The organism is Trinickia symbiotica, assembly GCF_003028655.1.
GTDB lineage: Bacteria > Pseudomonadota > Gammaproteobacteria > Burkholderiales > Burkholderiaceae > Trinickia > Trinickia symbiotica_A.
On record NZ_PYUC01000009.1, the window covers coordinates 172362 to 287409 of the forward strand.

The following is a 115048-nucleotide window of genomic DNA, read 5'->3' on the forward strand; positions in this document are numbered from 1 at the left end:
GTCGCAGAAGATGGTCGAGATCATCTCGGTCATCGAGGGCATTGCCTTCCAGACCAACATCCTGGCGCTCAACGCGGCGGTCGAGGCTGCGCGCGCGGGCGAGGAGGGGCGCGGCTTCGCCGTCGTGGCCGGCGAAGTGCGCTCGCTCGCCCAGCGCAGCGCCGCGGCCGCGAAGGAGATCCGCGGCCTGATTCAGCGTGCCGTGTCGCGCGTCGGGGAGGGTGCGGGGCTCGTCGAGCAGACCGGCGTGACCATCGACGAAGCGCGCGGCGCCATCGCCCAGGTGATGCGGATCGTCGAGGAGATCGCGAGCGCCGCCGCCGAGCAGACCACCGGCATCGAGGCGGTCAACGCGTCGGTTTCCGAAATGGACGACATGACGCGGCAAAATGCGGCGCTCGTCCAGCGCGCGGCCGCCTCGGTCGAGGCGCTCGAGCACGAGGCACGGCAGCTGCAGACGGCGATCGCCGTCTTCCATATCGGCTAGCCGGCGACGGCCAAGCGGGCGCGAGCCAGTGGACGCTGGCTCGCCGCGGGTATATAAAAACCGGACGGACCCGCGCGCTGGCCTCCCACACGAGGCGCGCCCCGAACGAAGAGGAACGATGCCATGACGTCCGATCCGTCGAAAAAGCCCGCTGAAGACGAGTCGTCGAGAAATCTGGAGCATCTCGACGCCGCGCTCAGTCACGTCCACACCTCGCTCACCACGGGCAGCATCGCCGTGGGTGCGGCGAAAGCGATCGTCTATAGCCTGATCGAGACACTCGGCGCGCTCGTCGGCGATCCCGACTTGCCCGAGCACAGCCGTTCCGGCTACGAAGGGCTGCTCGAAAAAGCCCGCGAGATGCGCGTACGAATCGGGAAATGACGGCGGGCGCGGGGGGCGGCCGGCGGGCCTGCTAAAATGCCGGCGCCGCCATGTAGTGGATTTCAGGATGAAATTGCTCGATGCCCTGGTCGAACAACGTATTGCCGCCGCCGCGCGCGGCGAGTTCGACGATTTGCCCGGCGCCGGCGCGCCACAGGATCTGGACGACGATCTGCTCGTCCCCGAAGAGGTGCGCGTCGCGAACCGTATTCTGAAAAACGCGGGGTTCGTTCCCCCCGCCGTCGAGCAATTGCGCTCGCTGCGGCATTTGCATGACGAATTGCGGGCCGCAGGCGATCGGGCCGCGCGCTGCTGCTTGCAGGCAAAGATGCTGGCGCTCGACATGGCGCTGGAGTCGCTGCGCGGGGAACCGACCGTCGTGCCCCGCGAGTACTGCCGGCGCATCGCCGAGCGGCTGTCGGAGCGCGTGCTGGAGGACGGCGCCGCGTCGATCGAGGCCTGGCCTGCCGCGTCGGCCGACGGCGCGGGGTGTTCGTGAGCGCATTGTCCGAGCCGACCGGCGACGCCGAGACCGCTGCGGGCTCGCCCCCGGCGGCAGGTGCCGCGCACGCCGGCGCGACCGACGGCGCCACGACGAGCGAGCGCGACAGCCGCTTCATGAGGCTGGCGTTGTCAGCGGCCGAATCGGCCCGCGCGGCCGGCGAAGTGCCGGTCGGGGCGGTGCTCGTGCGCGGAGACGATGTGATCGCTTCGGGGTTCAACCATCCGATCGGCGCTCATGATCCGTCGGCGCACGCCGAGATGGTCGCGCTGCGCGCCGCCGCCCAATCACTCTCGAACTACCGCATGCCGGGCTGCGAGCTCTATGTGACACTCGAGCCGTGTCTGATGTGCGCGGGCGCGATCATGCATGCGCGCATCGCACGGGTCGTGTTCGGCGCGTACGATCCGAAAACGGGCGCGTGCGGTAGCGTCGTCGATGCGTTCGCGGACCCTCGGCTCAATCACCATACGCGCGTAGAAGGCGGCGTGCTCGCGAGCGAGTGCGGCAATGCGCTGAAGTCTTTTTTCTCGCAGCGGCGCGAGGCGATTCGTGTCGCGCGCCGCGAGAGCGCGGCGGAATAACGGGCGCGACGATCCGATGACGCACTCCCGAACCATCGAACTCATTGCGCCGTCCGGCTATCCGCCCGATCCGACCGCGGTCGAGCGTGCCGTCGCGCGGCTGCGCGAGGCGGGGCACACCGTACGAGGCGTCGAAGCGGCTGCCAGGCGCTACCAGCGCTTCGGCGGCACCGACGCCGAGCGCGCCGGCGATCTCAACCGGCTCGCCGATCCGGCGAGGCCGTTGCCCGACGTGGCACTGGCCGTGCGCGGCGGCTACGGTGCCGTGCGCATCCTCCCTGCGCTGGATTACGACGGGCTTGGGCGCCGCCTCGCGGACCAGCCCGTCGCGCTCGTGGGTCATAGCGATTTCACCGCGATCCAGCTCGCCATGCTCGCGCGATCCGGACTGACGACGTTCGGCGGTCCGATGCTCGGCATGCATTTCGGCGCCGAGACGCCGAGTGCGTTCACGATGAACCATTTCTGGCAAGCGTTGACGGCGCCCTCGTTCACGCTCGAAGTCGAGGCCGCGCAGACGGGGCTGATGGAAGCGCGCGGCACGCTGTGGGGCGGCAACCTCTCGACGATCGTGTCGCTCGTGGGCACGCCTTACATGCCGCATGTCGATGGCGGCATTCTGTTCCTCGAAGACGTCAACGAGCAGCCGTTCCGTATCGAGCGAATGATTTACCAACTGCACCTGGCAGGCGTGCTCGCGCGTCAGCAGGCGATCGTGCTCGGCGAGTTCTCGGGGATCAAGGCTTACGACTACGACAATGGTTATGGCCTGGCGGCGGTCGTCGAGCAAATTCGCTCGGTGACCGGCATCCCTGTCGTCGTCGGCTTGCCGTTCGGCCATATCGACGACATCGTCACGCTGCCTGTCGGCGCGAAGGCGCACCTGATCGTGCACGAGCGCGGTTTTCGCTTGACCCTCTCGGGGCATCCCCATTTGCGGTAGGACCGGCAGCGCGGCGCCGCGAGACGCGGAGAACGGTCATACTTTCCCGCTGACGCGCACTATCCGGTTCGGCATATGGGCGGTGCGGGGCGTTTTCGCTACACTGGGCCGTCCTTGACGATTGCCTCCGAGCGAGGCCGCCGAATCATGCCATTCGATCCCTCCTATCCGCGCGACTTGATCGGTTACGGCCGCCATCCCGTTCGGGCCGATTGGCCGGGCGGTGCGCGCGTGGCGGTCCAATTCGTCCTCAATTACGAAGAAGGCGGGGAGAACTGCGTGCTCCATGGGGACGCGGCTTCGGAGCAGTTTCTTTCCGAGATCGTCGGCGCGGCCGCTTATCCGGCGCGGCACATGAGTATGGAGTCGATCTACGAGTACGGCTCGCGCGCGGGCGTCTGGCGCATTTTGCGCGAGTTCGAGAAGCGTGGCCTGCCATTGACCGTGTTCGGCGTCGGCATGGCCATCGAGCGCCATCCCGAGGTCGCGCGCGCGTTCGTCAAGCTCGGTCATGAGATCGCGTGCCATGGCTGGCGGTGGATCCACTACCAGGACATGACGCCCGATCGGGAGGCCGAGCATATGAGGCTTGGCATGGAGGCGATCGAGCGCGTGACGGGCGTGCGGCCGCTCGGCTGGTACACGGGTCGCGACAGTCCCAATACGCGCCGGCTCGTGGCCGAATATGGCGGGTTCCTTTATGACTCCGATTGCTACGGCGACGATCTGCCGTTCTGGACGGAAGTCGAAGTAACGGGTGGCGAAAAGCGGCCGCATCTGATCGTGCCATACACGCTCGATACGAACGACATGCGATTCGCGACTGCGCAGGGCTTCAATACGGCCGAGCACTTCTTCACGTATCTGCGCGATGCGTTCGACGTCCTCTACGAAGAAGGGGACGAGGCGCCGAAGATGCTCTCGATCGGCATGCATTGCCGCTTGCTCGGAAGGCCCGGGCGCTTTCGCGGACTACAGCGGTTTCTCGACCACATCGAGAAACACGATCGCGTGTGGGTGACACGGCGCATCGATATCGCGCGCCACTGGCGGGCACGTCATCCGTTTGAGGCACGGGCCTGAGCGAGTGCGAGTCTCATGAGATACACACTTGATCAACTGAACGCGATGCCCGAGGAGGCATTCGTCGACGCGCTGTCCGGCATCTTCGAGCATTCGCCATGGGTTCCTCGCGAGGCCGCGCGCGAGCGGCCTTTCGAGAGCGTCGACGCGCTTCATGACGCGATGGTGAGCGTCGTCGCTCGCGCCGGGAGCACGCGGCAGCTCGCCCTCATCAATGCGCACCCCGAACTCGCGGGCAAAGCGGCCGTGCGCGGCGAACTGACGGCGGAATCGACGCGCGAGCAAAGCGGCGCGGGCCTGTCGCAATGCACGCAGGCCGAATTCGACAAACTGCAGCGGCTCAACCGCGAGTACCGCGATAAATTCGGTTTCCCGTTCATCCTTGCCGTGCGCGGCTACGATCGTGCGGGGATCCTCGCCAACTTCGAGGCGCGGGTGGGCAATGACCGGGACGAGGAAATGCGTACGAGTCTCGAGCAGATCTATCGGATCGCGCGCTTTCGCGTGGACGATCTCGTCGCGGCGTGACGATTCGAACAAAGCAAGGACGACAGCAATGGCTCTTTTGATTTCCGATCCCAATGCGCCCGACTTCACGCGGCGTTACGCGAACCTGGCGGATCCCCGGCTCGGCGCCGAAGCGCTCGAAGCAAGCGACGAGTTTTTCGCGCCGAAGGAGCGCATGCTCAATCCGGAGCCGGCCGTCTTCATCCCTGGCAAGTACGACGATCACGGCAAATGGATGGACGGCTGGGAGACGCGCCGCAAACGCACGACAGGCTACGATTGGTGCATCGTCAAGCTTGCCCGCGCGGGCGTGATCAAAGGGCTCGATATCGACACGAGTCATTTCACCGGCAACTTCCCGCCCGCGGCGTCGATCGAAGCCGCTCACGTGCCCGCAGGGGCGGCTCCGGACGCGGCGACGCAATGGACGGAGATCGTGGCGTCGACGACTTTACAAGGCAACAGCCACCATTACGTCGAAGTACGTGACCCAGGGAGCTATACGCACATTCGCCTCAATCTCTATCCCGACGGCGGCGTGGCCCGGCTTCGCGTCTACGCGCAACCTCGGCTCGACTGGGGGCAGGCGGGCCGGACCGATCTCGTCGACCTCGCGGCGATGGAAAACGGCGCGCACATCGTCGCGGCCAACAACCAACATTTCGGCGCGGCATCGAATCTGCTGATGCCCGGGCGTGGCGTCGACATGGGCGACGGCTGGGAAACGCGCCGCCGCCGCGAGCCCGGCAACGACTGGGCGATCATCGCGCTCGCGCGCCCGGGGACGATCACGAAGATCGAAGTGGACACCGCGCACTTCAAGGGCAACTATCCCGATCGTTGCTCGCTGCAGGCCGCCCGCGTATCGGGCGGCACCGACAGCTCGCTGGTCACGCAGGCCATGTTCTGGCCTGAACTGCTCGGCGAGCAGCAGCTCACGATGGACGCGCAACAGGTCTTCGAACGTGAGATCGTATCGCTTGGGCCTGTGACGCACGTGCGCTTCAACATCATTCCCGATGGCGGCGTATCGCGCTTGCGGCTGTGGGGATTCGTCGAGTGAGGAGAGGGGATACGCCGTGATGAGGACGCTTGCAATCGAACCGCTTACGCGCGAGTCGTTCGCGCCGTTCGGCGACGTCATCGAACTCGAGGGCGCGCGACACTTCCCGATCAACGAGGGCACGACGACGCGCTTTCACGATCTCGCGTGCGTCGACGTCACGGACGCCGGCGGACGTCCGCTGCTGAACCTGTTCCGGGGCGAGCCGCGGACCTTGCCATTCGAAGTATCGATGCTGGAGCGCCATCCGCTCGGCAGCCAGGCCTTCGTGCCACTCGCCGGCCGGCCTTACCTCATCGTCGTCGCGCCCCCGGGGCCGCTGACGCCTGCGGCGATTCGCGCTTTCGCGACCCGGGGCTGGCAGGGCGTCAATTACAAAAAAGGGGTATGGCACCATCCGCTGATCGCTCTCGAGGCGGTCAGTGATTTCGTCGTCATCGACCGAGGCGGCGAAGGCCACAACTGCGACGAGGAGCGGCTGCCCGAGTCGCTTTGGCTGACCGAGGACGCGTTGCAGGCGGCAACGGCGCGATAGCGCCGCATCGTGTAGACCTTACCGACCGAATCCTCTCCCTTCCTTGTGAAGCGGCGCCTCGACGGGCGCCGGTCGTCTTGGCGACAGCCATTGTAGGAAACCCCTGACAAGCGCGCCGCCACGTATTACGCGAGGTTCAGCGCGCGCTGATTTCGTACGGCCACCCGTTGACCGATACTTTCGTCAAGCCAAACGGTTTCCTCATTGAAGCCGCTAGCGAAAGCCCACGATCCACGGAGATTTCCAAATGAGCCGCATCGCGAAAGACCTGATCGAACTCAAGCGCCTGAGCGAGGGCGGAGCAGGGGCTCTCACGCAACACCTGCTGCGTGAAATCGCGGCGAGCCTCATCGCGTTCGGTGTGTCCGATCAACCTAAGGGCCATTGAGCTGGCCGAGCGCGCAAACGTTTGCGCATTCGAGCCGAGGCCCTGGAAGAGCCGTCGAAGAAAAAAGGAGGGTAAAAATGAGCTGCGACATCCATCAATCGATTCAAGAAATCAACCGGTCGTATCTTGCTCTCGTGCAGCGCATGCTGCGAGACGATCGCGCCGAAGGTATGGCCACGCTGGGTCTGTCGGCGCCGCTCGCGGAGTTGCTCGTCGACCTTTCGGAAGATCAGACGCAAAAGCTGGCGGCGCGCGATCAATTGATTTGCCTTTTTCGCTTTACCGATCGCGCGTTGCTCGGCGGCTTGGCGGATCGCGGACTGCAGCTGACGCCGACCGCCGCTTGATACGGCGATGACTTCCGCGCTCAGCGCTGAGCGCCCGACTCGAACCAGGCCGCGATTTTTAAACGCTCGTCGTCGGTCATATGCGTCACGTTGCCGAGCGGCATGGCCTTCAATTGAACGGCCTGTTGATAGATGCGCTGCGCGTTGCGCGCGATCTCGTCCGGCGTATCGAACATGACGCCGGCCGGGGCGCTGCCCATCAACGTCGGGTGCGCCGAGTGGCAGGCAACGCAGCGTTGCTGCAGCACCGGTGCGATCTCGGCGATCCGGACCTGTGGCGCGTTGGCGGCTTCGGCTTGCGGCGCGATCGGCCGCGGCAACGTGAAGGCGAGCGCGGCGGCGAGCAACGCCGCGCCGGCGGCCGGAAGATACCAGAGCACCCGCCCCCGATGGCGCATGACGAAGAACTGCCGGATCAACGCGCCCGCCAGCATGATGATCGCGAGAACCGCCCAGTTGTGCGGGTGCGTGTACGTGATCGCGTAGTGATTCGAGAGCATCGCGAAAACGACGGGCAGCGTGAAGTAGGTGTTGTGCACCGAGCGCTGCTTGCCGCGCTTCCCGTAGATCGGATCGGGCGCTTCACCCTTCAGCATGGCGTCGACCATCTTTCGCTGGCCGGGAATGATCACGAAGAACACGTTGGCCGACATGATCGTCGCCAGCATCGCGCCGACGATGAGATAGGCCGCGCGGCCCGCGAAAATATGGCAGGCGAGCCAGGCCGCCACGAGCACATAAAGTCCGACGCAGACGCCGAGCAGTTTGTCGTTGGCGCCGAGCAGGCGGCAAAGTGAGTCGTAGACGATCCAACCCGCCGCGAGGAAACCCAACGCAGCCGAGATGGCGACGACGGGGCCCATGTCGAGCACGTTCTTGTCGATCAGATAAGTGCCGGGCGAGAAAAGATAAACGACGGTGAAGAGCGCGAAGCCGGACATCCAGGTCGTGTAGGACGGCCACTTCGACCAGTGCAGGTCGTCGGGCATCTCCGGCGGCGCCACCATGTACTTCTGCATATTGTAGAAACCGCCGCCGTGGACGTGCCAGAGTTCGCCGAATACGCCGCGCGAGACGAGGGCCGGGTCTTTCGGCTTTTTGAGGCTGTTGTCGAGCGCGACGAAATAGAACGATTCGCCGATCCAGGCGATCGCCACCACTACATGCAGCCAGCGAAGCGCAAGGTTGAGCCAATCGGTGATGAAGCCTTCCATGAATTCTCCCTCAGGACACTAACCGCCGGTGTCGGCGCTCAGCTGCCGCGATAGGTGCTGTACGCCCACGGAGAGACGAGCAGCGGGACGTGATAATGCGCTTTCGCGTCGGCCACGCCGAAACGCAGTACGACGCGATCGATGAAGCGCGGCGCCGGCAGGGCCACGCCGGCTGCGGCAAAGTAGTCGCCGGCGTGGAAGACGAGCTCGTATTCGCCGGTCTTGAAGGCGGAGCCTTCGAGAAGCGGCGCGTCGCAACGCCCATCGCTGTTCGTGACGGCGCTCGCGAGCATCCGGCGCGCATCCCCGTCGAGCGAAAAAAGTTCGATGCGGATGCCCGCTCCGGGGCGGCCGTGGGCGGTGTCCAGCACGTGTGTAGTGAGCTTTCCCATGCGAAGGGGATCCTGGTCGCCAAGTTTTCGGGTATGACGGCGCCTGAAGTCGTTCGCGGCAAGCGCCGTAGAGGCATTCTATGAAGTCCCGGCGCGGTGCGCGCGAGCGATAGGAAAGATAAGCCCGCGCGCATGAGGGATCCAATATATGGCGGCCCTGAAGGCGAGTATCGGCCGTGCAGTATTGCCACAGCCATTTTGGCCCTCGATCGTTGCATCGACGCCGCGGCATGCAATTCGAATGCGGAGCGGTGCGGGAATGCAGGCGGCGCCGAGAGCGCCGCCTTGTCGCGGACAGCTGAGTCAGATTGCGCGCTCGACGAGCGCGCGCGTGGCTTCCGCGACGACGGCGCGCAGCCAGCGCACTTCGTCCGAGTAGTGGCAGCGCTCGTGCCAGAGCTGGTAGTACTGCATCGGCGGAAAGTCGAGCGGCGCCGGCAGAACGGTCAGCGGAAGGAGCTTCGCGTAGTGATCCGCGAACAGACGCGTGGTCGTGAAGATCAGATCCGACTTGACGAGCACGTACGGCGCGAGGTTGAAGTACGGCAACGTGACGACGACGTGGCGCTTGAGCCGCTCGCGGGCGAGATGGACATCGATCGCGCCGCGCTGGCCGACGGAGTAGGGAGTTGGCGCAAGGTGCGGCGCATTCAGATACTGATCGAGCGTCAGGCTGCCGCGCTTCGCGAACGGGTGCGTGTTGCTCATCACGCAGACGATTTCGTCCGTGAAGAGGTTCGACAAGTGAAGCTGCTCGGGCGGCTCGGGCCAGTTTCCGACTACGATGTCGAGCTTGCCTTCTTCGAGCGCGAGCTCGTAGTCGAACGCGGGACCGAGCGAATGGAATTCGAGGGTGGCGTTCGGCGCGGCCTGGCGAAAGCGCTCGACGACCGTCGGCACGAACAGCACGTTGAGGTAGTCGGGGCAGCCGATCCGATAGCAGCGGATCGACGTGGCGGGATCGAAGTTGTGCTGCTGAAAGCGGATGCGCTCGATCTCGCGCAGCGCGTTCTGCGTGGGCTCGAGCAGGCGCAAGCCGTACTCGGTCGGCACCATGCCTGACTTGCCGCGCACGAGCAACGGATCGCCGGTGATGTCGCGCAGGCGCCTCAACGCGGCGCTGATCGCCGGCTGCGATTGATTGAGCTTGACGGCCGCACGCGTCACGCTGCGCTCCATCAGCAACGTGTGGAGGACGCGCAGCAGGTAGGTGTCGATCGCCTCGCGTTGCTGACTCATGATCTCTCCATTTATATTCCCAGGCTGATCGACCGGGGATGCGGATATCAGGCTTTTAATATGTGCATTAATTGGCGTCAAGCGAGACGTACCCAAATGACGCGAGAACGGGACACCGCGGCGCGCCGGATTTTGTCGGCTCGACGGTGCAGGGCGATTTAGGTATCGTCGGGCCACAAGCCGCGACGACTGCGGCTGACTGACTTCATGAACGACATTTCCGACCATTCATTTTCGCAGCGCGATCAAGGCGCACCGCGAGCCCCGGCTCCGCGGCTCGAGCTTTCGCGCATCTGCAAGCAGTATCCGGGCGTGCGTGCGAACGACGACGTGAGTCTCGTCGTCGCGCCCGGAGAGATTCATGCCGTGCTCGGCGAAAACGGCGCCGGCAAGAGCACGCTGATGAAGATCGTCTACGGTGCCGTGCGGCCCGATGCCGGCGAGATTCGCTGGGAAGGCCAGCCGGTCGAGATCGCGAGTCCGGCGGCGGCGCGCAAGCTCGGCATCGGCATGGTGTTTCAGCATTTCTCGCTCTTCGAGACGCTGACCGTTGCGGAGAACATCGCGCTCGCGCTGGACGAGCCGTTCGACCTGGCCGCGCTCGGCAAGCGCATCAGCCAGGTGTCGGGCGAATACGGTCTCGACGTCGATCCGGCTCGGCATGTGCACAGCCTCGCGGTCGGCGAGCGGCAACGTGTCGAGATCGTGCGCTGCCTGCTGCAGCATCCGCGCCTCTTGATCATGGACGAGCCCACGTCGGTGCTGACGCCACAGGCCGTGCGCAAGCTCTTCGAGACGCTCAAGCGTCTCGCGGCGCAAGGCTGTAGCCTCCTTTACATCAGCCACAAGCTCGATGAAATCCAGGAGCTTTGCGATACGGCCACCGTCATGCGCGGCGGCCGCGTGACAGGTCGCGTCAAGCCCGGCGAGGAAACGCATGCGTCGCTCGCGCAGCTGATGGTGGGCCACTCGTTGCCCGATTACACGCGTCGCGCGCATACGCCCGGCGACGTGCTGCTCTCGGTTCGGCACTTGTCCGTCCCGAGCGATGACCCATTCGGCACCACGCTCGCCGATGTGTCGTTCGACGTGCATGCGGGCGAAATTTTCGGCATAGCCGGCGTGTCGGGCAACGGGCAAGCCGAGCTCTTGGCTGCACTCTCGGGCGAGCGGCTCGCTGCCGGCGTCGCGCCCGATGCCGTCGCGATTTGCGGCAAGCCGGCCGCGCGCTTGTCGCCGGCGGCGAGGCGCCGGCTCGGATTCGCGTTCGTGCCCGAAGAGCGGCTCGGACGCGGCGCGGTACCGTCGATGTCGCTTGGCGAGAACGCGCTGCTGACGGCCCACCGCAAGCCGGGCATGGTGCGCCACGGCTGGGTCGGCGCGCGGGCGGTGCGTGCGTTCGCCGAGCGCTGCATCGAGACCTTCGACGTGCGGTGCGGCGGCCAACACGCGCCGGCCAAATCGCTGTCGGGCGGGAACCTGCAGAAGTACATCGTCGGCCGCGAGATCCTTCAAGAGCCGAAGGTGCTCGTCGTTGCCCAGCCGACCTGGGGCGTCGACGTGGGCGCGGCCGCGTTCATTCGCCAGCAGTTGCTCGACCTGTCGGCCAAGGGCGTAGCCGTGCTCGTCATCTCCGAGGAACTCGAAGAGCTCTTCGACATCTGCGATCGCATCGCGGTCGTGGCGCGCGGACGCTTGTCGCCCGCGCGCAGGACGAGCGAGACGAACGCCGAGGAGATCGGCCGCTGGATGGCGGGGCTCTTCGGCGATGGCGGCACGGTACCGCCGGCGCCCAAACCCGCGCACGCGTGAGGGCGGCACCAGGATCGACCGAAAAGCGACCACAACCCCAATCGACACCGGACATGCATTTTCCCTATCGACTCGAGGCTCGTACGACGCCCTCCCGCGCGATGCAATTCGCCGTGCCGCTGATTGCGGCGGCGCTCACGCTCATCATCGGCTTTTTGATCTTCGGGCTGGTCGGGCGCGATCCCGCGGACGCCATGCGCGCGTTCTTCATCGATCCGCTCTCGAGCGTGAACGGGTGGTCCGAGCTGCTGCTGAAGGCTTCGCCGCTTTGCCTGATTGCGCTCGGCCTCGCGATCAGCTATCGCGCCAATGTCTGGAACATCGGCGCCGAGGGACAAATGCTCATGGGCGGCATCGCGGCCAGCGCCGTCGCCATTCATTTCGATCAGGCGAGCGGCTGGTGGATCCTGCCTTCGATGATGGTGGCGGGTATCGTGGGCGGCGTCGTCTGGGCCTCGATCCCGGCCTTTCTGAAGAGCCGCTTCAACACGAACGAGATTCTGACGAGCCTGATGCTCACCTACGTCGCGACGCAGCTCTTGATCTATCTCGTGAGCGGTCCGATGCGCGATCCGCAGGGGATGAATTTCCCGATCTCGGAGATGTTCAGCGGCGATGCCCTTTATCCGACGTTCGGCGGAGACTGGCATTGGAAGTTCATGCGTGGCACGCGGCTCAATGCCTCGATCTTCATCACGCTTGCCGCGGTGCCGCTCATATGGCTCTTCGGCGCCAAGAGCTTTGCGGGCTTTCGCATGAACGTCGGCGGGCTCGCACCGCTTGCCGCGCGTTACGCCGGGTTTTCCGACAAGCGGACGATCTGGACGTCGCTCATCGTGAGCGGCGCGCTTGCGGGGCTCGCCGGCATGGGCGAGATAGCGGGGCCGATCGGCCAGTTGCAGGCGACATGGTCCCCGGGATACGGCTTCACGGCCATCATCGTCGTCTTTGTCGGACGCCTGCATCCTGTCGGCATCGTGCTCGCCAGCTTGCTGATGGCGTTGCTTTATCTCGGCGGCGAAGCCGTGCAGACGTCATTGCAGTTGCCGCAGGCGCTCTCCGGGGTCTTCCAGGGCCTGCTGCTCTTTTGCCTGCTCGGCGCCGATCTCTTCGTGAACTACCGCGTGCGGCGCGTGGCGCTCGCCGCATAAAGATTATCCGATGAACATCGAACAACTCAGCGCGCTCGCCTCGAGCGCAGTCGTCGCCGCGATTCCGCTCATGTTCGCGGGGCTCGGCGAGCTCGTCACGGAAAAATCCGGCGTGCTCAATCTCGGCGTGGAAGGCATGATGCTGATGGGCGCCGTGAGCGGCTATGCGGTCACCGTCGCGACGGGCAGCCCCTGGCTCGGTATCGCCGCCGCCGTCGCGGCCGGTACCGCGATGGCGCTGCTTTTCGGCTTTCTCACGTTGACGATGCTCGCGAATCAGGTGGCCACCGGTCTGTCGCTGACGATCTTCGGCATCGGCCTGTCGGCCTATGTCGGCAAGCCGTATACCTCGGCATCCGTCGGCGCGACGATCGGCGCGTGGGCGATTCCCGGTCTCTCGCGGATCCCCGTGCTCGGACCGGCGTTGTTCACGTTGACGCCGCTCGGTTATCTGGCCTTCCTGATGTTCGGCGTCGTCGGCTGGTTTCTTTATCGCACGCGCGCGGGCCTCGTTCTGCGTTCGGTCGGCGAATCGCCCGAAGTCGCGCACGCGGTGGGCTTTTCGGTCGTCGGCGTGCGCTACGGTGCGACGCTGTTCGGCGGCGGCATGGCCGGTCTCGCGGGCGGCTACTACTCGGTTGCCTACTTGCAGCTTTGGCAGGAGCAGCTCACGTCGGGGCGAGGCTGGATCGCACTGGCGCTCGTCGTATTCGCGACTTGGCGGCCGGGGCGGTTGCTGCTCGGCGCGCTGCTCTTCGGCGCCGTGACGGGGCTGCAATTCTATGCGCAAGGCGCAGGCGTACCGGTGCCGACTCAGTTTCTCGCGATGTTGCCCTATCTGGCCACGATCGTCGTGCTTGCCGCGATCTCGCGCAATCCCAATGTCATCAAGCTCAACGCGCCCGCGTCGCTCGGCAAGCCGTTCTTCGCCGCGCTCTGAGCACACGGCACAAGTTGCGGTGCGGCGGCCGGTCCGCCGTGCCTCCGATCGATGACACGACTCAACGCCGCTTTTCGCCGATTATTACCGTCAAACCCACTCCATTGGAGAAGCTCAATGAAAAGAAAAATGTCGACCACATGGGCCGCAAGTGCCGCGCTCGCGCTCGCTTTGGCTTTTGGCGCCGCGGGGCAGGCCGCGCGAGCGGCCGATGCGCCCGGCGTGGCGTTCGTCTACCTTGGCAATCCGGGCGATGCCGGCTGGACCTTCGCGCACGATCAGGGCTCAAAGGAAACGGAGGCCAAGTTCGGCGACAAGATCAAGGTGACGCGCGTCGAGAATGTCCCCGAATCGGCCGATTCGGAGCGCGTCTTTCGCGATCTCGCGAGCAAGGGCAACAAGGTCATCATCGGCACGAGCTTCGGGTATCAGGACTTCGAGCTCAAGGTCGCGAAAGACTTCCCCGATACGGTCTTCCTCCATGCGACGGGTTTCAAGAAGGCGCCGAACTTCGGCACCTACGACGTGCGCATGTACCAGGGGGCCTATCTGGCGGGCGTCGTCGCCGGATACGTCACCAAGACGAACACGCTCGGGTTCGTCGCTTCGGTGCCGATCCCCGAAGTGGTGCGCAATATCAACGCGTACACACTGGGCGCCCGCTCGGTGAATCCGAAGGTCCACACTAAAGTGATCTGGATCAACAGCTGGTTCGACCCGGGCAAGGAGAAGCAGGCTGCCGAGACGCTGATCGGTCAGGGCGCCGACGTGTTGCTGCAAAACACCGATTCGAGCGCGACGCTCGCGACGGCCGAGGCCAAGAAGGTGCACGCGTTCGGCTGGGACTCCGACATGAAGAAGTTCGGGCCCGATGCGCATCTGGGTTCCGTCGTCGGCCACTGGGGCGTCTACTATACGGCGGCCGTGCAAGCCGTGCTCGACGGCAAGTGGAAGAACGATCCCGTCTGGTGGGGCATCCCGCAGAAGGCCGTCAATCTCGAGGACTTGAATGCCGCGGCGATTCCGGCCGACGGCCAGAAGAAGGTCGACGCGATGCGCAGCGAGTTGGCGGGCGGCAAGTGGGATGTCTTCACGGGGCCGATCAAGGATCAGTCGGGCGCCGTCAAGGTGCCCGCGGGGAAGACGCTGACCGATCCGGAGCTGCAGCGGATCAACTGGTATGTCGAGGGTGTAGAGGGTAGTCTGCCGAAGTAATCCGGCGCTTGGGGGCTGCCATGAGCGGAATGGGTGCGCGAACGCCGCGCCCGTCACTGAACATAGGGGCCGTCGGCCCCTATGCGTTCCGTCCGCTTTCGTTTTCGCTGTCCCTGCTGGCCGAGGCGCTTCATTCCTCGAGGCGCATGCCCACCTTCAGGGTGACCTGCCAATGGGCGACCGTGCCGTTCTCGATCCGTCCGCGCGTTTCCGTGACCTCGAACCAATCGAGGTTGCGAAGCGTCTTCGAGGCGCGTTCGAGGGCGGTGCGAATCGCGTCATCGGTCGACTTGGTCGACGAACCGGTCAGCTCGATTTGCTTGTAGACGTGGTTGCTCATGAGCGGCTCCGATGTCCGGGGGGAACAGTAAGAGTATAGGCAACGGTGCCGTGCCATGCCGGCCGAAGGCTCGCCGACAAGCGTCGGCGCAGGGGGACTCAGGGAGGGAAGCCACGGGCGGCCCGCGGCCTCGTCGAAGAGGGTCGGTCGTACGCTCGAGAGCGGTATGGCGCGCGACGCTCAGCGCAGCGAGCGCGGCGTGGCGTCGCCCGCATTCTGACGGCGCGCGCCGCGTGCGGCCGCGCCTGCGCCGAACTCGGGAAGAATCCTTGCCCGCGCGCGGCTGGCGAAAACCAGGAATCCGAATCCGTTCGCCTCGTACCAGTAACCGCCGTTCTCGAGCCCGTCGAGCGGTTGCTCGAGCGCGTTGGCGATCGACTCCATGCAACGCCGGCGCAGCTCGTCGACAGCCGGATACGGCGGCTGCGCGCCGCGTACGCTGCAAAGCAGGACATCGAGGCCGGGCAGTACGTGCGCGTAGAGCACAGGCTCGTCTTGAGCGCGCGCTCGCGCGATCTTCGTATCCAGCTGAGCAAACGGCTTGAATTGACGCAAGACGGCCAGAAACGACTCCTCGCTTTGCGCGCTAGCGCGCCTGCGCTTTTTCGGGAAGGACATAAACATTCGCCTGAAAAAGAATTGCAAGAAACACAGCGTCCTCATGCGACCACTCCCGGCTCTCGCGCGCCGCACGTCGATCTTTTATAGCATACGAACACGTCGTGTTCACGATAATGCTCGGCTTCACCCGCAACCGGTCCGCATGCAGTGGCGAGTGGCGCCGCGCTGCGCGGCCGGCTACCGCTCGCCATCTACGTCAATAATAGGCCTCCCGCCCGTTCGCGTGCTGATCGAACGCAGAAAAAATGGCGATTTTGTGTGCGCCGTCGCCTCATGCCGTCGCGTTCCGCTTCGTTGAAATATCCGGGAACTGCAACGATAATGGGGCAGCTTGACGCTCCGCATGCCGGAGCGGCGCAAGGGTCGTGCCGCGGTGCTCTGCTGGGCTTCGGCGCGCGACTGAGAAAGCAAGAGGGCCGCCAAGGACACATGAAACTGTTCACCAAGGGGCTGCTGCTGATCGCCGTCCCGAGCGTCGTCGAACTGGCGCTGCTCGGCATGCTGTCGAAGACACAGGAGCAGGCGACGCAGGCTGCGCAGTGGGCCGCCCACAGCAAGCAGGTGCTCTACCAGGCGTCCGTCGTCGTCGATCCGCTTTTGCGCGCGGCCTCACGTGCGCGAGCAGGGCTCATTGCCGGCGACCCCTCGTTCTTCGATCAGCGAACGGTGTGGGCCGAGCTTGACGATAAGCTCGACCAGCTCGAAAAATTCGTCGCCGACGATCCTCTCCAGGTTGCTCGCCTTTCACGTATGCACGAGGCAGTGCACGCGTATCGTGCGCGGGTGGACGCCCAGTATGCAAGCCTGAAGAGCGGCCGCCGGGCGCAGTTCGCTGCATTCGACGATACGCCGCTGCCCACGCCGATCGTGACGTTTCGCGACGAACTCGACGCGTTCGTCGCGGCGGAGTCGCGCCTCGACGAAGAGCGCAGCGCCGAGCTCGCGGCGACGCGGGCCGGGCAGCGCCGCGCGCTCATCGCGGCGATCGCCGGGTCGATGCTGATCTGGGCCCTTGCCGCGCTCGGCTTCGCGGGCAATATCGGCCGGCGGCTTGCCGCCTTGACCGCCAATGCCGAGCGTCTCGGCCGCGGGCGGTCGCTCGGCGCGCCGCTCGCGGGGGACGATGAGATCGCGGCGCTCGACAAAGTGTTGCACCGGACGAGCGCGCGCCTCGCGCAAGCGGAGCACGAGCAGGCGACGCTGCAGACTTCGCTCGAAGCGCGGGCGCGGGAGCTGACGGAGGCGAACGAGAACCTGCGCCAGCAAAAGCAGGATAACGACATGTTCATCTACAGCGTGTCACACGATTTGCGCTCGCCGCTCGTGAACTTGCAAGGGTTTTCGCGCGAGCTTCAGGTATCGTGCGAGGAATTGCGCGCGCTGCTCGACGGCGCGCGTCTGCCGGAGGCCGAACGCGAGCGTATCATGCATGTGCTCGACGGCAATTTGAGCGAGGCCTTGCATTTCTTACGGACGGCCGTCGCGCGATCGGCAGCGATCATCGACGCGCTGTTGCGCATTTCCCGCGCCGGACGTCTCGAATACCAGTGGCAGCGTGTCAGCGTCGCGCGGACCGTCGCGCGCGTGATCGAAGCGCTGCATGGGGCGATTGCCGAGCGCGGCATCTCCGTATCGGTCGGAGAGCTGCCGCCCGCATGGGGCGACCCGACCGCGATCGAGCAGATTTTCGGCAATTTGATCGGCAATGCGATCAACTATCTCGATCCGGCTCGCCCCGGTCGTATCGAGGTCGGGGCGGTCGAGCGGCCCGCGGACGATACCGCCGCGCGCGGACCGCGCATGCGCGCCTATTATGTCAAAGACAACGGACTCGGCATCCCGGACGCCTACATGCCGAAAATGTTCAGCGCGTTCCAGCGGCTGCATGGAGACCGTTCGAAAGGCGACGGCATCGGTCTCGCGCTCGTGCGCCGCGTCACCGAGCGGCATGGCGGCCGTGCCTGGGTCGAGTCCGTGGAAGGTGTCGGCTCGACGTTTTTCGTGACGCTGCCCGAACAACCGATTCGCATGTAATAAGCTGTGGAATACGTAACAAGAACGAATGCACCGATTGCACCAGCCCAGTCAAGAACGAGTATGACCGAAGTGGCATCCCGCCCGGAACCCGCCCGCGTGCTCCTCGTCGACGACGACGAGGGCATTTTGAGGCTCGCGCGCAAATCGCTGGAACGCGCGGGCTGCGTCGTGTTCGCGAGCGCGACGCTTGCCGCGGCACGCGAAAGCATCGGGCGCGATCGGCCAGACCTCCTCGTGCTCGACTATCAGCTCGACGGCGTGGAGACGGGGCTCGACTTTTTCCGCCGGTTGCGGCGCGAAGGCGTCGCGCTGCCGGCGATCCTCGTGACGGGTTTCACGGACGAATCTCGCGTGATCGAGGCCCTGCGTGCCGGCGTCTCGGATGTCGTGCCCAAATCGGGTGGCTATCTCGACTACTTGCCTGAGGCCGTCGAGCGCGTGCTCGCGCAGATCCGGCTGCAGCGCGCGTCGGCCGAGGCGATCCTGCTGCGCGACCGTGAAGCCCATTACCGCAGCTTGTCCGAGGCGTTGCCTCATCTCGTGTTCACGAGCAACACGCAGGGGGAGTGCGACTTCTTCTCTAGGCAGTGGTATGCCTACACCGGCCTCGACGAAACGGCTTCGCACGGCTTGGGCTGGCTCGCGGCCATCCATCCCGACGATCGCGAGACGCTGCGCCGCAAGTGGCTCGATGCCGTGCACGGCGGGGCAGCCGACTATCGCCACGAGCTGCGGATTCGTTCGGGCGACGGCATTTACCGGTGGTTCGACGTGCATATCGCACCCGTGCGCAACGCGAGCGGAGGCGTCGGCAAATGGTTCGCGAGCTGCACGGACATCCAGTCGCGGCGCGAGGCGCTCGAGGAGCGCGAGCGGCTGCTCGCCGCCGAGCAGAGCGCGCGCCAGACGGCCGAAGAAGCGAATCGCGCGAAAGACCGGTTCCTCGCCATGCTTTCGCACGAGCTGCGAACGCCGCTGACGCCGGTGCTGGCGGGTACACGCGTGCTCGAGACGATGCCGGACCTGCCCGAGGCGGCGCAGGCGAACGTCAGGATGATCCGCCGCAACATCGAGCTCGAGGCCCGGCTCATCGATGATTTGCTCGATCTCACGCGTGTCGCGAACGGCAAACTGCGGCTGTCGCTCGAGACGGTGGACGTCCACGAAGTCATCGACAGCGTGCTCGAGCTGTTCGGCGGCGAAATTCAGCTCAAGCAGCAAGACGCGCACATCGAGAAGATGGCCGAGAGCCACTATGTCATGGCGGACCGCGCCCGGCTGCAGCAGATGCTCTGGAACCTCGTGCGCAACGCATCGAAGTTCACGCCTGAAGGCGGCCACATTTATGTGCGCACGCGCGACGCGCGTATGCACATCGAAATCTCGGTCGAAGACACGGGCATCGGTATCGCGCCGGATCAGATCGACAAGCTCTTCAACGCGTTCGAGCAGGGGAGCCAGCGCATGACGCAGCAGTTCGGCGGTCTCGGACTCGGCCTTGCGATCACGAAGGCGTTGACCGATGCCCATGGCGGCACCGTCAGCGCGCAGAGCCCGGGCCCGCATTGCGGCGCGACGTTTACGATCGCGTTACCGACCGTCGCCGCGTCGGCGTCCGAGCCCGTCGTCGCGCCGCCGGCGGCCGTCGGCGCGGACGATCGGCTCGCCATTCTGCTCGTCGAGGACCACGCCGACACGGCGGAAGTCATGGCGCAATTGATGCGCGGTCTCGGCCACGAGGTGACGGTGGCGTCGAGCGTCGCCGCCGCGCTCGCCGCCGCGCAGAGCGCGCCTTTCGACTTGGTCGTCAGCGATATCGGGCTGCCTGACGGCACGGGGATCGACTTCATCGGGGAATTTCGCCTGCGCTCGCAAGCGCCGGCCGTGGCATTGACGGGTTTCGGCACGGACGAGGACGTTCGGCGGTGCCTTGCCGCCGGCTTCACCTCGCATTTGACGAAGCCCGTCAACTTTGGCCAGCTCGAGGAGTTGATCCAGCGCGCGGCCGCCAACAAGGCAGGTGGCGGCGACGGCCCGCGCTCCGCGCTGGCTTGAGTTGCGCGGGGTTGGCGGAGCTGCGCGCCGTAGGCCGATGCCCAACGCGCCTGGCGAACTCGGGCCGCCGATGTTCAGCGCGGCGCGCGCTTGAGCTCGTCGCGAATTTCGCGCAGCAACAGGACGTCTTCGGGCGTCGGCGCCGGTGCGGCAGCCTCGGCCGGCGTGGGCCTGCGCAGGGCATTGATGAACTTGACCATCGCGAACACGATGAGCGCGAGAATCAGGAAGTTGATCAGATAGGTGATGAACGAGCCATAGCCGAACACGGCCACGCCCGCCTGCAGAAGGTCTTTGTAAGACTCGGGGTTGCCCTTGAACGAAGGGGGGATGTCGCCCAGCCGGATGAACTTGTTCGAGAAATCGAGGCCCCCCGTGGCCACGCCGACGATCGGCATGATCAGATCCTTGACGATCGAATTGACGATCGTCGAAAAGGCGCCGCCGATGATCACGCCGATCGCGAGATCCATCACATTGCCCTTGAGGGCGAATTCCTTAAATTCTTTTACGATGCTCATCGGTATTCCCTCCTTATGAACGGCGCGCGTGGCGGCAAAGCTGGGCGTCCGCGGCCATGATAGCGAACGACCCGAGTGTTCGTACAGGGCGGGCGTTTCTTTTTGATGTCGTTGCGTCGCGCGACGAACGGTAAGGCACAGGAGGGAGACGGACTCGATCCCTGTGTTTACGGCGGCGCGGCGCATACCTTGATAGTCGCGGCCGTAGTGAGTTACCTGCATTGCGCGCCTGAGATGCCACGTTAAGATGAGGTCGCGCCTTCGCACGCACGACGCGCCCGCAAGACCGCTCGCAGCAGACCGGGTAGTAAAAAACGCTCCGTCAGAGAGCCATCCGTGCGCGCTTTACACCACTACTGAGGAACCGTGCGTGTCCATTATTTGGCGCGCACGCGCTTGATACCATGCTGAATCGCTTGACGATACGCGGGGGGCTGACGCTCACGATCGCGGGCTACACGCTCGCACTGGTTGCGACGATGGCCGTTGCGATGCTCGGGCTCAACCAGAGCAATAACGCGCTGAAACAGATGTTCGCCACCGATACGGCGGCGCTGACGCATCTGAAAACGAGCTCGGAGCGCATGCTGCAGGTGCGGCTCGCGCTCAGCAGCTACGAAACGCTGTTTGCGATGGGCGAGGCGTCCGACGACATGCTGCCGAAAGCGCATGACGTAATCAAAGAAAGCGACGCCGAATGGGCCGAATATCTGAAGAAGCCGCGCGACGCCGAGGAGGCGCAGCTCGCGGACGCGGTCGGCACGGCCCGCAGCGCGCTCATCGCGCAAGCCGTTGAGCCGGAATTCAAGGCGCTGCAAGACAACGACTTCAACGCGTTTCGCAATCTGCAAGGGCGCACGGCGAATGCGCTCTACACGCGCTATGACGCCGCGATCGGCGCGCTCGAAGCGTTGCAGGTCCGGCATCAGCAGGCTCGCTACGATCGCGCGCAGGCGGCATTCCACACGCTGGCGGTCGGCGCCGCCGTCATCGCAATTGCCGCGCTCATCGTCGGCGCGCTTGCGCGGACGGCGCTCGTCTCGGCCGTCGTGCGGCCGATCGACGGTGTAATCCGGCATTTCGAGCGCATTGCTTCGGGCGATCTGACCGGCTCGATCGACGCAAGGCGTCGCAACGAGATGGGGCGCTTGCTGGAGGGCTTGCAGCGGATGCAGGCGGCGCTTGCCGCCACGGTATCGCGCGTGCGTAGCGGCTCGGAGGCGATCATGCACGGTGCGCGGGAGATCGCCTCGGGCAACGCCGATCTTTCGCAACGAACGGAGCAGCAGGCCGCCTCGCTCGCGGAAACGGCCGCGAGCATGGACGAGCTGACGGCGACCGTCAAGCAGAACGCCGAGCATGCGCGCGAGGCCAGCGGGCTTGCCGACGATGCATCGCGTACGGCGACGAAGGGGGGCGAGGTCGTCGGCGACGTCGTGCGGACGATGGAAGATATCGCCTCGAGCTCGCATCAGATCGGCGATATCAGCGGCGTCATCGAAGGCATCGCATTCCAGACAAACATCCTTGCGCTCAATGCGGCCGTCGAGGCGGCGCGCGCGGGAGAGCAGGGGCGCGGCTTCGCCGTCGTCGCGGGCGAGGTCCGCAGCCTCGCGCAACGCAGCGCGAGCGCGGCCAAGGAGATCAAGGCGCTCATCGCCGAATCGGCCGGCAAGGTCGAGGCCGGCACGACCCTCGTCGCCCGCGCCGGCTCGACGATGGACGAAGTCGTGGCCGCGGTGCGCCGGGTGACGGACATCATCGGCAAGATCAGCGCGGCCTCTGGCGAGCAGTCGAACGGGATCGAGCAAATCGGTCGCGCGGTCATGCAGATGGACACCGTGACTCAGCAGAACGCGGCGCTCGTCGAGCAAGCCGCGGCCGCCGCGGCGTCGCTCGAGGAGCAGGCGGCGCGGCTCGATGCGGCCGTGGCCGAGTTTCGGGTCGGGGCGTCCGCACTGGCGCGGGCGCCGTCGCAGACTGTCGAGTTGGCGGCGATGGGTAGTCGCTTGCAAGCCGAACCGGCGTTTTCGGCATAACGTCGATACCGGGCGACCGTAGCCGACCCTTCGTCAGCATCGCGATGGGCGGCTACAGAAAACGATAATCGCGAGTGCGCACACGCCGCGTGAGCCTGCGGAACGAAAACGTGAATCCGGGCCACAGTGCCGTGTTTTTCCCGCTCTCGGACAGATACCAGCTCCGGCACCCCGTCTGCCAGACGGAGCGACGCAGCGCAAGCTGCAGTCGCTCGTTGAACGCGCACTGCGCTTCATGGCGAACTTCCATCGTGCGCACGCGGTGTCGCTGCAGCGTGCGCAGGCAATCGGCGACATAGCGGATATGCGACTCGATCATATAGACCATCGAGTTGTGTCCGAGCCCGGTGTTCGGTCCCGTGATCATGAAAAAATTCGGGAAACCGGCGATGCTCGCGCCGAGATAGGCTTGCGGGCCTTCGCACCGCCAGAGTCTGTCGAGGTCGGCGCCATCGACGCCGGTCACCGGGAACGGCGCGCCCGCGTCGTTGACTTTGAATCCCGTGCCGCAGATGATCGCGTCGACCGCGTGATGCTTCCCATCCTCGGTGACGATTCCGTCGGCGACGATCTCTCGAATCGGCGTCGTGACGAGATCGGCGTTGGGCTGGGAAAGCGCGGGGTAGTAATCGCTCGACAACAGTACGCGTTTGCAGCCGAGCTGGTAATCGGGTGTGAGCTTCGCGCGCAGCACCGGATCCTTTACCCGCCGGGCAAGGTAGCCGAGGCTGAACGCCATCGGCCGCTTCATCAGCTTCGGGTTGACGACGAAGCCGAGCGCGCGCACTTCGTGCTGCCAGTAGAGGCCATAGCGCACGAGCCGTTGCGTAAATGGAAACGCCCGAAAAAGTTTCTTCGCGCGCTCGCTGATCGCGCGATCGCGCCGCGGCATGATCCACGGCGGCGTGCGCTGAAAGACCGAAAGGCGCGCGACGCGCGGCTGAATGCGCGGCACGAACTGGACGGCGCTCGCGCCCGTGCCGACAACAGCGACGCGCTTACCCTCGAGCGCATAGTCGTGATCCCAGCAGGCGGAATGAAAGAGCTTGCCGGCGAAACGCTCGATACCCGCGATTCGCGGCAGCGCAGGCCGAGAGAGGAGGCCATTGGCCGCGATGACGACGTCGGCTTCGACGATCTCTCTGATCCCGTTCGCCACGAGCTCGAGCCGCCAGATCAGGGCGTCGTCGTCGAATGTCGCCGCCTCCACGCGCGCGTTGAAGCGGATAAACGGCGTGAGGCCGTACTTGTTCGCGCAATGCTTAAGATACGCGAGTATCTCTTGCTGAGAGGCGAAGGTGCGCGACCAGAACGGGTTCGGCTCGAACGAAAACGAGTAGAGGTGCGAAGGGATGTCGCAGGCGGCGCCAGGATAGGTGTTTTCGCGCCATGTGCCGCCGACGTCGGCCCCCGCTTCGTAGATCGTGAACGTGCCAAGGCCCATCCGCATCAGGCGGATGGCCATGCCGATGCCGGCAAAACCGCAACCGATGATCGCAATGCGAGGCGGCGCGGTTCGGGCAGCCTCGCGCGGCATACCGGCCAAGCTCAGGTGTCGCTCCAGCCGCCGCCCGAATCGTCGCTGCCGTAGTCGACGCCGCCGCCACCGCTGCTACTATCGTCGCTCCAGTCGTTTGAGCCCTGACCGAAATCGACGCCGCTGCCGTTATCGCCACGCTCGGCTCGCCGTCGCGCCTCGTCGTCGTCGATGTAGACGTCTCGCTCGATCACGCGGTCGCGCCCATGCGATAGCGCTTCGCCGAGCAGCACGCCCGTCAGGAGCCCGCCCATGCCGCCGCCGAAGCCGCCGCCTTGCTGCACGACGACGGTCGGTTGCTGCTGCGGCTGCTGATAGGGCGGCTGCGGCGCCTGCTGCTGGAAGCGATCGGCCTCCTGCGCGTAAGGCGAGGCATTCGGCGCGCCGTACGCACCCGGCGCCGATGCGGCCACGTTCGGATCGGGCCGTCCTTCGGTGCGGGCCTTGAGGCTCGCGAGCTGCCGCTCGAGTTCCTCCAGTCGATAGGCGGGCACCGGATTCTTGCCGCCCGAGAGCGTTTCGACGAGCTCGCGCAGCTGCGTCTCCACAGCTTCGACTTCGCTGGCAAGCGTCTCATGCCCGGGCGCCGTCGAAAGCCGCGCATCGAGTCTGAGCGAGCGCGTTGCGTTGAGCAGCTCCGTTGCGCGCTTCAACTGCTCGCGGCGCTCTTCGTCGGCTCGGCCGTCTTCGGTCGAACGTGCGCGGCGCAGCGTCCAGCGCAGCACGAGCGCGATGGCCGCGATCACGATTGCGATGCCGATCCACGCTGCCATCGAGGGCCCCCGATGGGCGCTGGCCGGCTGCGCGGCCGGCGTTTGCTGCGCGGTCGTCGTCGTGGCCGTGGTCGAGCCGACGCGATTGGCGGCGGCCCGCACGCGCGCCTCAACCTGCGCGAAGCGCGAAGGATCGGTGAAGCGGATTTGCGGATCGAGCGTCTTAGCCTGCTCGATCTGCGCGAGGCCGTCGGCGAAGCGGCCCTCGCGCGCGAGCACCTGGCCGTACAGATAGTGGGCGTGCGCATTGTTCGGATGCGCCTGCAACACTTCGGTCAGCTCGGCATCGGCCTGCTGCCAGTTGCCTTGCGCCATCGCGCGCTCGACCTGCTGTGCGCTCGGCACCGCGAAGGCGAGTCCCGAAATCAGCAGCAGCAGCGATGCGCTTGCGGCTGCGAGAAATCTTTTCATTGGCTGAACCGGGCGCGGCGCGCCCGTCTCCATGGCAATCCTGATGTCGATACCGCAAGCATCGTGCAACGAGGCCGCGTATGACGACTTTCGGACATCGCATGCATCTCCACTCGGCGATACCCGCGCTGCACTGCACGCGATCGCTCGCTTCTTATTGCGCCGGCGTGTTCAATTGCTTCTTCAGCGCTGCGAGCCGCTCGTCGACGGACGGGCCGTGATCGAGCTCGGCCAGCTTGTCGTCGAGCGCTTTGCCGCTCGAGACGTCGGCCGAATTCAACCGCGCGTCCGAGCGCGCATTCGAGAGCGCGACCTTGTCTTCGAGCTTGCGAAAGTCCTCCGACAGGTTCTTGCCGCCGATGCCGCCGAGCGCCGTCGCCGCCGTGTCCTTGGCTTGGGCGATCTGCTGCTTCGCTTGCAGGATGTTCGAGCGCGCATTGAGGTCGTTGCGGCGCTGACGCATGTCCGCAATCTGGCTCTTCAGCTGTTCGACGGAAGGCTCGAGTGTCGTCAGCTCGTGCGCCAGGGCGTCGCGCTCGGCTTCGGCATTGGCCTGAGCCGCGAGCGCTTCGCGCGCCAAGTCTTCGTTGCCTGCCTGGAGTGCGCGCTTTGCGCCATCCTCGTACTTGCGGGCCTTTTCCGCGGCCGCGTCGCGCTTGCTTTGCTGCGTCGCGACCTGGGCCTCGATTTCGATGAGCGAGTTTTCCGCCTTGGCGATGCTGTCGTCGAGCTCACGCACGATCTGGCGCGCATCGCGCGAAGGATCCTGCACGGACTCGGCCGCATCGTTCAGCAACCCTTTGACAGTGCGCGAAATGGTGTCGAATAGCGACATGAAAGCCTCCTGTTGACTCGGCGCCGGACGAATGACGTGCGGGCGGGCGTTTCCTCGATACTGTACGCCGCCTCGCCGGGCGGGGGGTATCCCCGCTTCTGGCGGATGTCGGGTCGCATTCGGCATTTGCAATAGGGTTCTCGCCAAAATACGCGAGCACCGCGCGACCCATCCTTCCCGCCGGCGGATATTACAACAGTGCCGTGTTAAAACGGCCTTAAAAATGGTGGCGGGTCGGGCTGGGCGCAGATGGCCCGTCCTGTCGCGTCGCTCGGCCAGGCGGGCGGGGAACGGGCGATAAGCGGGCGGGAAGCCGGCGGGGCGAGGTCCGATGAGCGCTGTATCTGTATGCGACGAGTACTCAGGTGCCCGACCAGGCCTGTCGCGTCATGGGCAGGGCAGCGCCGCCAAATTCGGCCGCATGGTCGGCGTCCCGGCTGCCGGTCGTCCAGCGCGCCGCCATGCGCGCCACGGTTTGCGCGTCCAGACTGGGGTCCTCGCAGCGCGCATCGGCGTCTTCACCGCGCAGCTCCAGCGCCTGCGCGACGGCGGCTGCGACCGGGACCGGCTGCTCCCGCTCGTCGGCTTCGACGGCAGGCGGCGACACCGGCTCGGGCGCGGCCGCCGGCGCGGCGGGTGCGGCGACCCGCGCCGCCGCCGTCACGTGCGCAAGTTGCCGCAGCGTTTCGTTCAGCGCATCGACCGATTGCCCCGTGCGCCAGTTGCCCACGATGCGCGCGGCCCGCACTTGCTCGGCCGTGCCGTCGTAGGCGAGCAGGGCCCGCCGCAGCAGTTCGCTGACGCTGACGCCGAGCTCGCGCGCACGGGCGGTGATGGCGTGCTTCTGGGCGGGGGTGACGAAGACGACGAGACGTTCGCTGCTGTTTTTCATGGGTCGGCTCGCGGGCATGTATGAAAGAAAAGGCCAGTGGACGAGCGTGCCGTTTCTGCAGCAAGGCACCTTCTTATGATAGGACGCTCCCTGCGGACACAAAAAGGGTGGGCTCGAAGCTTACGTTGCTTGCCTCCCATAACGGGGCCGCTCAGTGCGCGTGGCGGAATCGGCGGCGAACGGGCGGCCAAAGACGGTCCGGCTCCGCAGCCTCTCTCGTCGGGCAATGCGCACACAAATGTGCGGTTTCGCACATTTCCCGCCGCATCAACGACTTGCCTCGCTTTCCTGCTTCTTTTCCACAGGGCTTTGCACATTTTCTGTTGATAACCGGCCGAGATGCCGTGCGGGAGCGAACATCGACGAACGTGGGGAATTTTTACAAAAAATTCCGTTGCCCGGCGGGCGTTTTCTTTACAATGCGCAGTTGCCTCGCCCAATGGGCCCTGAGACGGGCGCGGCGCCTTCGCAGGTTTTACACTTAGAATCACGACTCGATTCCCCGAGCGCCGCCCATCGGGCGTGCTCAAGCCGGTGCGGTGAGCCGCGCCGATCATGCCGTCATGCCGATCATCAAAAGACCCCCATCTTCCGATTCCGAGGCCGATGGCCGCAATACTCCGGGAGGCAGCTCCGCTCGTTCGGAGCGTCGCCGCTCGCTCGGCGCGCGCATTGCGCTGACGATCGCCGGACTCTTCGCGACGCTCGCCGTCGTCGGGGCGCTCATCGTCGGCTATGCGCTGATCGTGATGGCGCCGCAACTGCCGTCGCTCGACGCGTTGACCGACTATCGCCCGAAGGTGCCGCTGCGCGTCTATACGGCCGACCACGTGCTGATCGGCGAGTTCGGCGAGGAGCGGCGCAAGCTCGTGCGCTTCGCCGACATCCCCGACGTGATGAAAAAAGCGGTCCTCGCGATCGAGGACTATCGCTTCTATGAGCACGGCGGCGTCGATTTCATCGGCATCCTGCGCGCCGGCACGGCCGATCTGATGCACGGCGGCGCCTCGCAGGGCGCGAGCACGATCACGATGCAGGTGGCCCGCAACTTCTTCCTCTCGAGCGAGAAGACGTACACGCGCAAGATCTACGAGATGATGCTCGCCTACAAGATCGAGCGCGCGTTGACGAAGGATCAGATCCTCGAGCTCTACATGAACCAGATCTATCTGGGTGAGCGCGCGTACGGCTTCGCGGCGGCGGCGCGCGTCTACTTCGGCAAGGATTTGAAGGACATCACGCTCGCCCAGGCGGCGATGCTCGCCGGGCTGCCGAAGGCGCCATCGGCCTACAACCCGATCGTCAATCCGAAGCGCGCGAAGATCCGCCAGGAATACATCCTCAAGCGGATGCTCGATCTGCGTTACATCACGCAGGATCAGTACGACCAGGCCGTGAAGGAAGACATTCACACGAAGGTCTCGGGCAACGAGTACAGCGTGCATGCCGAATACGTCGCCGAGATGGTGCGGCAGATGATGTATGCGCAGTACAAGGACGAGACCTATACGAAGGGGCTTTCGGTCGTGACGACGATCGACTCGGCCGATCAGGACGCCGCCTATCATGCCGTGCGCAAGGGCGTCATGGACTACGAGCGGCGGCACGGCTATCGCGGGCCCGAAGGGTTCGTGGAGCTGCCGGCCGACAAGGACGAGCGAGACGAGGCGATCGACGATGCGCTCGCGGACCATCCCGATGACGGCGAGATCGTCGCGGGCGTCGTGACGGCGGCAAGTCCGAAGCAGGTGACGGTCCAATTCGTCGACGGCACGACGGCGAACGTGAGCGGCGACGGCCTGCGTTTCGTGGCGGCTGCGCTGGGCCCGCGCGCGACGCAGGCGCAACGGATTCGGCCCGGTTCGATCGTGCGCGTGATGCCCGATGCGAAGGGCAATATGCAGATCACGCAACTGCCGCAAGTCGAGGGCGCGCTCGTTTCGCTTTCGCCGCAAGACGGCGCGATCCGCGCGCTCGTGGGCGGCTTCGACTTCAACAAGAACAAGTTCAATCATGTGACGCAGGCTTGGCGCCAGCCGGGCTCGAGCTTCAAGCCGTTCATTTATTCGGCGTCGCTCGAAAAGGGGCTGGCGCCGGCCACGATCATCAACGACGCGCCGCTCTACTTCCCGCCGACGACGCCGGGCGGCGATGCCTGGGAACCGAAGGACGACGATCAGCCTGACGGTCCGATGTCGATGCGCGTCGCGCTCGAAAAATCGAAGAACCTCGTCTCGATCCGGATCCTCTCTTATATCGGGACCAAGTATGCGCAGGACTATGTGACGCAGCGCTTCGGCTTCGATGCCGACAAGACGCCGCCCTATCTGCCGATGGCGCTCGGCGCGGGGCTCGTGACCCCGCTGCAGTCGGCTTCTGGCTACGCCGTCTTCGCGAACGGCGGCTATCGCGTCAATCCGTACCTGATCGCCGAAGTCGACGACGCACGCGGCCAGCCCATCTCGAAGGCGCAGCCGATCGTCGCCGGGCGCGACGCGCCGCGCGTCATCAGCGCGGCGAACGCGTACATCATGAACAGCCTGCTGCATTCGGTCGCGACAGCGGGGACGGGCGCGGGTACCAACGCGCTGCACCGTTCGGATCTGTCGGGCAAAACCGGTACGACCAACGATGCAAAGGACGGTTGGTTCGCCGGCTACCAGCCGACGCTCGTCGCCGTGGCATGGATGGGCTACGATCAGCCGAAGAGTCTCGGCAGCCGCGAGTTCGGTGCGCAGCTCGCGCTGCCGATCTGGGTGGACTATATGTCGCGCGCGCTGCGCGGCGTGCCGCAGGAGCAGGTGCCGATGCCCGATGGCGTGACTACCGTCAACGGTGAGCTCTACTATGCCGACATGACGCCTGGCACCGGGTTCGTGGCCAGCATCGGTGTCGATTCGGGCACCGCGCTCGCGGGCGAGAGCGGCGCGAGCGACGCGCTCGGCACCATCGGGCCGGCAGGCTTGACGACACCGACCGTTCCGCCGCCGCAGGTGACGACTCAGGAGAAGAAGCAGATCCTCAATATGTTCGAGGACAATCGGCCGTAACGCGGGGAGGTGAGGCCGCTTTGCGGCCTCGGCGGCTCGTTCGCGGGGCGTCGGTCAGCCGCGCGCCGCGGCAAGCTCGAGTTGCGTCGCGAGGGTCGCGGGATCGGTATTCGTACCGCAAAGCAGAATGCCGACGCGCTTGCCTTGCAATGTCTCGCGCAACGGCCCGAGCAACGCCGCTGTCGCCGCCGCGCAGGCGGGTTCTACCGCGAGCTTCAGTTGCTGAAACAGCTTGAGCATCGCCGCGCGCAACTGGTCGTCCGTGACCGTCACGAGCCGGTCGATATGCCGCCGGCAGAGTTCATAGCTGTATTGCTCAGTGTAAGGGGCCATCAGCGAGTCGGCGATCGTGTGCATCGGGCCCATCTTGATCGTGTGATTCGCGGCAAAGCTTCGCGACATCGCGTCCGCGCCTTCGGGCTCCACACCGTAAACATGCGCGCGCGGATTCGCCAGGCGCAGCGCTGTCGATACGCCGGCCGCGAGCCCGCCGCCGCCGATCGGTACGATCACCGCGTCGAGATCGGGCGTCTGCGTCGCCCATTCGTAGCCGAGCGTCGCCGTTCCGAGCACGGTCCGATAACCGTTGAACGGATGCACGAAGAACCGCCCTTCCTCAGCCTCGATTCGGCGCACGAGGTCGAACGCCTCGGCCGGCGTATCCGCGATGACAATCTCGGCGCGGTATTGCTTGCATAGCGCGACGCGCGCGGGACTCGCCGTGCGGAACATGACGACCTTCGCGCTCGTGCCCAGCCGCATCGCCGCATAGGCGACGGCCGCGGCGTGATTGCCGCCCGACACGCAGGTCACGCCGACGCTGCGCTGAGAGGCATCGAGCGCGAGCAGGTTCGTGAACGCCCCACGCACCTTGAAGCTGCCGCTCGCCTGCAGCAGCTCGAACTTGAAATTGATGCTCGTGCCCTCGAGCGACGGGAAATCGTGCCGTTCGAACACGGGCGTACGCAGCACCCATGGCGCAAGCGCGAAATGCTGCGTCGCGATGGCGTCGAGTGTCGGAATCGGCTCGGTATCGATCGTATGGTCTGTGTGTTGCGGCGTGGCGGTGGACATGTAGGAAGCGATCGTTGAATGGCGAGAAAAACGCGTCAGACGCGCGCGTCGACCGACATGCTATGAATGAATTTGCGCAAGAACTGTTCGCAGGCCGTCAGTTGCGAGAGCTCCACATACTCGTTCGCGCGATGGGCCTGCTGAATGTCGCCGGGGCCGCAGACGACGCTCGGCACGCCGGCCTGCGCGAAGAGGCCCGCCTCGGTGCCGTAGGCCACCTTGCGCGTTGCGCGGTCGCCGGTCAGCGCGCGCACGAGCTCTGTGATGGCATTCTGCTCGATCGCATCGAGCCCGGGCGCCGAGGCGATAGCCGTGAATTCGATGGCCGCGTTCGGGTGCTCGCGCCGCATCTGCGGCAGCAACGTCTCCTGCGCGTAGCGCTCGATTCGGGCGAAGATGGTGGCGGGATCGAGCGTGGGCAGGTTGCGGAACTCGAATGCGAAGCGGCATTCGGCCGGCACGGTATTGATCGCATTGCCGCCTTCGATCGTGCTCGTTTGCGCCGTCGTGAACGGCACATCGAAGAATTCGTCGAACGGCCCGTCGCGGCGCATCTGGTCCGCCACATCGCGAATATGGCAAATGAGGCGCGCCGCATACTCGATCGCATTGAGCCCCTGCGGCGTCAGCGACGAATGCGCCGCTTGGCCTCGCACGCAGCATCGGTAGGCATGTATCCCCTTGTGCGCGACGATCGGACGCATGCTCGTGGGCTCGCCGACGATACAGCCTTCCGGCTTCACGCCGCGCTTTTGCAGGTCCGCGATCATGAGCGGCGCGCCCGCGCAGCCCACTTCCTCGTCGAACGAAAATGCGAGATGAATCGGTTTCGCCAGCCTGGCGGCTTGCATCTCGGGCACGAGCGCAAGGACCGCGCCGATGAATCCCTTCATGTCGCACGTTCCGCGCCCGTATAGCCGGCCATCGCGAACCTCGGGCTTGAACGGGTCGCTCTCCCATTGCTGGCCGTCGACGGGCACGACGTCGGTATGACCCGACAGCACCACGCCGCCGTTCGTCGCGCCATCGTGCGCGGGAATCGTCGCGAAGAGATTGGCCCACTGTGCGCCGTGGCCGTGTTCGTCGCTCGTGAGCGTCGCCGCGATGCCGCGCTCGGCCAGCGCATCGCGCACGGTCTCGATCAGCCCGATGTTCGGGACGCGGCTCGTCGTATCCATCGACACTAGCCGTTGGACCCACTGCAGGCTGACGGGAGACGAAGGAGCGGGAGAAGCCGGGGGCGGGGACGCGGAGGGTGATCGATGCGCCGACTCGACTTCGTGCGACATGACAAGGCTCCAATTCATGGTCATCCGATCATACCGAAAAAACCCCTAGGCCCCCAAACACTGCGCATCGTCGCTAGCCGACATCCGATGTTGCGATGCCGCATCCCAGTATGCTGCGCGCGTCGTTATCACCTCAACGCTATGACGCGGGAGCGAAGCCTCATCCCCGCTCCGGCGATGCCATAAAACGACCGATGCCCGCCGTGCGCCAGCGGGTCGGTTCATCGCGCCGCGGCGGCCGGTTGCCGGGATGGCGTGGCGAGTGCGCGCAGCGTCTCCTTCACCGTCGATACGCGGACCGCGAGATCGGGACTGCGCGTTTCGATGCGCAACCGATCCTGTCCCGCGAGCTTGATGTGCTTGTTCTTTTGGACCATCTCGATGATGCGCATTGCATCGACGGGCGGATTGGGCACGAACTGCAGGCTGATCGCCGCATCGCCGGCGTCGATTTTGGAAATGCCGAGCGGTTTGGCGGCGAGTCGCAATCGATGAGTCTCGACGAGCGCGTGCGCCTGTCGCGGCAGCTTGCCGAAGCGGTCGATCAGCTCTTCCTGGATGTTGTCGATCGCATCGTTCTCCTCGCAGTTGGCGAGGCGCTTGTATATCGAGAGCCGCTCCTGGACGTCGCCGCAATAGTCGGCGGGCAGAATGGCCGGCGTGTGCAGGTTGATCTCGGTCGTGGCCGCGAGCGGCGCCGTGAGATCGGGCTCCTGGCCGTTCTTGAGCGCCTTCACGGCGTCGTTCAGCATTTCCGAATAGAGCTGGAAACCGATCTCGTGTATCTCGCCCGATTGCTTGTCGCCGAGCACTTCGCCGGTGCCGCGGATTTCCAGGTCGTGCATCGCGAGATAAAAGCCGGAGCCGAGCTCTTCCATCTGCTGGATCGCTTCGAGCCGGCGCTGCGCCTGCTTCGTGAGGCCCTGCGGATCGTGCACGAGCAGGTACGCGTAGGCTTGGTGATGGGAGCGCCCGACGCGTCCGCGCAATTGATGGAGCTGTGCGAGTCCGAACTTGTCGGAGCGATGAATGATGATCGTATTCGAGCTCGGCACGTCGATGCCGGTCTCGATGATCGTCGTGCACAGCAGTACGTTCGCGCGCTGCGCGACGAAGTCACGCATGACCCGCTCGAGCTCGCGCTCGTGCATCTGCCCGTGTGCGACGGCAATCCGTGCCTCGGGCACGAGCGCTTCGAGCATCGCGCGCCGGTTCTCGATCGTTTCCACCTCGTTGTGGAGGAAGTAGACCTGTCCGCCGCGCTTGAGCTCGCGCAGCATCGCTTCGCGTATCACGCTGTCTTCTTCACGCCGCACGAACGTCTTGATCGCCAGCCGTTTTTGCGGTGCCGTCGCGATGACCGAGAAATCGCGCAAGCCTTCGAGCGCCATGCCGAGCGTGCGCGGAATCGGGGTGGCCGTCAGCGTGAGCACATCGACTTCGGCCCTGAGCGCCTTCAGCGCTTCCTTCTGACGCACGCCGAAGCGATGCTCCTCGTCGATGATGACGAGCCCGAGCCGCTTGAACCGGACATCGGATGAGAGCAGCTTGTGCGTGCCGATGACGATGTCGATGGATCCCTCGTTGATCTGCGTAATGGCGGTGCTCACCTCTTTCGTCGACTTGAAGCGCGACAGCTCGGCGATGCGCACGGGCCACTCGGCGAAACGGTCCGTGAACGTCTGCGTATGCTGCTCGGCGAGCAGCGTCGTCGGCGCGAGCAGGGCCACCTGCTTGCCGGCCGCCACGGCGATGAACGCGGCTCGCAGCGCGACCTCGGTCTTGCCGAACCCGACATCGCCGCAAACGAGCCGATCCATCGGCTTGCCGGCCGTCATGTCGCCGATGACGGCGGCAATCGCGGCCGCTTGATCGGGCGTTTCCTCGAAGCCGAAGCTCTCGGCGAATTTCACGTAGTCGCGCGGATCGAACTTGAAGGCGTGACCCTCGCGCGCCGCGCGCCGTGCATAGAGATTCAGCAATTCGGCCGCCGTATCGCGGATCTGCTGCGCCGCGCGCCGCTTCGCCTTTTCCCATTGGCCCGATCCGAGCGAGTGCAGCGGCGCGCTTTCGGGATCCGCGCCGCTGTAGCGCGAGATCACGTGCAACTGCGCAACGGGCACGTAAAGCTTGCTGTCGCCCGCGTACTCGAGGTGCAGGAACTCGGTTTCGCCTTCGCCGAGGTCCATCGTCACGAGGCCCATGTAGCGGCCGATACCATGCTGCGCATGGACGACCGGGTCGCCGACCTTGAGCTCGGACAAATCGCGCACCATCGAATCGACGCTGCTCGCCTGCTCCTGGCGCCGCCGGCCGGCACGCCGCGCCAGCGCGCCATAAAGCTCGGTTTCGGTGACGATCGCCCAGCCTTCGCCCGGCAGCGCAAAGCCGTTCGCGAGCGGCGCGACGCCGAGCGCGAACGGCGCGTCGCTCTCGAGCCAGCTCTCGAAGGTGTCGGCGGGGTGGGGGCGCAAGCCGTTTTCGGAGAGCAGCTCCGCGATCGTTTCGCGCCGGCCCGCCGACTCGGCCGCGATCAGCACGCGTCGTTCGCTCGTCGACAAATAGTCGCGCAGCGCGGTGACCGGATCCTCGGCGCGGCGATCGATCGAGAGCGGCGGCAGCGGCGTCGACCAGGCGCCGCCGCCGTCGGCTGGCAGGACGAGCCGCGCGAACGGCTTCGCGAGCGTGTAGAAGTCGTCGTCACTGAGGAACAGTCGCTGCGGCTCGAGGATCGGGCGCTCGCGATCGTGCGAGAGAAACGCATAGCGCTGCTTGGTGTCGGCCGTGAATCGCCGGATCGCGCTGTCGAGATCGCCGACGAACGCGAGGTGCGCGCCCTGGGGCAGATAGTGAAAGAGCGTTGCGGTTTCGTCGAAGAAGAGCGGCAGGTAGTACTCGATGCCGGCCGACGGCACGCCGTTGCCGATGTCCTTGTAGATCGGGGAACGGCTCGGGTCCCCTTCGAATACTTCGCGCCAGCGGCTGCGAAAGGCCGTGCGCGCCGCCTCGTCGAACGGAAACTCGCGTCCCGGCAAGAGGCGCACGTCGCGAACCGGATAGAGGCTGCGCTGGCTGTCGGGATCGAACGCGCGGATCGAATCGACCTGATCGTCGAAAAGATCGATCCGGTACGGCAGCGGCGAGCCCATCGGAAAAAGGTCGATCAGCGAGCCGCGTACGCAGTACTCGCCCGGCCTCACGACCTGGCTCACGTGTTCGTAGCCTGCCAGCGTCAGCTGCGCCTTCAGCTTAGCCTCGTCGAGCCGCTCGCCTTGCGTGAACGAAAACGTATAGGCCGCGAGAAACGAGGCGGGCGGCATCCGGTAGAGCGCTGTCGTGGCGGGCACGAGCAACACGTCGCAGCGCGCTTCGCCGAGGTCGTGCAGCGTCGCGAGCCGCTCCGAAACGAGATCCTGGTGCGGCGAAAAGGTGTCGTACGGGAGCGTTTCCCAGTCGGGCAGCAGCCGCACGCGGGCGCTCGGCGCGAACCAGGCGATCTCCTGCGAGAGCCGCTGGGCATCGACGGCGCTTGCGCAGACGACGGCGACGAGCGGCGCCGATTTCCCGGCCATCTGCAGATAGCGGGCGATGACGAGCGCATCGGAGGAGCCATGCGTGCCGTCGAAGGCATAGCGCTGGCCGGGCTTGACGAGCGGAAACGGCAGGAGAGGCAAGGTGGACGATCCGGCGGTTTGAGGCATGAGGAAGTGAAACGACCACCTATTATAAAATCCGTCCTCCACTTTTGATCCGCAAGTTGGTTTTGTGACCTCCCGCTTCTTCGCCTTGATCCCTTGCGCCGGCACCGGCAGCCGTTCGGGCGCGCCCACGCCCAAGCAGTACCGCACCGTTGCAGGCCGGCCGTTGCTGCATTTCACGCTTGCCGCGTTCGATGCGTGCAACGAGTTCGCGCAGACGCTCGTCGTGCTCGCGCCGGACGATACCCACTTCGACGCTCGCCGCTTCGGCGGATTACGCTTCGCCGTCCGGCGCTGCGGCGGTGCCTCGCGACAGGCGTCGGTCATGAACGGGCTCGCCGCGCTCGCGGAGTTCGGCGCGTCGGGCGACGACTGGGTGCTCGTGCACGACGCCGCCCGACCGGGCGTGACGCCCGCGCTGATTCGCTCCCTGATCACGGCGGTCAAGGACGACCCTGTCGGCGGCATCATCGCGCTGCCGGTCGCCGACACGTTGAAGCGCGTGGACGTGGAGTCCGGCGAGCGCATCGCTCGAACCGAATCGCGCAACGGCCTCTGGCAGGCGCAAACGCCGCAGATGTTCCGCATCGGCATGCTGCGCGAAGCGATCGAGCGCGCGCAGCGCGACGGGCACGACCTGACCGACGAGGCCAGCGCGATCGAATGGCTCGGCCACGCGCCGCGCCTCGTTCAAGGGAGCTTGCGCAACTTCAAGGTGACTTATCCCGAGGACTTCGATCTCGCGGATGCGATCCTGCGGCACGGCGGCGCCGCCTGAATCCCGAGGAGCAGCGCCGCTTCGCGGCGCCCATCTCGGCTCTCCCATCCATCGAAACCGGAACATCGAATGAACTACAGAATCGGGCAGGGCTATGACGTGCATGCGCTCGTGCCGGGACGGCCGCTCATCATCGGCGGCGTGGCGGTGCCCTACGACCGGGGACTGCTCGGGCACTCCGATGCGGACGTGTTGCTGCACGCCATCACCGATGCGCTCTTCGGAGCGGCCGCGCTCGGCGATATCGGCCGCCATTTCCCCGACACCGACGCGCGCTTCGCGGGCGCCGACAGCCGTGCGCTGCTGCGCGAATGCGCGGCGCGCCTCGCCAAGGCCGGCTTCGCGATCGAGAACGTCGACAGCACGGTCATCGCACAGGCCCCGAAGCTCGCGCCGCACATCGACGCGATGCGCGCCAACATCGCCGAGGATCTCGGTCTGCCGGTCACCCGCGTCAACGTGAAGGCGAAGACGAACGAGAAGCTCGGCTATCTCGGGCGAGGCGAGGGGATCGAGGCGCAGGCCGCGGTGTTGCTGCGCGCGCCTGATCAAGCGAGCTGAGTTACTGCCCCTCGTTGGCGAGCACCTGCGCCGCCGCATTGACGACGGCGGCGATGCGGCCGACGTCGCGCAACTGCTGGGCCGACATCCCTTGCTCGTTCTTCAGGATCGCGAAATGCGAAGCGACGCAATGGTGACACTTGCCGACGATCGAAGCCGCGAGCGCATACATCTCGAAGCGCCGTTTGTCGACGCCGCCGTGAGTCGCGTACGCGGTCATCCGCAGCTCGGGCCGTTGCGTCTTGAGATCGGCGTCGTCCGCCATCTCGACGAACGGATACCAAACGTTGTTCATCCCCATCAGCGCGGCAGCCGTGTGGACGCCGTTGATCTCTTCGGGCGACAGCACGCCCGACGAGCGAATCGCGTCGGCGATCGTCTTGCTCTTCGCCGCGAAGGCGGCGGCCAATGCTACGCCGACCGCGTCGTTGCCCTCTAGCGACGAGCGCGCGATCGTGCCGTCGAGATTGAGCCGGATGTCCTTCGCGTAATCGGGGATACGGTCTTTAATCGCAGACAAGAATTCCATTGATAGCTCCTATCGGGGATTCGACAAAAAAGCCCGCCGGCTTGAAAGAGCATAGCGGGCTCCTACTCCGACGATCGCTGACTTACAGCGTTGCGCCGCCGACTGCGCGGTTGCAGGGGCAGAGCTCGTCCGTCTGCAGGCCGTCGAGAATACGCAGGATTTCCTGCGGGCTGCGGCCGACGTTCAGGTTGTTGACCGAGACGTGCTGGATCGTGTTGTCGGGATCGACGATGAAGGTCGCGCGCAGCGCCACGCCGGCTTCCTTGTCGCGCACGCCGAGCTGGTCGATCAGTTCGCCCTTGACGTCGCCGAACGAGTAGTGGTTCAGCTTGTTGAGGTCCTTGTGCTCACGGCGCCATGCGAACTTGACGAATTCGTTGTCGCCGCTGCCGCCGAGCAGCACGGCGTCACGTTCCGCGAAGTCCTTTGCCAGCTTCGCGAACTCGACGATTTCGGTCGGGCACACGAACGTGAAGTCCTTCGGATAGAAATAGATGATCTTCCACTTGCCCGGGAACGACTGTTCGGTGATCTCTTCGACCCCCGACTGGCCGTTCTCTTCATGATGGTTGAAGCCCGGCTTCGCGGCGGTGACGGTGAACGCTTCGAGTTTATCGCCCACGGTTTTCATGCAGTGACTCCTCTATGAGTTGAAAAAACGGTGTCTTCCAAAACTACCCGGTGCCTGTAACGATTCCGTTACACATCCGCTACAATAACACTATTGGATTCCTATATCAATAGAAATTCTATATTGCGGAGGATAGTTTCGGTCGTTGCACCATGCGCGACGGCCATCGCATGCAGACCGGGCACAATGCGTTCGAGGCGGTCTTCCCGGACGCTCCCCCCGGCTTTAGATGCTCCTCGCCGCCGGGAACTCGATCGTGACCTCGAGCCCGGGCCCAGGGACGCGGTTGCGCAACCGCAGCGTTCCGCGGTGGCGGCTGACGAGTCGCTGGACGATCGCCATGCCTAGGCCCGTGCCGTTCGCCTGGCTGCGCGCCGAATCGACGCGGTAAAAGGGGCGCGTGACGAGCGCGAGCTGGTCCTCGGGAATCCCGGGGCCCTCGTCGAGGACCGAAAGCTCGACGCGCGAATGCACCACGCGCGTCTCCAGAACGATGTGAGGGATCCCGTCCGCCTCGCTGTGGCCGTACTTCCTTGCGTTCTCGAGCAAATTGCCGACCACGCGGCGAACGTCGGTCGTATCGGCTTCGATGACGGCCGACGCGGCCAGCTTCGTCGCGAGCCGCACGCCGTCCTCGCTCGCGAGCCGCGCGGCCATCTCGCCGGCGATTTGCGACAGGTCGACCGATTCCGACATATGCTGGGCGGGCCGCGCGTAATCAAGGAAGCGGCCGATGATCATATCCATCTGTTCGATGTCGTCGATCATCGCGTCCTTCGTCTCCTGATCAGACGGGCTCATCTCCGTTTCGAGCCGCAGCCGGGCAAGCGGCGTGCGCAGGTCGTGCGAGATGCCGGCCAGCATGACCGCGCGATCGGCCTCGAGCTGCTCGAGATCGCGCACCATCTGATTGAAGCTGCGGTTCGTCTCGGCGGCAACGCCGAGCCCGCGCTCGGGCAGCGGCTCGGGCGATTGACCGGAGCCGACCTTGCGCGCCGCGGCCGACAGGCGCGCGAACGGCCGGTTGACGAGGCTCGTGATGAACGCGGCGCCGAAGAGCGAAAGGGCGAGCGCGAAGATGCCCCAGCCCGCCCACTGCAGGCCGGTGACGTTGTCGAGCTGTTCGCGATCGAGGGCGACCCAGTAATCGTCGTCGTCGATCTTGAAGCTGATCCAGACGCCCGGGATATCGTTGACGGACTGCGCGATGACCGTGTCGTCGCCGAGCCGCCCGCGGATATCATGCTCGATCAGCCGGTTCAACGACTCGTCGGGCTGCAGCGTGTACTTGTCCGTTGCCTCGCGCGGGTAGACGCGCACGCCCTCGTTGCTTTCCAGATCCTGCAGCAGCGCGCGGCGCAGATCGGGATCGGAGTAGAGCAGCGCCGTGCGCGTGAGCTTGACGACGGCGACGAGCTGCAGCGCGACGCGCTGCGCGCGCGGCTCGCGTTCGATCACGCGAAAGCTCTGGAACCAGGCGGCGAGGCTGACCGCGATCAGCAGCGCGATGAGCAGGAACGTTCGCCAGAATAGCCCGCCGAAGACATGCGTAAAGAAACGCCGGTCGATCCGCATGGGCTACTGGGAGTGTGAAAAAGGCGGCGCGCGATGCGTCACGCCGAGCCGTCGGGTATGAAGACGTAGCCGAGGCCCCAGACGGTCTGTATGAAACGCGGGCTGCTGGGATCGGTCTCGATCAGCTTGCGCAGGCGTGAAATCTGGACATCGAGGCTTCGATCGAAGACTTCGTATTCGCGTCCGCGCGCGAGCTCCATCAGCTTTTCACGCGAGAGCGGCTGGCGCGGATGGCGCGCAAACACCTTCAGCACCGAGAACTCGCCCGTCGTCAGCGGGATTTCCTGGCCTGCCTTCGTCAACGTCCGCGTGGCGAGGTTCAGCGCGAAGTCGCCGAACTCGAACACCTCGGCCGTCTCCGACGGCGCGCCCGGCAGCTCGGACGGCGACTGCCGCCTCAGCACCGCGTGAATGCGCGCGACGAGCTCGCGCGGGTTGAACGGCTTCGGCAGATAGTCGTCGGCGCCCATCTCGAGGCCGACGATGCGATCGACGTCCTCCCCCTTTGCCGTCAGCATGATGATCGGCGTGCGGTCGTTGCTGCCGCGCAGGCGGCGGCAGATCGAGAGCCCGTCCTCGCCGGGCAGCATGAGATCGAGCACGAGCAGATCGAACCGCTCGCGCACCCAGAGCTTGTTCATCGCGGGCGCGTTCTCCGCGACATAGACGTTGAAGCCTTGCTCGCCGAGGTAGCGGCGCAGCAGATCGCGCAAGCGCGGGTCGTCGTCGACGACGAGAATCTTGGAGGGGTTTTTCGTTTCCATGGGCGGCATCTTAGCGCGATTGCAAAGCAGGTCGGGAAAGTCCGAATTTCGGGTTACAGTCAGTTACAAAATTTACCCGCAGCAAGGGGGATGAGTAAACACCGCGACCATAAACTGCTTCACGGATGCCGGCTCTTCGGTGGATACTTCATCCGTCCGATCAGTATTCCTTTTTGCCTGGGCGTGGTCCGGGCGTAGCACACGTAATTTCGAGGTAGCCGGTTGCCGCATGACGAAGGGAACAAGATGACGGTGGGAGCATGGCCGCGCATGCGGGCGCAGGTCGTCGCGATCGCGATTGCCGGCGCAGTCGTCGGCACCGTCGGCTCGATGGACGTCTACGGGCAGCCCCGGCGCGGCGCCGCCGAATCCCAGCCGCCGCCGAGGCGCTTTCTACCGAGGACTCAACGGCAGCAACCGTCCGCCGCGGCTTCCGAGCCCATCGTGCGCACGACCACGCTGCTCGACTTCGATACGACGCAGCGCGACGGTCACATGACGCCCGAAGAGCGCCACCTGCTGCGTCAGCACATCGAGGATGCCGTGCGCGAGCTCTATAAGCGTTGACGCGCGGCCGAAGGTTTTCCTTTTTCCCCGGGAACGTCGCCGCGAGTCGATGACCGGTACTCTGCGTTTCTTGCCCTTTCTCTCTCCCTGCCTTACCGTGCGCGCGCCGCGCGCCAGGCAATCCACAGCTTGCGGATCGGCGTGAGCGCGATCCGCTGATGCAGGATCTGGTAGCCGTCGCGCTCGATTTCGTCGAGCAGCGCGAGCGCCATCGCCGATTGCGCGCGCAGCGTGCGCTGGGTCTTGCGCTCGGAGGCCGGGATGCCGGCGAGCGCCGCCTGGAGCGCGTCGCGAGCCCGGCTCGTCTGGAAGCGCATGAGCTCAGAGAACTCGGCGCTGTATTTGCGATTGATGAGATCGGCCGCGGTGACCTGATGGCGCTGCAGTTCGTCGATCGGAATATAGATGCGGCCGTGGCGCGCATCGTTGCCGAGCTCCTGAACCAGCTGCGCCAGCATCAGCGCGTTGCCGAGCGGCGGCGCCCACTCGCCCGCGGCCTCGGGCTCGCGCGCGGTGACGCGGGCCACCGCGCTTGCGAACGCGCCGCCGACCTTATCGATGTAGCCGCGCAAGTTGGCGAAGTCGAGATAGCGCGCCTGATTGAGGTCCATTTCGAACCCGGCGACGAGCGCTTCGAGCGTTCCGGCTTCGCGGCCGACATCGGCCCCGTGTGCGGCAAGCGCGAGCGAGACCGGATGCGAGGGCCGTCCCGTCGCGAGCGCGCCGAGCTCCTGCTGCCACCAGGCGAGCTTCGTGCGGCCGATGGCCGGATCGCTCGTTTCCTTGACCGTTTGCTCGAGCTCGCGGCGCAGCGCGAACAGCGCGGTCAGCAGCGGCTGCCGCGCGACAGGCGCCTGCCGGAGCGCGTAATAGACGCTGGAGCCTGGCGGCCCGGCCTTTTGCGCGCAATAGTCGTCGAAGTTCTGATGGGATAAGCCGGAATCTTGTGACACGTCTGGCAAGCCGCAAGCGACGGAACGAGTGGAGTGCGGATACTACCTCATCCGCGTATCGGGGCTGGCGCTCCGCGTTCCGGCGTGAAGCGCACGCAGGAAGGAAAGCACGTGTCCGGCGCCGCCTTTGGTCCAGACGTCGACATGGTCGGCGTCGCCGATCAGCACCAGCCGGCGCAGCCCGGGTACGGCGGCGTGGAGCGCGGCGAACTGGCGCGGCGGGATCAGTTGGTCGGCAAGGCCGCCGTAGATCAGCACGGGCGCGCGCACGGCGCCGATCTTCGCAAGGTTGTCGTACCGGTCGCGCAGCAGCCAGCGAACGGGCACGTAGGGAAAGCGCGTGCGGGCGACATCGGCCATACAGGTGAAGGGCGCTTCGAGAAGCAGCGCTTCGACAGGGTACTCGGTCGCCATTTGAACCGCGACGCCGGTGCCGAGCGAATAGCCATGCAAAACGACGCGCGACGTCTGCCGGTAGGCGAACTCGAGCGCCGCGCGGCCGTCCGCGTAGAGCCCCGCTTCGTGCGGCTTGCCGGGGTTGCCGCCGTAGCCGCGGTATTCGGCGAGGACGACCCCATAGCCCGCCTCGACGAGCGCGTGCGCGATGTGCACGCGTTGCGAAAGGTCTTCCCCGTTACCGTGAAAGAGGACGATGGTCGCGGCGTCGGGAGCGGCGGGCGGCTTATGTCGAATGCCGAGCTCGAGGCCGTCTCGCGTTCGCACGACAGCGGGCGAGAGCCGATCGGCGTCCGGGTGTGGAGGGATGTCGCGGATCCGTTCGAGCGGATAGATGAGCCGGCCCTGCAGCCAGAGCAGCATCGCGACGATCGATCCATAGCCGAGCGCGGCGATGCCGGCGGCGGAGAGCAGTGTCGCGCGCACCGGGATTTTCATGTCAGTGAGCGTGGTGGGCGTTCATGTCACTGCGCGCGCACGTTCGAGGCAATGGACATCGCTGGCCGGACCGTGTTGGTGCAGCAGGGTCTCGAAGCGCGCGGGCGCAAGCCGTGGCGGCGGTTCGTAGCGCGGCGCGAGCTGCGAAAGCGCGCGGTGAAAGCGCGTGAACGTGGCGAAGTCGCGCGGATAGAGCGCTTCGTCAACGCCTAGAAACCGCCCCTCGCGCGTCGCGGAATCGATCAACGTGCGCCATCCCGCGATCGGCTCGACCCCGATGCTCTCCGTGCCGTGCGAGAACAGCATGAGGTCGATTTCCTCGAAGGGCGGCTGCCCGGCGAGGAAGCGCCGCAGCGCATCGGCCGATTGCTCGACGCAAAAGAGCAGCCAGAACGGTAGCGCGTGCAGTCGCAATGTCGTGAACGGATCCATCAGCAGGAAAGAATCGACGACGAGCCGCCGCGGCTCGATGCCCGCGTCGCGGTACCAGTCGCGGTAGATGTTCGCGGCGACGAAGCTCGCTGCCTCCGGTTCGCGAAAGCGAATTTCGACGATGCGCCAGTTCATCCTCGCTCCCATTGCCAGCAACTCCTCGACGAGCGCCGCGTCGAAGCCCCATTCTGCTTCCGGTGCGATATCGTCGGGCTCGGGCGGATCCCAACGGCTGCGCGCGCTGCCGTAACGAGCCAGATAATCGCGCACGCGCGGCCCTCCATGCAAGTATTCATGCTCGGTTGCGCCGCCTGTCGCACCAAACTGAAAGTAAGCGCGCTCGTTCAACCGAGTGACGGGCCACCTGCGTTTGCACGCCGCGACATAGAGCGTGCCCCCGCGCGCCAGATTGCGCAGCAGGAATTCACGGTAGGCGAGCGGCAGCGTGCGGTGCTTGAGCCTGAAGTAGCGCATCGTCTGCAACATCAATCGATCCTGGTTCGGATCGAACATGTGATGGACGGCGATGCGGCTGTCGGCTTCGAGCAGCGCGTCGACGATGCGCCGACCCTCTTCGAAGCCGCGACGCGCATCGTCGGGATCGGATAGCGGCGCGCGCACGGGGCAGAGAAATGTCTGCGGCAGCCACGGAACACCCAGCGCGGCGGCGACATGCACGAGCGCGCCGTTCGAGGAGCCGACGAATGCGGCCGGGAAGGGGCCGTCCGGGTACAGGCCGGCGACCCATTCGGCGATCTTTTCGATATCGAGCCGGCGCGCTTCCCGCGGGCCGATGCTTTCGGTCATGCCGCCGATCGCGTAGGCCCATTCGCGCGCCGTGCGCGGCAAGCAATTGATCGCCGGCATGGCGGCATCGAGCAGCGGCGACTGGCTGGGGCTGCTGAACGGCTCTCCCCTCAGCGAGGCCGCCAATGCTTGTGCCATCGCGGCGGCCGAATCGAAGCGCGCGATTCCGCGCGGCGGTCTGTTCACGAATGGGCTCCCGCATGCGAGACGGCATCGACCAGCCTGACCGGTTCAGGCGAACGCAGCAGAAACGGCAGGATCTCGAACGCGAAACTTTCCGGATAGACGAAATTGAGCGTGTGCGTGCCCCCCGCGATGACGAGCAATTCGCCGTTCGGCAATTGCCCGGCGACTTCCTCGGCCCAACGCTGCGTTACGAGCGAATCGCGGGAACCGCGTACGACGAGGGTCGGCGCCACGATATCGGACAGCCGATCCTCGATCCGATCGCGCATTGCCATCCGTATCGCGGCGAGTGCGTACGCAATACCCGCCTTCGCATAGTCGATCCGGGCGACGGGGGCGGGCGAGGGCCGCCGCTCGCGCCGGCCGTTGATCAACGCGCGCGTAATTTGCCGCGGCAGCGAGCGGGCGAAACGATCCGTCGTCGGTCCTTGCAGCACGAGCCGATCGACGACATCGGGATAGCGTACGGCAAGCTCGGCGAGCACCTGGCAGCCGAACGAATTGCCGACGAACATGGCACGCTCGATCCCGCACGTCTGCAGCCAAAGATGCAGCACATGAGCCAACTCGACGACCGACAGCGGCGGCCGGTGAAGATGCTGGAGGCAGGCGCTTTCGCCGAAGCCGGGCAGATCGGGCGCGTAGACGCGAAAATTCCGACTGAGCGCGCATGCGAGCGGCTCCATGTAGCGGCTGGATACCACCAGACCGTGAACGAGAACGACCGGCGGGTAGTTCGAGGCGGAAGGCGGCCCGGGGCGCATGCGGTGAAACATCGAAAACGTACCCGCTTGCACGGAGCAGCCGGCTATCCCGGACGCCCGCGTTGCCGGCGTGAGCGCGGGCATGTGCTCGAGCCGACGCCATTCGACGGCAACGCGCGCGGCTCCGGCACAAACTGCCGCGCCGGCCGCAAGCGCAAGCGCTGCATCCAACATCGGATGTCCTCCACTGCCCCCCGCCGATCGAACCGGATTCTTCCGCATGGTCCGGCGGCGTTGTGCCGCGGCCATGCGTGACGGATAGCGGAAACGCTGCAATGTTTACGCCTGGGTTGTGCGGCTCCATCCGACGAATCCGCTCACGCCGGTAGCCATGAAATAGGGAATAATGGAAGCATGCGTGAATGCAACGCATCTGATCCAGTTCTCCTGGTGTTTCGAACGCTTGAATCCATCATCGATCACGAACGCGCGCGCGGTTCGGCCCGAGCCGGCTGCGCGTCGGTCCACCCAAAGACATGTCGAATACCTCAGTAGTCCAATCGAACGACGCACCGAGCGCGCGCGACGCCGTGCGCGCATTGCGTTCGTCGCAGATCCGCGAAGTCGCGAACGCGGGCTTCGGCAACAGCGACGTCCTGCCGTTCTGGTTCGGCGAATCCGATCGCGTGACGCCTCGTTTCATCCGTGATGCCGCATCGGAGGCGCTCAGTTCCGGGGCGACGTTCTACACGCACAACCTCGGCATCGCACCGCTGCGCGAAGCTATCGCGCGCCATGTATCGGCGTTGCACGGGCAGACGTCCGTCGATCATGTGGCCGTTACCAGCGCCGGCGTCAACGCGCTCATGCTCGCATCGCAATTGATCGTCGGGGCAGGCGATCGCGTTGTCGCCGTCACGCCGCTTTGGCCCAACATCGTCGAAATTCCGAAGATCCTCGGCGCCGATGTCGAGACGGTCTCGCTCGAATATGGCGCTCACGGCTGGCGGCTGGACCTCGACAAGCTGCTCGCGGCGCTCACCGCGTCGACGAAGCTTCTCATCGTCAACTCGCCGAACAATCCGTCGGGCTGGGTACTGACTCGCGACGAGCAGCAGACGGTGCTCGATCATTGCCGGCGCCACGGCATCTGGATTCTCGCGGACGAGGTCTACGAGCGGCTCTACTACGACGATGTCCGTCGAGACGCCTGCGCGCCGTCTTTTCTGGACATCGCGTCGAGAGACGAGCGCGTCATTTGCGTGAACTCGTTTTCGAAGGCTTACCTGATGACGGGCTGGCGCCTCGGCTGGCTCGTTGCCCCGGCTGCGTTGATGGAGGACCTCGCGAAGCTGATCGAATACAACACATCGTGTGCGCCGTCGTTCGTGCAGCAGGCCGGAATTGCCGCGCTCGCGGATGGCGGGAGCACGCCACGGCAATTGCTCGGCGATCTGCGCGTGGCCCGAGACCACCTCGTGCAGTCTTTGCAGGCGTTGCCCGGTGTCGACGTGACGTCCCCGCCGGGCGCCATGTACCTCTTTTTCTCAATGCCGGGTGCCGGCGAAAGCCTTGCGCTCTGCAAGGCGCTCGTCCGTGAAGCCGGTCTTGGGCTCGCGCCAGGCAGCGCGTTCGGCCCGGAGGGGGAAGGGTATGTTCGGTGGTGTTACGCCTGCGACGTCGCGCGCATCGATGCTGGGCTCGAACGGTTGCGAACTTTCCTCGAGCGGCGCGCAGGCGGACGATGACGAGCGGTCCGATTCGCGCGTTCCGCTATGCGCCGCGGCAAAGCTGATTCGGTGGTATCGATAGCGCGATAAATTCGTTTGCCTCGAGGCGCGCCGCGCCCAGAATTCTCGCCATGCAGTCAGTGGGCCGCGTCATGAGCGCGCAAGGCGAGAACGCGGCGAGAAAGCGGCACCATGCCGCGCCTTCGGGGAGAGCGATGACGCAAATTCAAGAGAGTGCGCGTCCCGGGCATGCGCCTGGGGAACGGTCGGCCAGGCCGAGCGGTTTGTTTGCGACGGAAGACTGGTGGGCCGTCTGGATCGGCCTCGGCGTCGTGGTGATCGCTTATGCCTTCTTCGCGGCCGGCGGCAGCATCAAGTCGATCGCCGTGGCGCCGGCGAAATGGAGCGCATGGTCCGGCGCCGCCGGCGACCTGGGTTCGCACATCGTTTCTTACCTCGCGCTTTGGGCGGCGTTTGCCGTGCTCTTCGGCGTGAGTATCGCCGCGCAAGGCGGCTCCGCGCTCCAATTCGTCCGCGCTTTCGTCGTGCTCTTCACCGTGTCGGCGCTCGTCTTCACCTTCGGGGCCTGGACGATCGCCGTGCGCTACAACCTCGAGCCGCCGCTCGTGGCGTTGGCGCTCGGCCTCGTCGTCTCTAACGTGTTCGGCGTGCCGGAATGGCTGAAGCCGGCGCTGCGCGTCGAGCTCTTCATCAAGGTCGGCATCGTTCTGCTCGGCGCGACGCTGCCCTTTACGCTGCTCGTCTGGGCCGGACCCGTTGCGCTCGGCCAGGCGACGATCGTTTCGCTCGTCACGTTCTTCACGATCTTCATCGTCGCGCGCTGGGCAGGACTCGAGCCGCGCTTCGCCGCCGTGCTCGGTGTCGGCGGCGCCGTATGCGGCGTTTCGGCTTCGATCGCCGTTGCCGGCGCCGTGCGCGCCAAACGGGAGCAGGCTTCGGTCGCGATCACGCTCGTCGTCGTCTGGGCGATCGTGATGGTCTTCGTGCTGCCGTTCGCCTCGCGAGCGCTCGGCCTGCCCACTGGCGTGGCGGGCGCGTGGATCGGCACGTCCGAGTTCGCGGACGCCGCGGGAATCGCTGCCGCGCAGGCGTACGGCGATATCGCGCGTCACGCGGGCGGCGCGATTGCGGGATCGCCCGAGGCGTCCGTCCAAGCGTTCACACTGATGAAAGTGATCGGCCGCGATATCTGGATCGGCATCTGGGCCTTCGTGCTCGCGATCGTCGCGACGAGCCGCTGGCAGGATGCTGCCGACGGCATTCGTACGCGGACCGGCGCAGGCGAAATCTGGGCGCGCTTCCCGAAGTTCGTCATCGGCTTCGTCGTCGCATCGGCATTCGTCACGTGGGTCGCCAGCCATTACTCGATCGGCGACTATCGTGCGATCGTCACGCCCGCGCTCGTCGCGCCGATCACGACGCTCCGTATCTGGGCCTTTACGCTTTGCTTCCTCAGCATCGGGCTCACGACGAGATTTTCGAGTCTCGCGGCAACGGGCAAAAAGCCGTTGGCTGTATTCGCGGCCGGTGTCGTCGTGAACGTCGTCGTCGGTTATTTGCTTTCCGCTCATCTGTTCGCCCCTTACTGGGAGCGGCTCGCGAAATGACAGCGGTATCGAAGCATCACGCCGGCTCGGCGACGCAGGACGACCCTCGCGTGCGCTGCGCCGCGTGCGGCCATTGGTCGAGCGTGCGTTCGTCGCTCGAAACCGCCATTCCGGGGCTCGCGTCGCTCGGTTCAGCGTTCGGCGCCAGTGCGGCCGATACGCGCTTGTGTCGACGGCATGACCGGCTGACATCGCCGCGCGACGGATGTCGATCCTTCATCAGTCGTTCGTCGGCAGCCATCGATTGACCCGGCTGTTTCCGTTCTCCGCTCACCCGCAGGTGGCAAGCGCTACCATCGAGTCGGCGAGCATGCCGCTTGCGGCACGACGGCACATGCGGTCGCTGATCGGCGAACGGGGAGCGGGAGATGGCTTCGAAGCACGAAGTAAGGCGCTACAAGGCGAACTTGTCGGACGAACTGCACAGCGCAGCGCTCTACGAAACGCTCGCCAACGCGGAGCGCGATACGGTGCGCAAGGACGTCTACCGCGAGCTCGCGGCAGCCGAACGACAACATGCGCAGATCTGGGCCGATAAGCTGAGGGCGAGCGGCGTGGTACGGCCGCATTCAGGCCTCGCGCTGAAAACTCGCTTGATGCAGATGCTCGTTCGCGCATTCGGCCCGCGCTTTGTCTTGCCGACGCTCGCGGCGGCGGAATATGCGGATCGCGACAAATACGCCGATCAGCCCGATGCCGGTCAACTCTCGGCCGAGGAGCGCCTTCACGCGGGGATCGTTCAGGAGCTCGCGCACGGCCAGAGCGGCGGGACGACGCAGGGTGCCCGTATCGCGGCGGCCGAGTCTTGGCACAAAGGCGTCTCGTCGGGAAACGACCTGCGCGCGGCCGTGCTCGGCGCGAACGACGGCCTCGTCTCGAACTTCTGTCTCGTGATGGGCGTCGCCGGCGCCGGAACAGGCAACCGCGCGATCGTGCTCACGGCCTTGGCCGGGCTCATCGCGGGCGCATGCTCGATGGCGCTCGGCGAGTGGCTGTCGGTGACGAACGCTCGCGAGCTTGCTCGAACGCAGATCGCGAAGGAAGCCGACGAGCTGAAGATCTCGCCCGATACCGAGGAGCACGAACTCGTGCTCATCTTTCGCGCGAAAGGGCTCGACATGGCCACTGCGAAGCGCGTGGCGGCCCAGCTGATGCGCGACAAGGACAAGGCGCTCGATACGCTGACGCGTGAGGAGTTGGGCCTCGACCCGGCGGAGCTGGGCGGCAATCCGTGGTCCGCGGGTGCCGTATCGTTCGTCCTCTTCGCGACCGGCGCGATTTTCCCGGCGATGCCGTTTCTTTGGGCGTCGGGCGTGAGTGCGATCGCCCAATGTATCGTCCTCAGCGCCGCCGCGCTCGCGGCCATCGGCGTCTTCACGTCGCTTTTCAACGGACGCAGCGCGGCATTTTCCGCGATCAGACAGGTCGTGATCGGCCTCGTCGCCGCGGCGTTCACGTTCGGGATAGGCCGCCTGCTCGGCGTTTCGGTGTCCTAACCCGTATCGCGGCTCACGGCAATCGCCACCAGCGAGGCAGCAACCGCCGTACTTCGGGACGGCGGTAGCGATCGTCGATCAGATGGAGCACGCCTACATCGTTTTCGCTCCGGACTACCCGCCCTGCGGCCTGAACGACCTTTTGCAGTCCCGGATAAAGATAGGCATAGTCATAGCCGCTGCCGAAGCGGGCTTCCATTGCAAGCCGCATCTGCTCGTTGATCTCGTTGACCTGCGGAAGGCCCAACGTGGCGATGAACGCGCCGATCAACCGCTCGCCGACGAGATCGATACCTTCCGAAAACGCCCCGCCCAGCACGGCAAGGCCGATGCACGAATCCGTCGCGCGAAAGCGCGCGAGGAACGCGTCGCGCGCTGCCTCATCCATGCCTGGCGCTTGTTTGCATATCGGCAGATGCGGATGCCGCGTGCGAATCAGCGTGCAGAGGCGATCGAGATAGTCGAAGCTGCTGAGGAAACCTAAATAGTTTCCGGGGCGAGCCGCATATTGCTCGGCAATCAGATCGGCGATCGGCTCGAGCGATCGCTCGCGGTCTCGCCAGCGCGTCGACACATGGCCTGCTACTTGCACGGTGAGCTGCTCGGATCGGAACGGGCCTTCGATGTCGAGCCATGCCGTCGTGTCGGGCAAGCCGAGCATGTCGCGGTAGAAGTGTTGCGGGTTGAGCGTGCCCGAGAACAGGACCGTCGAATGCGCCGTGGCGTGCCGAGCGGCGAGGAATGGAGCTGGAACGACGTTGCGCACGCATAGCGTCGAGGTCCTTCGTGCGCGGCCACGCGCAATGTGCTCGACCGATGTCGCATCGAACAGAGAATGATTGTCGAACTGCTCCGCGAGTGCGACGAAATGCGTTGTATCGAAGAAGAATTGCAGCAGCGGCTCTTCGATCTGGGCCGATGTTTCTCCGAGTTGCTCGCTGACCAGGCCGATGAACTTCTGCGCGGTGTTGAGCAGCGTCTTCGGTATCTCGTCGTAGACCTGGTAGGCGGTGCCTTGCGTACGAGCGAGCGCGTTCCATTCTCGCTGCAGTCGTTGGAGCGATCTCTTCAAACCCGCGGGCGCCGCTTTGATCGCTTTGCGCAAGGCGCTTTGATCGAGCGAGGCTGTGTACATCTTGCGCGCGCGCTCGAGCAGATTGTGTGCTTCGTCGACGAGCACGGCGATGCGCCATTGATTTAGCCGCGCCAGCGCATGCAGCAATGCGCTGCTGTCGTAGTAATAGTTGTAGTCGCCGATGACGACATCGCTCCACCGCACCAATTCCTGCGCGAGGTAGTAGGGGCACACCTTGTGCGCGAGTGCGATTTCGCGCACCGCCGCCCGATCGAGGCGCCGCGTGGCGAGCGCCGCGCGGCGAGCCGCGCCGAGACGGTCATAAAAGCCGCGCGCAAGCGGACACGATTCGCCGTGACAGGCTTTGTCCGGGTGCTCGCACGCCTTGTCGCGTGCGGTGAGTTCGAGCGTACGAAGCGGCAGCCCGCCTGTTTCCGCGCCAAGCGCATCGATCGCCTCGAGCGCAAGCGCACGGCCCGGCGTCTTGGCCGTGAGAAAGAAGATGCGTTCGACGCGGTCTTCCCCGCAGGCCTTCAGTGCGGGGAAGAGCGTCGCAAGCGTTTTGCCGATGCCGGTCGGCGCTTGCGCCATCAGCGTCCTGCCGTCGCGCGCGGCACGGTAGACGGCCACGGCAAGCTCGCGTTGGCCCGTTCGGAACGTCTGATACGGAAAGGCAAGGGTGCTCAAGGCCGCGTTGCGCGCTTGAGCGTGGGCTTGCTCTTGCGCGGCCCAGTCGAGGAATCGCTCGCATTGCTCGACGAAGAACGTTTCGAGTTCGGCTGCATGGTATGTTCGAGTGAGCGCCGTTTCCTTGCGCGTCGAGACATCGAAGTAGACCAGGGCGACATGCAGCTCCGACAGTTCGCGCGCTTGGCACAACAAGTGCCCGTAGACGAGCGCTTGTGCCCAGTGCAGCGCACGGTGATTGTCCGGCATCGCGTCGAGATCGCCGCGGTACGTTTTGATCTCCTCGAGTCGATTGTCGGCCGGGTCATAACCGTCCGCTCTGCCGCGCACGGTCAGTTCTCGATGCGTGCCGGTCAAGGAAATTTCGGACTCGTAGCGAGGCCCACGCCGTGCGCTGACCACCGCATGCCCCTCGATTCCTTCCAGCGCGGTGGGAGCGGGTGTGAAGCGCAGATCGAGATCGCCGCGCTTGGCCGTGAACTCGCACAGCATGCGGACGGCGACGACGTAGCTCATGCCGATGCTCCCGCCGTGCTATCGGTGGCAGAGGAGTGCGTCGCTTCAGCGGTCGAGGTTGCGCACGACGCTTCGATTTCTCCGGTCTCCTCGCCGTCGTCCCAGCGCACATCGACGACGCGCACGGGCATGCCGTGAAGCACACAGTATTCAAGCCAGCGCGTTTGATTGTCTTGCAGTCTATCGCCGGGACCTTTCACTTCGACCAGCTCATAGCGTCGTTCGTCAGGCCAGAACCGGACAAGGTCGGGCAGGCCGGAGCGGTTTTCGCGAATGTCTTCGAGCAGCCGCTTGAACCACAGCCTCAGATGCGCGGCCGGCAGGCAGTCGAGCGCCATTTCTAGGAGCTCACGGGTGAGGATGCCCCAGAAGACGAACGGCGATTGCAGCCCAGCCTTGCGCTCGAAATGATCGACGATCGTCGTGCGATAGGTGCCGCTATCGAGTTGCGCCAGGCAGCGAGCGAACTCGGTCGCACGGCGTGCATGGAAGTCAGGGGCGTGCAGATCGGCAGGACCACGCTGGAATGGGTGGAAGAAGGCGCCGGAGACCGGCGCGAATACGGCTTCCCAGCAAAGCAGTCCAAAGAGCGAGTTGATGAGCGTGTTTTCGACGTAGTAGACAGGGGCGGACGGCGTGTCGAGGTGATCGCGGACTGCATATTCGACGGCGAACGGTTCCTCGGGGCGCGAGAGCGTGAGGAGATCGCGTGGAATGACGCAGGCGCGCTCGACGCGCAAGGCCGGAAGTTGCAAGCGACGCCGCAGCCTCGGCAGCAGTCTCGCGACGCGCTGGCTCTCGGCTTCGTTTTCCGGAGCGAGCTCAGCCTCCGAGGCGAGCGCCAATGCATCGCCGAACCGATCGCAACGTTCGAGCACGCGCATGCGGCGCTGGCGAGCGCCCGGCCAGGTGCAACGCTCGTAGACCGTCAGCGCGAGATCCCATTGATGCCGTCGTTCCGCGCATTGGCCGATGCCAAATAGCAGTTTTGCTCGACGCGTCTCCAGCCACGCATTGTCGATCTCGATCGATCTCGTCGCCGCAAAGACGGACTCGAGCGAATCGACTTCTTCGGCGGCATCGAGCGCTTCTCGGCAGGCATGCAGAGCGAGCCAGGCCTCGACGTCGGCCCGTTGCCGAAACGCTCGCGCCGAAGGGGCGATCGATACTGTCTCGTATTGGTAGACACCGAGATCCGCCAGCACGAACTCGGACCAGTCTTGATGCAGATTGCCGAAGAACAGGAGCTTCAGCCGATCGGCAAGCGGTGCGATGGCGACATGGAGAATCTGATCCGGCGTGTCGGCATCCCAATCAACGAGACGCCGCGCGTCCGTGTGCCTCGCGCGTAGAAGATCGAGCCACTCCGACTTGCGCGCCGACTTCGAGATGTCCGCGTCACTGAAAATCCGCTGCAGCTCGGAACGCGTTGACAGTGCGAAGAGCGCGTCGATCGTCAGCGGCGGATCGGGATCGACCCAGCCGAGCACCGCGAGCGGAGCGGCGGCTGCGACCGGGCAACCGACTTCTTCGTACGTCAGGCGGCTTGTGCGAAAGATCATGCCCTTGCGCATCAGCATGCGCACGAGCAGCGCGCGCGAGTTGAGCGGAAGGCGAGGGAATTCGGCAAGAAAGGCGTGCTCGGTCGCGTCGAGCAGGTCGTCGTAGCGTTGCGCGAGCCACGCGAGCGCGCGTTCGAAGTTATGCAGGTAATAGAGCGGGGACGGAACGTCGGTAAGCACGGGCGGAACGGCAACCTGTATATTTGTACAGGCATAATAGCAAAGTCCTCCGCGCGGACGCGACGGCCACCGCGCAGATCAAGCGCCGCCCGCCTTTTCCAATCCTTCCCACAGCCCGTTCAAATAAACGGCGCCGAGCGCTCGATCAAAAAGGCCGTAGCCCGCTCGCCCCGTCTCGCCCCAGATCATCCGGCCGTGGTCGGGTCTGGCATAGCCCTCGAACCCGACTTCGAAGTAAGCCTTGACGATCTCGGCCATATCGAGCGACCCGTCGGCTGAGCGATGCGAAGTCTCGTAAAAGTCGCCCTCCGCATTGGTTCGCACGTTCCTCAAGTGGGCGAAATGGATGCGGCCGCGCGCGCCAAACTCGCGCACGAGCGCGGGAATATCGTTGCGCGGGTCGGCGCCGAGCGAACCCGAGCAGAGCGTCAGTCCGTTCGCGGGATCGTCGACGATCGAAAGCAGGCGCTCGAGGTCGTCACGATTCTTCACGATGCGAGGGAGGCCGAAGATCGGACGCGGCGGATCGTCGGGGTGCATTGCCATCCGAATGCCGCAGTCTTTGGCGATAGGAACGATGGCACGCAAGAAGTACTCGAGGTTGGCCCAGAGCCCCGATTCGTCGAGCGTTTCGTACTCGTGCAGCAGCGCTTTCAACTCGTCGGGACGATAGCTGGTATCCCAGCCGGGCAGCGCGATGCCTTTCGAGAGGTCGAGCGCTTCGATTGCGTCGGCATCGAACGCGAGCGTCGTCGAGCCGTCGGGCAGCCGCATTTCGAGCGACGTGCGAGTCCAGTCGAAGACGGGCATGAAGTTGTAGCAGACGACCTTCACCTCGCACGCGGCGAGGTTGCGCAGGGTCTGCCCGTAGTTCGCGATCAACGCATCGCGCGTGGGCTTGCCGAGCTTGATGTCCTCATGCACAGGCACGCTTTCGATCACTTCGAGCTTGAGCCCGTGCGACTCCACTTTTTCCTTCAGCGCGCGGATCTTATCGAGCGGCCAGACATCGCCGACGGGCACGTCGTAGATCGCCGACACGATCCCGTGCATGCCCGGAATCTGGCGAATATAGGCGAGCGGGATCGGATCGTTGTCGCCATACCAGCGGAAGGTCATCTTCATGATTCGTTCGGTATCCTATCTATTGACCGGCAAATGCGTGCCGAGTGCGCGACGATGCGACAACGCGACCGGGGCCGGGCTTGCGTCGCCGCGTCAAGCGTTGCGCAGCACTTAGGTAATGACGCCTACCTGCCAGGGTACGAACTCGCTTTGGCCGTATCCATGCAACTCGCTCTTCGAGCGCGTGCCGGAGGCGCAGTCGAGCATCATGCGGAAGATCGCCTCGCCGAGCTCGTTGATGGTCGCGGTGCCGTCGATCACGCCGCCGCAGTTGATGTCCATGTCGTCTTGCTGACGCTCCCAGAGCGCCGTATTCGTCGCGAGCTTCAGCGACGGCGACGGCGCGCAGCCGTATGCGGAGCCCCGGCCCGTCGTGAAGCAGATCAGATTGGCGCCCGACGCGACCTGGCCCGTCGCCGATACCGGGTCGTAGCCGGGCGAATCCATGAACACGAACCCCTTCGCGTCGATCCGCTGCGCATACTCGTAGACCGCGACGAGATTCGTCGTTCCGCCTTTCGCCACGGCGCCGAGCGATTTTTCGAGGATCGTCGTGAGGCCGCCCACCTTGTTGCCGGCCGAAGGGTTGTTGTCCATCGCCGCGCCGTTGCGCGCGCAATAGTCTTGCCACCAGCCGATTCGTGCGAGCAGATTCTCGCCGACTTCGGGACTCACGGCGCGACGCGTCAACAGATGCTCGGCGCCATAGACTTCGGGCGTCTCCGAAAGAATGGCGGTCCCGCCGTGCCGGACCAGGCGATCGACGGCCGCGCCGAGCGCCGGGTTGGCCGAAATGCCCGAATAGCCGTCGGACCCACCGCACTGAAGCCCCACGACGAGATGCGAGGCCGGCACCGGCTCTCGTTTAACGCGATTCGCTTCGGGCAGCATTTCGCGGACCATCGCAATGCCGCGCTCGATCGTCTTGCGCGTGCCGCCGCTGTCCTGAATCGTGAACGTGCGCAAACGCATGTCGGACTCGGTCAGCCCGCCCGATTCGAGTACGCCGCCGATCTGGTTGGTCTCGCAGCCGAGGCCGACGAATAGCACGGAAGCGAAGTTCGCGTGGACCGCGTAGCCGGCCAGCGTGCGGCGCAGGATCGCGATGCCTTCGCCTTGCATGTCGATGCCGCAGCCGAGACCATGCGTTAGCGCGACGACGCCGTCGACGTTGGGGAACTCCGCCAGCGCTTCGGGATGGACGTCGCGCCGGAAATAATCGGCGATGGCGCGCGCGACTGTGGCCGAACAGTTCACGCTCGTCAGCACGCCGATGTAATTGCGCGTGGCGACGCGGCCGTCCGCTCGCCTGATGCCCATGAAGGTGGCCGGGTCGGCGACGTACTCTGTCGGATGCGTATCGATCCCGAACGCGTGCTCGCGCTCGAACTCGGCCATGCCGAGGTTGTGAACGTGCACGTGCTGGCCGCGCGCGATGTCCTCGAGGGCGACGCCGATGATCTGGTTGTAGCGCTTCACGGGCTCGCCTTTGGCGATCGCCCGCGTCGCGATCTTGTGCCCGGGCGGAACGAGGCCCGTGACCACGAGATCCTCGGCATCGATGCGGGTCCCCGAGACGAGTTGACGCGTGGCGATGACGACGTCGTCGTTCGGATGAAGGCGGATGACAGCGTGCGCGGCCGGTGCCTGGGTGGGAGCTGGAGTCAACATATCGGGCCTTGTCAAACAGGGTGAAACGAACGATCAGATCGGCGTCCTTGCGCCGGTCGGCATCTCGCGGCGCTCGCGCTCGAGCGAGAGCGGCTCGATGCGGCCGACGATCACGAGATAGCTGAACGCGCCGAGAAAGCAGAAGCCACCCGCGACGACGAGCGGAATCGTGAACGAGCCCTTCGTCATGGCGACCATGAAGCCGGTGAACGTCGTGATGACGATGCCGGCCAGATTCGATGCGAAGTTCTGGATGCCGCCGATGGAAGCGACGTGACGCAGCGTAGGCGCGACGTCGCCCGGCAGCGACCAGATGCTTGCGGCGGCGAAGGCGAGACTGCCGTAGGAAATGCCGAAGAACGCCAGCATCAGATAGACATTCGAGGTGAATGCCGACAACGTGATGACCGACGACATCAGCATGCCGCCCACCATGCAGATCTTGCGCGAGGCAGTCAGCGAGAGACCGCGGCGATAGAGCGCATCGGAGACGAGCCCGCCGATCCAGCCGCCCGGGATCGCGGTCAGCGCGGGAATCATGCCGAGCGTGCCGAGCGACTTCAGCGAAAAGCCGCGCGTCTGCACGAGATAGGTCGGAAACCAGGTGATGAAGAAGTAAATGACGAAGTTCAGGCAGAAGAAGCCCAGCATCATGCCCCAGAGGGTGCGATGGCGAAAGAGCGACGCCCACGTCACGTTGTTCGCTTCGTCGCCGTCGCTGTCGCCGGCCGCGCGCGGCACGTGAACGACGTCGCGCTCGCCTGTCATGTCACCGTGCGCCGGGCCGCGATAGATGATGAGCCAGCCCACGATCCAGACGGCGCCGAGCAAACCGGTGATGACGAAGGCGGCTTTCCATCCGAACGTGCCGATAATGAGGGCGACGACGGGGATCGACAGTGCCGAGCCGACTCGCGAACCACTATCGAAGATGCTGGTCGCGAGCGCGCGCTCGTGAGGCTTGAACCACTGGCTCACGAGCTTGGCGCACGAGGGATAGGCGCCGGCTTCGCCGACGCCGAGCAGCAGCCGGCAGCCGAACATCGACGCCACGCTCGACACGCCCGCCGTCGCGGCCGTGAAAAGCGACCACCAGCCGACCGCGAGCGGCAGCGCGATGCGCGCGCCGACGCGATCGACGAACCAGCCGAACGGCATCTGCATGAAGGCGTAGGTCCAGAAGAACCCGCTCAGAATGAGGCCCATTTGCGCCGGACCGATGCCGAGCGCCTTTTCGATCTGGGGGGCCGCGACCGCGAGATTGGCGCGATCGATGTAATTGACGGCGATTGCGAGAAAGCATAGAAAAACAACGACCCAACGCATCTTTCTCATCTGATAGTCTCCTTGAGTAGGGCATCTGTCATGCGAAACCGGCGGCTCGCCGCGATGCCTCGTAAATGAACCTGCAACCGCGTCACGTGGGCATGGCCACGCGAAGCGCCGCATGCAGGCGGGGCTGCTCGATCTTCAATCCGAGCTCGCGCGCCAGATCGATGACGGGCTGAAAGCGGCGACGCTTCTTCTCGTCGTGATTGCGCGCGATATCGGCTAGCCGATGATCGAGAAACGGGTTTTCGAAACGCTCGCGGACTTCGTCGAGATAGTCGCGAGCGGCGGTTGCTTTGCCGAGTGCATCGAAGACCGGCAGAACTTCGTCGCGCCACAGCGACTCGAGGTCAGCCCGTAGGGCGGGATCGCGCATGGCGTGCAGCGTGTTTTCGTCGGCTGGGCGGCGATCGGTCTGCCAGCGCTCGGCGAGATAGGTGTGGCCGAGATTCAACAGCAGCAATTTCAGCCGTTCGTAGTGCGAAAGATCGTCGGTCACGATCATGGCCTCGTGCTCGCAGGGCAGCACCATGCCAGGGCGGCGCTCGATGGCCCACAGCGCATACGGCTCGGCGATCGCGCCGATCGGCCGTATCGGCTCGGAGACAATACGGTCCACGAGCGAGTTCACCCATACACAGCGCTCTTCGATGTAGCTCAGAAACGCCGGATCGATTGCCCACACGCGCGCAATCCCGGCGACGAGCGTGCGCAGCGTATCGCCGTTGTTCGAGACGAGCTCGCAAGGCAATACGGTCAGCGGCTCGCCGCCAGCCCGGAAGCGGGCGTGGAGCAGGACGACGAGCTTGGCGGCGAAGCCGCGCGGCGGCGCAGCGCCAGGTTCGAGCAGTGCGGGCGTGTCTTCGTCGAATAGAACATAGCCGCTATCGCTCGTATTCGAGATCACGACGCGTGCATCGTGAACGAATCGTTCCAGCACCAGCGGCCACTCGCTGTTGGCGTCGAGCGCTTCGCTGACCGCATGACAATCGACCGTCGCGTCGACAACCGCTTCGTGGCGCAAGCCGCGAATTCGCACGGGATAACGTCCATGCGCGCGCAACGCTTCAATGCGTGCGCGGCTTTCGGGGTTCGTCGTAGTTTGGACGACGGTGATGCTCCCCAGCGCGCGACCCGCGTCGAGCGCCTCGGAAACGAACAGGTCGGCATGGGCCTGCAGGAATCGACTCGTGCCGAATTGGAGAATCGGGTTGCTCATGATCGTTCAGTGATGTCCCGTTACCGGCCGGGGCGAGGCGCCACGGCCAGCGTAGCGAGTAGGGCAAGCGTGGGCGTTGTGCGGCCTCAGCAGGCAACGAGCGCTTTGATGACGCCCGCGCTCGGATCGAGCAGCTTCGGAAACTCGGACGGCAATTCCGCGAGCGACAGCTTGTGCGTGTTGAGCGCATCGGTCGGGATTTTGCCGGCGCGCATCGCGGCGAGCACCGTTTCAAAGTCGGCCACTGTCGCATTGCGGCTCGCGAGCAACGTCGTTTCGCGCTTGTGAAACTCCGGGTCCGAGAACGAGATCCGGCTATTCACGATCGAAATCAGCACGTACCTGCCGCCGTGCGCGACGAATTCGAGGCCGCGCTCCATCGCTTTCGCGTTGCCGGTCGCATCGAAGACGACTTCGAAGAATTCCGCGTCGGTCAACTCGGCGAGGCGCGCTTTGTCGGCGCCGGCTTCACTCGTATCCAGCTCGACGGTGCCGTCCGCGCCGAGCGCCGTCGTGCACGCGGCAAGACGGTCGGCGCGGCCGTCGAGCACGTAGACGCGCGCTCCGCGCAGCTTGGCGAAGATCGTGGCCGCCATGCCGATCGGACCGGCGCCGACCACGAGCACGCGCTCGTTCGCTTTCACGTCGGCGCGGGCGACGGCATGCGCGCCGATCGCGAGAAACTCGAGCATGGCCGCCTGATCGAGCGTGACGCCATCGGCCTTGAAGACGAACGCTTGCGGCACGGCAAGGTACTCCGTCATGCCGCCGTCCGTGTGCACGCCGAGCACGCGGATGTTCGTGCAGCAATTGGTCTTGCCGGCCCGGCAGGCGACGCAACGGCCGCAGGACAGATACGGCATCACATAGACCTGGTCGCCGGCTTGCACGCGAGCGCCAGCCGGCCCCGATTCGACGATGCCGGCGAGCTCATGCCCCATCACGCGCGGATAGGCGAGATAGGGCTGGTTGCCGGTGAAGATGTGGAGGTCGGTGCCGCATACGCCGATTCGCTTGACGCGGATCAGGACGTCGTCCGGGCCGGGTTGCGGGATGGGCTGGTCGGCGACGGCGAGTTTGCCGGGTTCTTCGCAGATGACGGTTTTCATCGACGGTCGGAGATTCTCTGGGAGCGGAATGCGTCGCGCGGCGGCGCGATGCGGGTTGAGCGTGCGCGAGCGATGAAGTCGTCGTGAACGACGTTGCCTCGCTGTTGCTTCTGGCCTTACCAGTTGCGAAAATATCGAAACTGACAGAGCTGGTCAAGCCAGTTTTACCCGAGGTCGCCGGTGGCGAGTCATGGGGGACAGCTTCGATCGCGCGCGGGCGTCGCATTTGCGCGACGATCGGTTCGATTTACAATCGCCCGTCGCGAGGCAGCCGGAAAGGCTTGCCGATCGTCGATCAATGGTTTGCCGACAAGCAGGAACCGTTACGTGGCCATCAAACCCGCCGAAACACGGCGTCTTTACCTACAAATTGCCGACAAGCTGCGCGCATTGATGGAGCAGCCCGGCTTCACGCAGAACGGGCGGCTGCCGTCCGAGCGCGTGCTGGCCGAGCAACTCGGCGTATCGCGGCCGTCGGTGCGCGAAGCCCTCGTCGCGCTCGAGCTCGAGGGGCGCGTCGAGATCCGCATGGGGTCCGGCGTCTATGCATGCGCGACGCCGAGCGCGGTTCGCGATGCCGTGCGGCCCGAAGCGGAGCTCGGCGAGAGCCTGGTCGACATCATGGGAGCGCGCGTCGTCATTGAAGGCGCGGTTGCGGCATGCGTCGCGCCGTTCGCGAAACCGAAAGCGCTGAAGGCGCTGCGCACGCTCTACGACAAGATGGTGCGCGAAGTCGAGGCGGGGCAGCAGCCGACGGCCCTGGATCGGGCGTTTCACGTCGCGATTGCGCAAATGACGGGCAACGACCTGCTCGAACGCACCGTCGGCTCGCTGTTCGATGAGCGCCATAGCCCGCTCTCCGCGAAGCTGCGCGATCACTTCGAGAACGAGACGACCTGGCAGGCGGCGCTCGACGAGCACAAGGAGATTCTCGAGGCGCTCGAAGCGCACGACGCGATCCAGGCCCAGGCCGCGATGCAACGGCATCTGAAGGCATCGCTCGATCGCGTCATGCCGCTTCGTAAGCAGAACTAAGCGCCTCTCATCGCTTCGCGCGTCTACGCCCAGAAGTCGGAGACTTCGATGTCGCGCAGGTCGAACACGAGCACTTCCGCGTCATGCCCGTCCGTGAGCGTCAGGCTCCGCTCGGCGCGCACGCGGACGCCGTCGCCTTCCGACAGCACGGTGCCGTTCACGCTGATGCTGCCGCGCGCGACGTGAACGTAGGCGAACCGGTCTGCTTCCAGATCGAGGCGAGCTTGCTCGTCGCCGTCGAAAAGGCCGGCGTAGACACGTGCATCCTGCCGGATCTGCAGCGCGTCGTCGCCGCCTTCCGGTGAGATCACGAGACGAAGCAGGCCACGCTTTTCCGAATCGGAGAACGTCCGCTGCTGGTAGCGCGGCGTCGCGCCTTTCGCCGCAGTGGCGATCCAGATCTGCAGAAAGTGGACCGGCTCCGTGCTCGACGGGTTGAACTCACTGTGCGCGACGCCCGTACCCGCGCTCATCAACTGGATGTCGCCAGGCCGGATCACCGAACCGGTGCCCATCGAGTCCTTGTGTTCGAGCGCGCCTTCGAGCACGTACGAAAAGATCTCGACGTCCCGGTGCGGGTGCTTGCCGAAGCCCCGGCCGGGCATGACGCGATCGTCGTTGATGACGAGCAGGTCGGAGAAGCCCATCTGCTTCGGGTCGTAGTAATTGGCGAACGAGAACGAGTGGCGGGAGCTGAGCCAGCCGTGTTCGGCGCGTCCGCGCTCGTCTGCGCGGCGGATTTCAAGCATGTCGATCTCCAGAATCGGTGTTCCGCGGCAACGAACGATACGTTGCCGTTCACCACGCTCCGAAGTTTAGGGCGCCTAACGAATTTGAAATCCATCACCCATGCGAATCACTGTCTCGTTGCGGACGACAATCTAGCTTTCGATGAACGGCGCAAGCAGAGACCGGTCGGCTGGCCCGAGACGATCGCTGGCCGTCTGCACCTGGTGCCAATAGGGGTAAAGCAGCGCAGGAACGCTGACCTTGTCGAGCCGGGCTCTTTCTTCGGCCGTCAGCTTCAAGTCCGCGGCGCCGAGGTTGTCGCGCAACTGCGCTTCGTTGCGCCCGCCGATGATCACGGAGGCCACGGCGGGTCGGCCGAGCGTCCATGCGAGCGCAACCTGTGCCGCCGATACGTTGCGCGCGCCGGCGATATCGACGAGCACGTCGACGATCGACCAAAGCCGCTCTTCGTCGCGAATCGGCGGCTCCGTCCAGCCCGCGAGCTGACGCGTCCCTTCGGGGGTGACGCCGCGCCGATGCTTGCCCGACAGCAGGCCGCCCGCGAGCGGGCTCCAGACGAGAATGCCGAGGCCTTGATCGAGCGAGATCGGCACCAACTCGTACTCGGCTTCGCGCGCCTCGAGCGTGTAGTGAATCTGCTGGCTGACGAAGCGGGGCAGCCGGTCGCGCTCGCTGAACCCGAGCGCCTTCATGATGTGCCAGCCGGAGTAGTTCGAGCAGCCGACGTAACGTACCTTGCCTTGACGCACCAGGAGATCGAGCGCGCCGAGCGTTTCTTCGATGGGTGTGATGCCGTCCCACTCGTGGATCTGATAGAGATCGATGACATCAGTCTTCAGCCGCCTGAGACTCGCTTCGCAGGCCTGGATCAGGTGGTGCCGCGACACGCCGCGATCGTTGGGACCGGCGCCCATCGGAAAGCGTGCCTTCGTCGCGATCAGCACGCCGCCTTTGCGCTTGCCGCCGAGCGCCTCGCCGACGATTTCTTCGGACGCGCCGTCGGAGTAGACGTCGGCCGTGTCGATGAGGTTGACGCCCGCATCGATGCATAGGTCGATCTGGCGACGCGCCTCGTCGAGGCCCACGCGGCCAACGCTCGCGAATTTGCCCTTGCCGCCCATCGTCATCGTGCCCAGCGTAATGGTCGACACCATGAGGCCCGAGCGGCCAAGTTGACGGTATTCCATGAAAACGCTCCTCCGTTGGAAGTGGACGGCGCGAAGCTTGCGAACCGAAAGGCGTGCCAAGCGTGCGCCGGATCGAGGAGGCATTATCGCGTCCGATCGAAATCGACGTCGGGTTCGCGCGTGCGATAATGGCAAATCGCGTCTCTTTCCGCCGCCGGCCAGAGGCATCGTCGTTTCCGCGCCGCGGCGCTCATGCTTTGTGAAAAACAATGCTGTTCCCGTCGATGAGCTTGCTTCGTTCGACGAGGTCATCGACGTTCGCACGCCGCTCGAGTTCGCCGAGGATCACGTCCCCGGTGCGATCAACGCGCCCGTCCTGTCCAACGAAGAACGCGTGATCGTCGGCACGCTCTACAAGCAATCGCCATTCGAGGCGACGAGGCTCGGCGCCGCGATGGTCGCACGCAACATCGCGCACCATCTCGACACGCTCTTCGCCGACCGCCCGCGTACCTGGCGGCCGCTCATCTACTGCTGGCGCGGCGGCAAGCGCTCAGGCTCGATGACGACCTGGTTCAACATGATCGGCTGGCAGGCTCGCCAGCTCGAGGGCGGTTACCGCGCCTACCGCCGTTGGGTGCTCGATCTGCTCGAGCGTGTGCCGCCGCAGCTGACGTATATCGCGCTGACGGGCCATACGGGCACCGGCAAGACGCGGCTCCTGCACGCCCTTGCCGCGGCGGGCGAGCAGGTGCTCGACCTCGAGGGGCTTGCGCGGCATCGAGGATCGCTGCTCGGTGCGTTGCCGGACGCCGAGCAGCCCACGCAAAAGGCGTTCGACACCGCGCTCGCCGCGGAGCTTTCCAAATTCGTGCCTGAGCGCCCCGTCTTCATCGAAGCCGAAAGCCGCCGAATCGGCCGGATCAGCCTGCCCACGACGCTGCTCGACGCATTTCGCGCCGGCCGTCGCGTGCGCGTCGTCGCGCCGCTCGAAACGCGCGTGAAATTCCTGCTCGAGGATTACGGCCATCTGTTCGATAAGCCGCAGTACTTCAAAGATCAACTCGAACGGTTGATCGGCCTTCATAGCCGGCAAACGGTCGAGCGTTGGCACGCCTTGATCGATGCGGGCGAGCGCGAAGCGCTCTTTGCCGAGCTCGTCGAGCGGCATTATGATCCGGCCTATGCGGCCAGCAGCTTGCGATCGTTCGGCGACACGGAGCATGCCTTGCGGTTCGCTTTCGATCCCTGTGCCGAAGACCGAGTCGGCGAGGCGCGGCGGCTCGCGGTGCTGATTCATCAGAGTAACGAAACGGAGCCCGGCGGCAAGTCTGGCAAGTGCGCCGAGCGCGGCGAGGCCGAGCGGCATCTGACGGCCGGTACATAACCGCAACAGGGATATCTGCGAGGCACTATGGAAACTCTCGGGCAGAGCCGGCAAAAGGTCAGTTTTCCGGTCGCCGTCGTGATTTTCGCGCTGGTCGCGGTGGTCGGCCTTTACTACGTCAAGTGGTCGCCGTACTACCACCGGGTGTTCGTCGCCGCCGACACGCATTCGATCGGCCATTCCATCCTCTCGGGAACGGCGGCGACGCCCGAGCCGGTGTCGTGGCAAGCGGCCCTCGACTATGCCAGCGCATACGGGCGCGCAATCTGGCAGGCGCTCGTGCTTGGCCTGCTGCTCGGTTCCGCGGTTCAGACGCTGCTGCCCGTCCACTGGGTGGCAAAGCTGCTCGGCAAGGCCGGATTGCGAAGTGTCGCCGCGGGCGGCCTGCTGTCGCTGCCCGGCATGATGTGCACCTGTTGCGCCGCTCCCGTGGTCGTGGGGCTGCGCGAGCGTCAGGCGTCGCAGGGCGCCGCCGTGGCGTTCTGGCTCGGCAATTCGGTGCTCAACCCGGCGACGCTTGTGTTCATGGGGTTCGTGCTCGGCTGGCACTGGACCGCGCTGCGCCTCGCGCTCGGCATCGTTCTCGTGTTCGGCGGCGGCTGGCTCGTCGATCTGACCGCCACCGCTTCGGAACGCACCGCGGCGCGCGTGCAGCTCGATGCATTGGCCTACGAGGCGCCCCCGCAGGGCAACGCCATCGCGAGGTGGTTCAAGCTGCTCGCACAGATGGCAGTGCGGCTCGTCCCTGAATACATCGTTCTCGTCTTGCTGCTCGGCGCCGCACGCGCCTGGCTCTTCCCGCATGTCGGCCCCGAAGTCGACAACGCGATCGGATGGATTCTCCTGTTCGCGTTCGTCGGCACACTGTTCGTGATCCCGACCGCGGGCGAGGTGCCGATCGTTCAAGCGATGCTTTCGTTCGGTGTCGCGGCGGGGCCCGCTGCCGCCTTGCTGATGACGCTGCCGCCCATCAGCTTGCCGTCGCTCGCGATGACGGCGCGTGCGCTGGGCCGGCGCGTCGTGGCGATGATGGTGTTGATGGTGTTCGCCGTCGGCGTGGCGGGCGGACTTGCGGCCATTGCGCTCCATTTTTGATTTCCTTGGGGGTTCTCCATGAACGCACCAACATCGGGTTCGTCGACGGTGCCGCGCCTCACTGCGCTATCGCACGGCGGCGGCTGCGGCTGCAAGATCTCGCCGAGCGTCCTCGCCGAATTGCTCAAGCGCGCGACGCCGATGCCGACCTTTCCCGATCTGCTCGTCGGTTCGGAGACGGCCGACGATGCGGCCGTCTACCGTCTGAACGACGAGCAAGCTATCGTCGCCACGACGGACTTCTTCATGCCGATCGTCGACGACCCGTACGACTTCGGCCGCATTGCGGCGACGAACGCGCTCTCCGACATCTATGCAATGGGAGGCAAGCCGCTCTTTGCGCTCGCGCTCGTCGGCATGCCGATCAACGTGTTGCCGCACGAGACGATCGCGCGCATCCTCGAAGGGGGCGAGTCCGTCTGCGCCGATGCGGGGATTCCGGTGGCGGGCGGCCACTCGATCGATTCGGTCGAGCCGATCTACGGACTCGCGGCGATCGGCGTCGTCGATCCGCGGCGGATCGCCCGCAACGCCGGCGCGCGTGCCGGCGATCTGCTCGTGCTCGGCAAGCCGCTCGGCGTGGGGATACTGTCGGCCGCGCTGAAGAAAGAGCGCCTCGAGGCGGCCGGTTACGCCGCCATGATCGCGGCGACGACGAAGCTCAATCGCCCCGGCACGGCGCTCGGTAGGCTCGATGGTGTGCATGCGATGACGGACGTGACGGGATTCGGTCTGCTCGGCCACTTGCTCGAGCTTTGCCGCGGCGCCGGGCTTGGCGCGCGCATCGATTACGCAGCGCTGCCGTGGCTCGAATCCGTGCCCGAGCTCGCGCAAGCGGGATTCGTCACGGGGGCATCGGGCCGGAACTGGGCCGGCTACGGACACGAGGTGACGCTGTCGCCGGAACTGCCGCCGATCGCGCAGGCCTTGCTGACCGACCCGCAGACGTCGGGCGGATTGCTCGTGGCGTGCGCGGAGCAGAGCGTCGACGACGTGCTCGAGCGCTTCCGCGCCGACGGCTTCGAAGATGCAGTGGTGATCGGAGCGATGACGGAAGGGACGCCACACGTGCTCGTTGCCTGAGCGAGGGTCCTGTCCTTGCGGCGTTTCGTTGCGCGGCGTTTCGTTCGCGGTGTGAGGGTGGGCCTCGTCGGTGCAGACATCGATCGGCGAATCAGTTACAATCTCGCGCTTACGCTTTCGGGACCTGCCTTCCGCGCTCGCCGCACGAGCCGGAATGTCGAGAGCGTGCCGGATATCGGAACGCGCAGCGCGCCGTTCCGGCTGCGAGGATGGCGAAATTGGTAGACGCACCAGGTTTAGGTCCTGACGCCAGCAATGGTGTGCGGGTTCGAGTCCCGCTCCTCGCACCACTGGAATTCCCCACGTTGAAAGGCCGCCTTCGGGCGGCCTTTGTCGTCTACGACTGAAGGAATTTTACGATCGCGAAGCAAATACCAATCAAGGTACTGACACAGACGAACGGCATCCAGCGCCTTTCTCTGTCGAGTTTGATCGATTCGGCGACCAGTTTCATCGTCTCCGCGGTCAGCTTGGTGATTTCCGCTTCCAGCTTGGTGACATCCAACGACTTTTCCATCTTCTTTCTCCTTTTCGGCCACTGGCTCGCGGCGACCCGCATTGCATGGTTACGGCAGTGGATCGTATTGCCAGAAACGGGGCGACTGCAGACTGGACTACATTTTCGGACGAAATTACGAGCGAGTTGAGTCGTCCGATCGGCCAGGGGCGTGCCGAATTTCGATGCCGATCGCATCCTGCATTGGGCGACCCGCGCCCGGCGGTGGGGCGAGTCGGTTGTGAGGGCAACGATTGATGCTCTATGCTTCCGTCCATCGGGCACGCACGTGCCTCCCAACATTGATCCCATGAACCAAGACTCGGTAGCGCCGGATCGTGTCCCGCACACGGCCGTGATTGGAGCCGGCGCGATCGGTGGCCTGATGGCCGCAGCGCTTGCGCGGGCCGGGCACGAAGTCAGCGTGCTCGCGCGCGGCAGGACGCTCGATGCGCTCCGCGAGCATGGCGTGCGCGTCATCGATCGCAACGGCCAAACATCGTCGATCATGCTCCGCGCGAGCGACGATGCGGCGGCGCTAGGCGCGCAGGACTTCCTCGTCATCGCGCTGAAGGCACAAACACTCCCCGCGATCGCGGCGAGTCTGCGTCCCCTCGTCGACGAACGGACGACGATCGTCAGCGCGATGAACGGTCTGCCCTGGTGGTTTCTCGACGGGACCACGACGCCGCTCGCGGATCAACGCATCGATGCCGTCGATCCCGAAGGCGTCGTTTCACGCGCGCTGCCCGCGCCACGCGCCCTGGGTTGCGTCGTTCACTTGTCCGCGTCGACGGACGCTCCCGGCATCGTTCGGCGCGGGCTCGGCAATCGGCTCATCGTCGGCGCGGCATATGCGGCACACGCGCCGATGGCGCGAACGTTCGCCGCGGCGCTGGGGGCGGGCGGCTTCGACGTGCAAGCCGTCGATGACATTCGCACGGAGATCTGGGCCAAGCTCTGGGGCAACATGAACATGAATCCGCTCAGCGCGTTGACGGGCTCCACGGCCGATCGCCTGCTCGACGATCCGTTCACGCACGCGCTCGTGCTGCGGATGATGGAGGAGGCCGAGGCGATCGGCGCGCGCCTCGGCCTTTCGACGGGCATGAGCGCGGCTGAGCGCGTTGCGGTGACGCGCAAGCTCGGCGCTTTCAAGACGTCGATGCTTCAGGACATGGAAGCGGGCCGGCCGCTCGAGATCGATCCGATACTCGGTGTGTTTCCCGAGCTGGGCCGCAAGCTAGGCGTGCCCACTCCGTGCTGCGACGCCGTGCTCGGGCTGCTGCGCCAGCGCGCGGCCAACAGCGGTCTCACGAGCGCCTGATTCGATCGACGATCGTCATTCGTCATTGTCAATCGTCGGTCGCCGATCGTCACTCGCGAGCACGCTGGCAATGACCTTGTCGAGCGCGCGGCCGAAGGCGGCTTTCTCGGCTTCGTCGAGACAGTCGAAGAGATCGGCGTTCCATTTGCGCGCGATCGGCATGACCTTGCGATAGAGCGCGCGCCCCTCGTCGGTCAGCGAAACCATGACGACGCGGCGGTCCTCGCGGCTCGGCGTGCGGCGAACGAGTCCACGCCTGATCAGGGCTTCAGCGGCGCGGCTCGCCTGGCTCTTGTCGAGGTTCGCGTGTTTCGCCAGGTCCATGATCGAAAACGGCCCGAACGATCCGACCGACGCGATGATGCGCGCTTCGGGCAGCGAGACGTCGAGCTTCGCCTGGTATCGCTCGCTGATGCCGCGCTCCGAGAGCTTGTTCAGCACGTGCATCCGATAGGTCAGAAATTGCTCGAGCCCGGCCTTGGCGGCCTTCGCGGAAGTGGTACTCATTGGCCGTACTTGAGCCGCGTGAGTTGCTCGGCCTCGTTCGCGAGCAGGCGCGCCGCATCGCGGATCGCGGTGTCGAGCGAAATCGGCCCGGGCGCGGGTGAAAAACAGCCCGAAAAATGCTCCGAGAGCCGCTCGAGCGCGGAGGAATCGACGGCACCGGAGAGCAGCGTTGCGGGCACGCCTGCGGTCCGCGCGTGGCGGCAAGCGACGAACGGCGCCTTGCCGTGCAGCGTCTGGACATCCGAGCGGCCTTCGCCCGTGATGAGCCAGTTGGCGCCGTCGAGTGCCGCGTCGAGTCCCACTTGCGCCGCGACGACTTCCGCGCCCGGCTCGAACTCGGCGCCCAGCATGCGCAGCGCGAAGCCGAGCCCGCCGGCGGCGCCGGAGCCCGGAAGGTCGCGCGCGGCGCGCCCGAGCGCCGCTTCGAGAAGCGCCGCGAAGCGCGCCAGCACGCCGTCTATCAACGCGATCTGGTCGGCGCTCACGCCTTTTTGCGGACCGAACACGGCCGTCGCGCCGTGTTCTCCCGTGAGCGGATTGTCGACGTCGGACATGGCGACGAACGAAGCCTCGGCAAGCCGCGCGTCGAGCCCGGACGCATCGATGCGCGCCAGTCGCGAGAGGTCTGCCGGCGTGGGTTCGAGCTCGCGCTCATACTCGTCGAAGAGCTTGAGCCCGAGGCCGACGAGGAGGCCCGCGCCGCCGTCGTTCGTGCTGCTGCCGCCGAGCGCGACGAAAAAGCGCCGCATACCCGCATCGAGGAGCAGACGAATCGCTTCGCCCATGCCGCGCGTGCTACGCGCTTCGACGGGTTCGCACATCGCGACTTCATCGGTAATCCCGACGATCTCGGCGGTCTCGACGATCGCGGCGCCGTTCGGCAGCAGGCCCACCGCGGCGTCGCGCCTGGCGCCGCTCGCGCCGCGCACCTGCAACACACGCCGCTCGCCGCCGCCCGCGAGCATGGCATCGAGCGTGCCTTCACCGCCGTCGGCCATCGGGCAGAGCCGCACGACGGCGTCCGGCCTGGCGCGCGCGACGCCCCTGGCGATGGCCTCGGCGACGCCTTGCGCGCTCAGCGAGCCTTTGAAGGAATCAGGGGCGATGACGATGACCGGCGAGAGGTTCGGCATGAGTGTGTCTCCGGATTGGCCTTTATCTCTATAACCTATGGCGAATGCGTGCTGCCGCGCGCCGTGCGCGGCCGCTGTCCGGGCGACAGCTTAACAGGTCGGGTGATCGGGGGGGAGCCGTGCGCGACGGCAACGCGATGCGTGATGAAGAAGGAAGCGGCCGCATCCATGCGCGGCCAGATGCGCGGAATAGTTTGCTAGAATAACCGATTCTTCCGATCCGAACCGTGCTTCGCACGAGCGCCGACTCCGGTCGATTTTGCCAAGAAGAAAGTCAAGGCAAGCGCCAAGCAACGCCAACGAGGAAGCGAAAGGGTGGTGATTCGACACCGTTTTTTCGCGTCCGTTCGTGCGGCCGGCGACCGGGCAAAAGGTGCGTTCGCGATACCCGATGGTGTCGACGAGCAGTGGACGCGGGGAAGATTACTGACACGCTTGAACAATTTAGGACGATTGAAGCCATGGCTAACGTTGTTGAAAACCTCGGCAAGCTTGAACGCCGCGTGACGATTTCCCTGCCGAAGGAGGCGGTGCAAAAGGAGATCGAGTCTCGGATCCGCCAGATCGCCAAGAACGTGCGCATGCCAGGCTTCCGTCCGGGCAAGGTGCCGCTCAAGATGGTGACGCAGCAGTATGCGGGGCAGGTCGAGGCCGAGGTGCTCTCCGACAAGGTCGGCAAGCAGTTCTTCGACATCAGCCGCGCCGAGAACCTGCGCGTCGCCGGACAGCCGAGCTTCAGCCCGAAAGAGGATAGCGATACGGACAGCTACGCGTTCGACGCGACGTTCGAGGTCTATCCCGAAGTGACGATCGGCGAGCTGTCGACGGCCGAAATCGAGCGCTCGGTCACGTCGATCTCGGAAGCCGAAGTCGATCGCACGCTCGAGATCCTGCGCAAGCAGCGCGTGCACTATCACGCGCGCGGCGAAGCGGGCGAGCATGGTGACGGCGGGACCGATGCGGCGGCGCAAAGCGGAGATCGCGTCACGATCGACTTCGTCGGCAAGATCGACGGTGAGGCGTTCCAGGGCGGCACGGCCGAGGATTTCGTGTTCGTGCTCGGCGAAGGGCGCATGCTGCCCGAATTCGAGCAGGCGGCGACCGGTCTGAAGGCCGGCGAAACGCGCGAGTTCGACCTCAAGTTCCCGGACGACTATCACGGCAAGGAAGTCGCGGGCAAGACGGCGCAGTTCACGGTCACGCTGAAGAAAGTCGAGTGGCCGCATCTGCCCGAGATCGACGGCGAATTCGCGAAGTCGCTCGGCATCGCCGATGGCGACCTCACGAAGATGCGCGCGGAAATCAAGGAAAACCTCGAGCGTGAGGCGAAGCGCCGCACGCAGTCGATCGTCAAGAACCAGGTGATGGATGCGCTCCTGAAGATCGCCGAACTCGACGTGCCGAACGCGCTCATCGAACAGGATCAACAGCGCCTCGTCGAAATGGCGCGCCAGGATTTGGTGCAGCGCGGCGTGCCGAACGCGGCCAATGCGCCGATCCCGGCCGAAATGTTCAAGGAGCAAGCCGAGCGCCGCGTCAAGCTGGGCCTCGTGCTGGCCGAGCTCGTCAAGGCGAACAGCCTCGAGGCGAAGCCCGAGCAGATCCGCGCCGAAGTCGAGGAATTCGCGAAAAGCTACGAAGACCCGAAGGAAGTGATCCGCTGGTATTATTCGAACAAGCAGCGCCTGGCCGAAATGGAAGCCTACGTCGTCGAAAGCAACGTCGTCGAGTTCGTGCTCGGCAAGGCGAAAGTGACGGACAAGGAAGTCAGCTTCGAAGCACTGGCGAGCGCCTCGGCGCAAGCGTAAGGCATCGCCGCGAACGGCGTGCTGGCTGTCGGGGCGACGGCCGCACGCCGTTTTTTTCTCGCAAAAGGCATCCCGGGGCCAGATATTTTGGCGCCGGGTTCTCGAGGCAAGACACCGGTGCGCTGCCGTCGGCATTCAAGACCTATTCCAAGAGAAGGACTCATCGCATGACCTTTCGCGCTCAATTGCTCGACACGTTGGCCTCGCAAGCGCCGCGGGATCTCGAAACCCAGGCGTTGGGGCTCGTGCCGATCGTCGTCGAAACGAGCGGCCGGGGCGAGCGTTCGTACGACATCTATTCGCGCCTGCTCAAGGAGCGCGTCGTCTTCATGGTCGGCGAAGTCAACGATCAGACGGCAAACCTCGTCGTTGCGCAACTGCTGTTCCTCGAGAGCGAAAATCCCGACAAAGACATCAGCCTCTACATCAACAGCCCAGGTGGCTCCGTTTCGGCGGGGATGGCGATCTACGACACGATGCAGTTCATCAAGCCGGACGTCTCGACGCTGTGCATGGGGCTTGCGGCGAGCATGGGGGCGTTCCTGCTCGCGTCCGGGGCAAAGGGCAAGCGGTTTGCGTTGCCCAACGCGCGCGTGATGATCCACCAGCCGCTCGGCGGCGCGCGCGGCCAGGCGTCGGACATCGAAATCCAGGCACGCGAAATTCTTTATCTGAAGGAACGGCTCAACCAGTTGCTCTCGCACCACACGGGGCAACCCGTCGAGCGCATCGCGCGCGACACCGACCGTGACAACTTCATGTCCGGCGAGGACGCCCAAGCATATGGCCTGATCGACCAGGTCTTGCAAAAGCGCCCGTAAGGTGCCCTAAGCGCCGCGGCGAGCCGAATTCTTTCATACCTCGGTATGGTTGCCGGCTCAAGCGGTGTTATAAATGGTCGATAATAGTTTCAGGCGCGGGCAGCGGAGGCGCCAGACAAGTTCGACGAACTTGTTCCGACCCCAATGGGGGCGGTGGCGTGCCCTGCGTGCGTAGTGATTCGAGTGTCCGGAGGCTCGTATATCCATGGCGGACAAGAAGGGTTCGAACAGCGAAAAGCTGTTGTATTGCTCGTTTTGCGGTAAAAGCCAGCATGAGGTGAAGAAACTGATTGCCGGCCCGTCGGTGTTCATCTGCGATGAGTGCATCGACCTCTGCAACGAGATCATTCGCGACGAAGCCGCGGGAGCAGGCACGGACGCTGGCTTGTCGAAGTCCGACTTGCCGAGCCCGCAGGAAATTCGTGAAATTCTCGATCAATATGTGATCGGCCAGGAGCGAGCGAAGAAGATTCTCGCCGTGGCGGTCTACAACCATTACAAGCGGCTCAAGCACCTCGACAAAAAGGACGACATCGAGCTGTCGAAGAGCAATATCCTGCTAATCGGACCGACGGGTTCGGGCAAGACATTGCTCGCGCAGACGCTTGCGCGGCTGCTGAACGTGCCGTTCGTGATCGCGGACGCAACGACGCTGACTGAAGCCGGTTACGTCGGCGAGGACGTCGAGAACATCATTCAGAAGCTGCTGCAGAACTGCAACTACGAAGTCGAGAAGGCGCAGCGCGGCATCGTCTACATCGACGAAATCGACAAGATCAGCCGTAAATCGGATAACCCGTCGATCACGCGCGACGTTTCAGGCGAAGGCGTGCAGCAGGCGTTGCTGAAGCTCGTCGAGGGCACGATGGCCTCGGTGCCGCCGCAGGGTGGCCGCAAGCATCCGAACCAGGACTTCATCCAGGTCGACACGACGAACATCCTGTTCGTCTGCGGCGGCGCGTTCGACGGCCTCGAAAAGGTCATCACCGACCGGACCGAAAAAACAGGGATCGGTTTCGGCGCGACGGTCAAGAGCAAACAGGAGCGCGACGCGGGCGAGGTACTGCGCGAAGTCGAACCCGAGGACTTGATCAAGTTCGGGCTCATCCCCGAACTGATCGGCCGTCTGCCCGTCGTGGCGACGCTCGGCAAGCTCGACGAAGCGGCGCTCATGAAGATTCTCGTCGAGCCGAAGAACGCCCTCGTCAAGCAGTATCACAAGCTGTTCGGGATGGAGCGCGTCGAGCTCGAGATCCGGCCCGCGGCCCTGCAGGCCGTGGCGCGCAAGGCCATCCGGCGCAAGACGGGTGCGCGCGGGCTGCGCTCTATTTTGGAACAGGCGTTGCTCGACGTGATGTATGAATTGCCGGCCATGAAAGGGGTCAGCAAAGTGATTATCGACGACAACGTCATCGATGGCGACGGCAAACCGTTGCTGATCTATGAAGAAGCGCCGAAAGTGGCGGGTTCGAATTGATCGAGCAGCCGAGAAGGCTTTTGGAGAAGCCGTTCATGGCCGACGTGAACGGCTTTTTTCGTTTATCTTGTGGGTGATGCTGACTACCGCGACACGTGCACTGAACTTTTTCCCACACGCGAAGGCTTGCATTCTGTATAGCGGGCCTCAACTACTGAACGTTACGAAACCATTCTTGGGGAAATGAAAATGTCAGGAACCCAGCTCCTTCCTTCCGAGCGCACCACGCTCCCACTGCTGCCGTTGCGGGATGTGGTCGTGTTCCCGCACATGGTCATCCCGCTGTTCGTGGGGCGGCCGAAGTCGATCAAGGCGCTCGAGGTGGCGATGGAGGGCGGCAAGCACATCATGCTTGTCGCGCAAAAGACCGCGGCGAAAGACGAGCCGACCGAAAAAGACATGTATGAAGTGGGATGTATCGCGAACATCCTGCAAATGCTGAAGTTGCCGGACGGCACCGTAAAAGTGCTCGTCGAGGGGCTGCAGCGTGCCAAGACGTTGACGATCGAAGAGCAGGAAACGCAGTTTTCGTGCGAAGTCATGCCGCTCGAGCCCGATCATGCCGATAGCGCCGAAACCGAGGCGCTGCGCCGCGCGATCGTCTCGCAGTTCGATCAGTACGTGAAGCTCAACAAGAAGATTCCGCCTGAGATTCTGACGTCGCTGGCGGGCATCGACGAGGCCGGTCGTCTGGCCGACACGATCGCCGCGCACCTGCCGCTGAAGCTCGACCAGAAACAGCACATCCTCGAGATGTTCCCTGTCATCGAGCGGCTCGAGCATCTGCTCGCGCAACTCGAGGCGGAAATCGACATTCTGCAGGTCGAAAAGCGTATCCGTGGCCGCGTGAAGCGGCAAATGGAGAAGAGCCAGCGCGAGTACTACCTGAACGAGCAGGTCAAGGCGATTCAGAAGGAGCTCGGCGAGGGCGAGGAAGGCGCGGACCTCGAGGAGCTCGAAAAGCGGATCGAAGCGGCGCGCATGCCGAAGGAGGCCAAGAAGAAGGCCGACGCCGAGTTGAAGAAGCTCAAGCTGATGTCGCCGATGTCGGCCGAAGCGACGGTCGTGCGCAACTACATCGATACGCTGATCGGTTTGCCGTGGCGCAAGAAGAGCAAGGTCAACAACGACCTCTCGAACGCCGAGCGTGTGCTCGACGAGGATCATTTCGGCCTCGAAAAGGTCAAGGAACGGATCCTCGAGTATCTTGCCGTGCAACAACGTGTCGACAAGGTCAAGGCGCCGATCCTCTGTCTCGTCGGGCCTCCTGGAGTCGGTAAGACCTCGCTCGGTCAGTCGATCGCTCGCGCGACGAACCGCAAGTTCGTGCGCATGGCGCTCGGCGGCGTGCGCGACGAAGCCGAGATCCGCGGTCACCGCCGGACCTACATCGGTTCGATGCCCGGCAAGATTCTGCAGAGTCTCACGAAAGTCGGCGTGCGCAATCCGCTCTTCCTGCTCGACGAAGTCGACAAGATGGGCATGGATTTCCGCGGCGATCCGTCGTCGGCGTTGCTCGAAGTGCTCGACCCCGAGCAGAACCATACGTTCGCCGATCACTACGTCGAAGTCGATTTCGATCTCTCGGACGTGATGTTCGTCGCGACGTCGAACTCGCTGAACATTCCACCTCCGCTGCTCGACCGGATGGAAGTGATTCGCCTCTCGGGCTACACCGAGGACGAGAAGGTCAGCATCGCGCAGCGTTACCTGCTGCCGAAGCAGAAGCGCAACAACGGCCTGAAGGACGGTGAAATCGAGGTCAGCGAGCAGGCGATTCGCGACATCATTCGCTACTACACGCGCGAAGCCGGCGTGCGTTCGCTCGAGCGAGAAGTCTCGAAGATCTGCCGCAAGGTCGTTAAGATGCTGCTGCTGAAGAAGGCGGAAGGCGCGGTCAAGGTCGATGGCGAAAACCTCGACACGTTCCTTGGCGTGCGCAAGTACGACTTCGGTCTCGCGGCCAAGCAGAATCAGATCGGACAGGTCACGGGTCTGGCGTGGACGGAAGTCGGCGGCGATCTGCTGACGATCGAGGCCGCCGTGATGCCGGGCAAGGGCAACGTCATTCGCACGGGTTCGCTCGGCGATGTGATGAAGGAGTCCGTCGAGGCGGCGCGGTCCGTGGTGCGCTCGCGTTCGCGGCGGCTCGGCATCAAGGATGAGGCGTTCGACAAGCAGGACATCCACATCCACGTGCCAGAGGGCGCGACGCCGAAGGACGGTCCTTCCGCCGGTATCGCGATGACGACGGCGCTCGTGTCGGTTCTCACGGGGATTCCCGTGCGGGCGGACGTGGCGATGACGGGCGAGATCACGCTGCGCGGCGAAGTACTGCCGATCGGCGGCCTCAAGGAGAAGCTGCTGGCCGCGCACCGTGGCGGTATCAAGCTCGTGCTGATCCCGGAAGAGAACGTCAAGGACTTGACCGAGATCCCCGACAACGTCAAGAACGCGATCGAGATCGTGCCGGTGCGGTGGATCGACAGGGTGCTCGAGCTCGCACTCGAGCGCGTGCCCGAGGCGCTTCCCGAGGAGGAGCCGAAGCCGGCCACGCCCGTCGCCGATGCGGCCAAGGAGACGGCTACCGAGTTCGTGAAGCACTGACGAACGATCGGCAGGGATCGCTTCGGCGGTCCTGATCCGCTGGCAGGCCACGCCCGCATTGGCGCGGCATGTCCAAGAGCCCATAGGGTCTTTGCCTTGTGGGCTTTTTTGTGTGCGGATCCAGTCATCTCGCCAGGGATACCCCGGTTAGGGTCATCCCGGTGCAACCCCGGTTGACATGCGGGTTTCGTCTGCATCTAATGAGCAAGCTCAGCTTTGCGTGCCGAACGCTGCGCGCATCGCGAGGGCATTCACCACGATTGCCAACATTCACGCTCGGGGGTATGGATGAACAAGTCGGAACTGATCGATCACATCGCGGAGCAGGCGGATTTGTCGAAGGCAGCAGCAGGGCGCGCGCTCGATGCGTTGATCGCAGGGGTCAAGAACACGTTGAAAAAGGGCGATTCGGTCACGCTCGTCGGGTTCGGCACGTTTGCGGTCGGTAAGCGGACGGCCCGCACCGGGCGCAATCCGCGCACGGGCGCTGCGATCAAGATCGGTGCGGCGAAGGTTCCGAAGTTCAGGCCTGGCAAAGCGCTGAAAGATGCGCTAAACTAGCGGGCTCGCTGATTGAGTAGACAATGCTTTCAGCGAGAAATCCGCAAGCCGTGGCATTGAGTCAGCTCGAACGAGCGAGCAATGTGTCACACAGCGCGAACGGGTGCTTAGCTCAGTTGGTAGAGCGGCGCCCTTACAAGGCGTAGGTCGGGAGTTCGAGCCTCTCAGCACCCACCATTCCGTTCGCGTTTTTGCTCCAGGCAGTTCCATGGTGTTCTGCTGCAGTACCCCGAAACCCGCACAGCTATAGGCTCTGCGGGTTTTTTGTTGCCGCCGCGCGATATCACCCCAACCCCAACGGCTCCCTGTAGCTGCGCGCCTGCTCCTCGATCCACTCACGAAACGCGCCGAGCGGCGCGCTGTCCGATTTCTGCTCCGGATAGATGAGGTAGTACGACCGGTCGCTCAGATAGTCATGCTGCGCGACCGGAATCAAAATGCCGCGCCTCAACTCGTCCTCGATCAAAAGACGTGGGATGAGGGCAATCCCGATTCCCTGAATGGCCGCTTCCGTCTGCATCGAAAAGAGCTCGAATCTCGGCCCCGACATATCGCCTTCGACCCGCATGCCGCGTGACGCGAACCAGTCGCGCCACGCATACGGCCGCGTGCTCTGCTGCAGCAGGCGATGGCGGGACCAGTCGGACGCCTTGAGTCTTTGCCGCGGCGCAATGAGCTGGGGACTGCAGACGGCGATCAAGCTCTCGCGCATCAGAAAGCGGCTTGCGGTGCCAGGCCACGTCGCCGGGCCGGCGTAGAGCGCGGCGTCGAAATCGGTGTCGCCGAACAGGAACGGGCGCGTGCGTGTGCTGAGATTGACCGTGATGTCCGAATGAGCCGCCATGAACATCGACATGCGCGGGAGCAGCCATTTCGTCGCAAACGTAGGTACGACCGCGACTTCCAGCGTGCCTCCCTTGCCGCCTCTGCCCATCAATTCCACCGTATCGCGTTCGACATCGTCGAGGCGGGAGGCCACCTTTCGGCTATAGGCAACACCGGCTTCGGTCAGCGCCACGCCGCGGCGATCCCGGCGAAACAACTTGAGGCCAAGGAAATCCTCCAACGAAGCAATCTGCCTGCAGACAGCGCTTTGCGTCACCGCCAGCTCATCCGCAGCTTTCGTGAAGCTCTGGTGGCGTGCCGCCGCTTCGAACGCGGACAGTGCGAGGGTGGACGGAATCTTTCTACGCATGGTGCTGGACCCCTTGTCGGATGACCTGTGCAATTTTCGCACAGGATGCTGACAACAAATCGTTTGCTCGAGCGGAATGCTGCCGATAGATTGATGGAACGATCAACATTCCGAGCGCCAGAAATGAGTCAACAGCACAAGTCTTCGTCGTTTCAATGGGATGACCCTTTACTGCTGACGCAGCAGTTGAGCGAAGAAGAGCGGATGGTCGCCGAGTCGGCGCGATCCTATTGTCAGGAGCGTCTCGCGCCGCGCGTGCTCGAAGCGTTTCGCAATGAGCAGACAGATCCGGCCATCTTTCGCGAGATGGGCGAACTCGGGCTGCTCGGCGTGACGATCCCGGAAGCTTACGGTGGCGCGGGTCTCAACTATGTCTGCTATGGTCTCGTGGCGCGCGAAGTGGAGCGCGTTGATTCGGGCTATCGCTCGATGATGAGCGTCCAGTCTTCGCTCGTCATGGTGCCCATCAATGCGTTCGGCAGCGAAGCCGTCAAACAGAAATATCTGCCGAAGCTCGCCGCGGGAGAATGGATCGGCTGTTTCGGCTTGACGGAGCCGAATCATGGCTCGGACCCTGGAAGCATGGTGACGCGAGCGCGAAGGGTAGCGGGCGGTTACCAACTGACGGGCAACAAGATGTGGATCACCAACAGCCCGATCGCTGACGTGTTCGTCGTTTGGGCGAAGGACGACGAAGGTGCGATTCGCGGCTTCGTGCTCGAAAAAGGCTGGAAGGGACTGTCCGCGCCCGCGATTCATGGGAAGGTTGGATTGCGGGCATCGATTACGGGCGAGATTGTCATGGACGAGGTATTCTGCCCGGAAGAGAACGCGTTCGCGGATGTGCGCGGCTTGAAGGGCCCCTTCACGTGTCTGAACAGCGCGCGTTACGGTATCGCGTGGGGCGCGCTCGGAGCAGCCGAAGATTGCTGGCACCGCGCGCGTCAATACGTGCTGGATCGGAAGCAATTCGGCAAGCCCCTCGCCGCGAACCAGTTGATCCAGAAGAAGCTCGCGGATATGCAAACCGACATTGCGCTCGGTTTGCAGGGCTGCTTGCGGCTCGGCCGCATGAAGGACGAAGGGACGGCCTCAGTCGAGATCACATCCATCATGAAGCGAAATTCGTGCGGCAAGGCGCTCGACATCGCCCGCATGGCGCGCGATATGCTCGGCGGAAACGGCATCAGCGACGAGTTCGGCGTCGCTCGCCATCTCGTGAACCTCGAAGTCGTCAACACCTATGAAGGGACGCACGACATTCACGCGCTGATTCTCGGGCGCGCCATCACCGGCATCGCCGCTTTCTAACAGCAATGAACGAAATCCTGCAACCGGGGGCGCTCGCCGGCGTACGCGTTCTCGATCTTTCGCGCGTGCTCGCGGGCCCGTGGGCCGGTCAGTTGCTTGCCGACTTGGGCGCCGATGTCGTCAAGGTCGAGCGTCCGGGCGCGGGCGATGATACGCGCGCGTGGGGGCCGCCGTGGTTGAATGATCCCGAGGGACAATCGACCGGCGAAGCGGCCTACTACCTGAGCGCCAACCGCAACAAGCGATCGGTGACGATCGATCTGGCCGGCCCGGAAGGCCAAGGTCTCGTGCGGCAACTGGCGAGCAAGGCGGATGTGTTGCTCGAGAACTTCAAGGTGGGCGGCCTCTCGCAATATGGGCTCGACTACGCCAGCCTCAAAGCGATCAATCCACGACTCGTCTATTGCTCGATTACCGGATTTGGACAGACGGGGCCTTACTCGTCGCGCGCCGGCTACGACTTCCTGATCCAAGGCATGGGCGGTTTGATGAGCCTCACCGGCCGTGCCGACGGCACGGAGGGCGCGGGCCCGCTCAAGGTCGGCGTCGCGTTGACGGACATCATGACGGGGCTGTACGCGACGGTTGCGGTGCTGGCCGCATTGAAGCGTCGGGAGCAGTCCGGGGAAGGGCAGCATATCGATCTTGCGTTGCTCGACGTACAGATCGCGTGTCTGGCGAATCAAGCGGCCAACTACTTGGTGAGCGGTGTCGCGCCACGGCGTATGGGCAATGCGCATCCGAACATCGTCCCGTACCAGGAGTTTCCGACAGCCGACGGGTACATGATCGTGGCAGTCGGCAACGACAGTCAGTTCGCGAGCCTGTGCAAGACGCTGGGCAAGCCTGAATGGTCCGGTGACGAGCGCTTTGCCACCAATCCCCAGCGCGTGAAGCACAGGAACGAGCTCATTGCGCTGATTCACGGCATGACCGTGCGCCGTACGACCGACGAGTGGGTTGCCGCGATGGAAGCGGCCGGCGTGCCCTGCGGCCCGATCAATACGCTCGATCGCGTGTTCTCGGATCCTCACGTGCAGGCGCGCGGAATGCGCATCGAGATGTCTCATCCATTGGCGAAGCAGGTGCCGCTAGTGGCGAACCCGATTCGGCTGTCGGAGTCGCCCGTGCAGTATCGGCACGCACCGCCGACGCTCGGCCAGCATACCGACGAAGTATTGTCGGATTGGCTTGGCGCAACCGCCGCGGAAATCGATGCGTTACACGCCAAGCGCGCGATATGAATAGGCGGACGATGGGCATTGGCGGCGCGGGACAGACGTGGCGTGGGATCGCGCACGTCCCTGCGATATGAGCACAATGCAGCAAGCTCGGCGGGATGCCGCCGCGGCGGCCAATGCCGAAGATGCGTCGACTTGGCGCTGGTTTTCGGCACTGCTCGAAGAGCGACGCATCCGCTGGCGCTTTGCGTTCGGCAGGTGGGTCGTGACTGTCGATCGGGCGCAGGTCGCTTCCGAACTGACCTTCTATGACGCAATTCGCACGGCGAAGGACGAAGCCGGGCAGCGCGGAGTCGGGCAGTTCGACGCATGGGCGGATCGACGGCGGCGTTCGACGTCAGCCGAAAACCGACGCAAGGTCGGGCACGACACTTTCCCCCATTAGCCTGCACGCATCGTTTCACCTTGTTTTCTAGCGAACTTTCGCCGTTTTCCAGGCGCCGTTGACGAGCGCGCCGCAAACACACGTAAACACTGACCACGATTTGCCCCCGAGGGCATTGACCGTTGCTGACGTTCCCATAGAATATGCACAAAACACGTTGTTACGTGTAAGTTAGTTGTATATGCATATACGTTCATGCGATCGACCTCGGAGGAGACAATAGTGAAGAAGCGGATCATGGCTGCGGCGACCATCGCAGCGGGAACGTGCGCCGGTATCGTGCCAAGTGCGCACGCTCAGAGTAGCGTGACGCTGTGGGGCTTGCTCGATGCAGGTGTGTCTTACATCAGCAATATCGGCGGGCATTCGGCGTGGAGGCTCGACGACGGCATTGCGCTGCCGAATCTAGTGGGTTTCAAGGGCAGCGAAGATCTCGGTAACGGCACGCACGCGGTCTTCGAGTTGGTGACGCAGTTCACGTTGCAGGGCAATCTCGTAGCACAGGCGACGAACGGAAGCGGAACGGGAACGGGGCTTTTCGCTCGCAACGCCTGGGTTGGCCTCGATAACGATCGGTACGGGAAGCTCACGTTGGGGCGGCAGTACGACTTCATGGTCGAGACGCTCTTTCGTGACGTCGGCACGGACATCGCGATGTATGGCGGGGGCTTCTATCAGTTTCGCGACGGTCCATTCGCCAAGCTGGGCATTCCGGACTCACCGCCCGACGAAGCGTTCGACTTCGATCGCATGAACGGCGATACGCCGTTGAACAACGCTGTCAAATACACGAGCCCGCTCTTCGGTGGGCTGCGGTTCGGGGGCATGTATGCCTTTGGCGGCACTGCGGGAAATTTTCGTCAAAACAGCGCGGACAGTGTCGGTGCGAGCTATGCGGCCGGGCCGTTCGCCTTCGGCGCGGCTTATACGGATGTCCGCTATGCCGTGCTGCTCGGCGACAGCATCCGCAACTTCGGTCTGGGCGCGAAATATAAGGGGGGCAAGCTGCTGTTGACGGCACTCTTCACGAATACTCGCAATTCGCGAAACGGTGCGGCTGTCAACGCCGCGGAAGCAGGGGCGCTTTACAGCTTCACGTCCGCATTCTCAACGAGCTTCGCCTATACCTACATGTGGGGCAATGCAGGCGTCGATCACAATCATGCGCATCAGTTCGGCGCGGTGGCCAAGTACTTCCTGTCAAAGCGCACCGCGGTCTACGTGCAAGGCGCCTATCAGCTGACCAACGCGGGCGCTAATGCGGTAATCAACGGGACGTTCGGCCCCTCGAGCAGTCGCTCGCAGTTCGTCGGCCGGATCGGTATGCAGACGGTGTTTTGATGAAACGTCTATCGGCGAGGCGATGCACTGCCTCGTCGATATTGCGGCAATGGAATGCCGCACGGTCTCGAATCAGCGTGACACTTGCTTACTGCACCGTGGCCAATTGCCGTTCGAGCGCAGCGGCGACGCGTGCCAGGGTGCCTTCGATATGCTTGCGCAAGAGCCGCGAGGCCTTTTCCGTGTCTCGGTCGATCGCGGCCTTCATGAGTGCTTCGTGCTCGCTGTTCTTGTGGCGCTCTTCAGTCCGGTGCAGCGCGGAATAGCGGCGATAACGTTCTGCGCGATCGAAGAGCGAGGCGATCATATTCGAGAGTAGGGCGCTCGGTGTCGCCGATAGCAGCGCCATGTGATAGGCGCGGTGGCGCTCTGACCAGTCGTCGTCGAGCGCGACAGGGCCCGAGCCGAGACGCTTTTCGGCGAGGCTCAATCGATGAAATGCCGTCAGCACGGCCACTTCCCATTCTTCGCCGCCGTGCTCGATGGAATCGCTGAGCGCTTCACGTTCGAGCAGCACGCGCATCCGCGTGATGTCTTTGAAGTCGTCGAGGCTGATGGGGGCGACCCAGAAGCCGCGATTTTCCGTCGCTTGGACGATGCCGTCTTGCGCAAGCCGGTTCAAGGCTTCTCGAATCGGCGAGCTACTGAGCCCATATGCCTTCGAAAGGCTTTCGACCTTGAGCCGGCTGCCCGGAGCGAGCTCGCAGCGGATGATGGACGTCTTCATCCGGGCGAAGGCAACGTCAATCAGCGGTGCACCGTTCGAGACGGGTGTCGAGTCCATGGGTGTTAGTTGACTACGGATTGGTCTATGACGTCGATTTTATGCGCAAAACATAGCGATATGCAAGGTTGCAATCTTTCACGGCCGAGCGACAGCGCGAGGGTCATCGATCCCTCGCGCTACACGGGTGGCATTGCGGATCAAGCGCAGGCGGAAGCGGCCGGATTCTCGTGTGGCGTACCCGCTCTGAGCGCCGCGGCCAGCTCGCGGATCATTGCGCATGCGTCTTCGGCTTGGTGGCAAGCCCCATACACATAATGATCGGGTCGAGCAATCACCGCGCTGCAAGCATGCCGTCGCATCCAACCCACGAGCATGCCGTCCGAATCCTGGCAGGTGTACGGCGGTGCGTTCGGCCCGGGCGGCTCTGTGCCGATCACGACCAACTCGACCGGGATGTCGCGCACGGCATCGCATTCCGCTGCGATACGCTCGATGACGGCCGCATCGGCGTCATCCTGGACAACGAGGCGAAACGTCGCGCCGGTCGCTTGATCGAGCAGGCATTGACGACCGTCCGGCAACTTGACGAGCGGCTGCGGAAACAGTTGACCGCGCGGTCCGTGAGCCGACGCGGACAAAAAGCCTGCGGCGAGTCCGGGAATCAACGATTGCCGCACCGTACCGCGCGGATTCGCCGCCATTTCCTCGAGCAAGCGTTGATCCCGTTGGCGCGCGGCGGCCGGATCGCGCTCGCAGATCAGCTTGCCCAGCGATTTTGTGACAAGCGTCGTCTGCTTGACATGCGGGAGTCGCTCGGCCTGATAGGTATCGAGTAGGAGAGGGCCGGCGGTGCCGCGGTTGACGAGCGAGAGCTTCCAGATCAGATTGGCCGCATCGCGAATCCCTTGGCACATCCCCTGCGCCAGAAACGGTGGGGTCATATGCGCGGCATCGCCGAGAAAGAATATGCGGCCGGAGCGCCATTGGCGCAGGACGAGCGCATGGAAACGGTAGGACGAGGCGCGCCAGATGTCGTACTCGCTTTCGTCGAGCCAGCGCGAAATGAGCCGGCGAACGAACGCGGGTTCCATGACCTGCGTCGGCGATTCGCCGGCATTGATCATGAATTCCCAGCGCCGAACTTGGCCGGGCCCGACCACGAACGTGCAAGGGCGCTCAATTTCGCAATATTGGACATTCGTCGTCGGTAAGCTCGCGCCGCACCCGTCTTTGAGGACGACGTCGACGACGAGCCACGGTTCGTCGAAGTCGAGGTCTTCCATCTCGAGACCAAGCCCCGTTCGGATCGGGCTCGCTCCGCCGTCGCATGAGAGCACGTAGCGCGATCGATACGTGCGCGATGCATTCGACTCGCTCGGCGACTCGACGACCATCACCGATGCCCCATCTTCGCCAGACGTCACGGCGTCGACGTGCGCGCCGAGCTTGACCGTCACCGAGGGGAAGCGGGCGAGATTTTCGCGCAGTGCACTTTCGATCTGGGGCTGCATGAATACGTAGTTGGGCGCCCAGCCCAATTGGAACGGTGCCTCTGCCGCCTCGATGCGCCGAATCACGCTTGAATCCGTCGTCCGATATTCGGACGGTCGATAGGGCATCACGTACGGTGCGATCTTATCGGCGAGCCCCAAGTCGCCGAAGATGCGCATGACTTCCTGATCGAAGCCCATTGCGCGCGGCTTGTCGAAGACCGTCAGGGACTTTTCGAGCACGAGCGTGCGCAACCCGGCCTCGCCGGCCAGATTCGCGGCGACGGCGCCCACCGGACCGAGCCCGACGATGATCAAATCGAAGTCCACGTCTCCTCCTTATCGAATACTGTTCCGCAAGCACACGCGAGACGCATCGCACCTACGCATCGAACGCCACCCGCTGGGCGGCAATGCGCGCGCGCATCTCGGCTATCCAGGCTTCGCGCGACAAAAAGCCGGGGCGGCGGCGGCACATGGCTTCGGTTCGCTGGAGGATTTCATCTGCGGAAAGATCGAGGTTCAGCGGCTCGCGGCACGGTTGTGCCGTGAAGAACGGGCTGTCGACATACAACTCGAGCGGATTGCCCTCGGGATCCTTGAAGTAGATCGACCATGCGTTGCCGTGATCGACTTGCTCGATCCCTTGAACGCCGGCGCTCACGGCGCGCCGGTAGTAAGACTGCAGATCGGTGAGCGATTCGAGCAACAGCGAGAGCTGATTGACGGGATTGAACGGCAGTTCGGTTGGCTTCCCGTCAAAGAGCACGAGCTGATGATGGATCTGGGGATCCTGCGTCATGAAGTACAGACGGTGGCCGGTCGAGGCAACCCCTTTGTCGCTGACGACGAAACCAAGAAACTTGCGGTAGTAGTCGACCATCTTCTCGAGGTCGCTGCAGAAGATCCCGCAATGCGTGAACTGAATTTTGGGTAGTGCCGCCATGCCTGTCTCCGGATGTCTCTTTTGGTCTGGTTCACGTTCACGCGTTCACGCTTCGTCCGCGACGGGGTTCGAGAGTGTACCGATGCCCGGAATGACGACGTCGAACGTATCCCCCGGCTTCAGGAAGATCGGCGGCTGACGTTTGAAGCCGATTCCGCTCGGGGTGCCGGTCGCCAGGATGTCACCGGGCTGCCAGTCGAGCGCCTGCGATACGTAAGCGATTAAGCCGGGAATGTCGAACGCGAGCTCGGAGAGCTTTCCCGTCTGCAAACATTCGCCGTTGAGCGATCCTTGGATCGAGAGATCGCGATAGTCGCGGATTTCGTCGGCGGTGACAAGCCACGGACCGAGCGAACCCGTACCGCGGAAGTTCTTGCCCATCCCGTACTGGTGAGTATGGAATTGCCAGTCGCGCACGCTCGCGTCGTTGAAACAGGTATAGCCGGCGACGTGATCCATGGCGTCTTCCGGCTTGATGTGCGAGCCGCCCTTGCCGATCACGACAGCCAGCTCCGCTTCGAAGTCGAATTGATTCGACACGCGCGGACGGATGATCGGAGCGCCGTGCGCGACCAGCGTTTGCGCGAAGCGGTGGAAGATGACTGGGTGTTGGCCCACGGTGCGGCCGGCCTCCGCGGCATGCGCGACATAGTTGATGCCAACGCAAATGACCTTGCTCGGGTTGGGAATGACCGGTTCGAGCGCGAGCGCCGCGAGCGCAAAGTCGGGCGATGCTGTATCGACGAGCCGCCGCGCGTGCGCGAGCTCGGCTGGGTTCGATACGAGCGCGGCGAGATCGGCAACGGCCGACAGACGCTTCGTCAAATCGACGACGCCGTCGTCCTTGACCGCGCCGAACCCCGATCGGCCTTGATTTCGGTACGAGACCAATTTCATACGTTCGACTCCTTTAGGGCATAAAAGATATTTTTGTGCATATTACACCGCGATGGATATAATGCAAGCGCCGGTGTGCGATACGGCGCCACCGTCGGAAGTCGATGCGAACTATTTCCTCGGAGCTGCGGATGTCGCTAGTGAATGTAAGAAAGGTCAAGCTGGACGTCGAAGAGGTCTGGCACGAGGGCGGTGACCGCCTGGGAGAGCCGTTGTTGGTCGCCGTGGCAACGGCGATCGTCGCCAATCCTTACGCGGGGCGGTACGAGCCGGATCTATTGCCGTTCATGAGCGAATTGCGTCAGCTCGGGGCTGAGCTGTCGTCGCGTCTCGTGACTCAGTTGGGCGGCGCGTCGAAAGTCGAGGCCTATGGGAAGGGCGCCATCGTCGGTGAAGACGGCGAACTCGAGCACGGGGCCGTTTGGCACGAGGCGGGCGGATGGGCCATGAGGGAAACGCTGGGCGCGCCGAAGGCGATCGTGCCGTCCGCAAAAACGATCGGTGCAGTCGGCACGCGCCTGATGGTTCCGCTTGGCCACATTCAGGCTGCCTATGTGCGAAGCCATTACGGAACATGCGAGGTCACGGTATGGGACGGCCCGCGTCGCAACGAAATCGCCTTTGCGCTGGCCATGGCGACGGGCGGGCGCGTTCATGCGCGGCTGGGTGGATTGCAGGCATCGGAAGTCAAAGGGCTGGACGGCCTGCGCTAGCGTTCACGTAAACGCTGATTCTCTTTGTGCACAAAAAATAATACTGTGCACGCACAGATAAAACAGGAGACAAACGATGACGACGAAGATGATGCGGGCGGCGCGCATGCACCATGTAGGCGAGCCCATGGTGGTGGAGCATATTCCCGTGCCGTCGCCGCGCCCGACCGACGTGCTCGTGCAAGTGAAGGCATGTGGGATCGTCCCGAATCTCGGCAACGTCTTGAGCAATTGGGAGAAGTGGTTCCCGCATCTTCCGTTGCCGAAGCTGCCGGCAATTTTCGGTCTCGATGCGACTGGGGTCGTCGCGGAGGTGGGAAGTCAAGTTCATGCGTTCAATCCGGGCGATCGCGTCTATGTGAACCCCGCTCGCTATTGCGGAGGGTGTCGAGCTTGCCGTTCCGGTGACACGACGGCGTGTCCCTACTACACGTTCAACGGCTATTTCGGATTCAGCGAACGCTCGCAGGCAATATTCGACGACTACCCGTACGGCGGGCTGTGCGAATACATGACAGCTCCGCAATATAGTCTCGTGAAGATTCCTGACAACCTTAGTCACGAAACCGCCGCGCGGTTCGGCTACTTGGGCACGGCGTATCGGGCGCTGAAAAAGGCGGAAGTCGGGCCCAGCAGCACGATTCTCGTGAGCGGCATCAGCGGCACGCTCGGTATCGGCGTGGCTCTCTTCGGGCTCGCGATGGGAGCGAAGAAGATTCTCGGCACGGCGCGTAACCGCGAACTCCTGCAGCGCGTCAAAGCCATTGCGCCGGAGCGCATCGAAGTCATGTCGTTGGATGATGGCTCGGTCAGCGAATGGGCCGCGCGGGTTACACGAGGTGCCGGTATCGATGCAGTCATCGATGCATTGGGACCGGGCGCGCCGCAGGAGACGCTGCGCGAAACGCTCAAGACGCTGCGACGCGGAGGTCATCTGATCAACATCGGTGCCGTGGCGGGCGAAGTCCCGATCAACCTGCACTATATGATGGACAACGATCAGCGCTTCAGCGGCTCGGCTTGGTTCACAGCGGGTCAAGGCCAGGAGATGGCCGATATGGTGGAGTCGGGCGTCGTCGATTTGTCTGTATTCGAACATTGCATCTTCAAGCTCGAAGACATCAACACTGCGCTCGGTGGTATCGAGAATCGCAACGGCGGCTTCAGCAACTACGTGATTTGCCCTTGAGCATGGACGTGCGTGCCAGCCCGTCGCGATGACCCGCCGCGCCTGGCGCATCCAAAATTTTCCTCTCTTCCGTCGAGTCAATTTCATGCATATCAGACGAGTCGTAACCGGTCATGACGACAGCGGCCGGTCCGTCTTGCTTTACGACGGTCCAACGCCGCGTACCGTCGCGTTCCAATCGATTCCGGGGCACGCGTTCGCTCAAGTATGGAGGACAGCGGGATCGCCGGTTTTGCCCGCGAGCGATGCCGATCCTACCGAAGGGCAGACCAACTTGCTTCCTCCGGCGGGCGGAACGAGTCTGCTGATCGTCACATTTCCGCCGGACAGCACGATGGGCGCACCGGATTTCGATCCTGTCGCGGCGGGTGAAGAATGCATCACGCGCATGCCGGATCTCGCCAGCACGTTCGAGCCTGATTGCCCGGGCATGCATTCGACCGATACGGTCGATTATGCGATCGTCCTGTCCGGTGAAATTTGGCTGGAGGTCGATGATGGAAACGAGACTTTGTTGCGCCCGACGGATGTCGTCGTGCAACAGGGCACGCGGCACGCATGGCGCAACAAAAGTCATGCGCCCGCGCTCGTGGCGTTTTTCATGGTCGGCGCCAGTCGCCCGAAGAGCGGGACAGCGCTGTGAGTAGAGCGGAACTGGAGCATGCCTTGACGACGGAACCCCTCGATAGCCGCATTCGGCAGCAATTGTTGACGCATGCGCGCAGTCAGAACGCCTGGCTCGCGCGCCCGGTATCCGACGAACTGCTGCGCGAGTTGTATGAATTGGCCAAGTGGGGCCCAACGAGCATGAATTGCTCGCCGATGCGAGTGACGTTCGTGCGTTCGGGGGATCAGCGCGCGAAGCTGGTATCGGCCGTCTCGCCGGGCAACGTCGAGAAAGTTCGGACGGCGCCCGTCGTAGCGATCATCGCCCACGATACCTCGTTTTACGAGCACCTTCCTAAGCTGTTTCCGCACCGTCCCAGTGTTGGCGATCTCTTTCGCGATCGACCTGAGTTCGCCGAAGAAACCTGCTTGCGCAACAGTTCGCTGCAGGGCGGATACTTCATTCTGGCTGCGCGCATGCTCGGTCTCGACTGCGGACCGCTGTCTGGCTTCGATGCGCGGCTCATCGATTCGTTTTTTTTCGCCGGCACTTCGTTGAGCGTGAACTTCCTCTGCTGCCTCGGCTATGGCGATCCGGCCGGGCTGTTCCCGCGCAGTCCTCGCTTCGATTTCGACGAAGCCTGCGTGATCGTCTAGCTTGTCAGAGCGGTTTGCGGCCGCTCCTTTCCCGTTTCTGGCTCTGTCTGCCTCTACTGAGGGCTTAGTAAATCCCCTAGTATCCGCTCGTCATCCAAGATGGTGTACTCATTATACCAGTAGCGCTTGCGCGACTCGCAGGCCATAAGGACACGGAGACGACGGGATGCACGCAACGAAGCGGGAGCAGTCGGTCGAGCGATCGGCCATACGGAAGGTGGCGACACGTCTGGTGCCGTTCGTGGCGTTGATGTTCTTCATCAACTTCCTCGACCGGACCGCCATCTCATTTGCGGGGCCGAATGGTATGACGCGCGATCTCGGTCTCACCGCCGCCCAGTTTGGCTTCGCCGCGGGCATTTTCTTCATCGGCTATATCTTTCTCGAGATCCCGAGCAACCTCGCGCTGCACAAGTTCGGCGCACGGCGCTGGCTTGCACGGATCATGGTGACGTGGGGCATCGTCTCGCTCCTCTTCACGTGGGTCAGCAGCGTGCCGGGGCTGTACTCGCTGCGCTTTCTTCTCGGCGTGGCGGAAGCGGGCTTCTTCCCTGGCGCGATCCTGTTCTTGAGCACATGGGTGCCGGCGCGCCATCGCAGCCATGTCCTGGCGCTCTTCTATCTGGCGCAGCCGCTGACGATCGTCATCGGCGCGCCGTTCGCGGCGCTGCTCATCGAGGCGCACGGGCTGTTCGGCCTCGAAGGGTGGCGAGTGATGTTCCTCGGTGTGGCGCTTCCCGCCATCGTGATCGGCTTGATCGCCTGGTTCTATCTCGCCGATCGTCCCGCGCAGGCCGCTTGGCTGACCAAGGCGGAGCGGGACTGGCTCGATGCGGAATTGAAAGCGGAGGAACGATCGAAAATCGAAGGACAGACGCCGCACGTGTCGCGTGCCGGTCTTGCGCTGCGTGACGGCCGGGTCTGGAAGTTCGCGCTCATCTACTTCGGTTTGATCTACGGCCTGTACGCGCTCGCGTTCTTTTTGCCGACGATCGTCGCCGGCTTCGAAGGGCGCTTCGGCACGCACTTCAACGTGTTCCAGAAGGGGCTCATCACCGCCATTCCGTATTTGCCGGCCGCGGTCGCGCTTTATCTCTGGAGCCGCGATGCGACACGGCGCGGCGTGCGCTCGTGGCATATCGCGATCCCTTCGCTGACCGGTGCGCTCAGCATTCCGGCCGCGCTTTACATGCAGTCGACGGCGGCCAGTGTGGCGGTCGTCACGATCACGGCTTGTGCGATTTTTTCCGCGCTGCCCACTTTCTGGGCCTTGCCCGCGCGCCATCTGTCGGGCGCCGCGGCGGCGGCCGGGATTGCGCTCATCAATACGGTCGGCAATCTCGCGGGCTTCGTCGCGCCCTATGTCACTGGGGCAGTGAAAGACGCGACCGGTTCGTACCAGGCGCCCATGTTCATCGTCGGCGCTTTGATGCTGCTCTCCGCGTTACTCGCCTCGGTAGGTGGCGCACGCGCCGCCGCGTCGGGCGACGAAGCATCCCCCGCCGGGCTCGCGGCAGAAGCGCCTACGAAATAACCATCGGTATTCGAACTTACTCTCCACCGGAGAACGAAATGAACGAGAAGATCGCGCTATTCGGCGCGGGCGGCAAGATGGGCTATCGCCTGACGAACAATCTGCTGAAATCGGACTATCGCGTCGCGCACGTCGAGGTCAGCGAGGGCGGACGCAAGCGGCTAAAAGTCGAGCTCGGCGTCGAATGCGTCAGTGTCGACGCAGCGCTCGATGGGGCCGACGTCGTGATTCTGGCCGTACCCGACACGTTGATCGGGAAGCTGAGCCATGAGATTGCACCGAAGCTGCCGGCCGGCACGATGGTGATGACGCTCGATGCGGCCGCCCCCTTCGCGGGCCACCTGCCTGATCGGAAAGACCTCGTCTATTTCGTCGCTCACCCTTGTCATCCGCTGATCTTCAATGACGACGCCGATCCGAAGGCACGACGCGATTTTTTCGGCGGCGCCTATGCCAAGCAATCGATCACGAGCGCGTTGATGCAGGGCCCCGAGGAGGCCTTCGATCTCGGCGAGCAGGTGGCGAAAACGATCTACGCGCCGATCCTGCGTTCTTATCGCCTGAGCGTCGAGCAGATGGCCTTGCTCGAGCCCGGGCTTTCGGAAACGGTGTGCGCGACGCTGCTCGACGTCATGCGCGAAGCGATGGACGAGACGGTCAAGCGCGGCGTGCCTGCGCAAGCCGCACGCGATTTTCTGCTCGGCCATATGAACATTTTGGCGGCGGTCATCTTCAAGGAGATCCCGGGCGCATTCTCGGATGCCTGCAACAAGGCGATTACGTTCGGCAAGCCGCGGCTCATGCGGGACGACTGGAAGCAGGTGTTCGATCGCGAGGAAATCGCCGAGAGCATTCGGCGCATTACGTGACGCCGCAAAGAGCCCATCGAAATGCAAACGACCTGGCCCGAAGGCTTGCTGCTTGCCTACTACGGCGACGACTTCACGGGATCGACGGACGCGATGGAGGCGATGACGGCGGCGGGCGTGCCCACGCTGTTGTGCCTCGATACGCCGTCGCGCGAGCTGCTCGCGCGCTTTCCGGGCGTTCGCTGCGTGGGACTCGCGGGCTCCTCGCGCGGGCGCACGCCGCAATGGATGAGCGATACGTTGCCCGATGCGTTCGACGGTCTCGCGAAGCTGGGCGCGCCGATCTTGCAGTACAAGGTTTGCTCTACTTTCGATTCGTCACCCGAGGTCGGCTCGATCGGTCGCGCCATCGATATCGGCGTGAAGGCGATGAATGGCCGGTGGTCGCCGATGATTATCGGCGCCCCGCGGCTCAAGCGCTATCAAATGTTCGGCCATCTGTTCGCGGCGATCGACGGCGTAGGGTATCGGCTCGATCGCCATCCGACGATGTCGCGGCATCCGGTCACGCCGATGAACGAGGCCGACCTGCGCGTGCATCTCGCACGGCAGACCGATAAACGCATCGAGCTCGTCGACATGGTGCGCCTGCGATCGTCGGACGCGTTGCCGTTCGTCAATCGAATCGCCGGCAGCGACGTCCCTGTCGTGATGATCGACGTACTCGATGACGAAACGCTCGTCGAAGCGGGCAGGTTGGTCTGGGAAGGACGCGGCGACGGCGTCTTCACGGCGTCGTCATCGGGCCTGCAATATGCGCTCGCGGCTTGGTGGCGCAGCTGCGGCATGCTGCCCGCGTCACCGTCTCTGCCGGTGGCGGACGCGGTCGATGCCATCGCTGTCGTGAGCGGCAGCTGTTCGCCCGTGACGGCCGAGCAGATTTGTTGGGCCCGCGCGAACGGGTTTCATGTGGCTCGACTCGATCTGAGGCGTGCGCTCGATCGCGAGAGCGGAGGGGCCGAAGCCGAGCACCATGTTCGCCAGGCCGCCAAAGCGCTTGCGCAAGGGCGAAGCGTCGTCGTGCACAGCGCCGAAGGCCCTGATGACCCCGATGTGCTCGGCTTCGATGCGATTGCGCGAGCGGCCGGCATGACGCGTCACGATGCGGCGCGCCGCGTGGGCTCGACGCTCGCGGACATCATGCGACGCCTGCTCGACGAGACTGCGCTCAGGCGCGTGGTCGTGGCCGGCGGCGACAGTTCCGGCGAAGTGGCGAGCTCGCTCGGCATCACGGCGCTGAGCGTACTGGCCGCGATGGCGCCGGGTGCGCCGCTGTGTCGCGTCTGGTCCGATTCGCCGCGACGCGACGGGCTGGAGATCGTACTGAAGGGCGGCCAGATGGGCGAGGCTTCGTTTTTTGGCGCGTGCCTGAAGGGCACGATGCCGACACCATGAGACGGCACCGCGTTCGCGGGCGAACGCAAAGCGCAAGCATGAGCGTCCCACCATTCAAGGGAGCATTGTCGTGACTGAACGGATTCATGCCACTTACTGGCTCGAGACCGGAGCGGACCCGCGCGTCGCAGCGGACGTGATTGCGGGCGAGCAATCGAGCGGCACGTTCGTGGCGCTGCCGAACGAAACGCCGGAACTGAAGGAAAGATCGGGCGCGCGCGTCGAGCGGCTGCGGATACTTGGGGAAGTCGACGAACCGAGCCTGCCCGGCGGCCTGCGCTCGGATCGCTACACGCAATGCGAGCTCGAGCTTTCGTGGCCCATCGAAAACATGGGACCGTCGTTGCCGAATCTCGTCTCGACGATCGCGGGCAATTTGTACGAACTGCGTCAGGTGTCGGGCTTGCGGCTGACGGACTTGCGCCTGCCGCCTTCGTTCGCGGCGGCCTATCCGGGCCCCGCGTTCGGGATCGAAGGTACGCGCCGGCTCACGGGCGTCAGCCACGGCCCGGTCATCGGCACGATCATCAAGCCGAGCGTGGGGCTCTCGCCGGAAGAAACGGCGCGGCAAGTGCGCGAGCTCGTCATGGGCGGCATCGACTTCATCAAGGATGACGAGCTGCAAGCCGACGGTCCGCATTGCCCGTTCGACGAGCGCGTGCGCGCGGTGATGCGCGTCGTCAACGAGCACGCGGATCGAACCGGCAAGAAGGCGATGGTGGCGTTCAACCTCACGGGCGATCTCGATCAGATGCGCCGCCGCCATGACCTCGTGCTCGCCGAGGGCGGCACCTGCGTCATGGCGGTCTTGAACTCGGTCGGGATCGTCGGCCTGCATGAGCTCAGACGTCATTCACAGTTGCCGATACATGCGCATCGGGCCGGATGGGGCTATCTCTCGCGCAGTCCGCAACTCGGCTGGGATTACGCACCGTGGCAGCAGATCTGGCGGCTCGCGGGTGCCGATCACCTGCACGTGAACGGGCTCGCCAACAAGTTCAGCGAATCGGATGAGAGCGTGATCGCGGCGGCGCGTGCCGTCCTCTCGCCCGTCATGCCCGCGGCGCCGATGCCGGCCATGCCCGTCTTCAGCTCGGGGCAAACCGGACTGCAGGCGGCGCCTACCTATGCGGCGCTCGGTTGCGCCGATCTCATTCATGCAGCGGGGGGCGGCATTTTCGGTCACCCGGGAGGGGTGGCCGCGGGCGTAGACGCTTTGCGCGAGGCATGGGTTGCGGCGATCGAAGGGGTGCCGCTCGAGCAACATGCAATGCGTCATGCGGCATTGCATGCTGCGCTGGGTTTCTGGAAGTAACGCTGTAAGGGGTGGTCGCGCAAGGCGCTTGAATCGCCTTGGCTGTTAGCGAAATGATGAAGCGATAGGAAGGCTGCGCGCGTCCGCGTGGGTAGGTTGACATCTCAAGAGTGATAAGCACCACTAGCAGTGGCAGCGGAAGCCGGCTCAATCGGCAACGTTGCCCGCCGCACATCAAGGAGACGAGACATGAAAGGTCTGAAGCAGTGGCTTTCCGGCGGAGCGTGCGCGCTCATCGTTTTGGGCGCTACCGGTCCGGTGCACGCGGCCGGCTTGATCGCGATCATCACGCCGTCGCACGACAATCCGTTCTTCAAGGTGGAAGCCGATACGGCCGACGCGCGCGCGAAGTCGCTCGGCTATGACACGATCGTCCTCTCGCACGACGACGACGCGAACAAACAGATGAATCTCGTCGACACGGCGATCGCGCGCGGTGCGAAAGCGATCATTCTCGATAACGCGGGTTCCGAGGCCTCGATCTCGGCCGTGCAGAAGGCGAAGGATGCCGGCATTCCGTCGTTCCTCATCGATCGTGAGATCAACAAGACCGGCGTGGCCGTTTCGCAAATCGTCTCGAACAACTATCAGGGCGCACAGCTCGGGGGGCGCGCATTCGTCAAGGCGATGGGTGAAAAAGGCAACTACGTCGAGCTCGTCGGCCGCGAGGCGGATATCAACGCCGGCATTCGCTCGAAGGGCTATCACGACGTCATCGACCAGTTCCCGAACCTGAAGATGGTGGCGCGCCAGTCGGCCAATTGGAGTCAGACGGAGGCTTATCGCGTGATGGAGTCCATCCTGCAGAGCCACCCGGACATCAAGGGTGTGATCGCCGGCAACGACACGATGGCGATGGGCGCCTCGGCCGCGCTCAAAGCGGCCAAGCGCAACGACGTGATCGTGGTCGGGTTCGACGGCAGCAACGACGTGCGTGACGCAATCGAGCGCGGCGAGATCCGCGCAACGGTATTGCAGCCGGCCGCACTCGTGGCGACCCAAGCCGTGGACCAGGCCGACAAGTATCTGAAGACGCACTCGACGGGCAAGCCCGAAAAGCAGCTGATCGATTGCTCGCTGATCACGAAGGCCAACGCGAAGAAGCTCGATCTGTTCGCGCTGCGTTGAGCGTTGACCATTGAGTGAAACGGAGGGCGGCGCGGCCCGTCGGCGGCGCCGCCTGATGAGTTGTCGAGGCGAGGATGCTGATGAGACGAATGGTGTGGGCGGGGCTGCTGCTCGCGCTGTGCGGCGGGTTGCCAGCGTGCAAGCTCGTGAAGAACGATACGGCGGCCGTTGGGGCCGCGAGCGGCGCGGCGGCCGATCCTTATGCCGCGTCGGCGTACGATCCGATTGCCGCGGTCGCGAAAGAGTGGGACGCGAAAGTGGTCCCCGATATCGCGAAGCGCGCGACGGACTTCAAGCTGCTGCGCGACGCCGTTGCGGCCGATGCCGATGCGGCGGGCCAGAAGTACGGCTATCGCGACAAGACGAGCGGCGGGCCGTGGAATTTCCCGACGAAGCTGCGCGGCACGATCGTATCGGTCGACACATCTTCGAGCGAAGGGACGATCGGCGTCGATACGAGCGGCAGCGGCAAGCCGGACGTCATCGTCGATATCGGCCCGACCGTGCTCGGCACGGCATTGCGCGATTCGCTCGATTTCGTTTCGTTTTCCGATTTCAAGAATCAGATCGACTACGCGCGCTTCGGCACCGCGCTCAATGCCTACGCGGTGGAACATGTCATGAAGACGCTGCCGCGCGACGGCCTCAAAGGCAAGACGATCACGGTGACCGGCACGTTCTCCTACGACGGCACGAGCGATCAGCCCGAGGTCGTGCCCGTTGCGATAGCACTGGAGAAAGCGCAATGAGCGACGGGGCCGATTTGGTGGTGTCGCACGACGACGTAATTCTGTCCGTCGAGGCGGTCACGAAGGTCTATCCGGGCACGACGGCACTGAAGGAAGTGAGCTTCGTCGTGCATCGGGCAGCCGTCAACGTGCTCGTCGGCGAGAACGGTGCCGGAAAATCGACGCTGATGCGGATCATCGCCGGCGCCGAACAACCGACTTCCGGCCGTCTCGTGCTCGACGGTGTGCCGATCGAATTGGCCGACAGCGCGCAAGCGTTGCGGCACGGTATCGGGATCGTCCACCAGGAGCTCAATCTCTTTCCGAATCTGTCGATCGCCGAGAATGTGTTTCTGGGCCGCGAGATGACGCGCGGCCGCATTCAGATCGACGCGAACACGCAGCGCACGAAGGTCCGTGCGCTCCTCGAGCGGCTGGACTTGGACTTGAGCCCCGACACGCTCGTCGAGGAATTGCCGATCGGTCAGCAGCAATTGATCGAGATCGCGAAAGCGCTCGCGCAGGACGCGCGCATCCTGATCCTCGACGAGCCGACGTCGGCACTGAGCGCGGCGGAAGTGGAGGTGCTCTTTCGCGTCATTGCCGACCTGAAATCACATGGCGTCGCGATCGTCTACATTTCACACAGACTCGAGGAGCTGATTCGGATCGGCGACTACATCACGGTGTTGCGCGATGGGCGTATCACGGGCCATCAGCGCATGGCGCGCGTCGACGTGCGGTGGATCGTGCAGCAGATGGTCGGGCGGGAAACACGCGATTTCGCGCGCCCCGTCGGGCATGAGCGCGGCGCCGAAGTGCTCGGCGTGCGCGAGCTGTCGCTGCCCAAGAAAGGCGGCGGCTATCTTGTCGATCACGTATCGCTGACGCTGCACGCGGGCGAAATCGTGGGCATCTACGGTTTGATGGGAGCGGGGCGCTCGGAGCTCTTCGAATGCATTCTCGGCTGCCACGCCGAGGCCGAAGGCGAGGTCGTGTTGGCCGGCAAGCCGTTGAGCGGCAGGGCGATCGCCGAGCGCGTGGCCGAAGGCGTCGCGCTGATTCCTGAAGACCGCAAAGCGGATGCGCTGCTGCCGATCCTCTCGATAGGCAGCAACATGACATTGTCGAGCCTCCGGACGTTGGCGCGCGGCTTCGACATCGGCCCGAAGCACGAGCAAAGTCGGATCATGCGGTATATCGGCGAGCTCGCCATCAAGGTGGCCGATTGGCGCCTGCCCGTCAGTTCTCTTTCGGGCGGCAATCAACAGAAGGTCGTCATCGCACGAGCCTTGATGACGACGCCGAAGGTGCTGCTAATGGACGAGCCGAGCCGCGGCATCGACGTGGGGGCGAAGGCCGACATCTTCAAAGTGATGCGCGATTTGTCCGTGAAGGGTCTCGGCATTCTCTTCGCCACCTCGGACCTCGAGGAAGTGATGGCGCTGTCGGACCGCATTCTCGTCATGTCGAGCGGGCGCGTGACGGCCGAGTTCGAGGCGTCCGAAGCCACCCAGCACGATATCGTCGCCGCATCGGCAGTCGGCCGGCGCGCGCCCGCGAGCGTGCACGAAGCGGATGCCGTTCGCGCATGATTTCGACGAGGCACGGCATGCATACCGCTGAACGCGGACTCATAACACTGGAGACATCGAAATGACGGCTGTCGTCAAGCAAACGAGCTCGACGTGGACGGTCGGAGAAGCGCCGTTGCTGCTGTTGCTGAAGCTGCGTACCTTCATTGCGCTCTTCGCCGTGGTGATCTTCTTCTCCTTCGCCGCCACGAATTTTCTCAACATCGAAAATCTGCTCATCATGTCGAGACATGTCGCGCTCAACGCGTTTCTCGCGATCGGCATGACGTTCGTCATCGTCGCGGGCGGCATCGACTTGTCGGTCGGCTCGGTCGTCGGGCTCTCGGGGATGGTGGCGGGCGGACTGATTTTGCATGGCATTCCGTTGGGCGCATATACGCTCTATCTCAGCGTGCCGATGGTGATCCTCGCCGCATTGGTCGTCGGCGGCGCAGTCGGAGCCATCAATGGCTTGCTGATCACGCGGCTCAACGTGGCGCCGTTCATCGCGACACTCGGCACCCTTTATGTCGCCCGCGGTGCGGCGTTGCTGTCTTCGGACGGCGAAACCTTCCCGAACCTGGCCGGCAATCCCGCTTACGGCACGACCGGGTTTCCGCTGCTCGGCAGTGCTTCGGTCCTCGGCGTGCCGCTTACCGTCTGGCTGCTGGCGATCATCGGCGTCATCGCCGCCTATGTCGCCGCGCGCACGCCGCTCGGACGGCAGATCTACGCGATCGGCAGCAACGAGCGGGCGGCCCAGCTCTCGGGCGTACGCGTGAATCGGGTCAAAATGATCGTCTATATGTTCTCGGGTTTTTGCGCGGCGATCGTCGGGCTCATCATCTCGTCCGAACTCGTCGCTTCGCATCCGATGAGCGGCGAGACCTTCGAGCTCAACGCGATCGCCGCGGCTGTGCTCGGCGGCACGTCGATGTCGGGTGGACGCGGCAAGATCGGTGGGACGATCGTCGGGGCGTTCGTCATCGGCATCCTGTCCGACGGGCTCGTCATGATGGGCGTCAGTGCGTTCTGGCAAACCGTGGTGAAAGGCGTGGTGATCATTGCCGCCGTCGTCGTGGACCAGATCCAGCGACGCGTCCAGCATCGGTTCGCATTGCAACGACAAGCGGCTTCGGGAGGCTGACCCATGACGGATGCTTCGGTGAATGTGGGCCCGGCTGTCGACAAAATCCGAGGGGCACTGATCGGCTGTGGCTTTTTTTCGCGCAACCATCTGCACGGATGGCGGGAAATCGATGGCGTCGAAATCGTGGCGCTTTGCGATGCCAACGAGGAGCGGCTGCGCATGGCGGGTGCGGCGTTCAGGATCGAGCGGCTCTACAGCGACGCGGCCGCGCTGCTCGCGAGCGAGCGTCTTGATTTCGTCGACATCGCCACGACGGCGCCGAGCCATCGCGCGCTCGTCGAGCTCGCGGCGAGGCACCGCGTGGCCGTGATCTGCCAAAAGCCGTTTGCCTTGTCGATGAGCGATGCTGAGGCGATGGTCGCCATTTGCCGGCAGGCGGATGTGCCATTGATGGTCCACGAAAACTTCCGCTGGCAGCCCGCCATCCGCGCGGTCGGCCGAGTGCTGGCCGAGGGCGAGATCGGAACACCGTTCTGGGGCCGCATATCGTTTCGCTCGGCGTTCGATGTGTTCAGCGGCCAGCCATACCTCGCGCGCAATCCGCGCTTTATCGTCGAGGACCTTGGCATTCACGTGCTCGATATCGCGCGATATCTGTTCGGCGATGTCCGGCGGCTCTCGGCGACGACTGCGCGAGTGAATCCCGACATCGCCGGCGAAGACGTGGCGACGATCCTTCTTGAACACATTGCGGGCGCGACGAGCATTGTCGATTGCAGCTATGCGACGCGGCTGCCGCGGGAGCGTTTCCCGCAAACGCTCGTCGAGGTGGATGGCTCAGAGGGGACGCTGCGGCTCTTCGCCGATTACCGGTTGCAGGTTCATGGCCGTCGGGGTACCCGCGAGGAGCTCGCCGCGCCGAAGGTCTATCCGTGGTCCGAGGCGCCGTGGCATGCGATTCAGGATAGCGTCGTCGGCATTCAGTCTCATTGGATCGATTGCCTGACGAAGCGGATCGAGCCATCGACGTCGGGGCGGGACAACTTGAAGACGCTCGCGTTGGTCGAGGCCACGTACCGATCGGCGGAAGCGGGGCGGGAAGTCGTGCTTGCGGCGCCGGCTCCCGCCGCCGATGCCGCGCGCGACTCCCTCGAGGCGCGACACGAATGACGACGACATCCGACATGTTGCGTTTGTACGGTACGGAGCAAGTCGAGCCACCTTTCCGTCAACTTCGCGCGGGCCGTTGGTCGGCCTGTTTGATCGACGGTGCGTTGCGCGATATCCGGTACGACGGCGTAGAAGTGATTCGCGCGATCGCCTACCTCGTACGCGACAAGGATTGGGGTACCTGTCGACCTGAAATCAGCGATCAGCGGATCGACGAACGCGACGGGGGCTTTCGTCTCTCGTACAGCGCCCGTTGCACGAATCCGGACGGACACGCGTTGCGCTTCGAGATCGTGATCGACTGCGACGCCGAGCGCGGCCTCGAATGTCGGGCTACGTGCACGGCACTGACCGATTTCATCGCCGCGCGTTGCGGCTTTTGCGTGCTCCATCCGATCGCCGGCGTGGCCGGCGCGCCGGGTCGCGTCGAGCACGGCGACGGCACGGTCGAGGTCGCGCATTTTCCCGAGACCATCGATCCGTGGCAACCGTTCATGGATATTCGCGCGATCGCTTACCGAACGCCGATGGGATGGTGGGTGCGCTGCGGGCTGAGCGGCGACATGTTCGAGATGGAAGACCAGCGCAACTGGTCGGACGCCTCGTTCAAGACCTATTCGCGCCCGCTGGCGTTGCCTTGGCCGTACACGATCCGTGCCGGCGAGACGAGCGAACAGGCGGTCGCAGTGACGATCGACGTGCCGGCCCGTGCGAGTGCGCGCAGCGGGCAAAGGAATGAGCAGCCCGACGATGCGATGGTCGTGGTCGACATCGACGCGCTACGCAGCGAAGAGTCGATGCCCGAGCTCGGCGTCGCGGTCGCCCCAGCGGAAATCGAAGCCGTACGCGCCAATCTCGATGCGCTGTTGGCCCTGGCCCCCCGACGGCTGACGCTGCACTTCGATCCGCTCGCGGGCCACGGCGCGGACGAGCTGCGGCGCTACGCGGAATTGCAGCGCTCAAGCGGCATTGCGGCGACGCTCGAGCTCGCGCTGCCAGGGCAGGGCGCACCGGCGGAGGAACTCGCGCGCGTCGCGGCGCAGATTCGAGAAGCAAAGCTCGATTTGACGGCTGTCATTGTGAGTCCTGCCGTGCATCGCCAATCGAATCCGCCCGGCAGTGCGAGTCAGCCGTGTCCGCCGCTCGACGAAGTCTACCGCGCTGCGCGGCATGCGCTTCCCGGCCTGCGTCTCGGTGGAGGCATGCTCAGCTACTTCACGGAGCTCAATCGAAAGCGGCCGCCGCTGCGGATGGTCGATTTCGTCACGCATGCCACTTGCCCGATCGTGCACGCGGCCGACGACCGCAGCGTGATGGAGACGCTCGAGGCCATCCCGCACATCACGCGATCGTGCCGCGCTTTGATCGGCGACCAACCGTATGCCATCGGGCCGATTTCGATTGGCATGCGGCAAAACCCCTACGGTTCGCGCGTCATGCCGAATCCGCATCGGGAGCGCGTGGCGATGGCCGAAGCGGACCCGCGGCAGCGCGCACGCTACGGGGCGGCGTGGCTAGCGGGCTATGTCGCGGCGCTCGCGGGCGCGCGCGTCGAATGCCTGACGCTCGGGGCGCTCGTCGGGCCGCGCGGCGTCATGGACGTTTCAGGTGAGCGGTATCCGATGTTCGATGTCGCCGCAATCGTCGCGCGGATGGCGCGTCGTCCTCGGGTCCCGTGCCGCTCGAGCCGGCCCGGGCAGGTCGCGGTGTTCGGCGCCGTGACGGACGCCGGCGCGCTGGAACTGGCCCTCGTCAACCTGACGCCGGATATCCAACGCGTATCGATAGGAGAACGAACGATCGCAACGCTCGACCCGTTTGGCCTGCGCTCCGTGGCGCTTGATACAGCGGGCTTCGCGGACCGCGCGCTTTAAAAACGACCCGCTTCATGATATGGTCATCAGACCAGTTTTTTGCCTCTGTTCTCGATGCCAGAAATCATTCCTCGTCGCAAGCTCTATCAGGAAGTGCTCGATCGTCTGATGGAGCGCATCCGTCATGGCGAGATTCCACCGGGCGCGCATCTGCCGTCGGAGCGCGAGTTGATGGAGATGTACGGTGTTGGTCGTCCGGCTATCCGCGAGGCGCTGCAAACGCTCGAGCGCTCGGGCATCGTGGAGATCGTGCATGGCGAGCGAGCGCGCGTCGTCGTGCCGACGGCCGATGGATTGATCGCGCAAATTGCCAGCGGCGCGATGCATCTGTTGCGCACGCAGCCCGACATGCTCGAGCATTTGAAATCGGCGCGGCTCTTTCTCGAGGCAGGCACCGCACGGATGGCCGCCGAGCGCGCGACGAAGGAAGATGCGGCGCGGCTGCGCCTCAGAGTCGAGCAGCAACGCGCATCGATGGTCAATCTCGAAGAATTTCTCGAGCGCGATATGGCCTTTCACCGCGAGATTGCGCAAATCACGGGGAATCCGATTTTCCCGGCGATCGTCGAGTCGATTTTCCGTTGGGCTTCCGACTATTACCGGCCGATGGTTCGCGCGCCGGGCGCGGAAGCGCTGACGCTCGCCGAGCATGAGCGCATCACGGAAGCAATCGCCGCGGGCGACGGCGACGCCGCTGCGCAAGCCATGCATGCGCATCTGAGCCGAGCCAACGATCTTTATCGCACGTTGATGAAGAGTTGAGCGGAGCAAGGCGAGCGGCGAAAGGGAAGGGCACCGCGACCGCGCTCGTCAGCCCGCGCGATTCGCGGCATGGGGGCGGCTACTCGCACCGGTTCATACAGCCTCTCAACGGGGCCACTCGTCGTGCTCGTCATTGAACAACTCAGCAACGATGCCACGCAGCCATATTGTCCTCGCATCGTTATGAAATTTGCGATGCCAGTGCTGCTTGAGGTCGAAGCGCGGCAAAGCGAGCGGCGGCTCGGCAAGCGTGATTGAAGCGTGCTCGGCCGCGTAGGCGAAGCCTATCGCATGCGGCACCGTCGCGATCAGATCAGTGCGCGAGAGAATGAACGGCAGGCTCATGAAGTGAGAGGTCTCGAGCACGGCGCGCCGATGGATACGGTGCTTTTCCAGATACTTCTCGAGCACCTCCTGACTGCGGCCCTCGGCGCGCACCACGGCATGGCCGCATCGTAGGAACGCCTCTAGCGTCAGCGACCGCTTGGCAAGCGGGTGGCCGTTGCGCATCAAGCATATGAACCGATGCGAGAAAAGACGCTGCTGAAAGAAGTTGTTGCCTGACAAATCGGGAAAATAGCCGATCGCCAGATCGATTTCGCCGGCCGCGAGCCCGCGTTCGAGTTCGGCCGGCGGCAAAGAAAGCGAGCGCAAGTTCGCATGCGGCGCACGTTGGGCCAAGACCTGCAAGAGCCGCGGTAAAAAGACGATCTCGCCGACATCGGAGAGCGCAATCGAAAACGTGCGCGTCGTCGTGCCTGGGTCGAACTGCTGCGTATCGAGCACACCGCGTTGAATATGTCCCAACGCCTCGCGTGCCGATGGAATCAAAGACAGGGCGCGCGGCGTCGGCTCCATGCCGCGTGAAGTCCGCACGAACAATGGATCGCCGAAATAATCGCGCAGTCGCGCCAGCGCCGTCGATACGCGCGGCTGGCTCACGCCGAGCATCTGCGCTGCGCGGCTGACGTTGCGCGCCTCCTCCATCGCCACGAGATAGGGAATCAAATTCAAGTCGAGATCCTGCATCACTCTTCGGGCCGCCTCGGGCCCCGCACCTTTATCGAAATGACGTATACAGGGTATCCGCAAAATCGCGTTGCCGTATATTAGGGGGCGCCCGAGAATGCCCCTCAGTCAATCTTTCGAAGTAGAGATACAGAGGGGACATCCATGAAGACTCAAGTGGCGATCGTCGGCGCCGGGCCGGCGGGCCTGCTTCTTTCTCATCTCTTGCGCTTGCAGGGGATCGACTCGGTCGTCGTCGAGACCCGCTCGCGCGAATACTGCGAGAACCGCATCCGCGCCGGCGTGCTCGAGCAGGGCACGGTCGATACGCTCGTCGAGAGCGGACTCGGCGCGCGCATGCAGCGAGAGGGGCTCGTCCATCATGGAATTGAGCTGCTGTTCGAGCGCAGGCGCCATCGCATCGACATGACCCGCTTGACGGGGGGCCGCTCGATCACCGTGTACAGCCAGCACGAGGTCGTGCGCGATCTGATCGCGGCAGCGATCGATCATGAGCAGCCCGTTCTTTTCGACGTCGCCGATGTGTCGTTGCACGATGTCCGAAGCGATCAGCCACATGTGGAGCTCGTTCATCGAGGCGAGCGCATCCGCATCGATTGCGATTACATCGCGGGATGCGACGGTTTTCACGGCGTTTCGCGTGCGTCGATTCCGGCCGACGTTCTGCGCACTTACGAGCGCGTTTATCCCTACGCATGGCTCGGCATCCTTGCCGATGCGGCGCCGTCGGCGGACGAGCTCGTCTATGCGCATCATGAGCGTGGTTTTGCGCTCTTCAGCATGCGTTCACCGAGCGTCACGCGCCTCTATCTCCAATGCCGCCCCGACGAGAACCTCGCGGAATGGCCCGATGGGCGCATCTGGGCAGAGTTGCATACCCGCTTCGAAAACGACGAAGGGTGGACGCCCAACGAAGGGCCGATCACGCAGAAGAGCGTCACGCCGATGCGCAGCTTCGTGGCCGAGCCGATGCAATACGGACGGCTCTTTCTCGCGGGCGATGCCGCGCATATCGTGCCGCCCACAGGTGCTAAAGGGATGAACCTGGCGGTGGCCGACGTCCGCACGCTGTCGCGGGCGCTCGCCGCCCGCTATCGGGAGGGCAGGACGGATCTGATCGAATCCTATTCGACGACCTGCCTCGAGCGTGTATGGCGAGCCGAGCATTTCTCATACTTCATGACGAACATGCTCCACCCGTCGCCCGACGAAACGGGCTTCGTCAATCGATTGAAAATCTCGGAGCTGAAGTACGTCACGACCTCGAACGCCGCGGCGCAGTCGCTTGCCGAGAACTACGTCGGACTGCCGTTCGCGGAGGCGGGCTGACGCCGACTTACTTCGCGCGGTCGCGCGGATGCCGATAGTGGATGTTGGCGGGCACCAAGAGGGACTGAGGCTTTGGATCGCCTTCCAGCATCCCGATGACGCGTTGCAAGCTTTGAGCCGCGAGTTCGCGGCTATCCTGCACGATTGCGTCGATGGTGAGCGGGAGGCAATCGAGCAATTGATGATCGTCGAAGGTCATCAGGCGGCCGGGGGCCTGGCCAAGCTTATGCGCGTTGTTGATGAACGACAGCGCGCCTTCGAGCAGTGTGATCGAGCCGGCGAACAGCACCTCGGGATAGCGCCCATGAGCCGCAAACCAGGCCTCCATCAGCACGCGCCCGGACTCGCGATGATAGTCGCGCTCGAAGACCCAATCCTCCCGCTCGGCCAGGCTGTGCGACGCCAGCGCCTGCCGAAAACCCGCCAGTCGGTCCCGGCTGGCCGATAGCTCAGGCTGACCACCGAAGTAGACCACCTCACGTGCGCCTTGTGCGAGCGCATCGCCGATCAGCATGGCCACCGTCTCGGTGGCATCGGTCACGACGTAGGGAATGCCCGTATCGTCGACGCGCCGGTCCGCGAACACGAGCGGAAGGCGCTTGGTCCATTTCAGATAGCGCTTCGGGTCGGCCGTGCAGGGCACCACGATCATGCCGTCGACCTGATGCGAGACGAGATGCGCGATCCCTTCGGTTTCGCGCGCGGGATCCTCGTCGCTCGTCACGACGACGAGCTGATAGCCGTATTCGTCTCGGCACAGCGTCTCCATCGCTTGAGCGAGCGCCGCATGGGTCGAGTTCGTGAGGTCCGGAATCACGAGGCCGATGGTGTTGCTGCGCCGCGAGCGAAGCGCTCGAGCCGATTGCGAGGGTGTGAAGTGGTGTTCCTTGGCCACTCGCAGGACGCGCTCGACCGTCGCCGGCGAGATCCGGTAGCGTTCGGCATAACCGTTGAGCACCATGCTCGCCGTCGTCCGAGAGACGTTTGCAAGGCGGGCGATGTCGTCGATGGTGAGGCGCTCGAACTGAGTCACGTTGGCTTGTCCTCGAGGGGCCGCCGTCGGCCGGGCGCCGACGGCGGTTTTGCCCGTGCGTCGATGCCGACACGCGCACGGTGGCAGTACCCAATCGTACTACGGGCGTGCCCCATGCCGGCGTTCGGCCAACGAGCGCTTACTGCTTGTAAAGATTGAGCGGCACATGGATGAGCTTGTCGACCGGCTGGCCTTGCGCGAGCTTCATCGCCGTCTGCACGCCGTATTGGCCGATGAGCTCCGGCTGCTGCTGGACGGTCGCCGTCATCGTGCCGGCCTTGACGGCGGCCATCGCGTCATCGGTCGCGTCGAACCCGACGACGATGATGTTCTTGAGCCCGGCGGCCTGAATCGCTTTCACCGCGCCGAGCGCCATTTCGTCGTTCTGCGCGAACACGCCCTGAATGTCCTTGTTGCCTTGAATGATGTTCTCCATCACGGAGAGGCCTTTCGCGCGATCGAAATCGGCCGGCTGCTTCGTGACGATCTTCACGCCATTGTCCGCCTCGATTGATTTATCGAACCCGTCGCCGCGCTCGCGCGCCGCCGAGGAGCCCGGGATGCCCTGCAGCTCGACGACGTTGCCCTTGCCGCCGAGCTTCTGCAGCATGAACTCGGCCGCCATCTTGCCGCCCGCTGCGTTGTCGGACGCGATGTGCGAGCTCACTTCGGCCCCGCTCACGCTGCGATCGAGCGATACGACTTTGATGCCTTTGTCGGTGGCCTCCTTGACGACATTGGCGACGGCCGACGAATCAGTGGGGTTGATCAGGATGACGCTGACCTTTTTCTGGATCAGATCTTCGACGCTTGCCTGCTGCTTGGCCGGATCGTTCTGCGCATCGACCGTTATCAGCGTGACGCCTTCCTTCTTCGCTTCGTCTTCGGCGCCTTTCCTCAGCGAGACGAAGAACGGATTGTTGAGCGTTGAGACCGACAAGCCCACCGTGACCGCGCTGGCGGCGGCGCCCGATGCGGGGGCGGCGGCCGACGCGGCGGTCGTGTCGGGGCCCTGTTTCGAGCAGGCGGCGATGCCGAGCACGAGGAGGCTCGCGACGAGGGGCGAAATGATCCGTTGCATCAGTTATCTCCTGGTTTCCGTATAGGGAGTGTTGAGTATGTGTTTGTCGTTTTTCACGACGATTTTTTGTTCGCGCGATCGATAAGGACTGCCAACAAAATCACGCCGCCCTTGACGACTTGCTGATAGAACGACGAGACATCGAGCAGGTTGAGGCCGTTGTTGAGCACCCCAATCAGAAGCGCGCCGACGAGCGTGCCGAAAATCCAGCCGCGGCCACCGGTGAGGCTCGTGCCGCCGAGCACGACCGCAGCGATCGCGTCGAGCTCGTAGCCTGTGCCTGCCGTCGGTTGCGCCGAGTTCAGGCGCGAGGTCAGCACCACGCCCGCGATGGCGGACATCACGCCGGAGATCGTGTAGACCCAGAGCTGAATGCGATCGACCTTCACGCCCGAGAGCCGGGCCGAATCGGCATTGCCGCCCGTTGCGTAGACGTGGCGGCCGAACACGGTCTTTCTCAGCAGGAACCAGAATCCGCCGAACATGATCAGCATCAGCACGACGGGGACCGGGAGCAGGCCGGCGACGTAGCCGCCACCTAGCATCGAAAAGAAATCGCTATGGAAGTCGCTGAGCGGGCTGCCGTTGGACACAACGAGCGCGGCGCCGCGCAGGACCGTCATCGAGCCGAGCGTCGCGATAAAGGGTGCAACCTTACCCTTGCTGATCACCAGGCCGTTGACGAGACCCATGAGGCCACCGGCCGCTATGCCGGCGAGCGTCGCGAGCGCGGGTGCGGTGCCCGCTTGCATGAGGCTCGCGATGACGACGGACGACAGCGCGAGGATCGAGCCAACCGACAGATCGATGCCGCCGAGCAGGATCACGAGCGTCATGCCGAAGCCGATCAGCGCGTTGATCGACGCCTGCCGCATTACATTGAGCAAATTGCCGACGGTCAGAAAATCGGCGCTCGTCAGCGACAGGGCGAGCGCGACGACGACGAGCGCGATGAACGGCCCGAGCTTTTGGAGCGTGGCCTTGTTGGCGGGCGTGAGAATGGATTGCACGATTGCGGTACTCAGTTTCAGGCGGCGGCCGCCGCCGGTTTAACGAACAACAGCGTGGACAAGGGCACCAACGCCGACAATGCGTGTCACGACACCGTCGAGTCCAGGGCTCGCTCGAGCACGGTACCGCCCGTGGCGGCCGTCATGATCGATTCCTGCGTTGCAAGCTTGGCGTCGAAGATTCCCGCCGGTCGGCCTTGGTGCATAACGAGGATGCGATCGCTCATCGCCAGCACCTCCGGCAATTCCGACGACACCATCACGACGGCTACGCCGAGTGCCGCGAGCCGGTTGACGATGTGATAGACCTCGGCTTTGCCGCCAACGTCGACACCGCGCGTGGGCTCGTCGAGCAGAAGAACCTTCGGTGGGTTGGCGAGCCATTTGGCGAAGACGACCTTTTGCTGGTTGCCGCCCGAAAGCGCCTTGACGTCGAGCTCCGCGTCGCGCGTGCGAATGCGCAACTGCTCGATCAGTTCCGCCACGGCGGCGCGTTCAGCCGCATCGTCGACGATGCCGAGGCGCGCGTAGCGCGAGAGATGCACAAGCGTCGCGTTTTCGCGCACCGACATGCCGAGCACGAGGCCTCGGCTCTTGCGATCTTCGGTGACGAAGCCGATGCCGGCGTCGATCGCGTCGGATGGGTCGCGGACGTCGAGTGCGCGGCCGTCGAGCAAAACCTGCCCGGCGGTCTTTCGGCGCGCGCCGAACAGGGTCTCGAGGATCTCGCTGCGGCCGGCGCCCATCAGGCCGGCGATGCCGAGCACTTCTCCGGCGCGCACGTCGAATGAAACGCCCGAGATACGGCCGTCGTCGGCGAGACCCGATACCTCGAGGCGCACATCGCCGCGCCTGCTGTCGCGGCGAGGGAAGCGCTCGCCGATTTCGCGGCCGACCATCATGCGCACGACCTCGTCGAAGTCGGTGCTCGAGATCGCGCGTTCGCCCACGAACTTGCCGTCGCGCAGCACGCTCAGCTTGTCACAGATGCGGAAAATCTCTTCCATCCGATGCGAGACGTAGACGATCGCGACGCCTCGCGCCTTGAGATCGCGCATGACGGCGAAGAGCGCCTCGATCTCGCGATCGGTCAGCGCCGCGGTCGGTTCGTCCATGACGAGCACGCGCGCGTCGAGCGAGAGGGCCTTCGCGATCTCGACCATCTGCTGCTGACCGATCGACAGTTGCCCGGCCTCCGCTTGCGGATCGATGCTGCCGGCGCCGAGCACGTCGAGCCAGCGCCGCGCCTCGCTGCGCATCGCGCCCGCATCGACGATGCCGAAGCGATGCGGCTCCCGGCCGAGAAACATGTTCTCCATGACCGTGAGCTGCGGAATCAGGTTCAGCTCCTGATGGATGATCGCGATCCCGAGGCGCTCGGCGTCGGCGGTATCTCGAATACGGACAGGCTTGCCGTCGATTGCGATTGCGCCCGCGTCCGCCTGATAGACGCCGCAGAGAATTTTCACCAGCGTCGATTTGCCGGCGCCGTTCTCACCCATCAGCGCGTGAATCTCTCCCGCACCGAGTTGGAAATCGACGTGCTCCAGTACGCGCACAGGCCCGAACGCCTTGCTGATGCCGCGCAAGGTGACTTGCATTACACGTCCCTCAGAAGATCACGCCCGAATGCAGGATCACATTCGCGTAGGGGCTGCACTCGCCGGTGCGAATGACGACTTTCGCGCGTTTCGTCAGGCGCTTGAACTCGTCATGCGCGACGTATTCGACGCCGACGCCGGTGTTGGCGAATTGCTCGGCGCGGCTCGAGATGGCTGCATTCTGCGTCAGGCTCTCGGTCGCGAAGACCGCGCGCTCGACTTTGAAATCGGCGAGGACTGTATCGAGGACATCGGAGAAGCCCGGCATGCCGATCTTCAGCGACACGTCGATGCATTCGACGCCATCGGGAATCGGCAGCCCGCAATCGGCGATCACGAGGCTGTCGGTGTGCCCCATGCCGGCCAGCACGCGAGCGATGTCACGGTTCAGGTGTCCGAGTTTTTTCATGGATGGATTTGCAGGAATCGTTCGAGCTCGGCCAGCGTCGGCATGCCGCCTTGTGCGCCGGGGCGCGTGACGGAGAGGGCGCCCGCCGCGTTCGCGCGCCGTATCGCCTCGGCCATGCCGAGGTGCCAGAACGAGGCAAGCGCGCCGTTGAACGTATCGCCGGCACCGGTCGTATCGACGGCGTTCACGGCAAAGCCGGGCTGGTGCACAAGCTGGCCATCGGGCGTGGCGTAGTACGCGCCTTCCTTGCCGAGCGTCATTGCAATGCGGCCCGGCATGCGTTGGACAATCGCCCGCCAGTCTGCGCCGTGAGTCTGTAAAGCCGTGGCGAGTTCGTGCTCGTTCGGCGTAATGAGCGTAGTCAGATCGAGCAGCTCGTCGGGCAGTGCGACCGCGGGTGCGGGATTCAGAAAAAACGGCTTGCCGTGCGCGCGCGCCACACGCGCGGCGTGGCATACGGTAGCGAACGGGATTTCAAGCTGGGCAAGGACGACGTCGGCATCGCGAAACGCTTGCTCGGCGCGGTCGATATCGGCGGCCGATAACTCGTGATTGGCCCCGGGCACGACGACGATCGCGTTGTCCCCGGCCGAGAGCGTGATCGAGGCGATTCCCGTCGCCTCGCGACCGGTCGAGACCCAGCGCGTATCGACGCCTTCCCGCGTGAGGATGGCCTTCATCTGCTCGCCGAACGCGTCCGCGCCGACGCAACCGATCATCGTGACCTCGGCGCCGAGACGCGCGGCCGCGACCGCCTGGTTCGCGCCTTTGCCACCCGGGTATTGCGCAAAGCGCTTGCCGAACAAAGTCTCGCCGAGCCGCGGAAACTGGTCCGTTTCCGTTACGAGATCCATGTTGATGCTGCCCACCACCACAACGCGCGCCATCGCGGCTCCTTATGCGCCTCGATGCCGGCCTTTTGCAAGCATCGATTTTTACGACTGCTAAAACGTAATCAGCGTGAGGTCGGTTTATACCAGACTCATGCGACGAAGTCACACTAGGGAATTACCCGAGAGGCGATGCGCGAGCCGCGACCGGCAGATGTCAACGAGGGTCGGTCGGGATTCGGAAATTTTTCGCGAAGATGGCTTTCCGCGGAACATATCGTTGTCACGGCTATCGGCCGGCGGCGCGCACACGCGTGAAGTATCGCGCAGCAGGGCTCCGTCCCCAAGCGAGCGGGCGTTTTGCGCGCCCACCTGTGGGATCGGTGTGCGACCTCATCGAGACTCGTTTCCTCCTGGCTCCTCCCGGCTTTTTTCTATTGCGGTCTCGACCTTGTTCCACACGTCCTTGAGCCAAAATCGATAGAACGTGATGTTGGCCTCGCATAGAAGCCGACGTGCAACTGACTTTTTCCGGCGAGCCAACAATTCGTTGATTTCGCGCTTGAGCTCGTCGGCATCGAAGCCTTGCCAAATCGGCGGAACCGGCGTCAGGAAGTTCGGGCCGCAGACTGGTGCCACCTCCCGAAAGAAGATATCTCTCAGAGCTCCGCGTGGAAATTTTTTGAGGCGTCTCGCTTCGCGGTCATAGTCGACCTCGGTGTCCACAAAGAACTCCGACATCACCTCCCAAATGAATTCCCGATCGTCCTGGCTCAGCGCATCTGCCATGCCTGGAACTCCCGGAGCTCGTCTCTGTAAGCGTCGAAAGCCCTCTGGGTTGCAATGGTGCCCGCGGTCGATCCGATCAGCAACACTGCAATTGCGCAAATCGGAGCGGCGGGGCCACATACCGGTGCCACCGCCAGGCCTGCGATAAACCCGCCCAGTACACCCCCCTCTATGATCGTCCCCTGCCTGGCCGTCTCGGTCACCTTGTTGTTAGCCGAAACGATCTCATGAGCGGCAAGGGCGGCAGTTATCAAGATGCCGACTTTTCCGGCAATACGCAGCCTCGCAACCTTCGCCGTCACCGACGCATTGTTATGGCCGGCTGCCTCGATCACGGCCCAGTAGGCTCCATCGCGCTCAGCGGCGGATAAACTGGAAAAGGGCTTGGAAAACAGCTTCTGCGAATACCGATCCAGCAACCAGTCGAGCGACCGGCCGTCTAGCTTCTTAGCCTGCGCAAACGGAAGCCCTTGCGGCGAAGTGGCCTTCCGCGTTTCCTCCATGATCCGGTTACGCATTTGTTGGCAAAACGCTGCTCCCTCGACAGCCGTCATGTTCCCCGCGTTCACATCGTCCTGGACCATCTGGGACATTCTTCGAATGCCCTCGGCATAGCGTGTCCGAGTCTGTGCATCCGAAATCGCCTGTGTCCCGAAATAAGCGCCCGCGCTCTCCAACGCTTCGCGAGCCGACCGCAAGATACTGGCGCCGTCTAGGGCGTGCTCGTGCTTCGTCTGATATGTGCCGTTGAATGCCTGACTCGTCCGGGATCCTGTCATAGCATTCCTCGTGCGTCCGTTGGAACACTGTCGCTTTGTGATTCCCGATTAAAAATTGCGGACAGCAAGGCTTCCGTGGCTGAGCCCGCAGTGGCGTTGCTGTCCTCCAAGATTTCGACATTCGTACACGGGCTGCCATTGGGCCGAGCAAAACTCACGGTGTTCTGTGCATCGAAAGCGCCCATCTCGACCGAGCCGTCCGCGAAGTGCGCTGCACAGCGCATTCCTTCGCAATTTCCCTCATCGCGCAGGGAAAAACCGATCCAATGCCACGCATCGTCAGCTGAGTCATCAGCCGAAAACCGAGCGATAGCCGGGCTCATCCGCGCGATATCGCCGTCGCCGATGGTTTCGGACATAGCGCGAACGACCTGGAAGACCGGTGGGGGATTACAGTCGCAAGCGTTGACGTCGCCGGAAAGAGCGTGCTGCCGGCCGTTCTCAGCGGTGCCGGAATGGCGCGGGCCACGCGGTGAGATATAGCCGTCCTTCTTGCAGGCGTCGCACCACGTCTTCATATAGACGGTCGACAATTCGACGCGCACTCCGTCCGCGCCTTGATACGTGCTCGTGGGTAAGCCCTCGACAATAACCGCGGCCCCCGCGCGGTCACCTTAGCGAGAAAATATCGTTGCATTGCGCCTCCTCAATGAAGCGCTTCGGTGTTCGCCGGCGGGGGGAATGTAGTCGGGGTCGAACAGCCCTTCGATGGGCTTCCCGGCGCGCTCGTTAATGCCCGCGCCGTTATGAAGCGATTTGACGATGCGATCGCCGTTGCTCAGGCGGCTGCCGACAAGCGCAAGCGGCTTATCCAAGTAGACGGCTGCAAAGCCTGCCCCATCGATGATATATGCCTCGCTCCCGTCCTCGTAGACAACCTTGTCGCCGACGCGGGCGATGGTCAGGTCGGCGATTTTCGCGCCGCTGCTCGCGTGAGCGACTCGCCCACCGCGCTCGGTAGTCGAGCCCTCCGTCGCGAACGGATGATATTTCTCAACGACCGCTTCAGCATTTTCTTGTTGCTTGTTTTTTGCGTTTTGCATAAATGATTACTCCTTTTAAGAGTCGGCTTGAATTCTCGGAATACTCTCGTGCGGCAGCAGCGTGCCGTTATTTTGGTCGACGATTATAGCAACGGAGC

The 115048-nt window shown here is 64.3% G+C and carries 104 protein-coding genes and 2 tRNA genes (1 of these 106 running past the window's edge); 57 read left to right on the forward strand and 49 right to left on the reverse strand.

What is annotated here, in order from left to right; genetic code table 11:
* From C9I57_RS19195 to C9I57_RS19245, 11 genes are all read left to right on the forward strand, one after another.
* A protein-coding gene (locus tag C9I57_RS19195; protein WP_107152351.1) for a methyl-accepting chemotaxis protein crosses the window boundary here: on the forward strand, nt 1-487 show its 3' portion. 1061 nt of this gene lie to the left of the window's left edge; the window shows 487 of its 1548 coding nt (coding positions 1062-1548); the start codon falls outside the window, past its left edge; it ends in the stop codon at nt 485-487.
* Between the two features lie 123 nt (nt 488-610).
* Nucleotides 611-871, forward strand: a complete 261-nt coding sequence (locus C9I57_RS19200; RefSeq protein ID WP_018443526.1) for a hypothetical protein — start codon at nt 611-613, stop codon at nt 869-871.
* Nucleotides 872-938: 67 nt separating this feature from the next.
* Nucleotides 939-1370, forward strand: a complete 432-nt coding sequence (locus tag C9I57_RS19205) for a DnaJ family domain-containing protein (RefSeq protein ID WP_107152218.1) — start codon at nt 939-941, stop codon at nt 1368-1370.
* Nucleotides 1361-1957 (forward strand): tRNA adenosine(34) deaminase TadA, encoded by a 597-nt coding sequence (tadA, locus tag C9I57_RS19210; protein ID WP_107152219.1) that lies wholly within the window; start codon nt 1361-1363, stop codon nt 1955-1957. The genes C9I57_RS19205 and tadA overlap by 10 nt, the downstream gene beginning before the upstream one ends.
* A 16-nt stretch (nt 1958-1973) precedes the next feature.
* Nucleotides 1974-2900: a muramoyltetrapeptide carboxypeptidase gene (gene ldcA, locus C9I57_RS19215; RefSeq protein ID WP_107152352.1), complete on the forward strand. Its 927-nt coding sequence runs from the start codon at nt 1974-1976 to the stop codon at nt 2898-2900.
* 147 nt (nt 2901-3047) lie between these two features.
* A complete protein-coding gene (gene puuE / locus C9I57_RS19220; protein ID WP_107152220.1) occupies nt 3048-3983 on the forward strand; it encodes an allantoinase PuuE in 936 nt (311 codons plus the stop codon).
* A 15-nt stretch (nt 3984-3998) separates the two neighbouring features.
* Nucleotides 3999-4511, forward strand: coding sequence for a 2-oxo-4-hydroxy-4-carboxy-5-ureidoimidazoline decarboxylase (gene uraD, locus C9I57_RS19225; RefSeq protein ID WP_107152221.1), 513 nt, complete (start codon nt 3999-4001; stop codon nt 4509-4511).
* Nucleotides 4512-4539: 28 nt separating this feature from the next.
* Entirely contained in the window at nt 4540-5553 is a 1014-nt protein-coding gene (alc, locus tag C9I57_RS19230) for an allantoicase (protein ID WP_107152222.1), read from the forward strand.
* Between the two features lie 19 nt (nt 5554-5572).
* A complete protein-coding gene (locus C9I57_RS19235; RefSeq protein ID WP_107152223.1) occupies nt 5573-6088 on the forward strand; it encodes an ureidoglycolate lyase in 516 nt (171 codons plus the stop codon).
* Nucleotides 6089-6335: 247 nt separating this feature from the next.
* Nucleotides 6336-6476 carry a hypothetical protein gene (locus tag C9I57_RS19240; protein ID WP_107152224.1) on the forward strand — a complete coding sequence of 47 codons (141 nt, stop codon included), beginning with the start codon at nt 6336-6338 and terminating at the stop codon, nt 6474-6476.
* A gap of 77 nt (nt 6477-6553) precedes the next feature.
* A complete protein-coding gene (locus C9I57_RS19245; RefSeq protein WP_107152225.1) occupies nt 6554-6823 on the forward strand; it encodes a flagellar transcriptional regulator FlhD in 270 nt (89 codons plus the stop codon).
* Between the two features lie 20 nt (nt 6824-6843).
* On the opposite strand, the gene C9I57_RS19250 is transcribed toward C9I57_RS19245, so the two are convergent.
* The 3 genes from C9I57_RS19250 to C9I57_RS19260 all read right to left on the reverse strand — a co-directional run bounded on the left by C9I57_RS19250 (nt 6844) and on the right by C9I57_RS19260 (nt 9668).
* Complete coding sequence (locus C9I57_RS19250; protein WP_107152226.1) at nt 6844-8037, reverse strand: urate hydroxylase PuuD; 1194 nt, start codon at nt 8035-8037, stop codon at nt 6844-6846.
* A 38-nt stretch (nt 8038-8075) separates the two neighbouring features.
* Nucleotides 8076-8429: a hydroxyisourate hydrolase gene (gene uraH, locus C9I57_RS19255; RefSeq protein WP_107152227.1), complete on the reverse strand. Its 354-nt coding sequence runs from the start codon at nt 8427-8429 to the stop codon at nt 8076-8078.
* 303 nt (nt 8430-8732) lie between these two features.
* On the reverse strand, nt 8733-9668 hold the full coding sequence (locus C9I57_RS19260; protein ID WP_107152228.1) for a LysR substrate-binding domain-containing protein: 936 nt from the start codon (nt 9666-9668) through the stop codon (nt 8733-8735).
* Between the two features lie 207 nt (nt 9669-9875).
* Here C9I57_RS19260 and C9I57_RS19265 point away from each other — a divergent pair, with 207 nt between their 5' ends.
* The 4 genes from C9I57_RS19265 to C9I57_RS19280 all read left to right on the forward strand — a co-directional run bounded on the left by C9I57_RS19265 (nt 9876) and on the right by C9I57_RS19280 (nt 14786).
* Nucleotides 9876-11480 (forward strand): ABC transporter ATP-binding protein, encoded by a 1605-nt coding sequence (locus C9I57_RS19265; RefSeq protein ID WP_181321882.1) that lies wholly within the window; start codon nt 9876-9878, stop codon nt 11478-11480.
* A 53-nt stretch (nt 11481-11533) separates the two neighbouring features.
* Nucleotides 11534-12631, forward strand: a complete 1098-nt coding sequence (locus tag C9I57_RS19270) for an ABC transporter permease (protein WP_107152229.1) — start codon at nt 11534-11536, stop codon at nt 12629-12631.
* Between the two features lie 10 nt (nt 12632-12641).
* Complete coding sequence (locus C9I57_RS19275) at nt 12642-13571, forward strand: ABC transporter permease (protein WP_107152230.1); 930 nt, start codon at nt 12642-12644, stop codon at nt 13569-13571.
* Nucleotides 13572-13688: 117 nt separating this feature from the next.
* Complete coding sequence (locus C9I57_RS19280) at nt 13689-14786, forward strand: BMP family ABC transporter substrate-binding protein (RefSeq protein ID WP_107152231.1); 1098 nt, start codon at nt 13689-13691, stop codon at nt 14784-14786.
* Between the two features lie 130 nt (nt 14787-14916).
* Here the strand turns inward: C9I57_RS19280 and C9I57_RS19285 are convergent, their stop codons facing one another.
* Entirely contained in the window at nt 14917-15126 is a 210-nt protein-coding gene (locus tag C9I57_RS19285) for a dodecin (protein ID WP_107152232.1), read from the reverse strand.
* Nucleotides 15127-15306: 180 nt separating this feature from the next.
* A complete protein-coding gene (locus C9I57_RS19290; protein ID WP_018443508.1) occupies nt 15307-15789 on the reverse strand; it encodes a hypothetical protein in 483 nt (160 codons plus the stop codon).
* Between the two features lie 387 nt (nt 15790-16176).
* Here C9I57_RS19290 and C9I57_RS19295 point away from each other — a divergent pair, with 387 nt between their 5' ends.
* Together C9I57_RS19295 and C9I57_RS19300 are read left to right on the forward strand one after the other, a co-directional pair.
* Entirely contained in the window at nt 16177-17781 is a 1605-nt protein-coding gene (locus C9I57_RS19295) for a sensor histidine kinase (protein WP_107152354.1), read from the forward strand.
* 63 nt (nt 17782-17844) lie between these two features.
* Entirely contained in the window at nt 17845-19839 is a 1995-nt protein-coding gene (locus tag C9I57_RS19300; RefSeq protein ID WP_107152233.1) for a hybrid sensor histidine kinase/response regulator, read from the forward strand.
* Nucleotides 19840-19913: 74 nt separating this feature from the next.
* Here C9I57_RS19300 and mscL read toward each other — a convergent pair whose 3' ends face one another.
* The gene (mscL, locus tag C9I57_RS19305) at nt 19914-20360 is read right to left on the reverse strand and encodes a large conductance mechanosensitive channel protein MscL (protein WP_107152234.1); all 447 of its coding nucleotides are present in this window, start codon (nt 20358-20360) and stop codon (nt 19914-19916) included.
* A 404-nt stretch (nt 20361-20764) separates the two neighbouring features.
* Here mscL and C9I57_RS19310 point away from each other — a divergent pair, with 404 nt between their 5' ends.
* Entirely contained in the window at nt 20765-22399 is a 1635-nt protein-coding gene (locus C9I57_RS19310) for a methyl-accepting chemotaxis protein (RefSeq protein WP_107152235.1), read from the forward strand.
* 52 nt (nt 22400-22451) lie between these two features.
* Here the strand turns inward: C9I57_RS19310 and C9I57_RS19315 are convergent, their stop codons facing one another.
* From C9I57_RS19315 to C9I57_RS19330, 4 genes are all read right to left on the reverse strand, one after another.
* Complete coding sequence (locus C9I57_RS19315) at nt 22452-23936, reverse strand: flavin-containing monooxygenase (RefSeq protein WP_107152236.1); 1485 nt, start codon at nt 23934-23936, stop codon at nt 22452-22454.
* An 11-nt stretch (nt 23937-23947) separates the two neighbouring features.
* Complete coding sequence (locus C9I57_RS19320; RefSeq protein ID WP_107152355.1) at nt 23948-25120, reverse strand: tetratricopeptide repeat protein; 1173 nt, start codon at nt 25118-25120, stop codon at nt 23948-23950.
* A 154-nt stretch (nt 25121-25274) separates the two neighbouring features.
* Entirely contained in the window at nt 25275-25955 is a 681-nt protein-coding gene (locus tag C9I57_RS19325) for a PspA/IM30 family protein (protein WP_107152237.1), read from the reverse strand.
* A 361-nt stretch (nt 25956-26316) separates the two neighbouring features.
* Nucleotides 26317-26847: a plasmid mobilization protein gene (locus tag C9I57_RS19330; protein ID WP_181321883.1), complete on the reverse strand. Its 531-nt coding sequence runs from the start codon at nt 26845-26847 to the stop codon at nt 26317-26319.
* Nucleotides 26848-27410: 563 nt separating this feature from the next.
* On the opposite strand from C9I57_RS19330, the gene C9I57_RS19335 reads away from it, so the two are divergent.
* Complete coding sequence (locus C9I57_RS19335) at nt 27411-29897, forward strand: penicillin-binding protein 1A (RefSeq protein WP_107152356.1); 2487 nt, start codon at nt 27411-27413, stop codon at nt 29895-29897.
* 54 nt (nt 29898-29951) lie between these two features.
* On the opposite strand, the gene C9I57_RS19340 is transcribed toward C9I57_RS19335, so the two are convergent.
* The 3 genes from C9I57_RS19340 to mfd form a co-directional block, all read right to left on the reverse strand.
* Nucleotides 29952-30971: a threonine/serine dehydratase gene (locus C9I57_RS19340; RefSeq protein WP_107152239.1), complete on the reverse strand. Its 1020-nt coding sequence runs from the start codon at nt 30969-30971 to the stop codon at nt 29952-29954.
* Between the two features lie 35 nt (nt 30972-31006).
* Entirely contained in the window at nt 31007-32260 is a 1254-nt protein-coding gene (argE, locus tag C9I57_RS19345) for an acetylornithine deacetylase (protein ID WP_107152240.1), read from the reverse strand.
* Between the two features lie 221 nt (nt 32261-32481).
* Entirely contained in the window at nt 32482-35961 is a 3480-nt protein-coding gene (gene mfd / locus C9I57_RS19350) for a transcription-repair coupling factor (protein ID WP_107152241.1), read from the reverse strand.
* A 64-nt stretch (nt 35962-36025) separates the two neighbouring features.
* Here mfd and ispD point away from each other — a divergent pair, with 64 nt between their 5' ends.
* Both ispD and ispF read left to right on the forward strand, forming a co-directional pair.
* On the forward strand, nt 36026-36736 hold the full coding sequence (gene ispD / locus C9I57_RS19355; RefSeq protein ID WP_107152242.1) for a 2-C-methyl-D-erythritol 4-phosphate cytidylyltransferase: 711 nt from the start codon (nt 36026-36028) through the stop codon (nt 36734-36736).
* Nucleotides 36737-36805: 69 nt separating this feature from the next.
* Entirely contained in the window at nt 36806-37297 is a 492-nt protein-coding gene (gene ispF / locus C9I57_RS19360; protein WP_107152243.1) for a 2-C-methyl-D-erythritol 2,4-cyclodiphosphate synthase, read from the forward strand.
* A 1-nt stretch (nt 37298) separates the two neighbouring features.
* On the opposite strand, the gene C9I57_RS19365 is transcribed toward ispF, so the two are convergent.
* From C9I57_RS19365 to ompR, 4 genes are all read right to left on the reverse strand, one after another.
* On the reverse strand, nt 37299-37826 hold the full coding sequence (locus C9I57_RS19365; protein ID WP_107152244.1) for a carboxymuconolactone decarboxylase family protein: 528 nt from the start codon (nt 37824-37826) through the stop codon (nt 37299-37301).
* A gap of 82 nt (nt 37827-37908) precedes the next feature.
* The gene (locus tag C9I57_RS19370; RefSeq protein WP_107152245.1) at nt 37909-38457 is read right to left on the reverse strand and encodes a peroxiredoxin; all 549 of its coding nucleotides are present in this window, start codon (nt 38455-38457) and stop codon (nt 37909-37911) included.
* A gap of 225 nt (nt 38458-38682) precedes the next feature.
* Complete coding sequence (locus C9I57_RS19375; RefSeq protein ID WP_107152246.1) at nt 38683-40032, reverse strand: ATP-binding protein; 1350 nt, start codon at nt 40030-40032, stop codon at nt 38683-38685.
* A gap of 38 nt (nt 40033-40070) precedes the next feature.
* Nucleotides 40071-40805, reverse strand: a complete 735-nt coding sequence (gene ompR / locus C9I57_RS19380) for an osmolarity response regulator transcription factor OmpR (RefSeq protein WP_026230193.1) — start codon at nt 40803-40805, stop codon at nt 40071-40073.
* A gap of 237 nt (nt 40806-41042) precedes the next feature.
* Between ompR and C9I57_RS19385 the strand changes: the two genes are divergently transcribed.
* Entirely contained in the window at nt 41043-41363 is a 321-nt protein-coding gene (locus C9I57_RS19385) for a hypothetical protein (protein ID WP_258187729.1), read from the forward strand.
* 92 nt (nt 41364-41455) lie between these two features.
* On the opposite strand, the gene hpnD is transcribed toward C9I57_RS19385, so the two are convergent.
* From hpnD to C9I57_RS19405, 4 genes are read right to left on the reverse strand one after another with little or no spacing between them, the layout of a single operon-like run.
* Nucleotides 41456-42316 carry a presqualene diphosphate synthase HpnD gene (gene hpnD / locus C9I57_RS19390; protein ID WP_107152247.1) on the reverse strand — a complete coding sequence of 287 codons (861 nt, stop codon included), beginning with the start codon at nt 42314-42316 and terminating at the stop codon, nt 41456-41458.
* A gap of 42 nt (nt 42317-42358) precedes the next feature.
* Complete coding sequence (locus C9I57_RS19395; protein ID WP_107152248.1) at nt 42359-43210, reverse strand: alpha/beta hydrolase; 852 nt, start codon at nt 43208-43210, stop codon at nt 42359-42361.
* Between the two features lie 21 nt (nt 43211-43231).
* Nucleotides 43232-44635, reverse strand: coding sequence for a hypothetical protein (locus C9I57_RS19400; protein ID WP_107152249.1), 1404 nt, complete (start codon nt 44633-44635; stop codon nt 43232-43234).
* Nucleotides 44632-45573: an alpha/beta fold hydrolase gene (locus tag C9I57_RS19405; protein ID WP_107152250.1), complete on the reverse strand. Its 942-nt coding sequence runs from the start codon at nt 45571-45573 to the stop codon at nt 44632-44634. Before C9I57_RS19405 ends, C9I57_RS19400 begins: the two co-directional genes overlap by 4 nt.
* 302 nt (nt 45574-45875) lie before the next feature.
* Between C9I57_RS19405 and C9I57_RS19415 the strand changes: the two genes are divergently transcribed.
* From C9I57_RS19415 to C9I57_RS19430, 3 genes are all read left to right on the forward strand, one after another.
* Complete coding sequence (locus C9I57_RS19415; protein WP_107152252.1) at nt 45876-47087, forward strand: pyridoxal phosphate-dependent aminotransferase; 1212 nt, start codon at nt 45876-45878, stop codon at nt 47085-47087.
* A gap of 197 nt (nt 47088-47284) precedes the next feature.
* Complete coding sequence (locus C9I57_RS19420) at nt 47285-48697, forward strand: YeiH family protein (RefSeq protein ID WP_258187730.1); 1413 nt, start codon at nt 47285-47287, stop codon at nt 48695-48697.
* Nucleotides 48698-49065: 368 nt separating this feature from the next.
* Entirely contained in the window at nt 49066-50193 is a 1128-nt protein-coding gene (locus tag C9I57_RS19430; protein ID WP_107152255.1) for a VIT1/CCC1 transporter family protein, read from the forward strand.
* Between the two features lie 13 nt (nt 50194-50206).
* On the opposite strand, the gene C9I57_RS19435 is transcribed toward C9I57_RS19430, so the two are convergent.
* The 7 genes from C9I57_RS19435 to C9I57_RS19465 all read right to left on the reverse strand — a co-directional run bounded on the left by C9I57_RS19435 (nt 50207) and on the right by C9I57_RS19465 (nt 60666).
* On the reverse strand, nt 50207-52471 hold the full coding sequence (locus C9I57_RS19435) for an ATP-dependent DNA helicase (RefSeq protein ID WP_107152256.1): 2265 nt from the start codon (nt 52469-52471) through the stop codon (nt 50207-50209).
* Nucleotides 52468-54213 (reverse strand): VRR-NUC domain-containing protein, encoded by a 1746-nt coding sequence (locus tag C9I57_RS19440; RefSeq protein ID WP_107152257.1) that lies wholly within the window; start codon nt 54211-54213, stop codon nt 52468-52470. The genes C9I57_RS19435 and C9I57_RS19440 overlap by 4 nt, the downstream gene beginning before the upstream one ends.
* 78 nt (nt 54214-54291) lie before the next feature.
* Nucleotides 54292-55338 carry a mannonate dehydratase gene (uxuA, locus tag C9I57_RS19445; RefSeq protein WP_107152258.1) on the reverse strand — a complete coding sequence of 349 codons (1047 nt, stop codon included), beginning with the start codon at nt 55336-55338 and terminating at the stop codon, nt 54292-54294.
* A 111-nt stretch (nt 55339-55449) separates the two neighbouring features.
* Nucleotides 55450-57009, reverse strand: a complete 1560-nt coding sequence (locus tag C9I57_RS19450; RefSeq protein ID WP_107152259.1) for a UxaA family hydrolase — start codon at nt 57007-57009, stop codon at nt 55450-55452.
* Between the two features lie 33 nt (nt 57010-57042).
* Entirely contained in the window at nt 57043-58344 is a 1302-nt protein-coding gene (locus C9I57_RS19455) for an MFS transporter (protein WP_107152260.1), read from the reverse strand.
* An 82-nt stretch (nt 58345-58426) separates the two neighbouring features.
* Nucleotides 58427-59557 carry a D-mannonate oxidoreductase gene (locus C9I57_RS19460; protein WP_107152261.1) on the reverse strand — a complete coding sequence of 377 codons (1131 nt, stop codon included), beginning with the start codon at nt 59555-59557 and terminating at the stop codon, nt 58427-58429.
* A gap of 86 nt (nt 59558-59643) precedes the next feature.
* On the reverse strand, nt 59644-60666 hold the full coding sequence (locus C9I57_RS19465) for a zinc-binding alcohol dehydrogenase family protein (RefSeq protein WP_107152262.1): 1023 nt from the start codon (nt 60664-60666) through the stop codon (nt 59644-59646).
* 327 nt (nt 60667-60993) lie between these two features.
* Between C9I57_RS19465 and C9I57_RS19470 the strand changes: the two genes are divergently transcribed.
* Complete coding sequence (locus tag C9I57_RS19470; RefSeq protein ID WP_107152263.1) at nt 60994-61701, forward strand: FadR/GntR family transcriptional regulator; 708 nt, start codon at nt 60994-60996, stop codon at nt 61699-61701.
* Between the two features lie 23 nt (nt 61702-61724).
* Here C9I57_RS19470 and C9I57_RS19475 read toward each other — a convergent pair whose 3' ends face one another.
* Both C9I57_RS19475 and C9I57_RS19480 read right to left on the reverse strand, forming a co-directional pair.
* Nucleotides 61725-62450, reverse strand: a complete 726-nt coding sequence (locus C9I57_RS19475; RefSeq protein ID WP_107152264.1) for a pirin family protein — start codon at nt 62448-62450, stop codon at nt 61725-61727.
* Between the two features lie 132 nt (nt 62451-62582).
* Entirely contained in the window at nt 62583-63638 is a 1056-nt protein-coding gene (locus C9I57_RS19480) for an aldo/keto reductase (RefSeq protein WP_107152265.1), read from the reverse strand.
* 199 nt (nt 63639-63837) lie between these two features.
* Here C9I57_RS19480 and mnmH point away from each other — a divergent pair, with 199 nt between their 5' ends.
* The 4 genes from mnmH to C9I57_RS19500 all read left to right on the forward strand — a co-directional run bounded on the left by mnmH (nt 63838) and on the right by C9I57_RS19500 (nt 67433).
* Nucleotides 63838-64965, forward strand: coding sequence for a tRNA 2-selenouridine(34) synthase MnmH (gene mnmH / locus C9I57_RS19485; RefSeq protein WP_107152358.1), 1128 nt, complete (start codon nt 63838-63840; stop codon nt 64963-64965).
* 27 nt (nt 64966-64992) lie between these two features.
* On the forward strand, nt 64993-66060 hold the full coding sequence (locus C9I57_RS19490) for a permease (RefSeq protein WP_107152266.1): 1068 nt from the start codon (nt 64993-64995) through the stop codon (nt 66058-66060).
* Nucleotides 66061-66078: 18 nt separating this feature from the next.
* Nucleotides 66079-67143 carry a selenide, water dikinase SelD gene (gene selD / locus C9I57_RS19495; RefSeq protein ID WP_107152267.1) on the forward strand — a complete coding sequence of 355 codons (1065 nt, stop codon included), beginning with the start codon at nt 66079-66081 and terminating at the stop codon, nt 67141-67143.
* A gap of 203 nt (nt 67144-67346) precedes the next feature.
* Nucleotides 67347-67433 (forward strand) — tRNA-Leu (locus tag C9I57_RS19500).
* Between the two features lie 47 nt (nt 67434-67480).
* Here C9I57_RS19500 and C9I57_RS19505 read toward each other — a convergent pair.
* Nucleotides 67481-67660, reverse strand: a complete 180-nt coding sequence (locus C9I57_RS19505) for a hypothetical protein (protein ID WP_107152268.1) — start codon at nt 67658-67660, stop codon at nt 67481-67483.
* Nucleotides 67661-67949: 289 nt separating this feature from the next.
* On the opposite strand from C9I57_RS19505, the gene C9I57_RS19510 reads away from it, so the two are divergent.
* Nucleotides 67950-68966 (forward strand): 2-dehydropantoate 2-reductase, encoded by a 1017-nt coding sequence (locus C9I57_RS19510; protein WP_107152269.1) that lies wholly within the window; start codon nt 67950-67952, stop codon nt 68964-68966.
* A gap of 15 nt (nt 68967-68981) precedes the next feature.
* Here C9I57_RS19510 and C9I57_RS19515 read toward each other — a convergent pair whose 3' ends face one another.
* Nucleotides 68982-69473, reverse strand: a complete 492-nt coding sequence (locus tag C9I57_RS19515; RefSeq protein ID WP_107152270.1) for a MarR family winged helix-turn-helix transcriptional regulator — start codon at nt 69471-69473, stop codon at nt 68982-68984.
* The gene (locus tag C9I57_RS19520; RefSeq protein ID WP_107152271.1) at nt 69470-70606 is read right to left on the reverse strand and encodes a glycerate kinase; all 1137 of its coding nucleotides are present in this window, start codon (nt 70604-70606) and stop codon (nt 69470-69472) included. The genes C9I57_RS19515 and C9I57_RS19520 overlap by 4 nt, the downstream gene beginning before the upstream one ends.
* A gap of 461 nt (nt 70607-71067) precedes the next feature.
* Here C9I57_RS19520 and tig point away from each other — a divergent pair, with 461 nt between their 5' ends.
* From tig to C9I57_RS19550, 6 genes are all read left to right on the forward strand, one after another.
* Nucleotides 71068-72414: a trigger factor gene (tig, locus tag C9I57_RS19525; protein WP_107152272.1), complete on the forward strand. Its 1347-nt coding sequence runs from the start codon at nt 71068-71070 to the stop codon at nt 72412-72414.
* Between the two features lie 167 nt (nt 72415-72581).
* Complete coding sequence (gene clpP / locus C9I57_RS19530) at nt 72582-73235, forward strand: ATP-dependent Clp endopeptidase proteolytic subunit ClpP (protein WP_018443460.1); 654 nt, start codon at nt 72582-72584, stop codon at nt 73233-73235.
* 205 nt (nt 73236-73440) lie between these two features.
* Nucleotides 73441-74712, forward strand: coding sequence for an ATP-dependent Clp protease ATP-binding subunit ClpX (clpX, locus tag C9I57_RS19535; protein ID WP_107152273.1), 1272 nt, complete (start codon nt 73441-73443; stop codon nt 74710-74712).
* 189 nt (nt 74713-74901) lie between these two features.
* Nucleotides 74902-77319: an endopeptidase La gene (lon, locus tag C9I57_RS19540; RefSeq protein WP_107152359.1), complete on the forward strand. Its 2418-nt coding sequence runs from the start codon at nt 74902-74904 to the stop codon at nt 77317-77319.
* Nucleotides 77320-77607: 288 nt separating this feature from the next.
* Nucleotides 77608-77880 (forward strand): HU family DNA-binding protein, encoded by a 273-nt coding sequence (locus tag C9I57_RS19545; RefSeq protein WP_018443457.1) that lies wholly within the window; start codon nt 77608-77610, stop codon nt 77878-77880.
* Nucleotides 77881-77981: 101 nt separating this feature from the next.
* A tRNA-Val gene (locus C9I57_RS19550) sits at nt 77982-78057 on the forward strand.
* A 106-nt stretch (nt 78058-78163) separates the two neighbouring features.
* On the opposite strand, the gene C9I57_RS19555 is transcribed toward C9I57_RS19550, so the two are convergent.
* Nucleotides 78164-79075 carry a LysR substrate-binding domain-containing protein gene (locus tag C9I57_RS19555; RefSeq protein WP_107152274.1) on the reverse strand — a complete coding sequence of 304 codons (912 nt, stop codon included), beginning with the start codon at nt 79073-79075 and terminating at the stop codon, nt 78164-78166.
* A 123-nt stretch (nt 79076-79198) separates the two neighbouring features.
* Between C9I57_RS19555 and C9I57_RS19560 the strand changes: the two genes are divergently transcribed.
* The 4 genes from C9I57_RS19560 to C9I57_RS19575 all read left to right on the forward strand — a co-directional run bounded on the left by C9I57_RS19560 (nt 79199) and on the right by C9I57_RS19575 (nt 83353).
* Nucleotides 79199-80386, forward strand: a complete 1188-nt coding sequence (locus C9I57_RS19560) for an acyl-CoA dehydrogenase (RefSeq protein ID WP_107152275.1) — start codon at nt 79199-79201, stop codon at nt 80384-80386.
* 5 nt (nt 80387-80391) lie between these two features.
* Nucleotides 80392-81630 (forward strand): CaiB/BaiF CoA transferase family protein, encoded by a 1239-nt coding sequence (locus C9I57_RS19565; protein ID WP_107152276.1) that lies wholly within the window; start codon nt 80392-80394, stop codon nt 81628-81630.
* A 67-nt stretch (nt 81631-81697) separates the two neighbouring features.
* Entirely contained in the window at nt 81698-82012 is a 315-nt protein-coding gene (locus C9I57_RS32800; protein WP_181321884.1) for a hypothetical protein, read from the forward strand.
* Between the two features lie 222 nt (nt 82013-82234).
* Nucleotides 82235-83353: a porin gene (locus C9I57_RS19575; RefSeq protein WP_440130223.1), complete on the forward strand. Its 1119-nt coding sequence runs from the start codon at nt 82235-82237 to the stop codon at nt 83351-83353.
* A gap of 88 nt (nt 83354-83441) precedes the next feature.
* On the opposite strand, the gene C9I57_RS19580 is transcribed toward C9I57_RS19575, so the two are convergent.
* The 4 genes from C9I57_RS19580 to C9I57_RS19595 all read right to left on the reverse strand — a co-directional run bounded on the left by C9I57_RS19580 (nt 83442) and on the right by C9I57_RS19595 (nt 87413).
* Entirely contained in the window at nt 83442-84137 is a 696-nt protein-coding gene (locus tag C9I57_RS19580; RefSeq protein WP_107152278.1) for a GntR family transcriptional regulator, read from the reverse strand.
* A 140-nt stretch (nt 84138-84277) separates the two neighbouring features.
* Nucleotides 84278-85900 (reverse strand): bifunctional 3-(3-hydroxy-phenyl)propionate/3-hydroxycinnamic acid hydroxylase, encoded by a 1623-nt coding sequence (locus tag C9I57_RS19585; protein WP_107152279.1) that lies wholly within the window; start codon nt 85898-85900, stop codon nt 84278-84280.
* A gap of 52 nt (nt 85901-85952) precedes the next feature.
* Nucleotides 85953-86516, reverse strand: coding sequence for a VOC family protein (locus C9I57_RS19590; RefSeq protein WP_107152280.1), 564 nt, complete (start codon nt 86514-86516; stop codon nt 85953-85955).
* A 45-nt stretch (nt 86517-86561) separates the two neighbouring features.
* Entirely contained in the window at nt 86562-87413 is an 852-nt protein-coding gene (locus C9I57_RS19595) for a fumarylacetoacetate hydrolase family protein (RefSeq protein WP_107152281.1), read from the reverse strand.
* Between the two features lie 131 nt (nt 87414-87544).
* On the opposite strand from C9I57_RS19595, the gene C9I57_RS19600 reads away from it, so the two are divergent.
* From C9I57_RS19600 to nanR, 15 genes are all read left to right on the forward strand, one after another.
* The gene (locus C9I57_RS19600; RefSeq protein ID WP_107152282.1) at nt 87545-88126 is read left to right on the forward strand and encodes an amino acid synthesis family protein; all 582 of its coding nucleotides are present in this window, start codon (nt 87545-87547) and stop codon (nt 88124-88126) included.
* Between the two features lie 76 nt (nt 88127-88202).
* Entirely contained in the window at nt 88203-89315 is a 1113-nt protein-coding gene (locus C9I57_RS19605) for an alcohol dehydrogenase catalytic domain-containing protein (RefSeq protein WP_107152283.1), read from the forward strand.
* Nucleotides 89316-89400: 85 nt separating this feature from the next.
* Nucleotides 89401-89958, forward strand: a complete 558-nt coding sequence (locus C9I57_RS19610) for a cupin domain-containing protein (protein ID WP_107152360.1) — start codon at nt 89401-89403, stop codon at nt 89956-89958.
* A gap of 23 nt (nt 89959-89981) precedes the next feature.
* Nucleotides 89982-90578, forward strand: coding sequence for a malonic semialdehyde reductase (locus tag C9I57_RS19615; protein ID WP_107152284.1), 597 nt, complete (start codon nt 89982-89984; stop codon nt 90576-90578).
* 166 nt (nt 90579-90744) lie between these two features.
* Nucleotides 90745-92112 carry an MFS transporter gene (locus tag C9I57_RS19620; protein ID WP_107152285.1) on the forward strand — a complete coding sequence of 456 codons (1368 nt, stop codon included), beginning with the start codon at nt 90745-90747 and terminating at the stop codon, nt 92110-92112.
* Nucleotides 92113-92150: 38 nt separating this feature from the next.
* Nucleotides 92151-92981, forward strand: coding sequence for a phosphogluconate dehydrogenase C-terminal domain-containing protein (locus C9I57_RS19625; RefSeq protein ID WP_107152286.1), 831 nt, complete (start codon nt 92151-92153; stop codon nt 92979-92981).
* A gap of 21 nt (nt 92982-93002) precedes the next feature.
* Nucleotides 93003-94376 (forward strand): 3-oxo-isoapionate kinase OiaK, encoded by a 1374-nt coding sequence (gene oiaK / locus C9I57_RS19630; protein WP_107152287.1) that lies wholly within the window; start codon nt 93003-93005, stop codon nt 94374-94376.
* Nucleotides 94377-94446: 70 nt separating this feature from the next.
* On the forward strand, nt 94447-95691 hold the full coding sequence (locus tag C9I57_RS19635; protein WP_107152288.1) for a ribulose-bisphosphate carboxylase large subunit family protein: 1245 nt from the start codon (nt 94447-94449) through the stop codon (nt 95689-95691).
* A gap of 189 nt (nt 95692-95880) precedes the next feature.
* Nucleotides 95881-96819 (forward strand): D-ribose ABC transporter substrate-binding protein, encoded by a 939-nt coding sequence (locus tag C9I57_RS19640; RefSeq protein ID WP_107152289.1) that lies wholly within the window; start codon nt 95881-95883, stop codon nt 96817-96819.
* A gap of 74 nt (nt 96820-96893) precedes the next feature.
* Nucleotides 96894-97568, forward strand: coding sequence for a DUF2291 family protein (locus C9I57_RS19645; RefSeq protein ID WP_258187731.1), 675 nt, complete (start codon nt 96894-96896; stop codon nt 97566-97568).
* Nucleotides 97565-99142: a sugar ABC transporter ATP-binding protein gene (locus tag C9I57_RS19650; RefSeq protein ID WP_107152291.1), complete on the forward strand. Its 1578-nt coding sequence runs from the start codon at nt 97565-97567 to the stop codon at nt 99140-99142. The genes C9I57_RS19645 and C9I57_RS19650 overlap by 4 nt, the downstream gene beginning before the upstream one ends.
* Nucleotides 99143-99203: 61 nt before the next feature.
* Nucleotides 99204-100268: an ABC transporter permease gene (locus C9I57_RS19655; protein ID WP_107152292.1), complete on the forward strand. Its 1065-nt coding sequence runs from the start codon at nt 99204-99206 to the stop codon at nt 100266-100268.
* 3 nt (nt 100269-100271) lie between these two features.
* Nucleotides 100272-101381 carry a Gfo/Idh/MocA family protein gene (locus tag C9I57_RS19660; RefSeq protein ID WP_107152293.1) on the forward strand — a complete coding sequence of 370 codons (1110 nt, stop codon included), beginning with the start codon at nt 100272-100274 and terminating at the stop codon, nt 101379-101381.
* Entirely contained in the window at nt 101378-103255 is a 1878-nt protein-coding gene (apnL, locus tag C9I57_RS19665) for a D-apionate lactonase (RefSeq protein ID WP_258187732.1), read from the forward strand. The genes C9I57_RS19660 and apnL overlap by 4 nt, the downstream gene beginning before the upstream one ends.
* A gap of 54 nt (nt 103256-103309) precedes the next feature.
* Nucleotides 103310-104017: a transcriptional regulator NanR gene (nanR, locus tag C9I57_RS19670; protein ID WP_107152362.1), complete on the forward strand. Its 708-nt coding sequence runs from the start codon at nt 103310-103312 to the stop codon at nt 104015-104017.
* Between the two features lie 105 nt (nt 104018-104122).
* On the opposite strand, the gene C9I57_RS19675 is transcribed toward nanR, so the two are convergent.
* Nucleotides 104123-105046 carry a LysR family transcriptional regulator gene (locus C9I57_RS19675; RefSeq protein WP_107152294.1) on the reverse strand — a complete coding sequence of 308 codons (924 nt, stop codon included), beginning with the start codon at nt 105044-105046 and terminating at the stop codon, nt 104123-104125.
* A gap of 144 nt (nt 105047-105190) precedes the next feature.
* Between C9I57_RS19675 and pobA the strand changes: the two genes are divergently transcribed.
* The gene (gene pobA / locus C9I57_RS19680) at nt 105191-106375 is read left to right on the forward strand and encodes a 4-hydroxybenzoate 3-monooxygenase (RefSeq protein ID WP_107152295.1); all 1185 of its coding nucleotides are present in this window, start codon (nt 105191-105193) and stop codon (nt 106373-106375) included.
* A gap of 7 nt (nt 106376-106382) precedes the next feature.
* Here the strand turns inward: pobA and C9I57_RS19685 are convergent, their stop codons facing one another.
* The 10 genes from C9I57_RS19685 to C9I57_RS19730 all read right to left on the reverse strand — a co-directional run bounded on the left by C9I57_RS19685 (nt 106383) and on the right by C9I57_RS19730 (nt 114950).
* Nucleotides 106383-107408, reverse strand: coding sequence for a LacI family DNA-binding transcriptional regulator (locus tag C9I57_RS19685; RefSeq protein ID WP_107152296.1), 1026 nt, complete (start codon nt 107406-107408; stop codon nt 106383-106385).
* 139 nt (nt 107409-107547) lie between these two features.
* Nucleotides 107548-108489: a ribose ABC transporter substrate-binding protein RbsB gene (gene rbsB / locus C9I57_RS19690; protein WP_107152297.1), complete on the reverse strand. Its 942-nt coding sequence runs from the start codon at nt 108487-108489 to the stop codon at nt 107548-107550.
* 53 nt (nt 108490-108542) lie between these two features.
* Entirely contained in the window at nt 108543-109499 is a 957-nt protein-coding gene (locus C9I57_RS19695; protein ID WP_369008107.1) for an ABC transporter permease, read from the reverse strand.
* Between the two features lie 86 nt (nt 109500-109585).
* Entirely contained in the window at nt 109586-111100 is a 1515-nt protein-coding gene (locus C9I57_RS19700; protein WP_107152299.1) for a sugar ABC transporter ATP-binding protein, read from the reverse strand.
* A gap of 10 nt (nt 111101-111110) precedes the next feature.
* Nucleotides 111111-111509: a D-ribose pyranase gene (gene rbsD / locus C9I57_RS19705; RefSeq protein ID WP_018443427.1), complete on the reverse strand. Its 399-nt coding sequence runs from the start codon at nt 111507-111509 to the stop codon at nt 111111-111113.
* Nucleotides 111506-112396, reverse strand: coding sequence for a ribokinase (gene rbsK, locus C9I57_RS19710; RefSeq protein WP_107152300.1), 891 nt, complete (start codon nt 112394-112396; stop codon nt 111506-111508). Before rbsK ends, rbsD begins: the two co-directional genes overlap by 4 nt.
* Nucleotides 112397-112732: 336 nt before the next feature.
* The gene (locus C9I57_RS19715; RefSeq protein ID WP_107152301.1) at nt 112733-113128 is read right to left on the reverse strand and encodes a DUF7079 family protein; all 396 of its coding nucleotides are present in this window, start codon (nt 113126-113128) and stop codon (nt 112733-112735) included.
* Nucleotides 113113-113721, reverse strand: a complete 609-nt coding sequence (locus tag C9I57_RS19720) for a hypothetical protein (RefSeq protein WP_146166237.1) — start codon at nt 113719-113721, stop codon at nt 113113-113115. The genes C9I57_RS19715 and C9I57_RS19720 overlap by 16 nt, the downstream gene beginning before the upstream one ends.
* A 182-nt stretch (nt 113722-113903) precedes the next feature.
* Nucleotides 113904-114452 (reverse strand): hypothetical protein, encoded by a 549-nt coding sequence (locus C9I57_RS19725; protein ID WP_107152303.1) that lies wholly within the window; start codon nt 114450-114452, stop codon nt 113904-113906.
* A gap of 69 nt (nt 114453-114521) precedes the next feature.
* Nucleotides 114522-114950 (reverse strand): PAAR domain-containing protein, encoded by a 429-nt coding sequence (locus C9I57_RS19730; protein WP_107152304.1) that lies wholly within the window; start codon nt 114948-114950, stop codon nt 114522-114524.
* Between the last annotated feature and the right edge of the window lie 98 nt (nt 114951-115048).

Coding starts and splice junctions, on each gene's coding strand:
- uraH (WP_107152227.1), bottom strand. CDS start 8,429: ATGGGAAAGCTCACTACACACGTGCTGGACACCGCCCACGGCCGCCCC.
- tig (WP_107152272.1), top strand. CDS start 71,068: ATGGCTAACGTTGTTGAAAACCTCGGCAAGCTTGAACGCCGCGTGACG.
- selD (WP_107152267.1), top strand. CDS start 66,079: ATGAACGCACCAACATCGGGTTCGTCGACGGTGCCGCGCCTCACTGCG.
- C9I57_RS19300 (WP_107152233.1), top strand. CDS start 17,845: ATGACCGAAGTGGCATCCCGCCCGGAACCCGCCCGCGTGCTCCTCGTC.
- C9I57_RS19700 (WP_107152299.1), bottom strand. CDS start 111,100: ATGCAAGTCACCTTGCGCGGCATCAGCAAGGCGTTCGGGCCTGTGCGC.
- C9I57_RS19645 (WP_258187731.1), top strand. CDS start 96,894: ATGCTGATGAGACGAATGGTGTGGGCGGGGCTGCTGCTCGCGCTGTGC.
- C9I57_RS19640 (WP_107152289.1), top strand. CDS start 95,881: ATGAAAGGTCTGAAGCAGTGGCTTTCCGGCGGAGCGTGCGCGCTCATC.
- C9I57_RS19660 (WP_107152293.1), top strand. CDS start 100,272: ATGACGGATGCTTCGGTGAATGTGGGCCCGGCTGTCGACAAAATCCGA.
- C9I57_RS19730 (WP_107152304.1), bottom strand. CDS start 114,950: ATGCAAAACGCAAAAAACAAGCAACAAGAAAATGCTGAAGCGGTCGTT.
- C9I57_RS19315 (WP_107152236.1), bottom strand. CDS start 23,936: ATGCCGCGCGAGGCTGCCCGAACCGCGCCGCCTCGCATTGCGATCATC.
- C9I57_RS19335 (WP_107152356.1), top strand. CDS start 27,411: ATGCCGATCATCAAAAGACCCCCATCTTCCGATTCCGAGGCCGATGGC.
- C9I57_RS19475 (WP_107152264.1), bottom strand. CDS start 62,450: ATGCTTGAAATCCGCCGCGCAGACGAGCGCGGACGCGCCGAACACGGC.
- C9I57_RS19590 (WP_107152280.1), bottom strand. CDS start 86,516: ATGGCGGCACTACCCAAAATTCAGTTCACGCATTGCGGGATCTTCTGC.
- C9I57_RS19450 (WP_107152259.1), bottom strand. CDS start 57,009: ATGTTGACTCCAGCTCCCACCCAGGCACCGGCCGCGCACGCTGTCATC.
- puuE (WP_107152220.1), top strand. CDS start 3,048: ATGCCATTCGATCCCTCCTATCCGCGCGACTTGATCGGTTACGGCCGC.
- C9I57_RS19520 (WP_107152271.1), bottom strand. CDS start 70,606: ATGCCGAACCTCTCGCCGGTCATCGTCATCGCCCCTGATTCCTTCAAA.
- C9I57_RS19205 (WP_107152218.1), top strand. CDS start 939: ATGAAATTGCTCGATGCCCTGGTCGAACAACGTATTGCCGCCGCCGCG.
- C9I57_RS19250 (WP_107152226.1), bottom strand. CDS start 8,037: ATGGAAGGCTTCATCACCGATTGGCTCAACCTTGCGCTTCGCTGGCTG.
- C9I57_RS19595 (WP_107152281.1), bottom strand. CDS start 87,413: ATGAAATTGGTCTCGTACCGAAATCAAGGCCGATCGGGGTTCGGCGCG.
- C9I57_RS19260 (WP_107152228.1), bottom strand. CDS start 9,668: ATGAGTCAGCAACGCGAGGCGATCGACACCTACCTGCTGCGCGTCCTC.
- apnL (WP_258187732.1), top strand. CDS start 101,378: ATGACGACGACATCCGACATGTTGCGTTTGTACGGTACGGAGCAAGTC.
- mscL (WP_107152234.1), bottom strand. CDS start 20,360: ATGAGCATCGTAAAAGAATTTAAGGAATTCGCCCTCAAGGGCAATGTG.
- C9I57_RS19330 (WP_181321883.1), bottom strand. CDS start 26,847: ATGAAAAACAGCAGCGAACGTCTCGTCGTCTTCGTCACCCCCGCCCAG.
- rbsD (WP_018443427.1), bottom strand. CDS start 111,509: ATGAAAAAACTCGGACACCTGAACCGTGACATCGCTCGCGTGCTGGCC.
- ompR (WP_026230193.1), bottom strand. CDS start 40,805: ATGCCGCCCATGGAAACGAAAAACCCCTCCAAGATTCTCGTCGTCGAC.
- clpX (WP_107152273.1), top strand. CDS start 73,441: ATGGCGGACAAGAAGGGTTCGAACAGCGAAAAGCTGTTGTATTGCTCG.
- C9I57_RS19285 (WP_107152232.1), bottom strand. CDS start 15,126: ATGAGCAACCACGTCTACAAGCAAATCGAGCTGACCGGTTCGTCGACC.
- C9I57_RS19365 (WP_107152244.1), bottom strand. CDS start 37,826: ATGGAATTCTTGTCTGCGATTAAAGACCGTATCCCCGATTACGCGAAG.
- C9I57_RS19395 (WP_107152248.1), bottom strand. CDS start 43,210: ATGAAAATCCCGGTGCGCGCGACACTGCTCTCCGCCGCCGGCATCGCC.
- oiaK (WP_107152287.1), top strand. CDS start 93,003: ATGCAAACGACCTGGCCCGAAGGCTTGCTGCTTGCCTACTACGGCGAC.
- C9I57_RS19290 (WP_018443508.1), bottom strand. CDS start 15,789: ATGAGGACGCTGTGTTTCTTGCAATTCTTTTTCAGGCGAATGTTTATG.
- C9I57_RS19325 (WP_107152237.1), bottom strand. CDS start 25,955: ATGTCGCTATTCGACACCATTTCGCGCACTGTCAAAGGGTTGCTGAAC.
- C9I57_RS19650 (WP_107152291.1), top strand. CDS start 97,565: ATGAGCGACGGGGCCGATTTGGTGGTGTCGCACGACGACGTAATTCTG.
- C9I57_RS19620 (WP_107152285.1), top strand. CDS start 90,745: ATGCACGCAACGAAGCGGGAGCAGTCGGTCGAGCGATCGGCCATACGG.
- C9I57_RS19275 (WP_107152230.1), top strand. CDS start 12,642: ATGAACATCGAACAACTCAGCGCGCTCGCCTCGAGCGCAGTCGTCGCC.
- C9I57_RS19565 (WP_107152276.1), top strand. CDS start 80,392: ATGAACGAAATCCTGCAACCGGGGGCGCTCGCCGGCGTACGCGTTCTC.
- C9I57_RS19505 (WP_107152268.1), bottom strand. CDS start 67,660: ATGGAAAAGTCGTTGGATGTCACCAAGCTGGAAGCGGAAATCACCAAG.
- uraD (WP_107152221.1), top strand. CDS start 3,999: ATGAGATACACACTTGATCAACTGAACGCGATGCCCGAGGAGGCATTC.
- C9I57_RS32800 (WP_181321884.1), top strand. CDS start 81,698: ATGAGCACAATGCAGCAAGCTCGGCGGGATGCCGCCGCGGCGGCCAAT.
- C9I57_RS19460 (WP_107152261.1), bottom strand. CDS start 59,557: ATGAGCAACCCGATTCTCCAATTCGGCACGAGTCGATTCCTGCAGGCC.
- C9I57_RS19625 (WP_107152286.1), top strand. CDS start 92,151: ATGAACGAGAAGATCGCGCTATTCGGCGCGGGCGGCAAGATGGGCTAT.
- pobA (WP_107152295.1), top strand. CDS start 105,191: ATGAAGACTCAAGTGGCGATCGTCGGCGCCGGGCCGGCGGGCCTGCTT.
- C9I57_RS19515 (WP_107152270.1), bottom strand. CDS start 69,473: ATGAGTACCACTTCCGCGAAGGCCGCCAAGGCCGGGCTCGAGCAATTT.
- C9I57_RS19610 (WP_107152360.1), top strand. CDS start 89,401: ATGCATATCAGACGAGTCGTAACCGGTCATGACGACAGCGGCCGGTCC.
- C9I57_RS19555 (WP_107152274.1), bottom strand. CDS start 79,075: ATGCGTAGAAAGATTCCGTCCACCCTCGCACTGTCCGCGTTCGAAGCG.
- uxuA (WP_107152258.1), bottom strand. CDS start 55,338: ATGAAGATGACCTTCCGCTGGTATGGCGACAACGATCCGATCCCGCTC.
- mfd (WP_107152241.1), bottom strand. CDS start 35,961: ATGCCTCAAACCGCCGGATCGTCCACCTTGCCTCTCCTGCCGTTTCCG.
- ispF (WP_107152243.1), top strand. CDS start 36,806: ATGAACTACAGAATCGGGCAGGGCTATGACGTGCATGCGCTCGTGCCG.
- C9I57_RS19200 (WP_018443526.1), top strand. CDS start 611: ATGACGTCCGATCCGTCGAAAAAGCCCGCTGAAGACGAGTCGTCGAGA.
- C9I57_RS19435 (WP_107152256.1), bottom strand. CDS start 52,471: ATGAGCTACGTCGTCGCCGTCCGCATGCTGTGCGAGTTCACGGCCAAG.
- C9I57_RS19490 (WP_107152266.1), top strand. CDS start 64,993: ATGGAAACTCTCGGGCAGAGCCGGCAAAAGGTCAGTTTTCCGGTCGCC.
- rbsB (WP_107152297.1), bottom strand. CDS start 108,489: ATGCAACGGATCATTTCGCCCCTCGTCGCGAGCCTCCTCGTGCTCGGC.
- C9I57_RS19545 (WP_018443457.1), top strand. CDS start 77,608: ATGAACAAGTCGGAACTGATCGATCACATCGCGGAGCAGGCGGATTTG.
- C9I57_RS19720 (WP_146166237.1), bottom strand. CDS start 113,721: ATGTCCCAGATGGTCCAGGACGATGTGAACGCGGGGAACATGACGGCT.
- C9I57_RS19240 (WP_107152224.1), top strand. CDS start 6,336: ATGAGCCGCATCGCGAAAGACCTGATCGAACTCAAGCGCCTGAGCGAG.
- C9I57_RS19245 (WP_107152225.1), top strand. CDS start 6,554: ATGAGCTGCGACATCCATCAATCGATTCAAGAAATCAACCGGTCGTAT.
- C9I57_RS19600 (WP_107152282.1), top strand. CDS start 87,545: ATGTCGCTAGTGAATGTAAGAAAGGTCAAGCTGGACGTCGAAGAGGTC.
- C9I57_RS19320 (WP_107152355.1), bottom strand. CDS start 25,120: ATGAAAAGATTTCTCGCAGCCGCAAGCGCATCGCTGCTGCTGCTGATT.
- C9I57_RS19310 (WP_107152235.1), top strand. CDS start 20,765: ATGCTGAATCGCTTGACGATACGCGGGGGGCTGACGCTCACGATCGCG.
- C9I57_RS19580 (WP_107152278.1), bottom strand. CDS start 84,137: ATGGACTCGACACCCGTCTCGAACGGTGCACCGCTGATTGACGTTGCC.
- C9I57_RS19675 (WP_107152294.1), bottom strand. CDS start 105,046: ATGCAGGATCTCGACTTGAATTTGATTCCCTATCTCGTGGCGATGGAG.
- C9I57_RS19430 (WP_107152255.1), top strand. CDS start 49,066: ATGGCTTCGAAGCACGAAGTAAGGCGCTACAAGGCGAACTTGTCGGAC.
- argE (WP_107152240.1), bottom strand. CDS start 32,260: ATGTCGCACGAAGTCGAGTCGGCGCATCGATCACCCTCCGCGTCCCCG.
- C9I57_RS19265 (WP_181321882.1), top strand. CDS start 9,876: ATGAACGACATTTCCGACCATTCATTTTCGCAGCGCGATCAAGGCGCA.
- C9I57_RS19385 (WP_258187729.1), top strand. CDS start 41,043: ATGACGGTGGGAGCATGGCCGCGCATGCGGGCGCAGGTCGTCGCGATC.
- C9I57_RS19405 (WP_107152250.1), bottom strand. CDS start 45,573: ATGTTGGATGCAGCGCTTGCGCTTGCGGCCGGCGCGGCAGTTTGTGCC.
- alc (WP_107152222.1), top strand. CDS start 4,540: ATGGCTCTTTTGATTTCCGATCCCAATGCGCCCGACTTCACGCGGCGT.
- C9I57_RS19295 (WP_107152354.1), top strand. CDS start 16,177: ATGAAACTGTTCACCAAGGGGCTGCTGCTGATCGCCGTCCCGAGCGTC.
- C9I57_RS19465 (WP_107152262.1), bottom strand. CDS start 60,666: ATGAAAACCGTCATCTGCGAAGAACCCGGCAAACTCGCCGTCGCCGAC.
- C9I57_RS19340 (WP_107152239.1), bottom strand. CDS start 30,971: ATGTCCACCGCCACGCCGCAACACACAGACCATACGATCGATACCGAG.
- C9I57_RS19370 (WP_107152245.1), bottom strand. CDS start 38,457: ATGAAAACCGTGGGCGATAAACTCGAAGCGTTCACCGTCACCGCCGCG.
- C9I57_RS19715 (WP_107152301.1), bottom strand. CDS start 113,128: ATGGCAGATGCGCTGAGCCAGGACGATCGGGAATTCATTTGGGAGGTG.
- ldcA (WP_107152352.1), top strand. CDS start 1,974: ATGACGCACTCCCGAACCATCGAACTCATTGCGCCGTCCGGCTATCCG.
- C9I57_RS19510 (WP_107152269.1), top strand. CDS start 67,950: ATGAACCAAGACTCGGTAGCGCCGGATCGTGTCCCGCACACGGCCGTG.
- C9I57_RS19655 (WP_107152292.1), top strand. CDS start 99,204: ATGACGGCTGTCGTCAAGCAAACGAGCTCGACGTGGACGGTCGGAGAA.
- nanR (WP_107152362.1), top strand. CDS start 103,310: ATGCCAGAAATCATTCCTCGTCGCAAGCTCTATCAGGAAGTGCTCGAT.
- lon (WP_107152359.1), top strand. CDS start 74,902: ATGTCAGGAACCCAGCTCCTTCCTTCCGAGCGCACCACGCTCCCACTG.
- C9I57_RS19420 (WP_258187730.1), top strand. CDS start 47,285: ATGACGCAAATTCAAGAGAGTGCGCGTCCCGGGCATGCGCCTGGGGAA.
- C9I57_RS19235 (WP_107152223.1), top strand. CDS start 5,573: ATGAGGACGCTTGCAATCGAACCGCTTACGCGCGAGTCGTTCGCGCCG.
- C9I57_RS19455 (WP_107152260.1), bottom strand. CDS start 58,344: ATGAGAAAGATGCGTTGGGTCGTTGTTTTTCTATGCTTTCTCGCAATC.
- C9I57_RS19480 (WP_107152265.1), bottom strand. CDS start 63,638: ATGGAATACCGTCAACTTGGCCGCTCGGGCCTCATGGTGTCGACCATT.
- C9I57_RS19415 (WP_107152252.1), top strand. CDS start 45,876: ATGTCGAATACCTCAGTAGTCCAATCGAACGACGCACCGAGCGCGCGC.
- C9I57_RS19270 (WP_107152229.1), top strand. CDS start 11,534: ATGCATTTTCCCTATCGACTCGAGGCTCGTACGACGCCCTCCCGCGCG.
- clpP (WP_018443460.1), top strand. CDS start 72,582: ATGACCTTTCGCGCTCAATTGCTCGACACGTTGGCCTCGCAAGCGCCG.
- C9I57_RS19560 (WP_107152275.1), top strand. CDS start 79,199: ATGAGTCAACAGCACAAGTCTTCGTCGTTTCAATGGGATGACCCTTTA.
- rbsK (WP_107152300.1), bottom strand. CDS start 112,396: ATGGCGCGCGTTGTGGTGGTGGGCAGCATCAACATGGATCTCGTAACG.
- C9I57_RS19280 (WP_107152231.1), top strand. CDS start 13,689: ATGAAAAGAAAAATGTCGACCACATGGGCCGCAAGTGCCGCGCTCGCG.
- C9I57_RS19375 (WP_107152246.1), bottom strand. CDS start 40,032: ATGCGGATCGACCGGCGTTTCTTTACGCATGTCTTCGGCGGGCTATTC.
- C9I57_RS19605 (WP_107152283.1), top strand. CDS start 88,203: ATGACGACGAAGATGATGCGGGCGGCGCGCATGCACCATGTAGGCGAG.